Consider the following 115,343-nt stretch of genomic DNA (forward strand, 5'->3'; position numbering starts at 1 on the left):
TTGATCGTGAAGTTTTCGCCACGCTGCCATTTCAGCTCCGCAATCGCACCCTCGATCTCATCAATCTGCTCCCGCAGCTGCCGTTCCTGTCGTTCGGCAGAAAGCGGGATTTTTTCAAACTGGCTGTGACCGATGATGACTGCATCATAGTCACCCGTTGCGATACGAGCGCAGAACTTCTTACGGTTTGCTGTTTCAAAATCCTTCTTGGTGGCAACAAGGAGCTTGGCACTCGGATAGAGGTGCAGGAACTCGTTTGCCCACTGTAAGGTCAAGTGATTCGGCACAACGAACAGGGATTTCTGGCTCAATCCAAGCCGTTTACTCTCCATAGCCGATGCAGCCATCTCGAAGGTCTTGCCCGCACCAACTTCGTGTGCAAGCAGCGTATTTCCACCATATAGCACATGAGCGATAGCATTTCTCTGGTGTTCACGGAGGGTAATATCCGGGTTCATGCCGCCGAAACGGATATGAGAGCCATCATACTCACGAGGTCTGGTGGAGTTAAAAAGTTCGTTGTACTTGGTGGAAAGGGTTTCTCGTCTGTGCGGATCTCTCCAAATCCAATCTCGGAACGCATCCTTGATTGCCTGCTGTTTCTGCTGTGCCAGGGTAGTTTCTTTTTTATTGAGGACACGCTTCTGCTTACCATCTGCATCTTCAATCGTATCATAGATACGAATATCCTTCAGATTCAGCGTTTCCTCCAGAATCCGATATGCGTTGGCTCGCTCTGTACCGTAGGTGACATACGCCGCCACATCGTTGTAGTTGGGAGAACTCTTACCGTTGATGCGCCACTCTGCGGTCAGCTCGGAGAACTTGACCTCAATGGAACGGCGCAAGTAATACGGCGTTTCAAAGGTTTCCTCCATGAACTGCTGAATATAATCGGCATCAATCCATGTTGCACCCAAACGCACATCAATCTCGGACGCATCCAAGTCCTTCGGCTGTGCTTTCTGCAAGGCTTCCACATTGATGTGGAAGGAAGAATCCCTGTCTGCCGCCATCTGTGCGACACGCAGCTTGCTTCTTACATCACCGGAAAGGTAATCATCGGCAGTCTGCCATCCAACTTCCACAGCATCGGGAGCCATCGGGTCTTTGAAGATCACCCCTCGAAGCTCTGCCTGAATCGCATCGTATTCTCCAGGTGTTCCAAGCAGCTGTGCCATAAACGGCAAATCCACCTTGCCACGCTCACCGATAGAGATTGCCAGAGCTTCGGACGGCGTATCCACGCTCGTCACTCTGCGTTCCGGCTTGATGGTTCGCTTGGTGAACATATCCGCCTTGCTTTTCAGATTGCCGTCCTCATCCACATTTTCCAGAGAACACAGGAGATAGTAGGAGGAATCGTCAGCAAATGCCTGACCATTGGCTCGATTATTGATAAGCCCGTTCTTTGCGGCAAACGCATCGTAGGCATCATTCAGTTCTGCCTGTTTCTGAGTAATCATTTCATCCGGGTAATCCTCAAGCTGATATTCGATCAGCTCGTTGACGATACCACGAAGTTCCACCATGCCCATCACACGGTCTTTTGCTTTCTCATTCAGGTCTACACGGCGCATCAGGGAGTTTTCACGGAAGTACACATTGCCATCCACCACGGTATAAGAGAAATTCTTTACATCCGGGGTTGCAGGAATGGTTTCGATTTCCTTACCCTTGTCAGCTTCGGGAAGCTCCACAGCCTGATAGGTTCCTTGGATGTGGGAAACTGCTTCTTTCAGAAGTTCGGACAGTTCCATGCCCTCAATGGGACGCACTGTAATGTCCATGCCGTAGGCGGTACTTTCTTCCACCGTATCGCCCAGAACCATTTCAGGATGAGCGACAAAGTAGCTGTTCATGGTGTGTCCTTCTTCGGTGCGGTCAAGGTTTACCCATTCCGGTACAATGTCAATCGGATGGTCACGCTTTTGCAGGAACAGGATGTCGGACACGACTTCCGTGCCTGCGTTTTTCTTAAAGGCATCGTTTGGCAGACGGATTGCACCAAGCAGTTCCGCCCTCTGCGCCATATATCGCCTTGCGTCAGAGTTCTTGGAATCCATGGTGTAACGGCTTGTCACAAAAGCGACCACACCACCGGGACGAACCTGATCCAAAGCCTTGGCAAAGAAATAGTTGTGAATGGAGAATCCCAGCTTGTCATACGGCTTGTCGGACACTTTGTAGTTGCCGAAAGGGACATTACCCACAGCCAGATCGTAAAAGTCTCGGCGGTCTGTCGTTTCAAAACCGGCTACTTTGATTTCTGCGTTGGGATAGAGCTTCTGAGCAATTCTGCCGGTGATGGAATCCAGTTCCACACCATACAAACGGCTGCTCTGCATTTCAGGAGGGAGCATACCAAAGAAGTTGCCGATACCCATAGCAGGCTCCAGAATATTTCCTGTTTCAAAGCCCATCTGTCCGACCGCATCGTAGATGGAGCGAATGACCGTAGGGCTGGTGTAATGTGCGTTCAGGGTGGAAGCTCTTGCCGCAGCATATTCATCTTCGGAAAGCAGGTTTTTCAGTGTCTGATACTCCTTCGCCCAATTTCCCTTGTCCGGGTCAAAGGCATCTGCCAGACCGCCCCAACCGACATAATTCGACAAAATCTCCTGTTCTTCGGTAGTGGCGTTCCTGTTCTCGCTTTCCAGTTTGAACAGAGTTTCAATGGCTGCGATGTTTCTTGCGAATTTCTGCTTCGGTCCACCTTCACCGATGTTGTCATCCGTGATGTGGAAGTTCACCGCAGGAACAGGTGGGATTTCTCTGGTGGTGATGGACTGCTCAAGCTGAGCGATAATGTCCATGACTTCGGCATTCTGCCATCCGTCCACCTGGGCATAATCCTGAATGATGGTGTCCTTTCCATCTACGCACTGTACGAAGTCCAGACTACCCGGCAGATCTCTGGTATTCATTGCACCCAGGGCTTTTCTCTGCGTGTCAGGAAGTGCATAGTAGGCTCGCAGGGCATCATCAAAGGAACTGTATTCCTTGATGTCCAGCGCACCCCGCTTCTGAATGTCCTCGGCAACATAAAAATGATCGATGAAGTGTTCCGGTTCCTGCTGTTCGGGTTCCGCACTGGCTCTGACCTGTGCGTGTGCCTTTTCGTCAGGGTAGTCCCCATAGATACGGATGCACTTATGCTCCTGCTGATCGTAAACGGCAGCACCATCGTACTTGAATCCGTCATCCTCCATGGTTCCGTCCACATAGCCCTGGGCAGCTTTTTCCGCTTCTTCCAGAGTGTAGTAGTCCAGTTTATCATCGAAGCCGTTTTCAAAGTGATGGTAGGCGGCAACCAGATAGCGGGGAGCCATGCGCTCCTCGTAGCTGTTAATCATCTCAGGTGTCAGCCATTCTGGTTTGTCGGGAATCATTTCATACAGCTCACGCATCTTGGCAATCTGTGCATGGCGGTTGCCTGCCCACAGATGCTTTTCGCTGTGCTGTCCTGCACCAAGGAAGTATTCGCAGTCCATACGCAGACGGTCTAACAGCTGATACTCAGGGGTGTAGTCCCTCGGTTCGGTTTTGCCCAGAAAATCCTCTGTAACGGGCTTTTCTTCGGTTTGGGCATCAACCCTTACCGCATGGTTTCTTTCGTCCTGAGAGAGCATACGCTCGAAATTCTCACGATTCTCGGCACGGAAGATGGGATAAGCAAGCGTAGGGTCACGCAGCTGAACTTCTCTGTCCGTGATCTGCTCCACACGGAAAGCTGTATCGTCCAGATATACCGTGTCACCGACCTGATAATTCCATTTCGGTTCCTCGGAAGCAGATGCTTCCACAACTTCGGCAGGCTCTGCCACAGGCGCTTCTGGCTGAACCGACTCCATCGCAGCTACGGACTGACGAACTTCCTCCAAATAGTCATTGGCAAGCCATTCGTCCGTGAAGTATTCCGTAACGCCTTCCGGGTCTACATAGTAGTCATCGGTCTGATTATCCCAGATCGCATACTCGCCATCCTCGGTATCAATCACTGCGAAACGGTCATAAACATCTTCCAACGGATCAGTTTTAGCTTCTTCGATAGCCTGTCGTTCCGCTTCTTCCTCCGGGCTGAGGTAGCGTCCCTTTCGTATCAGACCGTCGATTCTCTGCACCACCTGCGCCCAGGACATCTGCAATTTATCGCAACCGCTCTTGGTGTAAGCAACACCCTTGGCATCGTGATCCTGACCGCTGTGCGTTGCACCAGAGCAGGCATGGGAATGACCACCGGTTCCGTATTCATGCTTCAGGAAGTCCATCTTTTCCTTGGCAGAATGATTCTCCTGCCAGTAGTTATAAATACGGGCTTTACCACCGGAAAAGCCGCTTCCACGGGTCAAGTCTGCATTGACTTCATCATCCGTAATGAACTGGCGGACAAGGGGCATCTGCATCATATCGGTCTGATACTCACGCAAAGGCATATTCAACTCATACAGCTGTTTCTGAATGAGATTCAGCTTGTGATAGTGAAAACGAAGCAGATCGGGATTTTCCGCAAGGGTTTTTCTAAATTCCGAATACTGCTGTACCAAGGTTGCGTGGAAACGAGGGTCATCCAACTTTTCAGCCAAGTCTGCGGTTTCGTCAGGGAAACCACGAAACGGTTCCTGATGAAGAATTGCCAGATAGTTGCTGGAACGGGCTTCTTCACTCAAATCGTGATAAAGATGCCACAGGGATTCTGCCAACTTCTGACGCTCATATCCGGATGCTTCTACCAGTTCCACATTAGTTGCGAACCGACCATTTTCAAGCAGTTCTCCAATGCGCTCGGCAACCGTTTCCCAAGAAACGATCTGCGCTCTGGGGCTGTCAATGGCAGAGGAACCTTTGGCAAGGTGGATACCGTCCTCGGCATACCACGCACAGATATTCCCGCTATCTTCTTTCAGACCATAGCCGCCGTGATAGACCTGCTTTAAGGTCTGAACGATTTCTTCCAACGGCTTCTGCTTCATATATTCCAGCGCTACGACTTTTCGGGCTTCATCGGTATTGCTACCAAGCAGAAGGAAGTGGTCGATTTCTTCCTGGGCAAAAGAAAAAGCAGAGGGCGTAAAGCTCTCTGCTCGGTCGATAAAACTGATTTGTTCATTTTCGGAGAGGAAAAGGTTCAGACTCAGCTGTTGATAAGCTCCGTCATCACGACTTCCTCCGCCTGTGCTTTCAGGCTGTTCATGTGCTGCACCCACGCCATCTGCTGCGTTTCCTTGTCCGGTGCGGGGCTGTCCTTCAGGTACTGCTCCATCAGAAACTCCACTCTGGCTTTCGCTGTTTCCTCGATCTCCCACAGGTGCGGGAACAGGCTCTCCGTCAGAATCATGTCGTTCAGGAGCATCGGATTGTTCTGTTCCAAAAATGCTCGACGCATCCTGCCGTACTTGCCCAGAGGTTTCTCTCCCTCGTTCTCCAACTGAAGGTTCGGAATCTGATAATCTCCGGCCTGTCTGTAAGTCATCTCGCTCATAATCTGTACTCCTTTCGGTAGCTTTAATCTGCTCATGTTCTCCAATCGCTTTTTCGATTTCCTGAAACATCCTTGTGCTGATGGCATTCACCGCAGTACCAAGGGCATTTACCGTCTGTCTGGTGTTAAAATCAAACACCTTCTGGAAATCCTCATGCTCGAAGTAGTTGTCGGGACTTTCCACGAACCGGCAATACATCGTATAGGATACGCTGTTTGCCACCGCATTTTTGAAAGCTACTTCGATGTTGAGTTCATCATACTCCTCAAGGAAGCTGTTGGCAACGATGTCGAGGAACTGCTTTTTGTAATCGTCCCAATACTCAGCCGCCAGTGCGGATGCAATATCTTCAAGCTGTGCTTCCAGTACCCCGTCAGCGGCAACACCGAAGGTACGCTCCATCGCTTCCATGACATAGGAGCGGTTTTCAGGCGTCACCTCCCACGGTTTCAGTTCCGGGGAAGAACGGCGAACGCCGGTATCCGCCACATCAAACACATAGCGCAGATACGGTTTATCCCTGTTCATCACAAACAGAGCAATGCCGGTAGAGCCACGCTTTACATATCTGCGGTAATTTTCAGCGTTCCAGTCCTCATAGGGCTTGCAAAAGGTCGCATTGGGGCGCTGAGCATAAATCATCACCTGTTCCGGATAGGTGAACTCATAGTTGCGGGACATCGTTCTCAAAAACGAAGTCCAGTTATCTGTGTTCGAGGTGATTTTCCCAATCGTTTCTTTTGCTAATCCGGAATAAAATCGCTCTTTTGCGTTCATTGTATCCCTCCAATCCTATCAATCCGGATAAAGGTTCAGCTTCTCAAAGGCGGCATCGTCCATGGCTGAAACTTTACGGAGAACCGAGTCTGCCAAAGCAAAAAGCTCTGACTCGTCCTCCGAAAGCTGTTCCTTCATCAGTGTCAGTGCTTCACACAGCCCTGACCTTGTGCCAGGGCTGTAAAGCATCATCATGTTCCGCTCATCCTGTGTGAAATCCATCATTCAATCTCCCTTTCCGGGTGGCTCTTGGGCGGCTTATGGGAAACATCCGGCACGGGCTTTTCCTTTAACTGCTCCAACACCGAAGGACGTTCCTCTAATCCGGACGCTTTTCCGTTATTGATGATACCGTCAATCATCCCATAATCATCTTCCATTGCCATCTCTGCGTTTTTCAGGTAGTTTTCGGACTTCATAAAGTTTTCCAGCTTCTGAAACCCAACAGAATCTACATAGTGAAAGGATACCTCACCGACTACCTTTAAGGCTACGATGTCGCTGACCGACATACTGTGACCATGGAAATCATCCGGGTGGTCAATATTGAACTTTACATACAAATCTTCCAGCTGCCGATTCACATCCTCGGACATAGAAATGGAGCCATGATAGACCACCTCGTAACGGTCAATCTCAGGCTCCATTTCTTTCTTCTGAAGGTAGCTGTAATTTGCAAACATGAGCGGGATATTATCGTCTACATCTTCCCGCAGCTGAAGAATCGCATAGGAATCCGTGGGGCTTTCCAGAAAAGCAACCATTCTGTCATCCGGGGTGGTATTTCCGTGAACATCATCCCATTTTTCGTTTTTCATATCCGTGTCCTCCTTATCGTTCAGGCTCTTTGCGTTTGGGAGAGGGACTGGCAGGCGCAGCTTTTTCTGCGGCCTGTGCCAGTTTTTCCATGACCGACTCACGCTTCGGAGAGTCGAGCTTATCCAGCTGACTTTTCAGCACTTTGGCAACCTCAACCGCAGTTTCCTCACGGGCTTCTTCAATGGCTGTATTCAGGAACTCACGATACGGAGCCGTATTACCAGCGGCAAGATCTGCCTTGATTTCTTGGATATGCGCCTGCACATCATCGACCTGATCCATATATTCATAGGGGTCGAAGTTCTCTGCAAAACGGTCGAGCTTAAAAGCAAGCTCAGCGATAGGGTCATTGACCACCACCGCCTGTCTGCCGACTTCAAAAGCCTGCTCCATGACATCCTCATAGAACATTGCCCGCAGTTCCCGGCGCTCCAGCCCGAAGGATTCCAGAATATCCCGGCGGACTTCGAGCATGGACAGTTCAGGGTTATCAACCTGACCGCCATCAATCTCGTTGTAGTTTTCATCCAACAGGGTGTAGTCGTAACCATCTTCGCAGGTCTGCACCGCAAGGATTCTATCCTTTCCGACCTTCCATGCGGCTTCATCGCCCATAATCTCAGGCTCCGGCATATAGCTTGCGCCGTTGCGCTCCATAATTTCTGCAAACTGGCAGATATGAAACACATTGTATCCGATCTGCGTATGATACTCGTCAATGAAGGTGCAGGGCTTCACAACCATTTCATCCGGGTAGTGAATCTGCACACAGCTGCCATCGGGGATATGAAACAAATCCTTATAATGGCTGTCGATAAATCGGATTTCCTTACCATCCGGGTTGTACTCATTTGTCATTTGCGCTTTCCTCCATTTTCAAATTCCATACTGAACTTCGTTTTGCCATCATCTGATACCTCCATAAAGACGGTGGCATCAAAGGTGTTGCCCGTTCTTTCGGACTTGCAATTCTTGAGCTTTACCTTGCCGGAACCAAGCAATTTCTGCGCCGTGGCAGAAGTCATGCTCTTGCCGATGCTCGCAAAGTAGCGATTGTTTTTCCAGAGGGCAAATTTGCAAGCTCTGTTGGAACAGAAAAATGCCTTGGCTTTGTCCTCTACAGCACTGCCGCAGAGCGGGCATTTGCCGATAGAATTGGCTTCTTTCGACATCATAACCTCGGAATCACGGATTACTTCATAGTTCTGAATCAGACCGGCAATCACATCTTTGATCTCGTCCATAAAGTCCTCGCTGGCATATTCGCCTTTCTCAATGAGCAACAATTTTTCTTCCCAATCCGCCGTCATGGATGGGGACTGAATCTGTTCCGGCATGACTGTTACCAGAGCCGTACCCTTGTGGGTCGGAATCAGGTGTTTGGTTTTCTTATCACCCTTACGCTCCAGAAAACCGATGCGAACCAGCTTCTCAATGATACCGGCACGGGTCGCAGGCGTTCCCAAACCTTTGCGCTCCACCTCATCAGGCATTTCGTCCGCACCGGCAGTTTCCATAGCAGAAAGCAGAGTATCCTCGGTAAAGTGTTTAGGGGGAGATGTTTTCCCTTCCTTGATTTCCGTGCCGCTGACGGTCATTTCGTCACCAACGGAAACAGAAGGGAGTGTCTGCACGTTTTCGTCGGATTTTGTCGAATCATTTTTCTGAACCAGAGCTTTCCATCCATCCTGCACAACAGTTTTGCCTTTGGTGGAAAACACGGTACCGCCACAGTCCAGCTCAATAACTGTCTCTGCGTATCGGTGCGGATCGCCAACAGCTACGCACAACCGATTCGAGATCAGTTGCAAAATTGCAAGTTCACCCTTGGGAAGTTCGCTCAGATTGCATTTCTGCAATTCTCTGGTCGGAATGATGGCATGGTGATCTGTGACCTTTTTGTTATTCACAACCTGCTCTGCATGAACTGGTATGTTATCCACATCCTCCACGGGGAATGTGTGGAAAGCCAGCTTTACGAGGTCGGTCAGGCTATGTGCCATATCTTCCGTCAGAAACCTGCTGTCGGTACGGGGATAAGTGACCAGTTTCTTTTCATAGAGGTTCTGCGTGTAGTCCAAGGTCTGCTGTGCCGTGTAGCCAAGCACACGGTTGGCTTCTCTCTGTAAACTGGTCAGGTCATAGAGCGCAGGCGGCTTTTCTGTTTTCTCCTTACATTCAGCTTTCTGAACGATTGCCACCGAACAGCTTTGTTTGACAGCTTCGGCTGCTGCCTTGGTTTTGAAGCGTTCGCTTGCAGCCGTAAAACCATCCAATCCAATCTGAACTGTGTAGAACAGTTCAGGCTTGAATGCGGAAATGGCAGCTTCTCGCATAACAGCCATAGCAAGGGTAGGGGTCATAACACGACCAACATTCAGGGTCTGCCCGTAAAGGGTCGAAAAAAGTCGAGTAGCGTTAATACCAACAATCCAGTCGGCTCGTTCTCGACACAGTGCTGCTTCATACAAAGCATCATATTCCGTTCCAGACCTGAGATTTTCAAAGCCCTCCTTGATTGCTACATCTTCCATCGAGGAAATCCAAAGCCGCTCAAACGGCTTTCTGCACCCGGCTTTGTGGTACACCAACCGAAAGATCAGCTCGCCCTCACGACCGGCATCTGTTGCACACACAAGACTCGCAACATCTTCTCTGGCCATGAGCTTTTTCAGAATCCCAAACTGTTTTTTCGTACCGGCAGAAACCTCATACTGCCAGTCCATCGGGAAGATAGGAAGGTCTGCATAAGCCCATTTGCTGTACTTCGCATCATAGACTTCCGGCTGTGCCAGCTCCACCAAATGCCCTACACACCAGCTGACCACATATCCGTTTCCCTCTAAGTAGCCATCCTCACGCTTGGCAGCACCTAACACTTTGGCAATACTCTGTGCAACCGAAGGCTTTTCAGCCAAAACTAATTTCATTTGCATCTGCTCCTTTCACAAAAAAATAAGCAGCCACACACCGTAGTGCATGACTGCTATGTAAAAAGTTCGGAAAGGATTTTTGCAACCTGATACAATTTTCTGTTCTACAATCTCCGTCATAATAAAAATATCTCCATCATTTCAAAAGAGAATGACGGAGATATTTCACCTTGCTTATTCTTGTAGCAACCAATCGGCTATATCGTGAATTTCGATTCCTTCATAGCTATATTGGGGATGTTTGGTTCTGGCAATAATCATTTTCGGATAAGCGTCTCGAATCTGAAGCAGAGGAGAGCATTCTCTCTCAAATGTTTCCTGCCCGGAAATGTTGTCGCTGACCTGAATATAAATCTTTTCGCTACCTCTCTGAGCAACAAAGTCGATTTCCTTTTGATAGAGCTTGCCGACATAGACATCATATCCACGGCGAAGAAGCTCGATACAAACAACGTTTTCATATACTCTGCCATAGTCTATATTTCTGCTTCCCAGTATTGCATATCGAATACCGCTGTCACACAAATAGAACTTTTCAGAGCTTTCAAGGTATTTCTTACCTCGGATGTCATATCTCTTAATATCATAAAATACAAAAGCATTGCACAAATACTTAATGTACTTGCCGACGGTTACATGATTGGTTGGAGTCTCATTTGCTGTCAGTAGCTGACTGACCTTATTCGGAGAAGTCAGGTTGCTGATATTATCCATAAGGAACTCGCTCAGACGTTGTAAAACCAAAGTGTCCGGGAGAGTATATTTCTGTACCAAATCCCTTGTAACAATCGTTTCGTAGACCTCTTTGATATAGTTTGTTCTGTCTTTTTCGGTTCTATAAGCATAGGAACCTGCTAAACCGCCCTTGATAGCGTACTCATCAAAGAGCTTATCTTTGTCACTAATATCATCATAATACTGGCAATATTCCTGGAAGCTGAAAGGAAACACATGAATTTCAATATAGCGTCCGGTAAACAGAGTTGCCAGATCTGCACTCAACAGGAAAGCATTAGAGCCTGTTACATAGATGTCGTATTTTCCCTTAGAGTACAGGCTATTGATTGCCAACTCAAACTTGGGACACATCTGAACCTCGTCTACAAACAGGTAGTTCGTTTTTCCTTCCTGATAATGTTCTTCCACATAGGCGTGTAAGGCATGGTATTCCTTGATTTCTTCATACGCCAAATCCATGAAGTCGATGAAGATAATATTGATGTTTTCAAAATTGCTTTTCAGATACGCAATATACGCCTGCATCAATTTGGACTTACCAGATCGACGAATGCCCGTGATGATCTTGATGTCAGGAGTACCATTCAGTTCAATGATTCTATCGAGATATTTTGCTCTCGTGATTGTTTTCATATAGTCACCCGCTTTCAAAAATTGAAGTTTTTTCATTTCTCGAAACCGCTTCGCTGTACTTATTATACTGTCTGCTAATAGTATATGCAAGATGTCACTTTCAAAAACGCAAATTTTTTTATTTTTTGAAAGCGGAAACTATGTAAAGGCAACCCGAAGGCTGCCCCAGGCATCAAGCCTATCCTGTTTACACAGGTTCATTATCATCTTCATCGACGGAGCTATCTTCATCGTCGTCCTCAAACTCCGGATCGTACCCATAGTCCTCGTCATCGTCCACATAATCAGCATCTGGGTCAGGCTTTGCCGCTTCCTGTGCCTTCTTCTTTTCCTGGACTTTCTTAAATACGAAGAATCCACCACCACAGGCAAGCACAATCAGAGTAAGAATCGCCGGGAGCATATTTGTGGATTTCGGCTTTTCCTCCGGTGTCGGTTCTGTAATTTCAGGAACTGTTTCAACTACTTCCGGCTTTGTTTCCTCAACCGGCTTGGTGAACTCTGCAACTTCTTCCTCGTCCATCAGCTTGAGCAGGTCGGCTTCATCCACCTGATTCAGAAAATGCACGGTTTCCTCGCCCTTATCATCACGGTCAATGATGATATAGAAGTAGTTTCCGTTTTTGGTTACAGCGGTAATGAACTGCTTTCCGCTTTTCGTAGGCGAGCCAGCGTCATCAACCAAAGTCAGATTGCCGTCGGGAGTAAGCGGTAGCATCGGCTCCTCCGGCTCTGTTTCGGGAACTTTTTCTTCGACCGCAGGTTCTTCAGTCGCTACGCTTTCATCTACATAGGCAAATGCCGTTGTAGAAAACACGCCAAAACACATTGCACACGCCAGCAATGCGGCTCCAATTTTCTTAAATCTCATTCTGCGTTTCCTCCTCATTCATAGTATTGATCGTATCAGGCTTCGGAGCCATATCCGCAGCAAACATACGGAGCAGCTCGGAAAGCTGTTCGGGATTCAGGTTCGCAGCATGAACCATCTCATGGATTTCGGAATTTTCCTCCTCACGGTATCTGCGTTCCAGGTCTTTCACCTTAGCATCCCATTCTGCCCGTTTCTTACGGGCTTTTTCAAGGTCTGCACCTATTCTGTCTAACTTGGCACTCAATCGCCATCCCTCCTTTAGTTTCTGATTCTGCCGAAGCAGTAAAAATGCTGTTGCCAGTAATTCGATTCGATAGAAGCGTAGGAAATGGGGTTTCCGCAGTGGATCATCATACCATTGCCAACATAGATACCAACGTGTGATGCACCGGAGGTATCATAAGTGCCTTGGAAGAAAATCAAATCTCCCGGTTTGGCAGAGCTTTTCGGGATAATGTCGCATACGCCCATCAAACCGTTTGCGGTCAAACGACCAACACTCCAACCGTTTCCGCAGTGATTGATTACATAGGAAACAAATCCGGAGCAGTCAAAGGAGGTAGACGGGCTGCTGCCGCCCCACACATACGGGTATCCCAGATATTTTTCAGCTTCCCGAATCATATTGGCAAATCTTGTGTCTGTCAGCGCTTCGCCCGGAATATCATAATCGGTGTACTCGCCGCCAGGGGTGGCGTAAATGTCATTTCCGAAAATATCCGGTCTGTTGCCCCTTGTCTGAAGCAAAATTCTATATCGCTCCATATCATCTTCCGACAAGCCGGAATTTGAAATCACACTGTTCAAGCCCTTATTTCTGAGCTTCACATTCAGAATATAATATTCGTAATCTTCTTCCTCTGTTGTTGTCTCTCCCGTTTCGGGATCAGTAGAAGATGTTGTTCGTGTACGAATCTCTACTACTTCCGTCAGGGTCAGCTCATATTGTTGCTCAAATAGCCATTGCAGGGTAGCCTGCACCTCATCTCTGGTGTAATCCTCAAACTTCACCGTCAAATACGCCGCCAGCTCATAAGGATTGTGGTTGATTTCATCAAGGTCATACCGGTACTCGTCATATCCGCTATGAGTACGCTCGATATTATTGATTTTATTGCGGAGCGCAGCTTCCAAAGCCTTGTAATCATTGTCCGCACCAATAATATCTTCCTCTTTTGCAGTAAAAGAAGTTCCCAGAATGATCTGTGTGCCGCCTTGGAACATAGCCGAACAAGACGAGAACATCCCTGAGAGTATCATAAAAAGCAGTCCGGCAATCAAAACAAACAGAATCGTTTTAGAGTGTGTGGTGCAGAACTCCGTTACTCTTTCTGTGATGTTCTTGGCTCCCTGAGCTGCTTTGCCCGTTGCCTTGCCTGCACCCTTAGATGCAGAAGCCGTTGTCGAAGCGGTATTCTTACCGGCTTTGGCGGCAGCATATTCTTTCTTGATTGCCCTTTTCTGTTGCCAACGGGAAAAGGGATTGGAACCGGCATCGGGGTTGTCCTTTTTGAACTTCTCATACAGGGCATTTACATTTGCTTTATCTGACTTCTCAACCAGCTTTTCCGCCTTGTCGTAGGCTTTCAGCTTGTGACTGTAAACGGCATGATCGACGGTATAGACAGTGGATTCAACAGCCTTGGTCGTTTCCTGCACAGCCTGAACGCCGATATTATCATCCTCATATTCTGACACCGCCCGATGTGCTTTGGATGTGAGCGTGACTGCGGCACCACGGCTTGCCATGTGCTTTGCCACAGATGGGCGCTCGATTTCCGTAAACTCCGCTTTTTCAAAACGGAGCTTTGCTTTACGGGAACCGGCTGCATCTGTTTCCAGCTTTAGCTTCGGCTTTGCCTTTTTAGAAGCCAATTTGTCTGCCGCTTTTTCAGCCCTATCAACCGCCTTATCTGCACGGTCGGCAGCTTTCTTCACATGAGAATCTGCAAGGTCATCTTCGGTAAAACGGAGTCGTGTAGGTCTTTTCGCCATACATTACGCCTCCTTTTCCTGTGCCACCTCGTTTAACTTCGTGGTCATAATGCGATACAGTTCCAGATCTGTCGGGAATCGGTCAATGAACGGCAGAATCACATTGCCATAGAACAGAAGTCCTTCGCCCTCACCGGAGTTGGTTACATAGGACAGCTGATGCGGCGAAATGTTCAACCGCTGTGCCAGAATACTTCGGTCATCGCTTGCCTGATTCAGCATATAGATGAAATCAGAGTTTTCGAGGATGTTGGCAATCTCCGGGGAACGAAGCAGGTCTTTGACATTCTGAGTAATACCGGTCGGCAAGCCGCCCCATTTACGGAATCGCTTCCAGATTTCTACGGAATAGGTTGCCGTCTGTTCTTCCTTCAGAAGCAGATGGAACTCGTCAATATAATATCTGGTCGATTTACCGGCAGAACGGTTGGCAGTTACACGCCCCCAGACCTGATCCTGAACGATCAGCATACCGATTTTTTTCAGCTGATTGCCCAGCTCCTTAATGTCGAAGCACACCAGACGATTCTGAATATCCACATTGGTTCTGTTGTTAAACAGTTTCAGAGAACCCTTAACATAGATTTCCAAGGCGGTCGCTACATGGTGGGCTTCCTTTTCGTCCTGTTTCAGAAGGGCATCATACAAATCCTCAAGGATCGGCATATTCTCAGGGGCAGGATTGTCGAAATATCTCTGGTAAATCTGATGCACACAACGGTCGATAACCGTCTTTTCGATAGGCTGCAAGCCATCCTTACTGCCCATAATCAACTCACAGAGGGACAGGATAAAATCAGCTTTCAGTGCTACCGGGTTGTCATCCTCAGAGTAGTTCAGGTTGATGTCCATAGGGTTGATATAGTTGGTACTGGAGGAGCTGATTTTTACCACCTGACCATTGAACTTGTGAACCAGAGCCGCATATTCCGCTTCGGGGTCGCAGATGATAATATCGTCATCCGTAACCAGGAACGCATTGGTGATTTCACGCTTTGCGGAAAAGGATTTACCGGAACCGGGAGTACCCAGAATCAGTCCGTTGGGGTTCTTGAGCTTCTTTCTGTCCACCATGATAAGGTTGTTCGACAGAGCATTCAGCCCGTAATAGAGCGTTTCTCCACCATTCTGGAACAGCTCCTGCGTGGTGAAAGGCACAAAAATAGCCGTGGAACTGGTAGTCAGGCCACGACGAATCTCAATCAGGTTTTGTGCCAAAGGCAGGCTGCTCATCAGTCCGGATTCCTGCTGAAAATCCAAACGACGCAGATTGCAGTTATGCTTCTGGGCGATGCTCTGTGCCTGGAACACATTGTTCTCCAGTTCCTGCTCGGTGCGCCCGGTGTTCAGCACCAGAAATGTCACCATGAACATTCGCTCATTCTGGCTCTGCAATTCTTTCAGAAGTGACTTCGCATCTTTACCATAGGTAGCAAGGTCAGATGGGATAATGTCCATGTCATAGCCAGAACGCACAGCCTTTTTCTGTTCCTCGATTTTGGAACGGTCAAGCTCGGTGATGATTCTCTTGATGGTCTTAATCGCCGCAGTCTGGTCAACCGACTGGATGTGCATGGTCACGATCTGCGTGGATTCCATATCCAGAAAATCCGCCAGCATACGATCAGACAGGTCTGATGCCGTAATTGCCAGATAAGACATCGAACCGAAGATACTGCCCATCTGGAAGGTGCGGTTGGTCTTAAAGGCAAACGCCGTCGGAGCAATGAAGTCCTTTACGGACAGCCCGGATTCCACAAGATACTTCCAATCGAAGAAGAACTTATCATTATCACCCATGTGGAACATAGAGTGCATCAGATGCAGCCGCTCTTTGCCGTTCATGGTAGTGGCAATGACACCCAAACGCCGAAAGTTATTGAGCAGATCGTTTTCGATATGGTTGAGTCTCGGCTTTGCCTGCCGCATGGATTCGGCTTCAATGCCGAATGTCAGGTACTTGGTTTTGGTCAAGCCGTTGTTGCCCTGCGCCAACTGCTTTTTCAGCATCTGGCTATACTCGGCACGGACGGGATTGAAGCTGTCCTTCTTGAACGGGATACGGATACTCTTTTCAAAGCTTTCAGCATCGGTACTCAGGTTCATAAAGGAAAGCTCAAAGTGAATGGAGCTGTCAAAGAAATTCAGGAAACTGCACCACTCATCGAAGATGGCAGTCTTATCTTCCTGCTGTGCCAGCTGATAGTTGATGTCCTGAAACTGAATGGTCTTGGTGTAATAACTGTCAGTGACACGGCAGATGCCATCCGGGAACATTCTCTGAAAGGGAATGGACTGCTGTGCAGTCTGCGGAATACCGTTGTCCTTCTTTGCCCGTTCCACAACAGCTTTAATTTCTCGCTGCTGCTTCCGATTCAGATTTGCAGGCATTTTGATGTTTCTTGCCTGTGGCTTCTTTTTGAAAAACAATTCGTTCAACCTCCTTTTCCAGTTTGTACTGACGCATCAAAGCGTCATAATAGTTGTCCGTCTGATAAGGGCGAACCTTGGGACGAACGAATTTGGTCTGAATGAAGTGTTCTACAACCACTTCCAACGGCTGACTATCCTTTTCATACATTGCCAGAAAGAACAACGGTAACATGACGATCATCATGGACAGTGCTGCAAGGCTCACATTTCCGGTTGCTTTGACCAGAAAGAAAATCGGCACTCCGATGAGCGCCGCCGCACCAAAGCAAAGTAACTGCCGTTTCGTCAGATTGAAGAACACTTTTGTTTTTACCCTCGTCAGGTCACGAGGTACGGGAATATACGCTGCCAAACAATTTCCTCCTTCCCTTAGTGAGCGCTGAATACACCCTTCGCAAGCGAACCAGTCTTAAACAGGGTGAAGCACAAAAGGACGGTGTAGCCCATAACACCCCAGATAGAACCGATGATGTCATCACTGAATGCGATAGACTGAATCAGCACCGCATAAATGCCCACGCAGATCATAATCAGGAATCCCTGGAATCCGATTGCAAACAGCGAACGCAGATAATTCTGTCCGATATTGCTCTGTTCTCTGTTTCCAAAAGTGGAAAGCGGAATCGGGGCAAGGCTGACCATCAGATAAATTTCAATCATTCGACCGTAGACGATCACAAAGATGATGATTGCCAAAGCGGACATCGTGACCTGCACGATAAAGGATTGCAGGAACAAGCCGAGCAAAGGACCCAAATCCATTGCCATCAGCGTTTCTTCCATTGTTTCCAATGCCGAAGCATCTATGGCAGTATTTCCGGATATGATACCGGCGCTTGCGTTTATAACGTGCTGTGTCACATCAAACACAGCCATCGTGATATTGAATGTGTTTGTGATTAACATGACCGCAACAAAAGTCTTGAACACCCATTTGAAGAAGATCCAGGTTTCAAAATTTGCCAGATTGTTGTGGTCAATAATCATCTGAATTAGCTCATAACAGGCAATGAAGGTCAGAATCAAGCCTGCGATTGGGATAATCACTGACTCGGAGATGTTTCGTACCATGGCAAAGACACCCGGCGAAAAATTCGCCGGGGTCATGCCAACGGAGGTTGCTATCTCGCCAACCTGGTTGTTGACGGACTCAAACATCCCCGACAGATTTCCCATAATAGCTGAAACGAGCATTTCTTTCAGCCAGTCTGTGATCTGTTGGAGTATGCTGTCCAAAGGCGATTACCTCCTTGTTTTGTGATTAACCGAACAGTCCGGAGAGCAGAGGTACAAGGGTGGTGCCGATGAGGGCAACACCGCCGCCAGCCATGAGCTGCTTCATGCCCTGGGACTTTGCGCCGGGGTTATCGTTGCCGTAGCCCTCAAGCAGATTGATTGCACCCCAGATGCCAAGACCTGCGCCCAGAGCGATAACGAGAGTCTGAAGAACGGTTACTGCGCTATTGAAAAATGCCATAATATTTTCCTCCTAAAATTTGAAATTGTTTTGAGAATAGAAAAAGCCCTCCGTACTACCGGCATCAAAACCGGACGGAAGGCTTAGTTTACGAGAATCTTTTCAAGGAACTCCTCGACGGTTATCACGCCAAGTTTCTGTTCCATTCTGCTTCTTGCATATTCAGTTTCACAATCATATATATCACCACCACCTTTCATAAGAAACAGCCAATACATTGACTGCAACAAATCTTCACGAGAAGCACAGATTGTCGGTGAAAAAACGACAGGTGAAACCTTCAGAACCTCTGCGAGTTTCGCTGTGGTTTCTGCATTAGGGGTTCGAGCGTTTTTCTCATACTGAGCAATACGGACATCCGCTGTTTTCTCGGAATACCCCATCAGGAGTCCAAGCTCTTTCTGGGTAAGGCGGCGAAATCGTCTAACGAACTTCAATCGCTGCCCAATAGAGGTATCCGTGATCCACCAAGTCATTTTTTTTACACCTCGCTTTCTGCAAATTCTCGATATACAACCTCATTTTTTGCTCTGCGCTTGCCTACGGCTTCACTGGGAGCAAGGTCAGGGTAGGTTGCCTGCACTTTCTGTCTGCTTCTGCGGACAGTTTCAAACCCCGGAAAGCTGCGTCTATCCAGTTCCTTCAAAAACACAGGAACCGTCATGGCATGAATGTCGATGCCACGCAGACCGGAATAGTGTTCCAGTACCATCAGGTACAAATGATTGTCGGTATTTCTTGCCTTGTGGTCGTGTTCCAAGATGTTCTTAACCAGGGCAGATACCGTTTTCAGATTTTCCAAACAGAAACCTCCTTAATCCGCATCGACTACCACAAACTCATCACCTGCCTTGAGCTTCAACCTTCGACTCAGAAACTGCTCAATGTTGAACTCATTTCTCTTATCAAAGTCTGATGTGTACTTATAATTGGGGTGCTGCGTCAGATCGTACTTGTCAGAAAGAAACGGTCTGACACCACGCAACTGCAAAATACACTTGCTGCCATCCAGAACCGCAAGCTCATCTACGCTCGCAAGGTCTTTGCCTAACTTCTGATAATTCAAGCCGTAAGACGGGCTGTTACCTCTGGTGTTGGAGGTGTTGTAGGTGTCGATAGTTTCTTTTCCCAATGCCTGATTCAGTTCTTTGAGCGTGGTTGGCTCAGAACCACCCAGGAAAATTCGGGAATCCATGTTGCCGATGATGGTATCGGCATTGTCTTTATAAATGGCTTTCAGCTGTGATTGTGCCTGGAGAACAAGGCAAGCCGATATTTCACGGCTTCGGATTGTCGCTACCAGTTTTTCCAGATTGGGAATCTGACCGATGTTTGCCATCTCATCAATCAAGCAGCGCACATGAACCGGCAGTCTGCCGCCGTACACATCATCTGCTTTCTCGCACAACAAGTTGAACAGCTGTGTGTAAATCATGGAGATCAAAAAATTAAACGTCGCATCCGTATCTGACATAATCAGAAAGAGCGCCGTTTTCTTATCTCCGAGAGTATCCAACTGCAACTCGTCATAGGCAGTCACATCTCTGACCTCCTGAATATCAAAAGGAGCCAGACGAGCGCCGCAGGAAATCAAAATCGACTTAGCGGTCTTGCCGGCAGCCAGCTTGTATTTTTTATACTGACGGACTGCAAAGTGATTCGGCTTTTTCTTTTCCAGGGCTTCAAACATCAGATCCACCGGGTTCTGGAACTCCTCATCATCTTCCCGCACCTCCATTGCGTTCAGGAACTCAATCAGGGTGGAGAAATTCTGTTCCTCAACCGGAGCTTCATAGTGGATATATCCGATCAAGGCACAGTAGAGCAGCGTTTCCGCCTTCGTCCAGAACTCATCACCGGCTTTTCCATCACCCTTTGTGTTGGCAATCAGCGTTGTCACCAGTTTCAGAATGTCTTTTTCTGAATGGATATAGGCAAATGGGTTATAGTGCATCGACTTCTGAAAGTTGATGGTGTTGAAAATCTTGATGGTGTAGCCATGCTTCAAAAGGGCGTTGCCGCACTCAATCACGATGCTGCCTTTCGGGTCAGTGACCACATAGGAACTGTGCATCTGGAGAAGGTTTGGCTTCAACCAAAAGCGAGTTTTACCGGAACCCGAACCGCCGATAATCAGAACATTCTTATTTCGGGCATTGGCAGGATTCTTCGGGCGATTGCTCATCATCAGCCGCTCCGTTTTCGTCAGGATCACATTGTCCTCGAACTTTGGTGCAATAAACGGCTCAATATCTTTTGCCGTTCCCCAACGAGCAGAACCGTACTCAACATTGTGTCGGTACTTCTTTGCGTTTTTGCCTTTTAGATAGACAGCCAGCCGAAGTCCTGCGCCGCAGAGAATACCAATCAGCAAATCCAACGGGTGAAAGCTGGGAAACGGATTGTTCAGGGCTATCGGAAGGGCATGAAAAAAGCTGAGGATTTTCGCAGATGAATCTGCCCCCTCAGCCAATCTCCATGCTTCTCCTAAATTCGTAGCGAACAACCCTACCAGAAAATACGGTAAATTCAGAATCAGGAGCTTTTTCATTTTTCTCTTATCCATCACAGATCACGCTCCTGTTTCTTCTCTCGAACCTTCTTCGGAATCGCTGCGACAATTTCCTTGAACTTCTTCAGCTGCGCCAGAACGCTCGGCTTTTCATTCTTGGTTAATGCCCTTGCCTGATGTTCCTTGCAGATTGCATCCAAAGCATCTGCATCTTTAGAACGGACAAAAACAAGAAACCGGGGAGGATCAACGGACTTATCTTTTCTTACGGCAAAGTCCACGCCATACTTCTTGGCGAGCTTTTCAAAATCACGGATACTCTCTTTGTCGATCTCAACATTCGTAGCACCCTGATTCTGTCCCAAAAGCTGTTTCACGGATTGCTTTCCATGAACGGCAGGGTCTCGTGCCTTTTTCATCTTCACTTTTTCCCGGTGCTGCAAATACTTGCGGATACCGGCAATGATAGTGCGCCCCGTCAGCTTGGTTGTGCTGATCGCCAGGTTTACTGTTCTGTTTTCAACTTCTTCCTGCATGATTCATCACCTCCTGCAAGCAGTAGAGTGAACAGATTATCGTGCCATATCTCTGTGGTCGTAATACAGATTGCCCTTGGCAACTGCGGCATGGCTGATAATCTTGATATTGCCAGCTTTCTGGTTATCCAGAGCCTTCTGATAACCCACATCGCTCAAATACAGGCGATTTCTTTCGCCTTTCCAACCGACAGGCGATTCATCGGTCAGCACATCGAAAATAATCATGTGCTTGGTGGCGTCATCAAATCGTGCCAAGTCCATATAGGTATGTCCCTGGTACTCCTTGGCACCATCCTGAATCCGCTTTCGCTCCATCAGCTCTCCAATCGTCGAATTTCTTTGCATAAGAACCTCCTTACAGAACATCTCGGTCAGGGTTACTTTTGTGGGGAACCGAATCAGCTTTGACAGGTGCATCTTCTTTCTTCACCATGTCATCCGGCAGGGGAAGCGCCATAATGCTGCGCCCCATGCGTACAAAAGTCTCAGGCTGATGAAAGTGTTCCTCAAACTGCTTCATCAGTTCCGGGGACAGAGAACAAAAATCATCCTCGCCCAATCCCACAACCAGAAAATCACCGGCGATAATGTCATAAATATCGCCGTCATCATCACGCAGCGCACGGTTCAGTTCTTTGCCTACGAGTTTACCTTCGTCGTGCATCACCAGTGCAACCGGCTCATTGAACGGATAAGTTGCCTCAATATCGCCACCTACGGCTTTCTGCAAATCCTCCAGCTCACAGCCGATCTGCACAGCCTGCGGATACATGAACGGCTTTACCAGCAACACATTCATGGTATCTGCCTGTTCTTTCTGAACCTCCCGTTCCTCGGTCGTGCCGAACGCAACACCGGTAAAGTTTTCGGAGTCCAGAATGTACTCCGAATTGTAATAAGCGGCTCTAACCTGTTCCTCTGCCGCATCGTGAGATTCTGCTTGCACCGTAACCGTTTTCTCCAAGGTTTCGGTGATCTTCACATCGTATTCTTTCAAGTTTCGATACCTCCGTTTCTTTGGAAATAAGAAAAGCGACCATCCATGAACCTGTTACAGTTCATAAATAGTCGCATCCACATCGGCTAAAAGCTCGAACAAGCAAATATCGTCCAGTTCGCAAATCAGGGAACCCATGTCGAAGAAAATATCGTCCTCGCATTCCACCGTAGTAACCACGCTGCGGTGTTCGTTAAGACAAATGGCTTCTTCCTTGTCCATCGTGATCGTAGACATACAGGACACCACATAGAATGTCATATCTTCTGCTAACCACAGCTCCTTGCTCTGAATCGTGCGAACTTTTTCATCGCCGCTCATATCTTCTACATAGGACAGAAGCCGCACGGCTCTGCTGTTCAGAAGTACCTTTCCCTGATAGTCGATACCCTCACCAGCAGAGGACAATACTCGATACTCGCTAATCATCTCGGCATTTTTCTGAAACGACTTTGCCAGAAGCGCAGGAGAAATATCATCGAACTCCTCACTGTAGTTTACGAGCATATCTACCATATAATCAGGATCGCAAAGGTCGTAGAGTTCTTCCAAAGCGCCCTGAATGTTTTTGGGTGTAAACATTTTTTACCTTACCTTTCCATTGATTTTTCTCTTTTTTTCTGCCATTGCTCCAAAAGCTGAATGATTTTATCCTCCATCTGCTTGTTGGTATAGGACTTCGGGAAGTATTTTCGCAACGAATCCGTTTTGAAGGTTACTCTGTCCAGCTCTCCCTTCTTGATTTCATTCATAATCTCGCACATCGCATCCAGCGTACACTCGCCCTCCTGTGCGAGCTTTTTAATTCGCTGTGCTTGCGAAAGGGAAGGAGCTGCTTGAGCATAATCCATTGCAGAAAGAAAATCCTTCTGTTCTTCACTTGCCAGATAGGAAAGCTCCACCGCAGGATTGAATTTGATCTGACCCGTATCTACCATATCCAGCAGTTCCGGAATCAGTTCGGTCAGACGGATATAACGGTGTACCTGATTTCTGCTTTCTCCTGCCTCCTGACCGACTATATCCATTGCCTGCAACTTCATCCCAACTTGGGATGAAGTTAAATCGGTGCGTTGACCTTGATGTTTAATCGCATCCAGCTTCATCTTATAAGCAAATGCTCTTTCACTCGGCAGGATACTCTCCCTCTGCAAATTCGCATCAACCATCAAAATAATGGCTGCATCATCGTCCAGGTCACGAACAATCGCAGGCATGGTTTCCTTACCCGCAAGCTCCGATGCCCGGTGCCGCCTGTGACCAGAAACGATTTCATAACCACCGTCGGGGTCAGGACGGACAATCGCAGGAGTGAGAACTCCGAAATCTCGGACGCTCTCTGCCGTTTTCATCATTTCTTCATCATCAACCACACGGAAGGGGTGTCCCTCAAAGGGGTGTAGCTCAGAAAGCGGAATTTCCTGCACACGCTCCTGCTGGGCTTCAGCTCTGGATTGATCGGTGGAGAAAATATCATCGTACCCCTTCAAGCTGATGTTTGCGCCTTTTTTCTGCATTGTTTAACACCTCCTTCGTCAGAATTTTATAGGCTTCGGCAACTTTGCCTTTGGGATCATGCTTGAAGATACTGGTTCCCTCTGCGCTGATTTCCTCTGCACGGACAGAGCGGGGAATGTCGGTCTTGTAAACCTTCAGCTTTCCGCCGTAGCTCTCCCGAATCAGATTGCTGATGTCTTTGGAGTAGTTGGTGCGGCTGTCCACCATCGTCAGAAGAATCCCTTCAATCCTCAGTTTCGGGTTGATTTGCCTCTTGACCTTGTTGATGGTTCCAAGCAGCTGTTCCAGACCCTTTGCAGGAAGGTATGCTGCCTGAACCGGTATCAGCACATTGTCGGCAGCTGCCAACGCATTGACGGTCAGCATACCCAAAGACGGCATACAGTCAAGAAGAATGTAATCATAATTCTGTTTGACTGTATCCAGGTATTGCCGGAGAATGGTTTCCCGGCTCATGGCATTGACCAGTGCTACCTCCATACCTGAGAGTTCGATGTTGGACGGCACCAAATCAACGCCCTCCGGATGATGAAGAATCCCTTCATCGGGAGTAATAGGGTTTTCCATCATAATCTTTCCCATCAGATCGGAAAGTGTCGGAGACAGATCATCCGGGCAGGGATTGCCCAAACTGACCGTCAGGGAAGCCTGGGGATCGGTGTCTACCAGAAGCACCTTTTTTCCTTCAAGAGCCAAGCCAACGCCCAGATTCTCGGTGGTGGTGGTCTTTCCAGTGCCTCCTTTCTGATTGACCACCGCAATGATGGTTGCTTTTTTCGACATTTATCGTCACTCTCCTTCCTCTCGCTTCATTTTCAATTTCTTAAATCCTCCTTCCAAATATCCGTGTGACATATCGTGCCGAACAAGAGCATCGTAGTAGGTGTCTATTGTCGTCGGCGCATTGTATATCGTAGTCAGCATATACTGACGGATATTTCTAATCTTTGTGGTGTTCTCCTTGAAGCAGTCCATAACATATCGAATGTGTTCGGCATTCAGTTTCATAAACCGACTGCGGACAATTTCTGCCGGACGCTCCTCTGCACCAATGCGAATCAACGGTCGCTTCGTGCAAACTGTTTCAACGATCAACTCCAGAATGTTATCCAGCATTTCGGAATCGTAAGGGTAATCCTTCTTCAACAAATCCATACTAAGCTGATCCGAGAAATAATCAAAGTATTCTTGATACCGGTCATTCTCGTCCATCATTCCACCATTTCCGGAAGGAAAGATAGAATCAGTATCACTAAATTCAGTATTTTTAATATCAGTATTATTACATTGTGATTTCGGAAGTTCTTGAGTTGTGATTTCCATTGTTCCAGAATTGTGATTTTCACAATTCAAGAGTTGTGAATCCACAGCAGAGATAAAGTTCTTCACATAGATCAGGTTGGGCTTTCCCAAACCCTGGCGCTTACGTTCAATCAATCCTGCTTTCTTCTCAAGTTCACTGAGCAGCTTGATAGCCTTTTGTTCAGCACAGTTCAGAGCCATCTTCGCTTCGTCGATTGTAAAAATGATATACACTCTACCGTTTTTATCTATCCAACCATTCTTGGCAGACAGGCTCATGCGGTCAAGCAAAATGCCATACAGCATCTTGGCATCGGCAGAAATATTCCAGAACCTCTCGTTCGTGAACAACACCTTCGGAACTCGATAGAATGTGAATAGATCGGATTGCTGACCGTAAAAATAATCAAAACTCACACGGCTTCACCACCTTCTTTCTGCGGAAAACTTTCTGTTGTCAGCGGAATGCTGCGGAAAGTCGTATCCGTCTTTTCGTAAGGACATCGGGCAAAATAGTAGAAGCGGTATTCCTGTTCATACACATCCATATCAACGAAGCCCCACTTCACGCATAACCTTCTTCGTACACCAACCAATGCACGGGTGATCTCGCCCATAGGGACAGCCATCACATTCCGACTTGGGTTTCGGCGGCAAAGAGATTAAGTAGTAGCAATTATTTCTACCCAGACGGCAGCCCTTTCTGCCATTCGTCCAGAAGTAGCAGTAATGACAGTCGCTCGGCTTGTCTGCGGTATAAACAGGCTTGCTCAAATAAAACACCTCCAATCTCTTGTATTTGCCCATGGGTTTGGGCATAAAAAAAGAGCGCCTATCCATCCCCAATGCGGGGCAAATAGACGCTCTATGTACATAACGATATTTAATTTTATCTGCTATAACTGCATGGTATTCAAAACATCCGCCTTTTTTGATTAGCTGGATTTTTGGCACGATTTTGGGGCTGATTAGCAGGAAGGGCATTTTCATTAGCAAGAACAGCCCGTTTTCTGCTAAAAATTAGCTGGCGATTTTGTCTTATAACAACCGTTCGATTCTGGAGGGGTTGTCAAAAATCAAATTTTGGAGTAGAATTTTATCTCATACAGTGAAAGAGCTTTTTCGTAGCTTTTTATATAAGAAAAGCCGAAAACCCTTGAAAACAAAGGCTTTCGGCGTTGTTCACTGGCGTCCATAAGAGGATTTGAACCTCCGACCCCACGCTTAGGAGGCGTGTGCTCTATCCAGCTGAGCTATATGGACGTGTCTGATATATGATTATAGCCCGATCAAAGTCGAACTGCAATCCCTTATTTAGTTTTTTTTGAGGTGGCCGTTGTAACGCAACCTTAGGAGGGGGACGCTCTATCCAACTGAGCTACTGAGACACATTACAGATATGATACCGCAAACAGCGCACAAAATCAAGTTGAATCGGAGAGAAAAAAGGTGTATCCTATAAAGAGAGGCTCCTGCGCCGGGAAACTTTGCGCAGGGGCGGCAGAACGACTCGCCCCTCTGGCTGCTGGCCTGGGGGAGCCCCGGGAGGTTGCAATGGGAAAAAACAAAACCAAAAAGCGGACACGCCGGCCCAACAAGGGCTGGCTGGCGGGCAGCAGTGCGACGCAGACCATCTGCAGCAGCTTTCTGCTGGTCATCGCGGTGGGGACGCTGCTGCTTACCCTGCCCATTTCCAGCAGGACGGGGCGGCTGGGCGTCATCGACGCCATGTTCACCGCCACCAGTGCCACCTGCGTGACGGGCCTCGTCGTGCGGGATACATGGAGTCAGTTTTCGCTGTTCGGGCAGGTAATCATCCTGATGCTCATTCAAGTGGGAGGCCTCGGCCTTGTCACCCTCACCAGCTTCTTCGCTCTGGCGGCCCGGCGGCGGATGGGCTTCCGCGACCTGCGGCTGCTGGGCGAGAGCGTCTCGGCAGACGGCCTGTCCAAGGCCACTGAGGTGCTGAAGATCGTCATCAAGCTGGCGGCGGCTTTTGAGGCCGTGGGCATCGTGCTGCTGCTCTTCGCATTTGTGCCGCAGTTCGGCGCAGAGGGTGTGTGGGTCAGCGTGTTCACGGCCATCTCGGCTTTCTGCAACGCAGGCTTTGACCTCTTCGGACGGTTTGGAGACTACTCCTCGCTGGTGCCGTACGTCAACAACTACTATGTGCAGGCTGTCATCATGTTCATGATCATGGCCGGTGGTCTGGGCTTCATGGTCTGGGTGGAGCTGGCGGAGTACCGCAAAAAGCGGCGGCTCTCTCTCCACGCGAAAGTCGTGTTGCAGTTCTCGGTCATCTTCTGGGTGGGCGGCGCGGTGCTGCTGGCCCTGCTCGAGTGGTCGAACCCCAGGACGATGGGCGGCCTGTCCGTCCCGGGCAAGATAATGGCGGCGCTGTTCCAGTCGGTATCCACCCGTACTGCGGGTATGAACACCATCGACCTCGCGGCCTGCAGCCCCATCAGCAAGCTGCTGATGAGCGTGCTGCAGTTCATCGGTGCGGCCCCTGGTTCGACGGGCGGCGGCGTCAAGGTGACGACCTTCGCGGTACTCATCCTGACCATCCGCAGCGTGGCACAGGGCCGCGACGACTGCGTCATCGGCGGCCACCACATCGAGTCCAAGACGGTCTACCGCGCTCTGACCATCATCGTCATCGGCGCGGTGGCGGCGTTCGGCTCTGCCGTCGTGGTGTACTACAACACCGCAGAGACGGTGTCGGTCATCGACTGCATCTTCGAGTCCTGCTCGGCGTTCGGTACGGTGGGCCTGTCGGTGGGTGTCACTGGACAGCTGAACACCGGCGCAAAGCTGCTGTATATGGCCTGTATGTTCATGGGCCGCGTTGGCCCGGTGTCGCTGGCGATCAGCCTGACGGCAAAGCCCGATGACAACAAGCGCAAAGTCCTCCCGGTGGGTCACATCAACGTAGGTTAAACAAAAAGCGGGCGCTCCACCTGTCCGGAGAGACAGAGGAGCGCCCGCTTTCACTCATTATAAATTGTCCAGTTCCGTCTGGAGCTTTGCAAGAGAGTCCCGAATCGGCAGATGCTGGGGGCAGACGGCCTCACACTTGCCGCAGCGGATGCAGTGAATGGCCTTTTCGGCATCCGGGAAGCAGGCTGTCCACTGCTGGCGGATGGCGTCCTTATTGCCGAACATCCCGAGCTTATTCCAGATGCTGAAATTGTCCGGAATATCCACGCCCATGGGGCAGGGCATACAGTAGCGGCAGCCGGTGCAGCCGATTTTGATGTGGCTGCGCAGGACATCGGCAGTCTGCCGGATGGCGGCGTTCTCGGCGTCGGTCATGGGGCGGAAATCTCCGAAGGTGGCGAGGTTGTCGTCCAGCTGGTCTTCTGCGCTCATGCCGGAGAGGACGACCTTCACATTTTTGTGGCTGGCCACCCAGCGCAGCGCCCACGAGGCCGCGCTGGCGTCGGCGTCCAGTGCATTCAGCGGCGCGGCAGCGTCCGGCGGCAGCTGTGCCAGCGTACCGCCCTTGATGGGTTCCATGATGATGAGGGGAACATTCAGTTCTTCGGTAAGAGCATAGCCCCGGTCGCCTGCGATCTCCTCGGCACGGTCATCGGTGTCGAGGTAGTTGTACTGCAGCTGGCAGAAGTCCCACGGCTGGTCGCGCAGGATATGTTCGAAGCCCGCCGCGTTGTCGTGGCAGGAAAAGCCAAAATTCCGGATGCGCCCGGCAGCCTTCTGCTCCCAGAGCCAGTCTACGATGCCCATCTCTTTGGCCGCATCGTAGCGGGCTTTGTGCAGGGAATGCAGCAGATAGAAGTCGATGTAGTCCACGCCCAGCCGCTCGAACTGCTTCTCGAAGATGTCTTTGGCCTCGTCGAGGGTCTTGCAGCTCCACAGAGGCAGCTTGGTGGCGAGGTAGAAGCTCTCCCGAGGCCACTTGGCAATGACCCGGCCCACGAAAGGTTCGCTCTCACCGCCGTGGTAGGGGAAAGCGGTGTCAAAGTAGTTGACGCCCGCCTCCCGGGCAGTGTTCAGCAGCTTTTCGGCCCGCACTTCGTCGATGCGGCCATCCGGCAGGGTGGGGAAGCGCATACACCCGTAGCCCAGCAGCGAGGTGGAGATGTCCCGCCCGATGCCGTCTTTTTTCGTCCAATCACGATACTCCATAGCCATTTCTCCGGCGGGGGTCTGCCCACCGCTCCTTTGCCCTAAGTATAGCAGGAGAAATTGCGATAGACAAGACGAACACCCCGGCCTGCAGGAAGCCGGGGTGTTGTATTCGTGCGGGAAATATGATATTCTAAAGGAACCCGGGTTGCGGCTCTCAGCGGCCATTTCGCGCCTTGAGCGGCGCTCATGTCCTGCTGGCCGCTGCCCCAACAGCTCCTCCCTGCATCCGCCGCAGGCGGCGGTCGTCGCTGTTGCAAATCACATGGACGATTTCCAATAGCAAAAAGAAATGACCGCCTCGCTCCCACAGCCTGCGGTCATTCTTTTTGATCTCATGCCGGAAGGACGCTGACCATTCGCAGACAGTGCCTTTCTTGTTTATAGGATAGAGCTTTTGCAAGCCATTGTCAAGCAAAACGAGGGATAAGATGGATTCTCTGAAAATCGGAAATATCACCCTGCCCCACCGGGCAGTTTTTGGCCCGATGGCGGGCTTTACGGACGCGCCCTGCCGTCGGCTGATGGCCCAGCACGGCGCAGGATTTACGGTCAGCGAGATGGTGTCCAGCCGGGCGCTGGTCTACCACGACCACAAAACGGTCAGCCTGCTCAAAGCCGAACCCAACGGCGCACCCTACGGCGTGCAGATCTTCGGCGAGGTGCCCCAGATCATGGGCGAGGCCGCAGCGGCTATTGAAGAATACGAGTTCGACTTTCTGGACATCAACATGGGCTGCCCGGCCCCGAAGATCGTCTCGGGCGGTGCAGGCAGCAAACTGATGCTGGACCCCGACCTCTGCGGCCGCATCGTCGAGCAGGTCAAGGCCCACACCACCCGCCCGGTGACGGTCAAGATGCGGAAAGGCTGGGACGCCGACCACATCACGGCGGTGGAGTGCGCCAAAGCCTGCGAGCAGGCGGGGGCTGAACTCATCGCCGTCCACGCCCGCACCCGGGAGCAGATGTACACCCCGGGCATCGACCCGGACATCATCGCCAAGGTCAAGGCGGCGGTGAAGGTGCCTGTGCTGGGCAACGGCGACATCCACACGGCAGAAGATGCCGTGGAGATGATGCAGCATACCGGCTGCGACGGCGTCATGATCGCCCGTGCCGCGCTGGGCGACCCGTGGCTGTTCGAGCGGGTGAACGCCGCCATCGAGGGCCTGCCGACTCCCAAGGAGCCGAACCTGCAGGCCCGGATGAACGCCCTCCGCCGTCAGGTGGAAGAGATGGTGGAGCAGAAGGGCGAATATACCGCCATGCCTCAGGCCCGCGCCCAGACTATGCACTATATGAAGGGCCTCAAGGGTGCTGCCGCCCTCCGCCGCTACTGCTGCACCCTGTCCCGTCTGGAAGACCTGGACGAGCTTATTGCGGCGGTGTTCGAAGAGCAGCGCAAGGCCGGGCTGGACCCGGACGACGTGCGGGAAGTCCCCTTCCCGTGATCATTCGCTGCGGGTCAGCTCGTCGAGGTTCTGGGTGAAGCAGGGGAGGCAGTGCGCCATGAACCAGTCGGCCTCGGGGCAGTGCATCCCTTCCAGTGCATCCCGCTGCTGACGAAGCGCGGCGTCAAATTCGTGGTTGCCGCTGCGCTGCTCCTCCATGCACTTGATGAAGGCCGAGAGCCGGTCAGCAGCTTTCAGGAGCCGCTTTTCCTCGGCGGTCAGCAGGCTGCCGGTGATGAAGGGGCTGACCTCCTCGGCCAGCTCTGGCGGCAGCAGACGGGTCATGGAATCCACACTCTCGGCCTCCAGCGCCTTATAGGCGTCCCGCAGGCCGGGGCTGCTGTACTTGACCGGCGTGGGCATATCGCCGGTGATGATCTCGGGTGCATCGTGATAGAGCGCCGCCACCGCCACCGTCTTGGGGCGGCAGGGCGTGCCGGTGTACCGCCGCGCGATGAGGCAGAGGGTATGGGCCAGCAGGGCAGTGTCGCAGGTGTGCTCACTGAGGGATTCCGGGCGGGTGGAGTGCATCAGACTCCACCGGGTGATGTACTTCATCCGCGCCAGAAGGGCGCTGAACGGGTATAGCTTCATGTCGGCCTCCTTGAAGTGTCTTTGAGAGGGTTATACCCGCCCGGCGGGCGAATGTCAAGCAAAACACGAAAATTCTTTTTTTCCACACAGCCGCGTGTTATACTGGAACGCGAGAACGATGCGGGCGATGGGCCTGTGCCGCCCCTCCGGGCGGGGAAAGAGGATAGACAATGGACGATTCAAAAAATCAGACCGGAAATGCCCGGCTGCTCAATATGCCGGGGCGGCGGGACCAGATGCTCCGCACCATGCTGCTCTGTGCGCTGACGGCGGCGATATTCTTCCTGCCGTTCTATATCATCGACGGTGGATTTTTCCACTACGCGGGCGATTTCAACAGCCAGCAGATCAGCTTCTACCGCTACATGAACGGTTTTATCAAGGGGGTAGGCTACCCGGACGGCATGGCCGGCGCGGCCCGCAGCACCTTCTCCTGGGCCACCGACCTGGGCAGCGGCGCGATGAACGCCTACTCGTTCTACCTGTATGGTTCGCCGTTCTTCTGGCTGTCCCTCATCTTCCCCCAGAACTGGCTGCCCTACCTCATGGTGCCGCTGCTGGTGCTGAAATTTGCCGTGGCGGGCGGCGGCGCTTACCGCTACCTCTGCCGCTATGTCCGCCGCTCCGATCACGCGGTGCTGGGTGCCTGCCTGTATGCTTTCTCGGGTTTCAGCATCTACAATGTTTTCTTCAACCACTTTATCGACGTGGTGGCCCTCTTTCCGTGGATGCTCTGGGCGCTGGACGAAACGCTCTACGAGCAGGAAGAGCACTACGGCCTCTTCGCGTTCTGGGTGGGGGTCAACCTGCTCAACAACTACTTCTTTTTCATCGGCCAGGTCCTCTTCCTCGTCATCTACTTCATCTGCAAGCTGACGACGAAAGATTTCCCGATGAATGTCCGACTCTTCGTCCGGCTGGCGTTTGAGAGCCTGCTGGGCGCGGCTCTGGGCTTCGTCCTGCTCTGGCCGGCGGTACTCAGCATTTTGCAGAACCCCCGCACCATCGACCTGTCGTCGGGCTGGGGCTTTCTGACCTACTCGAAGGTGCAGCAGTATCTGGCCATCCTGCTGAGCTGGATCTTACCGCCCGATTCGCCCTACATCACCTCCATCTGGTCGGAGGGCATCATCAAGTGGACAAGCATGTCGGCCTATCTGCCCCTGTGCAGTCTGGTCGGCGCGATGGCCTACTGGCGGGCGCGGAAGGGCGACAGCAAAAAGCGCATCGTCGCCACCTGCGCCATCTTTGCGCTGGTGCCGGTGCTCAACAGCGCCTTCTACGCCCTCAATTCCAGCTACTACGCCCGGTGGTACTACATGCCGGTGCTCATCCTCTGCGCCATGACGGCCAGTGCGCTGGAAAGCCCCGACATCTCTGCCGACGAGCTGGACGCCCCGGTCCGGGGCATCGGCTGGCTGATGATCGCGACGCTGGCGTTTGCCTTGGTGCCGGTGCAGGACAGTGATACCAAAGAATGGTCGCTGGGTGTGCTGCAGAATCCCGGCCAGTATGTCGCCGTCCTGAGCTTCGGCATCGGCGGTCTTATCCTGTACCACCTGCTCTGCCGCCGCTGGCGGGGGAGCAGGGCCTTTGCCCGTCGGATGACGGCAGTGGTGCTGGCCTTTGCCTGCGTGTTCAGCATGGTACACATCGGCATCGGCAAGTTCGGCCAGTGGCACACCGACAGCGACCTTGTGGAGCAGTACATCTCTGCCATCAAGCTCAAGGATGACCTGCCCGAGGGCGACTGGCGCGTGGATACCTACAAGACCCACGACAACCTCGGCCTCTGGCTCGACAAGAGCAGCCTGCAATATTTCGGCAGCACGGCTGCACCCAGCATCCTCAGCTTCTACCCGGCACTGGGCGTCAAGCGGGATGTCCGCAGTGAGCCGGACATCTCCAACTACGCCCTGCGGGGTCTGCTGAGCGTCAAGTACCTCATCACCACGCCCGAAAAGCAGGAAGATTTTCTCGCCGCTGCGGACGACGGATGGAGCTATTACGACACCAAAGACGGCTTCATGCTCTACGAGAACGAGAACTACGTTCCCATGGGCTTTACCTACGACTACTATATTACGGAGGAGTCCTACGAGACGACCATTAAAAATACCCGCGCGAACCTCCTGATGCGGGCGCTGGTGCTCAGCGAAGAGGACGCCGAAACCTACGGCAAGTACCTCAAAAAGCTGCCTGACGCAAAGCTGGACGACCTGTGGTACGACACCTACGTCTCTGACTGCGCCGACCGCCGCGCCTCGGCTAGCAGCACCTTCCAGATGACCAACTCCGGCTTCCATGCGGAGATTACGCTGAAGAAGGACAACCTTGTCTTCTTTTCCGTACCGTACGACGATGGATTCACGGCCTACGTCAACGGCAAAGAGACTGAGGTCATCCGGGTGGACGAGGGGCTGATGGCCGTTCTGGCTCCGGCGGGGGAGAACACCATCGACTTCGTCTATCAGGCCGACGGTTATTCCCTGGCCAGTAAAGTCTCGCTGGCAGCGCTGGCGGTATTCGTCCTATACGCCGGGTATTTTGTCTGGAAGAAAAAGAAACGCTGTTGAATCGCGGTTTGTCAATGCACATTCTCCCATAAAATGCAGAGCGCTTTTTGTGGAAAGAGCGAATAGTCCTCCCGGCCAAAACGTGATAAAATGAACACGTTGTGCTGCCAGAGCAGCCGGAAAGGAAGCGCGAAAGCTATGGAACAAAGCTATTTGATGCCGGGACAGGAACGATGGGAATCATTCCGGGATGCAAATGGGGTGCCGAAAGTTCGCTATTCTTACTGCTCGCTGAAAGGGCGGCTGTTCCGCTGTGTGAGCTGCAGCCGGGAAGAGGCCGAGCGCCTGTGCGAGGACTGGCTGGTAGGCCAGGACCGCTGCTACCGTAACTGAAGATCCGATTTGACAAGACTGCCGTGCAGAAAGACGATGCACGGCAGTCTTTTTGTGCGTCAGAAACGGACAGGTTGGAAAAATCAGTTGATTCTAACTTGAAAAGACGGTATAATAAACTATCATGGGAAACAAGACTCTGCCAACAGCAGAGCGTGAAAAAACGGAAAAGGGGGAGAGCAGATGGACGCACGATTCGAGCGCTATGTTGAAAATCTCAGGACAGTCCGCACCCTCTCCCAGCCTAAATTCTCCCCGGATATGAAAGCGAAGGAGCTGCTGGAGACCATCCAGTCCAACGCCATCAAGTGCTTCGACTACATGAAGGAGAACAACGCTATCCTCAATGAGCTGGTATTCCAGCGTGCGCCTGCGGAGCTGACGAGTGCCGAAATTGCCAGCCTGCAGGAGTTTGCTGACAAGATGTTCAACTACGCCAGCAGCGAGGACTGCGGCATCGCCTACAAGGTCTACAGCCTCCTGCTGGAAAACGCCCGCATCCGGGGCGACAAGCCTGCCATCGTCCGCTATCTGTATGGAAAAGCGGTTTCTCTCCACTACCTCAATGTCCGGGGCCGCGACTATGCCATCAACCCTTACGGGACGCAGGTGCGCGGCCTTTTTCAGGAGGGTGCAGGCTATATTGCGGAGTATGAGTCCTTCGATAAGACAACAAAAGGCTACATCATGCGCTGTCTGGGCAACAGCCGGATGTCCATGCCACGCAGTACGCCGGAAGAATGCACCGAATATATGAAGGTGTTCGACAAGGCGATGGGCATCATCACCGACCCTTACTACCACCAGCTCGACCCGGACCTTCCATGGGGCAAATTCGAGTATGCGATGCATATGGACCGGGAGACGCTGCTGAGCTATCTGCGCCACCACAACGACCCGGTGGTCGCCGCCAAGGTGATGGAGTCGGCGGAAGCCATCTACCGCGACCGGGTGCTCTATAAGGGCGAGGAGGCACGGCTGCAGAACTGGCGTGTCAGCTATCTTTATAAGGCGGCCTGCTTCCATGCTGGACGGTGTACGGCCCGCGAGGTGGTGGAAGAGCTGTTGGACATCATCCACCACACCGACATCCAGGACTACAGCGATACTGGCATCAACAAGAACCTCACGGCGGTGTCTTATCTGGTGGCTTACGAGGTCAAGATGCCGCCTGCCGACCGGAGGGAGATGGCATGCCGCACTGAAGAAGTGATGGACCGCAGTTTGCGGTATCTGAACAATGTACCCCAGAATCAGTACTCCCGTGTGGTCAGCCGTGCCGTGCGCGAGCTGGTGGAGATGCAGGCCGAGACCGGAACAGCCCGCCGCAGCCTGCTGAATTATATTCTCGTGGCCCACAAGCCGACCTATGTCCACTCCATGATGGTGGCCGGACTGACCCGCATGTTCGTCAAGCAGATGCTCAAAAAGTCGCCCGAGCTGTTCGTGGGCGTCATGGGCTGCAAGACGGTGGAGGAAGTCCGCCGCAATCGCATTGAAATATGTGAGCTGGCCTATGAGTGCGGCCTTTACCACGATGTAGGCAAGAGCTATGTGTTCATGTATATCGGCAACAACTACCGCCGCCTGCTGGACGAGGAATTTACCTGCATCCAGTGGCACACGGTGTTCGGCTACGAGCTGCTGTGCAATGTGGGTGGAAAGGACGACCTGGCCCCGGCGGCGCTCTACCACCATACCTTCTACGACGGACACGGCGGCTACCCGAAAAATTATCCGCCCTGCCCGGCGGGCATCAAGCCCATCGTGGACGCTCTGACCGTGGCCGACTCACTGGACGCGGCCACCGATAATATCGGCCGCTGCTACACGATGGCAAAGCCGGTGGATACGCTGCTGGGCGAATTCCGCGCCCAGAGAGGCACCCGCTATGCGCCCGAGGTGGTGGCGCTGTTGGACGATGAGGAGTTCTCCCGCGATTTGAAGGAAACGCTGGATGAGACGCGCAAGAGCGTCTATCTCGAGGTCTACCACGTCAAGCGGTAAAAGGGGGCGCTGAGGGTGAAAACACAGAAAACGCCCCTTTTCCAGGGCATCGGAGAAGCGGCGCTGGCCGAGATGTTTACCTGCGGCGGTGCGCGCTGCAAGACCTACGCGAAGGGCGAAGTCCTTCTGCGGGCGGGCTGCATCACCCGCGAGGTGGGCATCGTGCAGGCGGGCGGCGTCAACATCGAGAATATCGACCTCTGGGGCAACAGGAGCATCCTGAGCCATGTCCCGGCGGGGCAGGTGTTCGCGGAGACCTATGCCTTCTGCGGCGAGCCGATGATGGTGGACGTGGTGGCGGCGGAAGAGACGGAAGTGCTCTTTTTGAACATGGATGTCCTCATCCACACACCTCACCCGGACAGCGAGTGGCAGCCGGTCCTCGTGCAGAACCTGCTCAACATCTCGCTGCACAAGAACCTGGCCCTTTCGGAGCGCATCTTCTGCACGGCCCCGAAGACCGTCCGGGGACGGCTGCTGCTGTATCTCTCCAATCAGGCCGCGAAGGCGGGCAGCAAAAGTTTCCGCATCCCCTTCGACCGTCAGGGCCTGGCCGATCACCTCAACCTCGACCGCAGCGCCCTCTCGAAAGAGCTGGGCAAAATGCGGGATGAGGGAATACTGGAAACAACAAAAAACGAATTTACCCTGCATGAGCTGCCGGAATGAGGAGAGCTTTTTCTCTTCACATTCCCCCTTTCCGCCGCATACATCGGTGGGAAGGGGGAATGCAATGTGAACGTCTATCTGTTTGCAGCGGTCATCCTGCTGCTGCCAGCGCTCTGTACGGCGCTGGGAGCGGCGGGGGTCTTTCTGGTGCGTCGGGCCGACGAGCCCCGCACCCGGCGGATGCTCTGCGGCATGGCGGCGGGCATCATGCTGGCCGCCAGCGTGTGGAGCCTGCTGCTGCCTGCCATCGAGAGGGCGGAGGCCGGGATACTGCCGGTCTGGCTGGCCCCGGCGGCGGGGTTGGTGCTGGGTGCTGTGGGCCTGCTGCGGCTGGAAGAGGCTGCCGGGCGGCTGATGCACACCGGTTCAAAAGAGCATGGCCGGATGGGCCGGGTGGTGCTGGCCGTGACCCTCCACAATCTGCCCGAGGGCATGGTGGTGGGACTTGCGGCGGCGCTGGCCCTGCAGGGTGAGCCGGAGGCCGTCAGCGGGGCGCTGGCCCTTGCACTGGGCATCGGCTTGCAGAATATCCCGGAAGGCGCGGCGGTGAGCCTGCCGCTGATGCAGGCCGGGCAGGGGAGACGGAAAGCCTTCTGCGCCGGTGCTGCGTCGGGCCTCGTGGAGCCGCTGGGGGCGCTGCTGGCGCTGGCCCTCGCAGGCTGGGTGAGCGCGGCTCTGCCGTGGCTCATGAGCGCCGCCGCCGGGTGCATGGTCTGCGTGACGGCTCAGGAGATGATACCGGAAGCCGTGGAGCAGGACGAACCGGCGGGCGTCATCAGCGTGGTGCTGGGGTTCGCCCTCATGATGGCACTGGATATTGCGCTGTAGCAAAAAAGCCGATGCAGCTGCATCGGCTTTTTTGCTGTCAGTTCTCTTTTGCGAGGTAGACCGTCGTGGAGGGAAATGCGAAATCCACGCCGTCGGCCTTCATCACGTCCATGATGTTGAGGTTCAAATCGTTCTGCATCCGCAAAAACACGCCGAGGTCGGCGGTGCGCAGATAGGCAGAGACCATCAGGTTGATGCTCGAGTCGCCGAAGCCGGTCATCCGGACAAAGGCGGTGTCCTCGTAGGTGTCGGGGCTGGCCTTGAGCATGGCGTCGAGGTCGGCCATCAGCTTTTCCAGCTGGGGTCGGGTGGTGTCGTAGGTGACGCCCAGCGTGAAGCGGTAGAGCCGCTTGTTGCGGAGGGTAGCGTTGTTGATGGTGGCACTGCTGACGGTGCTGTTGGTGAGGATGTAGATGGAGTTATCCACGGCCCGGACTTTCGTGGAGCGGAAGTTGATGTCCACCACTTCGCCCTCCACGTCGCCGACGGTGATCCAGTCACCGATGGAGAAGGGCTTGTCCAGCAGGATGACCACGCCGCTGAAGAAATTCTTGGCCATATCCTGTGCGGCCAGAGAGATCGTAAGGCCGATAAGACCGGCACTGGCCACGACGCTGCCCACGGGCAGGCCGCTTTCCTGTGCGATGGTCGCGCCGCAGAGCACCACGACGGCTACTTTGTAGACTTTATCCAGCAGGGTGAGCAGGGTGCGGTTGGTGCGGACTTCTTCGCTGGACGAGGCCAGCAGCAGAGCCGCGATGCCGGAAGCGTGGTAGAAGCCGGTACCGATGAGGAAGACCAGCATCATCCGATAGGCTTTGAGCAGCAGGGCCGCAAGGCCGGGGATGGCCCAGGGCAGGCTGCGCAGGGCCAGATACATGCCGGTGTACCACGCGATGCGGGCCGTCGGGCGGGCGAAGCTTTCCAGCAGGGGGTGCGTAAAGGCAAAGTGCCAGCTGCGCTTCAGCAGGCGGGGGAAGAGGCTTTTTTGCAGCCAGCGGCTGACGACCCAGCCGATGAACAGCAGGGCCAGCGCACAGACGCACCGGGCTGCAAAGGCCAGCCAGCCTTCCAGCAGCAGCCCGGCGATGGAAAAGCCGAGATCGTTGATGGTGAAGAGCATAGAAACAGATACCTTCCTGACGAATAATAAAATCAGTATATCATATTATAGCCAGCGGTGCAAATCGGGAGAGGCTTGTTAAAAAAATGAATAAAAGGACTTGACAAGACAAACCTGCCGCGTTATACTCTGCGAAGAAAGTTCGTTTCAGGGCGGGGTGCGATTCCCCACTGGCGGTACAGCCCGCGACCACTCCCAAAGAGTGCTGACCCGGTGAGACTCCGGGGCCAACGGTATAGTCCGGATGCAAGAAACGGCAGACAATTTGATTTGTTTGTGCGCGCCCTGTTATAGTGTAAACTATGGCAGGGCGCGTTTTCATTTGTCTTCCCGGTTCCAGCGAGCGAGAAAAGGGCTTTCCAGTCTTTATTTGAATGGGGCCAGCCGCCCCGGGAGGAAAATTATGAGAAAAGATACGACCCACAACCTGACCGTTGCCGCCATGCTCAGCGCAGTGGCGTTCATCCTGATGTTCATCGAGTTCCCCGTCCCGATGCTCATTCCGTCCTTCGTCAAGATGGACTTCTCCGACCTGCCCGCCCTGCTGGGCGCGTTCGCCCTCGGCCCGGTGTACGGCGTGGTCATCAGCTTCATGAAGAACCTGCTCCACATCGTCGTCAAGGGTACCAGCACTGCCTGTGTCGGCGAGCTGTGCAACTTTATGCTGGGCGCTGTCTTCTCCGCGGTGGCGGGCTTCATCTACAAGCATCATAAGAGCCGCAAGACCGCCATCCTCGGCGCGGTAGCGGGTGCCGCCGCAATGGCCGTCTTCAGCGTGCCCTCCAACTACTTCATCACCTACCCGGCCTATGTGGAGTTCTACCATATGCCGCTGGAAGCCATCCTCGGCATGTATCAGGCCATCCTGCCCTCTGCCGACAGCCTCATGAAGTGCCTCGTCATCTTCAACCTGCCCTTCACGCTGGTCAAGGGTCTGCTGGACGCCGTGCTCTGCATGGTCATCTATAAGCCCCTTTCTCCCATCCTGCATGGCCGGAAGTAAATTTGAATAAACAAAATGGGCATGTGCCGCTGGCACATGCCCATTTTGTTTATTGTAACGCTCCTTTATCGAGCCACTTGCCCCTTGCAAGCCGAATGAGGAACAGCGCGCCCCGGATGCAGAGCTCGATGCACATGGCGGCCCAGACGCCCACGAGGCCCAGCCGGGGAGCCAGCAGGAAGGCGAGGGTGAGCCGGACGCCCCACATGCTGAACAGGTTCAGCACAAAGCAGCCTGTGCTGTCGCCTGCGCCCTGCATCGCGCCGCTTGCTACGATGCTGGCCCCGAACATCGGTTCTGCAAAAGCCTCGATGCGGAGAACCTGCGCACCCAGCGCGATGACGGCGACATCTGCCGTGAAGATGCCCATAAGGGCCGGGGCGAAGAGCCAGAGCCCCACGCCCGACAGCGCCATGATGCCCATGCCCATTGCCGTGCAGAACCAGGCGAACCGCTTCGCCATGTCCCGGCGGTGGGCGCCGACGGCCTGCCCGATGAGGGCGATGGAGGCGTCCTGAATGCCGTAGCCTGCCATGTAGCAGAGGCCCTCGGCGTTGACGCCGAGGCTGTTGGCCGCGATGGCCACCGTGCCGAGGCCCGAGACGATACGGACGAGCAGCACCTGTGCCGACGAGAGGGCCGCACGCTCAGCGGCCAGCGGTGTACCCACCCGCCAGAGGTTGCGCAGGCAGGCGGAGGTGATGCGCCAGCTGCCGGGCTTTCGGATGCAAAGCGGGCCGTCCCGCAGCAGCAGGACGCCCAGCGCCAGCAGACCGCCCACGACGGTGGAGAGAGCCGTGCCCAGCGCTGCGCCCGGCACAGAGAGGCCTGCGCCCCAGACCGTGACGCTCTGGCCGAACAGCACCAGCTGCCGGGTGGGGTTGATGAGGAAGAAGTTGAACACCACGTCCAGCGCGCAGACCAGCACGCTGATGAGGCCGGGGGTCAGGGCGTCGCCGGTGGCCCGGAGCATGGCGCTATACATCCCCATCGCCATGGTGAAGGGGAGGGCCGCCGACCAGATGGCAAAGTAGGCGCTGGCGTTGGCCTGGAGCGAGATGTCCGCCCTCAGCCACCCGGGCAGGAAGCGGCTGATGCCGACACCGAAAGCCGCAGCGCCCAGACCCAGGATGAGGTTGAAGAGCATGGACTGCCGCAGCACGCCCCGGGCGTCCTGCTGGCGGTCGGCCCCGAGGTACTGGGCGATCTGGATCGAAAACGCAGTGTACAGTCCCACAAGGATGCCGTGGAGCAGCCAGGTGCTCGAGCTGACGATGCCGATGGCGGCGGTGGCCTCTGCGCCGATGTGGCCCACCATGGCGGCGTCGATGTACTCCATCGCCGTGACCACCAGCTGCTCCAGAATGGAAGGGATGCTCAGCGCCAGCGCGATGCGGGCCGTGTCGGACAGCGGGATGTCCTCGCCCTGCCGCATCCGGGCCGAGAGCTGCTCCAAAGAAAGTGTCATGTCGTCTCCTGTTTTCTGTGTTGATAAACTGTCCTACTATTATAGGCACGGGGAGGAAAATTGTCAAACCGGGCGATTGATTTTTTGGCTCTGGCGTGATACACTCTCGGAGTAAGAAGAATATCATTGAAAGAGGTTCAAAATATGCTGCAGCTTATTTCAGCTACCGGCCAGCAGACCGTGGACGCGCTGGCGTTCCTGCTGGCGTTTGCCCTGACCGCCCTGATGGACTCGGTCTTCCACGACAAGCTCCCCCACGACCATGGCCGTGCCTTCGCCGTCAACGGCGAGCTCTCCAAGGGCAAGGCCCGGGGTTCCGGACTCATCTTCGTGCTCTGCATCGCGCTGGTGACGCTGGCGGTGGTGCCTTTTAAGGTAGAGTACCTTATTTATACCGTTCTGCTCATCGCCTCCATGCTGTCGGGCTACTTTGACGACGCTTCCGAGACGGCGTGGAACGAGTACAAGAAGGGCCTCATCGACTTCGTCATCGCCGTGGTGGCAGGTGTTACCTACCTGAACTTCAACGGCACGAGCGTCAACTTCCTGAGCACTACTTTCACCATTGCCTATCCGCTCTACCTGCTGCTCATCGTCATCCTCATCTGGGCCAGCATCAATGTGGTCAACTGCACCGACGGCGTGGACGGCCTGTCCGCCAGCCTCGCGGTGGTGAGCATCGGCACCTTCCTGCTGGCTTACGGCGAGGAGCTGGGGGACTACTCCACCGCTGCCATCGTCTTTATCGGCGCACTGCTGGCCTACCTGTGGTCCAACGCAAAGCCCTCCAGCCTCCTGATGGGCGACGCCGGCAGCCGTGCCATGGGCTTCTTCCTCGCCATCCTGGCCCTCAAGTGCGGCCACCCGTTCGCCTTCCTGCTGGCGGCGCTGGTGTTCATCGTGGACGGCAGCCTCGGCATCCTGAAGATCAGCTTCAAGCGCTTCCTCCACATCAGCATCCTCAAGAACACCCTCACCCCGCTGCACGACCATGTGCGCAAGCGCATGGGCTGGAGCGACGAGCAGGTGGTGGCCCGCTGGCTCATCCTGCAGACCGTCGCATCGGCGCTGCTCCTGCTGATGACCCGCTGATTTACGGATTTTAAGTACGATGTTTGTGCAGCTTTCCAAAATGCAGATTGACCCGCTCTGATTTTTGTTGCACTTTATGGATTGAAAGTCAAGCGGAAAAAGACTATACTTTAACCAACGAAAGCAAAGGCGCTTAAGTGGATGTATTCACTTTGCGCCTTTTTTGTTTTTTCGTTTTTGTGTGCGGTTCGGGAAAGCCGCACAAGATGCGCTGTCCGCGGCGCTGGAGCACGGACGACAGAACAGGATAGGGAAAGGTGGGAATCACAGTGATCAAACTCGAACACGTTGACAAGTACTTCGGAGACCTGCACGTCCTCAAAGACGTGAACCTCGAGGTCGCCGAGGGCGAAAAGCTGGTCATTATCGGACCGTCCGGCAGCGGCAAATCTACTACCGTCCGCTGCATGAACTTTCTGGAAGAGCCGACCAGCGGCCACGTCTACATCGACGGTCAGGAGCTGACCAACAAGAACAAGACCAAGATCGTCCGCGACAACATGAGCATGGTCTTCCAGCAGTTCAACCTCTACCCCCACATGACGGTGCTCAAAAACCTGACGCTGGCACCTATGAAGCTCCATCACAAGACCAAGGCAGAGGCCGAAGAGCTGGCATATCATTATCTTGAGGTCGTCGGCCTCCGGGACAAAGCGGATGTCTACCCTCCGCAGCTGTCCGGCGGCCAGCAGCAGCGCATCGCCATTGCACGCGCCCTCTGCGCACAGACCAAGATCATCCTGTTCGACGAGCCGACTTCGGCCCTCGACCCTGAGACCATCCAGGAAGTGCTGGATGTCATGGTAAAGCTGGCACACGAGAAGAACATCACGATGGTGGTCGTCACCCACGAGATGGGCTTCGCACGAAACGTGGCCGACCGCATCGTCTTTATGGCGGACGGCCAGATCATTGAGGAAGGCACGCCGGAGCACTTCTTCACCAACCCCAAGAACGAGCGCGTCCGGCAGTTCCTGAGCAAGATCGTCCGCTGAGAGGACGAACAACAAAGGTTGACACGGCAGGGACTCACAAGTTGTGGTGAGACGCCGTTGTTGATAACAGGCCGTTTTCGGAGCGGACAGGGAAAGCCGCTCGGGCCGAAAAAACAAAGAGGAGTGATTTATTATGAAAAAGATCTCGCGTCGTGATTTCCTGAAAGTCACTGGTTTGGTGGGCGCTGCTGCTGCTCTGACCGCCTGCGGCGGCTCTGCAAGCTCCACCGCAGCCTCTACGGCATCTTCTGCCGCCGGCGGCGCAGCCGCTTCCACTGCAGCACTGGGCGCTGACACCCAGGCCATCGTGGACCGCGGTGTCCTGAAAGTGGGCGTCAAGAACGCAGTTAAGGGCTTCAGCTTCCAGGATACCCTCACCGGCGAGTACAAGGGCCTCGAGGACAGCCTCGCAGAGATGATCGCAGAGCACCTCGGCGTGGACGTTGAGTTCACCACGGTTACCGCCGCCACCCGCGGCGAGCTGCTGGACTCCGGCGACATCGACGCCGTTCTGGCTACCTTCACCATCACCGAAGAGCGCAAGAAGACCTGGGACTTCTCCACCCCCTACTATACCGACTACGTTTCCGTTCTGGTGGAGGACTCCACCGGCATCAAGGGTCTGGCTGACCTGAAGGACAAGGTCGTGGGCGTCTCCTCCGGCTCCACCTCCGCTCGTGCTCTGGTCAAGGCCATGATCGACGAGGGCGTGCTGGACGGCGCAAATTTCGACGCCGACACCTTCAACGCCGACACCTGGAAGGATGGCATCTCCTTCCGTCAGTACGACGACTATCCCGCCATCAGCACCGCACTGAGCGCAGGCGAAGTGCAGGGCTTCTGCGTCGATAAGTCCATCCTCGCCATCTACAAGACCGAGGGCCGCAGCTACATTGACGCTGAGTTCAGCCCGCAGGAGTATGGCGTCGCTACCAAGAAGGGCAGCGACTTCTCCACCCTGTGCGACGACCTCGTCAAGGGCTGGCTGGCAGATGGCACCATCGAGCAGCTCATCAAAGACAACGGTCTGGATTAAGCCCAGACTTTTCAGAACCAAGAGAGTGTAGGGAAAGGGGAGTTTGCCATGTCTGGCTTGTTTTCGTTAGAGTCCTGGTCCACCGTCTGGACGCATCGTGAGAGTTTTCTGCTGGGTCTGGGCAACACGCTGCAGACCGCCGTCTGCGCATTGGCGCTGGCCTTCATCATTGGCGCTGCGCTGGGCCTGATGTCCACCAGCGGCAGTAAGCTGCTGCGCATCATCGCCCGCATTTACGTCGAGTTCATCCAGAACACCCCGCTGCTGCTGCAGCTGTGCTTCCTGTATTATGCGCTGGCATTTGCAGGCGTGAGCCTCGGCGTCATCCGCACCGGCATCATTGCACTGGGCGTTTACACCGGCGCTTACATGGGTGAGGTCGTCCGCGCCGCCATCGAGTCTGTGCCGAAGGGCCAGTTCGAGGCTGCACAGGCGCAGGGCTTCAACTATCTGCAGCGGATGGGCTACATCATCCTGCCCCAGAGCATCCCCGTGATGCTCCCTCCGATGGTCAACCAGGTGGTCAACCTCTTCAAGAACACCTCCTGCCTCTACATCGTGGGCGGCGCTGACCTCATCAGCGTGACCTACAGCTTCGTCACCGGTGCTTCCACCGGCGGCGCATACGCCCCCGCTTATATCGTCTGCGGCCTCATCTTCTTCGTGGTCTGCTTCCCGCTGTCCACGCTGGCAGCCCGCTGGGAAGCTTCCCTCAAGGAGCGCAAGGGCCGTGTGAACCCGGGTCTCAAGACCGCTGCCAAGAAAGTAGAGCTGAAGGAGGCTGCCTGATATGAAGACGCTTGCTGCAAGCCTTTCCATCCTGACAAGAGAAGGCGTCATGCTCTACCTGCTGCGCGGCGTGGCCTTCACCTGCATCATCTCGGTGCTGGGCGTCATCATGGGCCTCATCGTGGGCTCTCTGCTGGCGCTGGCCCGCACCTACTGCAAAAAGGGTCCGACCCGCATCCTCGGCTGGTTCGCTACCGCCTACATCGAGCTGTTCCGCAACACGCCCTACCTGCTCTGGATCTTCATCTGTGTGGTGTTCTGCCCCTGCCCGGGCTTCTTCGCCCGCAAGATGTTCGGCCTGACCAGCGTGGAGATGAAGCTTCTGTTCAAGGCCGCTCTGGCCCTCATCCTCTTCAACTCCTCCGTCATCGCCGAGATCGTCCGCGGCGGCCTGAACGGCGTGTCCAAGGGCCAGTTCGAGGCCGGCTATGCACAGGGCTTCAACACCGCTGAGGTGCTGCTCTACATCGTCCTGCCGCAGGCTTACCGCAACATCGTGCCGACCCTGCTCAGCCAGGTCATCACCACCATCAAGGACTCCTCCTATCTGGCAAACGTGGCCACCATCGAGCTGATGGCCCGCATCCGCCAGCTGCTGAGCGCCGCCGGTACTTACAATGGTCTCGGCACGGTGAATGTCTCCGATGTCATGGTGCTGTTCGGCACGGCCTGTGTCATCTACTTCATCATCAACTTCACCCTGAGCTGTGTGGTGCGCGCAATGCAGAACCGCCGCAAGAAGGCTCTGGTCTTTGCCCCGGCAAAGGCCGCATAAACTAAGACCTATTCCAATTTCCCAATTCCCAATTATTCTCCTGTCATTGTTCTGTCAATGCCAAAAGCGCCCGGCGGGTCATCCGCCGGGCGCTTTTGGTGTATAGGGGAATAAACCTCTCAGTCTCGCTTTGCTCGACAAGGCCGGGTTGCGGCTCCCAGCATCCGCAGCGCTTCGCTTGCGTCTTGCTGGCCGCTGCCCCAACAACGACTCCCTGTTTCCGCCACTGGCGGCGGTCGTCGCTGTTGCCCTTAGTAGGGGAGCCTCTGGCGAAACCGTTTACTTCGAGGGGACTGCCAAAGCCTCCCCTATTAGGGAAGGTGGCACGCCGCAGGCGTGGCGGAGAGGTTATTATGATGCAGCTTTCGCTGCCGCCTCCACCACATGGCTCACGAGCACGGAAGTCGTCACGGTGCCGACGCCGCCGGGGACGGGGGTGATGGCCTCCACCACAGGCTCTGCCTCGCCAAAGCGGACGTCACCGCAGAGTTTGCCTTCCTCGTTGACATGGATGCCCACATCCACGACGACCTGACCGGCCCGCAGATGCTCTGCGCCGATAAAGCCCATCTTGCCCATGGCCACCACCACAACATCGGCCTCGCGGCAGACTTCCGGCAGATTTTGGGTGCGGGAGTTGCAGAGGGTGACGGTGGCGTTTTCCCGGTCCAGCATCATGGCTGCGGGCTTGCCCACCACGAGGCTGCGTCCCACGACGACGGCCCGCCTGCCGGAGAGGGGAATGTTGTAGAATTTCAGGATCTCAAGACAGGCCTGCGCCGTGCAGGGCGGGTAGCCGACGGCAGTGTTGGTGAAGACGCCGGCCAGCGAGCCGTCGGTGATGCCGTCAATGTCCTTTTCGGGCGAGAGTGCGGCGCGGATGGTCCTGTCATCAAACTGTTTGGGCAGGGGGCGGAAAAGCAGACAGCCGTGGATGGCGGCGTCTGCGTTGATGCCGGCAATGACGCGCAGCAACTCTTCCTGCGAAGCGTCGGCGGGCAGAAGGAACTGCTTCACCTCGACGCCCACTTTTGCACAGCGGGCCATGACGCCTTTCTCGTAGGAGAGGTCATCGGGGCGTTCGCCCACCCGGACGACGGCCAGCGTGGGGACAACGCCCTTTTCCCGCAGTGCGGCGCAGCGGGCGGCATTTGCTTCGTTCATGGCGGCCACGACGGGCGCACCCTTCAAAATGGTAGACATATACGTTCCCTTTCTATGCATCAGGCCCGCAGGCGGTTTGCCACGGACTGGTAGACTTCGTCGGCCAGCGGCAGATATTCTGCCAGCATCCGGGCCGCTTTTTCGTCCAGCGCGGCGGCATGGGCGCGGTCCGTCATGAGCTTTGTGTTGATGGCGACATTCAGCGCCGACGCCTGAAGTGCGGCCTTGCAGAACAGCGCCGCACAGCCTGCGTCTGAGACAGCCAGCACGCTGCCCTTTTCGGCGTAATCGGCCGCAAGACGGATGCCCTCACAGCAGGCGTCCATGATGTCCAGCGGCACGGCGCAGGCCCCGTCCAGCGCCTCGGCCAGCACAGCGGCCTTGCGGGCCTGCTGTTCGGGCGTCTCTCTGGGCAGGCCGTAGGCCGCCGCCAGAGGCGTGAATGCGTCGGCGTCAGCCTGCACGAGGGCTTCCAGCCGTTTGCACAGTGTTTCAGCACGGGCATTCAGCGCCAGGATCTCTTCTTCCACGGCAGAGTATTTCTTTTTGCCGGTGGTGAGATTCCCCACCATATTGCCCAGCGCGACGCCTGCCGCGCCCACGAGGGCCGCTGCGCCGCCGCCGCCCGGGGCGGGGGCTTTGCTGGCAAGCCGGCTCAGAAAGTCCTCACAGCTCAGTTGTGTCAAATCCAAAGTAAAGTCCTCCCTCTGTCACGAATCCGTCCAGTTTTTCGTCATGGGCGTCCACTGCCGCCACGTCCACCCGCTGGGCCTCAAAGGCCACGCCCAGTTTCACAGCCCGGGTGCAGCGGGGGAGATAGCGGTCATAATAGCCTTTCCCCATCCCGACGCGGCGGCAGGCGGTGTCAAAAGCCGTGCAGGGGACCAGCACGAGGTCGAGCTGGTCTGGCCGTAAAATCTCCGACCGGCTCAGAATGGGCGTGCGGATGCCGTAAGTACCCACTTCCCAGCCGTCCGGTCCCGGTACGGCGGCTGTCAGCGAAAAGCCCTCGCCGCAGACGGGGTATGCCAGCGTTTTGCCCTGCCGGGCCGCTTCCACAGCCAGCGCCGAGAGGTCGGCTTCGCCGCCGAAGGCCGCGTAGAGCAGGATGTTTTCTGCCTTTTTGAAGCAGTCCAGAGCCATGATGCGGGCGCAGAGAGCGGCGTTGGAATGGGTGCGCTCGTTGTCCGACAACGCCCGGCGGGCCGCAATGCCCGCTTTGCGCTGTGCGGCTTTTTGCTCCGTGATGGTCATGGAAATGCGCTCCTTTCTGCACCCGATGGGCAAATCTGCACAAAAACCGGAACGGATTTTTGTTATAATAATAAGCGCTGAGCGCAGAAAAAGCAAGGCTTTGACAGGATGGGTGAAATATCTTCATTTAACCGAAAAGAAACGAATCAAACCGTATCGGTTTGTGCGAAATGCTGTTGAAGAAATCCACGATGTCTGGTATCATGGAAACAGGCGGGCCGGAATGAGCGGACGCCCGCGCGAACTGATTTTTTGCATCAGAGAGAAGGGTAAATAGTATGTACAACGATATGATGGATACCATCGGCCTCGTGGAAAAGGCCGACCCGGAGCTGGCTGCGGCCATGAACCGTGAGCTGACCCGCCAGCGGGAAAATATCGAGCTCATCGCCAGCGAGAACATCGTCTCGCCCGCCGTCATGGCCGCCATGGGCAGCATCCTCACCAACAAATACGCCGAGGGCCTGCCCGGCAAGCGCTACTACGGCGGCTGTGCCTATGTGGATGAGGTGGAGAACATCGCCATCCAGCGCGCCTGCAAGCTGTTCGGCGCAAAGTACGCCAACGTCCAGCCCCACTCCGGCGCACAGGCCAATCTGGCCGTCTACTTCGCTCTGCTCGATCTGGGCGATACCGTTATGGGCATGGACCTGTCTCAGGGCGGTCATCTGACCCACGGCTCTCCGGTGAATATGTCCGGCAAGAACTATCACTTCGTATCCTACGGCGTCGGCGAAGATGGCCGCATCGACTATGCTGAGCTGGAAAAGCAGGTCAAAAAGGTCCGTCCCAAGATGATCGTGGCAGGCGCTTCGGCCTACCCCCGTGCCATCGACTTCGAAAAGCTGGCTGAGATCGCCCACGGATACGGGGCCTTCCTGATGGTGGATATGGCCCACATCGCGGGCCTCGTGGCTGGCGGGATGCACCAGAGTCCGGTGCCTTATGCCGACGTTGTGACCACCACCACCCACAAGACCCTGCGCGGCCCCCGCGGCGGCCTCATCCTGACCAATAATGCCGTGCTGGCCAAGCGCATCAACTCCGCCGTCTTCCCCGGCACCCAGGGCGGCCCGCTGGAGCACGTCATCGCGGCCAAGGCCGTCTGCTTTGGCGAGGCACTCAAGCCCGAGTTCAAGGACTACGCCCGCAAGATCGTGGAGAACGCACAGGCCATGGCCGCTGAACTGCAGGCTCGCGGTGTCAAGCTGGTGTCCGGCGGCACCGACAACCACCTGATGCTCCTCGACCTGCGGGACGAGGAATGCACCGGCAAGGAGCTGGAAGCCCGCCTCGACAGCGTCCACATCACCGCCAACAAGAACACCGTCCCCGGCGAGACCCGCAGCCCCTTCGTGACTTCCGGCGTCCGTCTGGGGACTCCGGCTGTCACCACCCGGGGCATGGGCGAAGCCGAGATGAAAGTCATTGCGGACTGCATCGCCGACTGCATCTGGCACTACGACGAGAAGAAGGACGACATCTCCGCCCGTGTGCTGGCCCTGACCAAGGCTTTCCCCCTGTACGAATAAAACATATAACAAAGAGGCCCTGCACTGTCGTACAGGGCCTCTTTACTGTCTTATGAAAGGAAAATTATTCCAGCCGCAGGGTCTGACATGCTTTGCTTTTTGTATCTGGTAGGATGGAATAGAGGACAGGCCCCGAGGGCGCTGACTCTGAACGAGGAAAAAAAACTTCTCACCAGCGGAAAGGAAAGAATACTATGAGTAATTATCAGATGCGGATGCCCGCCCAGTATACATCCATCGGGGACGACGAAATGGTGCTGCTCTGCGGCGGCGAGACCACGGCATGGCAGACGTTCCAGGACATTGGCCGTGTGCTGAACTATGTGGCGCGCATTTTCTCGGCGGGCAGCTCCATCGTCAACAATGTGGTCACCATCGTCAATTATTTCAATAAGCTCGAAGACCTGCTCCCGGTCATCGGGGAAGTGTGAGGCGCGGACGCGATAAAAGAAAAGGGGCTGTTGCAGTGCAACAGCCTCTTTGTGTGTTATAGCTTATAGCAGTTTGCGTTTTTAATGCACAAGCAACATCCGCAAACTGCATATCGCAAATATGCCGTTTCGATAGGCACTATTTTTGAAAATTGCGATAGTAGTGCAGCTTGTCAGCGGTCAGTGCCTCGAGCACGGGCAGCATGGCAGCAGCCTCAGCCTTTGCGGCGGGCAGGTCCATGTCGCGGTAGTTACCGCACTCCACCTCGCTTGCGCCGGGGACATCGCCCTCAAACGCAGCCATGAAGCGGAAGGACTCCACCGTCAGGCTCAGCGCCTCGGCGGGGGTCAGGCCCCGGGTCAGCAGGTAAAAGCCGGTGCGGCAGCCCATGGGGCCGACGTAGATGACGCCGTCCTTATACTGGCTGTTGCGGGCGTAGGTGGCGAAGAGGTGCTCCAGCGTGTGGGCCGAACCGGTGGAGAGATAATCGCCGTGGTTCGGCTTCTTCATCCGGATGTCCCAGGTCAGAACATCGCCGTCCTGACGGCTCAGGTACATGCCGCGGTCGAGCTTGGTGTGGTCTACGCAGAAACTTGCAATGCGCTCCATGCTGTGCCTCCCGAAATCAGGCCTGCAGGCGCTGGACGCTGCCGTGTGCGCAGTCCACAGCAACCATCAGACCGTCGCGGATGTGGGCGGTAGCGCCGACGGCACCCACGATGGTGGGCTTGAGCAGGGCCTTGCCGGCGATGGCGGCGTGGCTGTTCAGGCCGGCTTCCTCGACCACCAGAGCAGCAGCGTCACGGACGTAGCTCAGCATCTCGTTGGAGGTGGAGGGGACGACCAGGACCATGCCAGGCTTGAACTTTGCGCGGATCTCCTCGATGGTGCGGCAGACGCAGGCCTTGCCGGTGGCGTTGGCCAGAGCAGCGCCCTCGGGGCCGACGCCGACGCCGGTAGCCAGACAGTTGCCGATCATGTGGATCTTGATCATGTTGGTGGTGCCGGAGACGCCCACGGGGACGCCGGCGGTCACGACAGCCAGCTCACCGTCGTGCAGATAGCCGTGCTCTTTTGCCAGAGCGGTAGACTTCTCGATGAGCTCATCGGTGCTGGCGGCGAGGTCCATCATGAGCGGGGTGATGCCCCAGGAGATGGACAGCTGGCGCTGGACCTGCTCGTCCATGACGCAGGCGATGATGGGCTGAGAGGGGCGGTACTTGCTCAGCAGGCGGGCAGTGTTGCCGGACTCGGACACGGTGACGATGGCAGAAGCGTTGACGTCCTTTGCGGTCAGGCAGGCAGCGTGTGCGGTAGCGTCGCTGACGCTGATCTGGCCGGCGGCATCGGTCAGGCGGTTGTCGCGGTAGTGGACCTCGTTCTCGGTGCGCTCTGCAATGGCGGACATGGTCTTGAGGGCCTCAACAGGGTATGCGCCCGCAGCGGTCTCGCCGGAGAGCATGATAGCGGAAGTGCCGTCGTAGATGGCGTTTGCCACGTCGGAGATCTCGGCGCGGGTGGGGCGGGGGTTGACCATCATGCTGTCCAGCATCTGGGTAGCAGTGACGATGGGCTTGCCGAAGGAGAAGGAGCGGTCGATGACGCTCTTCTGGATGCCGGGCAGCTCGGTGAAGTCGATCTCGACGCCCAGGTCGCCGCGGGCGACCATGACGGCGTCGGCAGCGGACAGGATGCTGTCGATGTTATTGACGCCCTCGCGGTTCTCGATCTTGGCGATGATGCGGATGTTGGAGTCGTACTCGTTCAGCAGGTTGCGGATGTCGTAGACGTCCTGTGCGGTGCGCACGAAGGAAGCAGCGATGAAGTCGAAGCCCTGCTGGACACCGAAGATGATGTCATCGCGGTCGCGCTGGCTCAGGTAGGGCATGGACAGGTGGACGCCGGGGACATTGACGCCCTTCTTGGTCTTGATCTTGCCGCTGTTGAGCACTTCGCAGACGATGTCGGTGTCCGTGACGCTCTTGATGGCCAGCTTGATGAGGCCGTCGTCCAGCATGATGGTGCCGCCCTCGTGGACGTCCTGGGGCAGGTCCTTGTAGGTGATGGAGCAGATCTCCTTGGTGCCCTCCACCTCGCGGGTGGTCAGGGTGAAGGTCTGACCGGCTTCCAGCATCTCAACGCCGTTCTTGAACTCCTTCAGGCGGATCTCGGGGCCTTTGGTGTCCAGCAGGGCAGCAACGGGCTTGTTCAGCTCAGCGCGGATAGCCTTCAGCATGTCCAGACGGCCCTTGTGCTCCTCGTAGGAGCCGTGGGAAAAGTTGAAGCGGGCCACGTTCATGCCGTTGGCGACCAGCTCGCGCAGGACGCCGTCCTTATCGGTAGAAGGGCCAAGGGTGCAGATGATCTTCGTTTTTCTCATAAATATACCTCTAACAGTCTCTTTTTTCCTCTATGATGGGCGCACAGGTGCCAAAATATGCCCTGCGGCCGCTGGCCGGACATCGGCCCGGTCAGGGGTGTTTGAAAACCTTACCATTCTATATTATAACCGCTTGTGTACAAGAGAGCAAGAAAAAATTCGGCAAAGAAAACCTTAAATTTTCGTGATAGATGCCGGAGCGATAAAACGCTTGCGAAAAGTGCGTTCATCGCCTATAATAGGGCTAAGCAAAAGTCTCACTTCTGCCCTGAAGGGACAGAGGTGGGCGCAAAATGATAGAAACGGAGTGAAAGCGTAATGGAAAAGCGCGTTTTTCTGATCGTTCTGGACAGCTTCGGCATCGGCGCAGAGCCGGACGCCGCAGCCTTTGGCGATGAGGGGACCAACACCCTCGGCGCCATCGCCAACCACCCCAACTTCAACTGCCCCAACCTGAAAAAACTCGGACTGTTCAACATCGACGGTGTGACCGTCGGCGAGAAGGATGCCGCCCCCATCGGCTCCTTCGCCCGCCTGCAGGAGCAGAGCATGGGCAAGGATACCACCATCGGCCACTGGGAGATCGCCGGTGTCGTCAGCCCCAAGCCGCTGCCCACCTTCCCGGACGGCTTCCCGGACAGCCTCATCCACGAGTTCGAGGAAAAGACCGGCCACAAAGTCCTCTGCAACAAGCCCTACTCCGGCACACAGGTGCTGAAGGACTACGGCGAGCAGGCCATGAAGGAGGATGCCCTCATCGTCTACACCAGCGCCGACAGCGTGTTTCAGGTCGCCGCCAACGAGGAGCTTGTGCCGGTGCATGAGCTGTACCGTTACTGCGAGATCGCCCGCGAGATGCTGAAGGGCGAGTACGGCGTGGGCCGCGTCATCGCCCGTCCCTTCCTCGGCCGCACCGCCGACACCTTCTACCGCACCACCAACCGCCACGACCTGAGCCTCAAGCCGCCCCGCAAGACCATGCTGGATCTGCTCAAGGACGCCGGTAAGGACGTCATCGCGGTCGGTAAGATCTTCGACATCTTCGACGGCGAGGGCGTGACGGAGAAGATCAAGACCACCGGCAACACCAACGGCATCGCTTTCACCAAGGCCCTGCAGACCCGCGACTTCGAGGGTCTGGCCTTCGTGAACCTCGTCGATTTCGATATGCTCTACGGCCACCGCCGCGACGTGGCAGGCTACGCCGCCGCCGCCACCGAGTTCGACAAGTTCGTTGCCGACTTCATCCCCGGGATGCGGGAGGGCGACATTCTGATGGTCACGGCCGACCACGGCTGTGACCCCTCCTACACCAAGACCACCGATCATACCCGCGAGTATGTGCCGTATCTCATCTGCGGCAAGGGCGTCAAGCCGGGCGTTGACCTCGGCACCAGGCTCTGCTTCGGAACCATTGCACAGACCATCTGCGACTATCTGGGTGTGGATGCTTCCACGCTGGACGGCCAGAGCGTGCTGAGCGACATTTTAGCTTAAACAGGCAAAAGAAAAAGGACTGCGTGAGCAGTCCTTTTTCTTTTGCAATTCTATTTACGCTGCATCATTTTCAGCGCTGGAAGCGTCGCCGCTGCCGGAGCCGAACAGGGCGTCCAGCACGGTGGAAGCGGCCTGATGCAGGGAGGAAGCCGCCTGCTCCACCTGCTCCTGAGTCGGCATACTGAAGGACGGCGACTCGGTGGAGTCTGCCGGGGCTTCTTCGCTGCCGTCTGCAGGAACCTCGGTGGAAGCGCTGGGCTCACCGGAGGCGTCACCCTCGGTGGGCTGGCTGTCAGCGGGGGCCTCTTCCGCCGGGACTTCGCTCTCGGCGGGCTCTTCTGCGATAACGCTGTCGGGAGATTCCTCCGGGATGGATGCACCGGCGTTGGGGTCGGCGGTCGGCGTGAAGACATCGGTCTTCTCGGGGGTCTGGCTGGTGCTGGTGAGCTTGTCCTCGCCGCCCAGAACCGCTGCGATGAGGGCCTTGGCTTCGTTGACCGAGTTCTCATCCGGCTTCATGACGTAGAGGCTCTGGCCCTTGGCGGAGTAGCACTTGGTGCTCTTCGCGCCCGAGCCGGTGACGGTGTAGCTCTGGATGTCCCAGTTGGCAAGGTCGCCCAGCTGCATCCGGACCAGCGCAGAGATCTGTTCCTGCGAGAGGCTGGTGACGAAGCAGTCGGCGGCGGCGTCCATCAGCTTGGAGAAGCCCATGAGCAGGGCGGGAGACTTGAGCTTGTTGACCATCGCGTCGATGACTTTCATCTGGTTGATGCCGCGCTGGATGTCGCCGGTCTTGAAGGCGTGGCGCTCACGGGCAAAAGCCAGAGCGGACTTGCCGTCCAGATGGTTCCAGCCCTCGGCGAAGGTGGTGGGGTCGTAGTAGCCGGGGCTGCCCACCGAGGTGAAGGCCTGGTCGGAGTAGACGTCCACGCCGCCGATGGCGTCGATGATGTTGATGAAGCCCGCAAAGTTGATGCGGAGGTAGTGCTCCACATTCACGCCGTAAAGGTTGCCCAGCGTGGCCATGCTGGTCTCGACGCCGTAGAGGCCGGCGTGGGTCAGCTTGTCCTTGCTGTCGGTGCCTGCGAGGTCAACATAGTAGTCGCGCGGGGTGTTGATGAGGGCCGCCTGCTTGGTGGTGGGGTTGACCACAGCGAGGATGTTCACGTCGCTGCGGGCTTTTTCGGTCAGCTCGCCGCGGTTGTCTACACCGCTGAGGTAGACGACGAACGGCTCTTTCGTGATCTTATTCGCCTCTGCGCCGGTGAGCAGGCCGGAAGTCATGCTGTCCAGTGCGGTCAGACCCTGCTGCGCCCAGACACAGCCCACGGCCAGCGCGGCGCAGAGCAGGACGGACAGCACCCGGGCCACGACGGCACCGCTGCGGGAGGCGAGGCACTTGCGCACCAGCAGCCAGAGCAGCACCAGAAGCGCAGTGATGATAACGAGGTAGAGCACCGGCAGCATCTGGGTGCGCCAGAGCTGCACCAGCGCGGCAAGGCTCAGGATGGCCTGCAGTACCAGCAAGACCATTCCTCCTTTCGGAAGTTTGTCGTCAGCGGGGGCGGGCTCGCTGGGGTGCAGCGGCTCCCACTGTCTGCGGGGCGGCACCGGAGGTTTCGGCGGCTCAGACGGAGGCGTCGGTGCCGGTTTCGGCGGTGCTTTGGGGCGGGGAGGCTCCGGCGAGAAGAAATCGGCGCTGTCTACCTCCACTTCGTCGGGCTCGCTGCGCTTGATGCCCCGGTGGATGTGCCGGGGGCCTTCGTCGTTATTCTGGGGATGGGTATGCTTGTTTTCGTCAAACATAGGCGTTCACTCCTTTGGATGTGTATGCCATCATGTGGTGGGGATGATGCTCAGCACAGCCCGGGCGGGCAGGCAGGTGGCCGTCTGGTCTTCCTCGCTGAGCCAGCCGAAGGACTCGCAGATGTGGTCAGGGCAGGGCGAATCTACAAAGCGGGCCGCGCCGTCCTGGATCTTGATGTGGACGGTGAGATAGCCGGTGTCCACATCGTAATCGGCGTCTTTTTCGAGGGGAAAGGTCAGCCTGGTGTTACTGTCGCCGTAGATGAGCTCTGCGCAGAGAGGCGCACCGGTCTGGTTTGCTTTCCGCACCAGCAGCAGCACGGCGGCTGCAGCCAGAATGACGGCGGCAAAGACCAGATTTATCAGCAGTTTTTTGTGTTGTTTCATAAAAAATTATCCTTTGAGCGGGATCTGTTCCAGCTCGGCCAGCCAGAGCGCGGCGGCTGCGTCGCTGGGCATCCGCCAGTCGCCCCGGGGCGAGAGGGTGACGCTGCCCACCTTGGGACCGTCGGGCAGGCAGCTGCGTTTGAACTGCTGGGCGAAGAACCGCCAGTAGAAGTTGCGCAGCCACTTGTAGAGCACTTCGTCCGGGTACTCGGCCCGGCCTGCGAAGGCCGCTTTCGCCAGCCGGAATATCTTCGACGGGCCGAAGCCGAAGCGGAGAACATAATAAAGGTAGAAGTCGTGCAGCTCATAGGGACCCACGAGGTCTTCCGTCTTCTGAGAGATCTCGCCGTCCTTGGCGGGCAGCAGCTCCGGGGAGACGGGGGTGTCGAGGATGTCCAGCAGCACCCGGCGCAGCTCGGCGGAGGCGGCAATGTCGGCCTCATACTGGACGAGGTGACGCACCAGCGTCTTGGGGACACCGGCGTTGACGCCGTACATGCTCATGTGGTCGCCGTTGTAGGTGGCCCAGCCCAGCGCCAGCTCGGAGAGGTCGCCGGTGCCGACAACGAGGCCGCCGGTGCGGTTGGCAGTGTCCATCAGCTCGAGGGTGCGTACACGAGCCTGTCCGTTCTCGAAGGTGACGTCCAGCACTCTCTCGTCCTGGCCGATGTCCTTGAAGTGGCTGTGGACGGTGTTGGCGATGTCGATCTCGGTAAAGCTGACGGCCAGCTCGTCGCATAAGATCTCTGCATTGCTGCGGGTGCGGTGGGTGGTGCCGAAGCAGGGCATGGTCACGGCCAGCACATCGCTGGTGGAGCGGCCCAGCTGTTTCATGGCGCGGACGGCCACCAGCAGAGCGAGGCAGCTGTCCAGACCGCCCGAGATGCCGATGACCGCCGTCTTGGCGTGGGCATGCTCGAGGCGCTTGGCGAGGCCGTCGGCCTGCATTTTCAAGATCAACTCACAGCGCTCGGCCCGGCGGCGCTCGTCGTGGGGGATGAAAGGCGTGGGGTCTACCCAGCGGGAGAGCTTTGTCTCGGTGAGGGCAAGGTCGAAATCGACGGTCAGATACCCCTCAGAGCTGGGCTCGAAGCTGGTGTTGCGCGCCCGCTCCGACTCCATCCGCTGGCAGTCCAGCTCCGTCTCAGCCCAGCCGCCCTCGAAGGGAGACGTCTCGGCGAGGAGGGCGCCGTTCTCGGCGATGAGGTCGTGGCCGGCGAAGACCATGTCCTGGGTGCTCTCGCCGTGGCCGGCAGAAGCGTACAGGTAGCCGCAGAGCAGGCGGGCGGACTGGTTCGACACCAGCGCCCGGCGGTACTCGGCCTTGCCGACCGTCTCATCGCTGGCCGAAAGGTTCGCAATGACGGTGGCACCGGCCAGCGTGTGGAAGGTGGAGGGGGGCAGAGCGCTCCACAGGTCTTCGCAGATCTCCACGCCCAGAACGAAGCTGGGCATCTGGCGGCAGCGGAAGAGCAGGGACGTACCGAAAGGCACCTCCTGCCCGCAGACTGTTACCGTCTCTACCTCAGTGCTGCCCGGGGTGAACTGGCGCTTTTCGTAGAACTCGCCGTAGTTGGGCAGGTAGGTCTTGGGGACAAGGCCCAGCAGACGCCCGCCGCAGAGGACGGCGGCGCAGTTGTACAGCTTGCCACGCACCAGCAGCGGCAGGCCCACGAGGACCACGACATCCAGCTCCCGGCTGGCGTCCAGCACGGTCTGCAGGGCGTCCAGCGCGCCCTGCTGCAACGTGCGCTGCAAGAACAGATCGCCGCAGGTGTAGCCGGTGAGGCAGAACTCGGGGAACACCGCCAGCCTGACGCCGCGGGCGGCAGCGTCCTGTAACTGAGATACGATTTGGGAAGCGTTATAGTTGCAGTCGGCCACCCGCAGTGAGGGCGAGAGGGCAGCTGCTTTCAAAAAACCATCTTTCATCGGAGGATTTCACATCCTGTCTATTGAATTAAGGTCCCGGCGGAGACGTGCTCTGCGGGGTTTTGTTCAGTATACCACAAACCGGCCCAAACGAAAAGTGACAGTGTGGTTAAAGAAACAAAAAACGCTGCCTGCACACCGCAGACAGCGCTGAAAACAAAAGATGGAAAACGAGATAGACCGTAAGCCGGGTTCTGTATTAAACGACGATCTGTCTAGACCTGCCATTGCTGACAGGTTCGTGCCGCCTTCGGGACACGCGAGCAGCGCTGTACGTCCCATATAGGCGTTGCTTCCGGTAGGGTTTACAAAGCCGCATAGTCACCCATGCGCTGGTGAGCTCTTACCTCGCCCTTTCATCCTTACCGCATTGCTGCGGCGGTTTCCTTTCTGTTGCACTTTCCCTGAGGTCACCCTCGGCTGCCGTTAGCAGTTACCGTGCTCTGTGAGGCCCGGACTTTCCTCAGAGCGGTCAAAGCCGCCCCGCCGCCGTATGTTCCACTCGTTTTCCGCTCCTCATGATACCATAAAAAAACAAGATTTGCAAGAGAAAGAGAATTTTGCTATACTTATCTTATATGTTGCCCGCGCTGGAGGTGGGAAGATGAAGCTTTATTTCAAAGTCCCGCCCGAGGCGGATGGGATGCTGCTGCGTGGTTTTCTGCGCAAGTGCAGTGTCTCCACCGACCTGTCCCGGGCCGTGAAATTCCGGGGCAACGGCTTTTTTGCCGACGGTGCCCCCATCCTGGCCAACCGCCGGGTGGAGGCCGGGCAGGTCATCTCCTTTGAACTGCCGCCGGAGGGGGAGAGCGTTGTGCCGCAGAACGACATCCCGGTGGATGTGGTCTACGAGGACGCTTTTGCCCTCGTGGTGGAAAAGCCGCCCCATCTCGCAGTGCATCCAACCCTGAATTACCCGCTGGATACGCTGGCGAACGGCTATGCCGCCTGGGCGCTGCGTCAGGGTAGAAGCCCCGTCTTCCGCCCGGTGAACCGCATCGACAAGGACACCAGCGGCCTCGTGCTGGCGGCCCAGAATGGCTACGCCGCCCCGCTGCTGGCTCAGCGGGTGGAAAAGCTCTACTACGCCGTTGCAGAAGGAGAACTTCCCCTCGGGCCGGGCGTCATCGACGCCCCCATCGGGCGGCAGGGGGAGAGTATCATCGGGCGGTGCGTCACCCCCGATGGCAAACCCAGCCGGACGGAATATACCATATTGAAAGCCCAAAACGGCCTGAGCCTCGCGGCCTGCGTCCCGGTGACGGGCCGGACCCACCAGATACGGGTACATTTTGCATCCATCGGCCACCCGCTGGCCGGAGATGACCTCTACGGCGGGAGCCGGGCGCGCATCGGGCGGCAGGCGCTCCACTGCGCAAAACAGACGTTCTGGGTGCCGCGCTGCGAGCGGATGCCGGACGGCATCGGCATCGAAGTACCGGTGGACGAGACGACCCTGAGGCCGGTGACAGTGGAAAGCCCGCTGCCGGAGGATATGACAAAGCTTTTTGTCTAAATTTGTGTATTTCGTGAAAAGTAAGTGAAAGCTAAGCCCAAATTTTGTGTCAATGCTTGTTTCGGCGCTGGCAGGGTGTATAATAAATAGAGTTATTCTTGTCAAAAAAGCTGTCCTGATGCGGCAGCATGTCGATAACAGAGAAAAGAGACAAATCAGAATCTCCTGAAAATACAGGAAGGAGCATCCTTTTTGCTGGAAGATAAAACAACTGAAACGCGGCAGGACGAGCCAGCCGGTGCGCCGCGGCACACCGGCTTCCGCACAAAGCTGCGCTCGCTTTGGGCGCAGCTCCAGTGCGTCCATCTGCTGCGCCGCCACCGGCGGTATCGCCGCCGCAGACATCGGCTGGACAATGCCTCCCGGAAGCTGCGCTCGTCGAAGCTGGTATTGCGCGTTGGCGCAGTGCTCTATGCACTGGGCTTTGGCGCGGAGTATGCTGCCGTGCGGGTGGGGCGTGCCGTCAAGTACGCCGCTCTCTGGGTTGCTGGAGGCATCCGCCGCTTTGCAAAGGCTCTGGCGGAGACGGCGTTCCCCGGCGCAGCACAGGTGGCCAAAGACCTGTTTGGCCCCATCGTGCTGTTTGCAAAGGGCATCGTGTCCCTTCTCATCCATGCCCACCGCATCCGCAGGGAGCAGGGCTTCGGGGCAGCATTTGAGGCCAGCGTCCACTACTTCAAAAACGGCGTTCGCCGCAACCTCAGTCTGCTGCCCCGCATGGCGATGTATGCCCTGCCCATCTGCGCACTGGCGCTGGGCGCAGCAGTGTTCCAATATGTCATCCACCAGCCTTATGCGCTGGCCGTCCAGGTCAACGGCGAAACGGTGGGCTATGTGGCGAATGAGGACGTCTTCAACACGGCCCGCGAGGACGTGATGGAGCGTATCAGCTACGCCGGCACCGACAAGACCGAGTGGACCATCGAGCCGAGCTACACCCTCGCCATCGCCCACCACATGATGGACGAAAACGAGATGGCAAACGCCATCATCCAGAGCGCCGGCGACCAGATCAGCGAAGGCACGGCTCTTTATCTGGACGGCGAGTTGACGGCGGTGTGCAGCGACGGCAACGCGCTGCGGGATTACCTCGCCGCCATGCTCGACCCCTACGAGGAAGAAGAGGACGACCCCAATGTGAGCGTGGGCTTCAACAAGCAGGTCACGCTGGAAGACGGCCTCTACTTCAAGGAAGGCTTGCAGGATTTTGAGACCGTCCGACAGGAGCTGGTGGGCGTGAAGCAGGCCCAGAAGGTCTACACCGTCAAGGCGGGCGACACCCTCTGGTCCATCGCACATAACAATGACCTGACCTTCCGTGAGCTGTGCGCCCTCAACCCGGCGTTCAAGGGTGAGCCGCTGAGCGAGACGTCCAGCATCCTTGAGGGCGACCACCTCGTCATCACCAAAGAAGAGGCTGGCCTTGAGGTGCGCATCACCCGCATCGAGACCCGTGAGGAAGAAATCGCATTTTCCACGGAGACGACAAAATCCAACGAATATACGAAGGGAACCACCAAGGTGCTTCAGGAGGGCGAGAACGGTCTGCGCCGTGTGACCCTCCAGAACGTCTACGACACCAAAAATATCCTTGTGGACCAGAGCGTGCTTTCCACCGAGGTCATCAAGGAGCCGGTGAACAAGAAGGTGGTCGAAGGCACCAAGAAGGTGACTTCCAGCACCAAGTACATCACCGGCAGCGGCCAGTTCATCTGGCCTGTGCCGAACTACCGCTACTGCTCACGCTGGTACGGCGGACGCCACAAGGGCGTGGACATCTGCGCCCCGGCCGGTACGCCCATCTACGCCTCCGCAGGCGGCACCGTCACCAAGGCGGGTTACAACAAGGCCGGTGCAGGTACGGGCTATGGCTACTCGGTCATCATCAACCACGGCGGTGGATACAGCTCTGTGTATGCGCACTGCCTGTCCCTGACCGTCAGTGCGGGCCAGACCGTCCGGCAGGGCCAGCTCATCGGCTATCTGGGCAGCACGGGCCGTTCCACCGGCAACCACTGCCACTTCGAGATACGTCTCAATGGTTCGTACATTCCCCCACAGAACGTATTCCCGGGGAAGAAATAAACCTCTCCGTCACGCCTGCGGCGCGCCACCTCCCCTAAAAAGGGGAGGCTTTGGCATGTCGGCTGACATTCAGCGGAATGAAAAAAGCTTTTGGGTAACGCAAGGCGGCGGGCTCCGCTGCCTAGATAAAATTCATAAAAAGGAGATAATTATTATGGCTACTCCTCACATCAGCGCCGAAAAGGGCGATTTCGCAAAGACTGTCCTGATGCCGGGCGACCCCCTGCGCGCAAAGTTCATTGCTGACACCTTCCTGAAGGATGTCTGTCAGGTGACGGATGTCCGCGGGATGCTGGGCTTTACCGGCACCTATGAGGGCCGCCCCATCAGCGTGATGGGCAGCGGCATGGGTATGCCCTCCATCGGCATCTATTCCTATGAGCTGTTCAAGTTCTACGATGTGGACAACATCATCCGCATCGGCTCCGCCGGCAGCTACACTGCCGACGCCAAGCTGTTCGACACCGTGCTGGCTACCGGTGCGGTCAGTGAGTCCAACTATGCCCGCGTCCAGAGCGGCAACGACCACGACATCACCTTCCCCAGCGAGACTCTGAATGATAAGCTGCGCGCCTCCGCCAAGAAGCAGGGCATCAAGCTCATCGAGGGCAACATCCACTCCTCCGACGTTTTCTACCGTCAGCCTTCCGACGCAAAGCCCACCTACTGGGAGCTGCTGCGCGACGAGCGCGGCTGCCTCTGCGTGGAGATGGAGAGCTTTGCTCTGTTCGCCAACGCCGAGGTGCTGGGCAAGAACGCTGCCTGCCTGCTGACCATCTCCGACAGCTTTGTCTCCCCGGAGATCACCACCGCAGAGCAGCGCCAGAAGAGCTTCACCGATATGATGAAGGTCGCACTGGGCGCGGAGTACTAAGAGTTTTTTGGATCAAAGAGGGCCGCTGTGGTTGCAGCGGCTCTCTTTTTCGACGCAGAGGCGGCGGCTTTGCTTGCACTTCTGAAAAGAATGATTTATACTTGGATCAACAAAAACAGCTTCGTCCCACAGGACGAAGAACGCCATATCTACAAATTGCAAAAAGGAGAACCGACCATGACAAAACTGACTCTGGAAGAAAAGCAGGAGCTCATCCGGATGGCCCTTGCGGCCAGGGAGAGGGCTTACGCGCCTTACAGCGACTTTATGGTGGGCGCTGCCCTGCGCGCCGAGGATGGCCGCATCTTCACCGGCTGCAATGTGGAGAACGCCGCCTTTACCCCCACCAGCTGCGCCGAGCGGACGGCCCTGTTCAAGGCTGTGGCCGAGGGCGTGACCAGGTTCACCGACATCGCCGTGGTGGGTGCGCGCCGGGGCGAAGTCAACAAGCAGATCACCTCGCCCTGCGGCGTCTGCCGTCAGGCGCTGTTCGAATTCGGCGGCCCGGAGCTGAATGTCATCATGGCAAAAAGCCCGGACGATTTCATCGAGCGCAGCATGGACGAGCTGCTGCCCTTCGGCTTCGGTCCCTCCAATGTGGCAGGCAACAAGGCCGTGGAAGATTGAACACAGCTGCGCGAAAAATGCCGGGTGGAGCGGATTTTCCGGGATAAGTATGGTTTTTATACAATTTTGATAAAATATTTGTAAATGTTTTGTAATCGGAAAAGGCTTGCATCTGTCCCTTCTTCCCGCTATACTTGAGCCAGTAAATGTGCAAGTGCGCACATTTCGTCAACAAAACGCGATTATATTAAAATAAAAGGAGAGTTTTCATTATGATGATTTCTCGTCGTAACTTCCTGGCAGTGGCTGGCGCCGCTGCTGCTGCTGCTGCTCTGACTGCCTGCGGCGGTTCTTCTTCTTCTTCCACTGCTTCCTCTGCAGCTGCCTCCACCAGCGCAGCCGCTTCCACCTCTGAGGGCGGCGAGAAGATCGTGAAGGTCGCTCTGACCTGCGACACCGGCACCATCGACGATGAGAGCTTCAACCAGGCCTGCTGGACCGCTGTTTCCGGCTACATGGGCGATGACTGCCAGTACTACATCCCCGAGGCTGACGCTTCCGATGAGGACCGCGAGACCATGATCCGTCAGGCTGTCAACGACGGCGCTGACGTCATCGTCTGCGTCGGCTACCTGTACGGCGCTTCTCTGGCATGGGCTGCTGACCAGTACCCCGATGTCAAGTTCATCGCTATCGATGTCACCCAGGGCGACATCGGCACCGACGCCATCCCCGCAAACTGCTACTGCATCACCTTCAAGGAGGAGCAGGCAGGTTATATGGCTGGCTACGCTGTCGTTAAGGACGGCAAGACCAAGCTGGGCTTCCTCGGCGGCATGGCTGTCCCCGCTGTCATCCGTTACGGCTACGGCTATGTGCAGGGCGCTGACGCTGCTGCTCAGGAGCTGGGCACCAACATCGACATCAACTACTTCTACGGCGGCCAGTTCTACGGCGATGCAAACATCACCTCCCGTATGGAGGGCTGGTACTCCAACGGCACGCAGGTCGTCTTCGCCTGCGGCGGCATCTACACCTCTGCTGTTGAGGCTGCTCTGAAGAGCAACGGCTATGTCGTCGGCGTTGACGTTGACCAGAACTACATCGGTGTCAACGGCGTGGCAGACGGCTCCTTCGCTTACAACCCCTTCATCACCTCCGCTATGAAGGGCCTGACCGAGGCTGTCAACACCGCTCTGTCCGACATCGATGCAGGCGATTGGGGCGACATCGCTGCTTCCAACGGCAACTTCGGTCTGGAGGACGGCGACTACGTCGGTCTGCCCACCGATGCTGACAGCTGGAACTTCGAGACCTTCACCACCGACGAGTACGAGGCTCTGAAGGAGAAGATCAAGAGCGGCGAGATCACTGTGGACAACAGCTCTGACGATAGCACCAAGCCCACCGTCAGCGAGTTCACCACCGTCAACTACATCCAGTAATCAGAAACTTCCCGGGCGGGACGCTTTGCAAAGGGCGTCCCGCCTTTTTTGTATGCTTTTTCAAGACGAGGAAGGGATGTTCGTCGAAATGTACAAAAGTAATACTTGTGATACAGCAAAACACTAAATTTTCAAAAAGAAGTGTGCAAAACAGCAAAAATACGGTATAATGGGCATTACAATAGTATAAGTGTCGTTTGGACACGAAAGGAGAGTGAGCAGATTGGCAGAGGATTTTGTGATCGAGATGCTCCATATCACCAAGGAGTTCCCGGGCATCAAGGCAAACGACGACATTACCCTGCAGCTGCGCAAAGGTGAGGTCCATGCCCTGTTGGGCGAGAACGGCGCAGGCAAAAGCACCCTGATGAGCGTGCTGTTCGGCCTGTATCAGCCGGAGGAGGGTAAGATCCTCAAAAACGGCAAGGAGGTCGCCATCCGCAACCCCAACGATGCAAATGCACTGGGCATCGGCATGGTCCACCAGCACTTCAAGCTGGTGGAGTGCTTCAGCGTGCTGGACAACATCATTCTGGGTGTGGAGCCCAACAAGCTGGGCTTTTTGCAGAAAGCCGAGGCCCGCAAGAAGGTCGTGGCGCTGAGCGAGAAGTACGGTCTGCGTGTTGACCCCGATGCGCTCATCAGTGATATTTCGGTGGGTATGCAGCAGCGCGTGGAGATTTTGAAGATGCTCTACCGCGACAATGAGATCCTCATCTTCGACGAACCCACCGCTGTGCTGACCCCGCAGGAGATCGACGAGCTGATGGAGATCATGCGCGGGTTCAAGAAGGAGGGCAAGTCCATCCTCTTTATTACCCACAAGCTCAACGAGATCATGGCGGTCGCCGACCGCTGCACCGTCCTGCGCAAGGGCAAGTATATGGGTACCGTGGACATCAAGGACACCACCAAGGAAGAGCTTTCCCGCATGATGGTCGGCCGTGACGTCCAGCTTCAGGTCGATAAAAAGCCCGCTCACCCGGGCGATGTCGTGCTGGACGTGGAGGGTGTCACCATCCACAACGACCAGCGCAAGAAGGACTCCGTCAAGGACGTCACCTTCCAGGTCCACGCAGGCGAGATCGTCTGTCTGGCGGGCATCGAGGGCAACGGCCAGACCGAGCTCGTCTATGGACTCACCGGTCTCGAAAAACTGTCGGGCGGCAAGATCACGCTGGACGGCAAGGACATCACCCGCGAGAGCATCCGCCAGCGCTCGAAGGACGGCATGAGCCACATCCCCGAAGACCGCCACAAGCACGGTCTGGTGCTGGATTACAGCCTCGAGAACAACATGGTGCTCCAGCGCTACTGGCAGCCCGAGTTCCAGAAGGGCGGCTTCATCCAGTCCGATAAAGTCCGCGAGTACTCCGATAAGCTGATCGCTCAGTACGACGTCCGCAGCGGTCAGGGCAGCTCCACCATCGTGCGTAGCATGTCCGGCGGCAACCAGCAGAAGGCAATCATCGCCCGTGAGATCGACAAAGACCCCAAGCTGCTGGTGGCTGTTCAGCCCACCCGCGGCCTGGATGTCGGCGCTATCGAATACATCCACCGCCAGATCGTCGCCGAGCGCGACAAGGGCAAAGCTGTCCTGCTGGTCAGCCTCGAGCTGGATGAGGTCATGAACCTGTCCGACCGCATCCTCGTCATGTACGAGGGCGAGATCGTGGGCGAGTTCGACCCCAAGACCACCACTGTGCAGGAGCTGGGCCTCTACATGGCCGGCGCACGCAAGCAGGGAAAGGAGAGCAAATAAATGAACAAGAAAAAACTTTCCCACAGCAACCTCAACAGCTCCATCACCAGTGTGCTGGCCGCGCTGCTGTGCATCGTCATCGGCATGGCTGTGGGCTTCCTCGTGCTGCTGGCCATCAACCCGGCACACGCATGGGGCGACGGCTTTGTCCGCATCGTTAAGGGCGGCTTCCATGACGCCCCCTACGGCGTCGGCAAGGAGCTGGCCAACGCAGCACCCCTCATTATGACCGGTCTGTCCGTGGCCTTCGCCTTCAAGACCGGCCTGTTCAACATCGGTGCTGCCGGTCAGTACACGCTGGGCGCTTACGGCGCACTCTACTGTGCCATCATGCTCAAGATGCCCTGGTATGTCTGCCTGATCGTCGCCACCATCCTCGGCGGCATCTGGGGCGCTATCCCCGGCTTCTTTAAGGCTTACTTCAACATCAACGAGGTCATCACCTCTATTATGTTCAACTGGATCGGTTTGTATCTGGTCAATGAGCTTATCTACCAGAACGGCACCGGCCCCATGTACGACGTGCGCAACACCCGTACCCGGAACCTGAGCAAGAACGCTGAGTACGCCCAGTCCATCATCCCGGACTTCGGCCTGAACAAGATGTTCCAGACCAACAGCACCACCATTGCGATCTTCCTCGCTGCGGCAGTCGCCATTCTGATCTGGGTCATCCTGAACAAGACCACCTTTGGCTATGAGCTGAAGGCCGTCGGCCTGAACAAGAGCGCCGCCCGCTACGCCGGCATCAACGAGAAGAAGAACATCATCCTCTCCATGGCCATTGCAGGCGCTCTGGCAGGCTTCGGTGCCGGCCTCTACTACCTGTCCAACGTCTCTCAGTGGAACCCGCTGAACTCCACCAGCCTGCCGGCCATGGGCTTCAACGGCATCTCTGTGGCCCTGCTGGCAAGCTCCAACCCCATCGGCACCATCTTCTCCGCTATCTTCATCTCCCACATCTCGGTCGGCGGCTCTTTCCTGTCCACCAAGTATTACCCCACCGAGATCTCCGACCTGATCAGCGGTATCATCATCTACCTGTGCGCATTCTCCATGCTGTTCCGTGGCAAGATCCACTCCATGCTGTTCAAGAATGCGGACAAGACCAACGTGAATGCAGAGCCTGCCCCTGCTAAGACCGAAACCAAGAAGGAGGGCAAGTGATATGCTGCTTCTCATCAAGTATACTCTGCTGTATGGCATCGTGCTGATGCTGGTCGCTCTGGGCGGTATGTTCAGTGAGCACTCCGGCATCATCAACATCGCACTGGAAGGCATCATGGTCATCGGCGGTGTGGCGGGTGTCCTCACCCTCACCATGCTGCCCGAGAGCCTGCCGGCTTTCGCCACCGTGATCATCGCGGTGCTGGCGGCGGCTATCGCCGGCATGGTCTACAGCCTGCTGCTGGCCTTCGCGTCCATCAACCTGAAAGCGGACCAGACCATCGGCGGCACGGCCCTGAACCTGCTGGCGACGGCGGTGGCTGTGGTCATCTCCAAGAACTTCAGCGACAGCGGCAGCGCCAAGCTGAACTACTCCAACAAGCCTTTCCTGTTCAGCATCGGCGGCCTGGAGCTGAGCATCTTTGTCCCGCTGGGCATCGCACTGCTCATCATCAGCTACATCGTGCTGTACAAGACCCGCTTCGGCCTGCGTCTGCGCGCCTGCGGCGAGCATCCTCAGGCTGCGGACTCTGTGGGCATCAACGTCTACAAGATGCGTTATGCCGGTGTCGTCATCTCGGGCGCTCTGGGTGCTATCGGCGGTCTGGCCTATATCGTGCCTCCCGTCCAGACCTGGAACTTCGAGGTCGGCGTGGCCGGTGCAGGCTTCCTTGCCATGGCCGTTATGATCTTCGGTCAGTGGAAGCCCTTCAACATCTGCGGCGCAGCCATGTTCTTTGCCGTGTTCAAGAGTCTGGCCAACATCGCCGACTCCACCTTCCTCGCACAGCTCCACTGGTCCAGCAACATCTACAACATGATGCCCTTCGTGGCATCCATGGTCATTCTGGCCTTCACCTCCAAGAACAGCATGGCCCCCAAGGCCGAGGGTATCCCCTACGACAAGGGTTCTCGCTGATTCGAGCGTATTTTCCGGGCGCAGCTGCTTTTCCGGGCGGCTGCGCCCTTTTTTGCTTCTTTTTCAACAGATTCCACAAAACAACGCTTGCTTTTGCGGGGAAATTTGCTATACTTGAATTACAATGTCATACGATTGCCGGAGGCGGGGCAGCGCGGCCCGGGCTGTCGGCGGAGAATATTATTTAGGAGCGTGACCTTATGCGCATTTACGATTTGATCGCCAAGAAGCGGGACGGCGGCACCCACAGCCGCGAGGAGTTGGAAGCCATCGTCAACGGCTTCGTCAGCGGAGAGGTGGCTGATTACCAGATGGCGGCCTGGATGATGGCTGTCTACCTGCGCGGCATGACCGACGAGGAGACTGCTGAGCTGACCGATGTCATGGCCCACAGCGGCGTCATGGTGGACCTTTCGCCCATCCCGGGCATCAAGGTGGACAAGCACTCCACCGGCGGCGTGGGCGACAAGACCACGCTGGTCATCGCGCCCATCGTGGCGGCCTGCGGCGTCAAAATCGCCAAGATGAGCGGCCGCGGCCTCGGCCACACCGGCGGCACCATCGACAAGATGGAGAGCGTCCCCGGCACAAAGACCGCCCTCTCGCAGGACGAGTTCTTTGCACAGGTGAACAAGATCGGCCTGTCGGTCATCGGCCAGAGCGAGGGCATCGCCGTGGCAGATAAGAAGATGTACGCCCTCCGCGACGTCACCGCAACCGTCAGCTGCATCCCCCTCATCGCGTCCAGCATCATGTCCAAGAAGCTGGCCTCTGGCTCGGACGCTATCCTGCTGGATGTCACCACCGGCACCGGTGCTTTCATGAAAACCGTGGAGCAGAGCATCGAGCTGGCCAAGCTGATGGTCTCCATCGGCACCCATCATGGCCGCCGCGTCGCTGCTATGATCACTGATATGGACACCCCGCTGGGCCACAACATTGGCAACAGCCTCGAGGTCATGGAGAGTATGGACGTGCTCAAGGGCCACGGCCCCGCCGACCTGACCGAGGTGTGCCTGCAGCTGGCTGCGAATATGCTGGTGCTGGCCGATAAGGGGTCTCCCGCCGAGTGCCGCGCCATGGCCGAAGCAGTTATCGCAGACGGCTCTGCCTTTGCAAAGTGCAAGGAGATGTTCGCAGCTCAGGGCGGCGATACCCGCGTTCTGGACGACTACAGCCTCTTCGAGAAGCCCGCCGCCAGCTATGAGCTGCTGGCCGAAGAGGACGGCTACATCGTCGCCAACGACGCCGAGAAGATCGGCTCTGCCAGCGTTCTGCTGGGCGCAGGCCGTCAGAAGAAGGGCGACCCGCTGGACTTCGCCGCCGGCATCACCCTCCACAAGAAGCGCGGCGACTACGTCCACAAGGGCGAGAGCCTCGCCACCTTCTACGGCGCGGCGGATAAGTTCGACGCTGCCGCCGCCGAGTACCGCAGCGGCCTCGTCTACGGCCCCGAAAAGCCCGAGGAAGCCCCGCTGGTCTACGCCCTCGTCACCAAGGACGGCGTGGAGCGGTACTGAAATACCTGAATCGCTGAGAACGGCCCCGGGATCTGTGTGTTCCGGGGCCGTTTTTCCACCAAAACTGCGCTTTGTGGTTGGATAAAGCCGACAGAAGGGCTGATTTTGTAGATGTTTTGCCCGAGATGTGGTATAATCTACTCAATAGCGCCCAGACGGCGCAGGAGAAGAGAAAGGGTTATTCTATGAAGATCGTTTTGGTGGGCGGCGGCAAAGTCGGCACAGCGCTGGCGCGGCAGCTCAGTGAAGAGGGTCACAACGTGACCGTTATCGATACGAACAAGGCCCGTGTGGAGCATATCGGGGAGTCCTACGATGTGATGAGCATTCTCGGCAACGGCTCGTCCATCACCACCCTGTCCGAGGCAGGCGTGGAGGAAGCGGACGTGTTCATCGCAGTCACCGGCTCGGACGAGCTGAACCTGCTGTGCTGCATGTTCGCCAAAAAGGCGGGCCACTGCCACGCCATCGCCCGCGTGCGCAACCCGTCTTACAGCCATGAGCTGGACTTTATCAAGAAGCAGATCGGCATCTCGGCCATCATCAACCCCGAAATGGCAGCGGCAAAGGAAATTTCCCACCTGCTGCGGTTCCCGGGCGCAAGCAAGATCGATACCTTCGCGGGCGGACGTGTGCGGCTCATCAAGTTTGCGCTGACCGAGCAGCAGGGGCTGGACGGCGTGGCCATCCATGAGATCCCCACCCGCCTCAAGAGCGACATTCTGGTCTGCGCGGTGGAGCGTAACGGTGGGGTCATCATCCCCAACGGTAACTTTGTGCTGCAGAACGGCGACCAGGTCACCTTCCTCGCCACGCAGGAGAAGGCCCACGAGTTTTTCCAGCGTATCAATATGCCGGTGCGGCCGGTGCGCAACGCCCTCATCGTGGGCGGCGGCGCCATCGCCTATTACCTGAGCCAGGAGCTGCTGGAAAATCACGTCCGCGTCCGCATCGTCGAGCGGGACCCGGCCCGCTGCAATGTTCTGGCCGAGTCCCTGCCTGAGGCACAGATACTGAACGAGGACGGCTCCAACCGCGACTTCCTGCTCTCGGAAGGTCTGGAATCCACCGAAGCCTTCGTGGCTCTGACCAACATCGACGAAGAAAACGTGCTGCTGACCCTGTTTGCGAAAAAGCACTCCAGGGGAAAGCTGGTCACGAAGATCAACCGCCTCGAGTTCGACGATATTCTGGCCGGGCTCGATTTGGGCAGCACCGTCTACCCCAAGTACATGACCTGCGACTACATCGTGCAGTACGTCCGCGCCCTGCAGAACGAGGCCGGCAACAACATCAAGACCCTTTACCGCATCCTCGACGACCGCGTGGAAGCGCTGGAATTCACTGTCCATGAGGAGAGCCGGGCTACCGGCGTGCCGCTGAGCCAGCTGCATCTGAAAAAGAATCTGCTGCTCTGCTGCATCACCCGCGGCGACCATATCCTCATCCCCCGCGGCGGCGACCAGATCCAGGTGGGCGACAACGTCATCGTCGTCACGCTGGAACACGGCCTGCATGACCTGCGGGACATCGTGGAAGAGTAACGGGGGACAGGACGTATGAATTATGCGATCGTCTTTCGTCTGCTGGGCTACATCCTGATGATAGAGGGTACACTGCTGCTGCTCCCGGCGGTGACGAGCCTCATCTACGCCGAGTGGGCCGTCATGGGCGTGTTCCTGCTGACGGCGGCCATCAGTGCGGCGCTGGGCTTTGCCCTGCGGACCATCAAGCCCCGCAGCAAGGTGTTCTATATGCGGGAGGGCTTTGCGGCCACCGCCCTGAGCTGGATCACCATCAGTATCATGGGTGCAGTGCCGTTCGTCCTCACCGGCTGCATCCCGAATCCCGTGGACGCCATGTTTGAGACCGTTTCGGGCTTCACCACCACCGGTGCCAGCATCCTGCCCGGTGTGGAGGGCCTGCCCAACGGCATCCTGTTCTGGCGCAGCTTCACCCATTGGATCGGCGGCATGGGCGTTCTGGTGTTCCTGCTCTCCCTGCTGCCCCTGACCGGCGGCTCCCACGTCAACCTGATGAAGGCGGAAAGCCCCGGCCCGCAGGTGGACAAGCTGGTGCCGAAGGTGCAGTCTACGGCCAAGATCCTGTACGGCATCTATTTCGCGCTCACGGTGGTGGAGTTCTGCTTCCTGCTGGCGGGCGGAATGAATGTGTTCAACTCTCTGCTCACGGCCTTTGGCACGGCGGGTACTGGCGGCTTCGGCTTCAAGAACGACAGCTTTGCCAGCTTCTCGCCCTACATCCAGTGGGTCGTGACCATCTTTATGATCCTCTTCGGCGTCAACTTCAACGCGTATTTCCTGCTGCTGCTGCGCCGGTTCCGCCGCGCAGCGTCCAGCGAGGAAGTCCGCGCCTATTTCGCCATCATTCTGGCGGCGGTGGCCGTCATCACGGTGAACATCCGCAGCCTCTACGGCACCTTCGGCGAGGCGCTGCGCCATGCGGCCTTCCAGGTCGGCTCCATCATTACCACCACCGGCTTTTCCAGCTGTGATTTCGACCTCTGGCCCACGCTGGCAAAAGAGGTGCTGGTGCTGTTGATGTTCGTGGGCGCCTGCGCGGGCAGCACTGGCGGCGGCATCAAAGTCAGCCGCTTCCTCCTGCTGGGCAAGACGCTGGGCAAGGAGCTGAAGCAGGCCCTCCACCCGCAGGTGGTGGCCCCTGTCCGGATGGACGGCAAGCTGGTCAATCATGAGACCATCCGCACCACCAACGTCTTTCTGGCGGCCTACATCTTCATCTTTGCGGCGAGTTTCATGCTTGTCAGTCTGGACGGCTTTGACATGGTGACGAACTTCACCTCCGTCGCCGCCACCCTGAACAACATCGGCCCCGGCCTCAATCAGGTGGGTCCCATGATGAACTTCGGGGCCTACTCCAACTTTGCAAAGCTGGTGCTCATCTTCGATATGCTGGCCGGTCGTCTGGAAATTTTCCCGATGCTGGTGCTCTTCCTGCCCGATGCGTGGAGAAGATTCTAAAAGTTTTATAACGCAAAAAATCCCCCGGTCCAGCCGGGGGATTTTTGTCTGTATCAGAACGTCAGATCGACCTTTTCCTGCGCACGGTATTGCAGAGCCTCGAGCAGCGAATCCTCGTCGAGGAGGCGCTTGCCGGAGAGGTCGGCAATGGTGCGGGCCACCCGGAGGATGCGGTCGTGGGCGCGGGCCGAAAGGCCCAGCGTCTCGTAGGAGGCCCGCAGGAGCTGTTCAGCAGCGGGGGTCATCCGGCAGATGCGCCGCACCTGCCCGGCGGTGAGCTGGGCGTTGCAGCGCACATCCTCGTAGCCGGGAGCAGCGTACCGCTGGGCCTGGATGGCCCGGGCAGCAAGGACCTGTTTCCGCAGCTCGGCGCTGCTCTCGGAAGGGGCAGCGCCATGCAGTTCATCGAAGGCCACCGGGTCCATCTCGACGCAGAGGTCGATGCGGTCCAGCAGCGGGCCGGACACCCGGCTGCGATACTGCCGCACCGCGCTGGGCGAACAGGTGCAGGCCCGGGTAGGGTGGCCGTAGTAGCCGCATTTGCAGGGGTTCATGGCGGCGACGAGCTGGAAGCGGCTGGGATAAGTGGCGCTTCCGGCGGCTCGGCTGACCGTGATGCAGCCGTCCTCGAGGGGCTGGCGCAGCACTTCGAGGCTCTCGCGGGAGAACTCGGGCAGTTCGTCGAGGAAGAGGACGCCGCAGTTGGCCAGACTGCACTCGCCGGGGCGGAACTGCGCCCCGCCGCCCGCCAGCGCAGCCGAACTGGCCGAGTGGTGGGGGCTGCGGAAAGGCCGTGCCGTCACGAGGCCCCGGCCTGCGGGCATCTGCCCGGCGATGGAATAAATTTTCGTCGTCTCCACGGCTTCTTCCCGGGTCAGGGGCGGCAGGATGCCGGGCAGGCGGCGGGCCAGCATGGATTTGCCGGTGCCGGGCGCACCGACGAGCAGGACGTTGTGTCCGCCCGCAGCCGCGATGACCATCGCCCGGCGGGCCAGCGGCTGGCCGCAGACGTCAGCGAAATCGGGAATGTGGCTCCACGCATCGGCAGGGTCGAAGGGAACCGGAGCCGTGGGAGAAATGGGCTGGATGCCCCGCAGTGCGTCCACGACCTGACGGGCCGTTGCTGCAGGGTAGACCTGCATTTCGCTTCCGCAGGCCTCAGCGGCTTCGGCAGCGTTCTCGGCGGGGACATAGAGCGCCCGCACACCGCCGGCGGCAGCCTCCAGCGCCATGGGCAGGACGCCGGACACCGGGCGGAGACTGCCGTCCAGCGCCAGCTCCCCCAGAAAGGCCGTGTCCTTCGGCGGCGGCTCCAGCTGCCCGGAAGCGGTCAGCACCGCCAGCAGCAGGGGCAGGTCATACACCGGGCCGGTCTTGCGGACGTCGGCGGGAGCGAGGTTGATGGTGATGCGGCGGTCAGGCCACTTGAAGCCCAGATTTTTCAGGGCTGCGTGGACGCGGTCGCCGCTCTCCCGGACGGCGGAGTCCGGCAGGCCGACGATGGAGATGGCGGGCATCCCGCCCGAGATGTCGGCCTCGACTTCCACGGGGAAGCCGTTGAGGCCCTTGAGACCGAAGCTCTTGAGGACTGCGTACATGGGCGCTCCTTTCTGCCCGATGGGGCGGCAGAAACCATCCATAAAAGGGGACAATAGGTTTTTACGATGCTTCGAAATTTATTCTGAGATAATAGACAAAAGAAATGAAATGGTTGGCCAAGAACTGACTAAGAAATGGTAAAGATAGGGCGCAGATGCCCAAGTTCGACACAATTTTCTGTTTGAATCTATTATATTAGAGGGCATGTGAGATGTCAACGAAACGCGGGCTATCTGCGATTGGAGGAAGAATCTTATGGTTGCGAAAGAGTACTGCTGTTACACCAGGCCCTATTCCAGTATCGAAGGCTTTCAAATTGCACACACGCTGTACTACAGCGCAAGCGTAGAGGAAGAGGGAGTTGTATTGGCAGTGCGGCGGCAGCAGGGAGAAGAGTGTGTCACGGAGCAGGTCATCTGCCCGGTGGGCGACTTCGGGCGGCTGATGTCCCTGATGCGGTATCTGTGCGAAAATGGAGTAGGGCTGGGCCACTGGCTGGATGTACTGGACGACGCAGGGCAGGTGTACTGGCCCTGCACGGCTGCAAATGGGCAGCAGGAGAGCGGAAAGCCTGCGCGATTTGTGGCATTTGCTGGTTTTGAGGGGGAAAACTTGGTACATAATCCTGAATTGACACAAAGCGTATAAAAGCTTATATTATAAGTAGACTTGGATGAATTTGTCCATTATGGTCAAAAATTACAAAGGTAAGGTGTGCAATATGTATCAGGACGAGTATAAGCGCTGGCTGGCAGCGGATCTGGAGGACGCAGATCTGAAGCCGGAGCTGGCCAGGATCGAGGGAAACGACGACGAGATCAAGGACCGCTTTGCCGTTGCACTGAAGTTCGGCACCGCCGGCCTGCGCGGCGTGCTGGGTGCTGGCACCAACCGCATGAACATCTACGTCGTGCGTCAGGCTACCCAGGGTCTGGCAAACTGGGTCAAGACCCAGGGCGGCAATCAGACCGTGGCCATCAGCTATGACAGCCGCCTGAAGAGCGACGTCTTTGCCAAGACTGCCGCCGGTGTTCTGGCCGCAAACGGCATCAAGGTGCGCATTTATGATGCTCTGATGCCTGTCCCGGCCCTGAGCTTTGCCACCCGTTACTATGAGTGCAATGCGGGCATCATGGTCACCGCTTCTCATAACCCCGCCAAGTACAACGGCTACAAGGCCTACGGCCCCGACGGCTGCCAGATGACCGATGACGCCGCCGCCATCGTCTATGACGAGATCCAGAAGACCGATGTCCTGACCGGCGCAAAGTACATCTCCTTTGCCGAAGGCGTCGAGCAGGGCCTCATCCGCTTTGTGGGCGACGACTGCAAGAACGCCCTCTACGCCGCCATTGAGGCACGTCAGGTGCGCCCGGGCCTGTGCAAGACCGCCGGCCTGAAGCTGGTCTACAGCCCGCTGAACGGTTCTGGTCTGGTGCCGGTCACCCACGTTCTGAACGACATGGGCATCACCGACATCACCATCGTGCCGGAGCAGGAGTACCCCAACGGCTACTTCACCACCTGCTCCTACCCCAACCCTGAGATCTTCGAGGCTCTGAAGCTGGGCCTCGACCTCGCCACCAAGACCGGCGCCGACCTGATGCTGGCCACCGACCCCGACGCTGACCGCGTGGGTATCGCCATGAAGTGTCCGGACGGCAGCTATGAGCTGGTCTCCGGCAACGAGATGGGCGCTTTGCTGCTGGATTACATCTGCGCTGGCCGCATCGAGAAGGGTACCATGCCCAAGGACCCTGTCGCCGTCAAGTCCATCGTCTCCACCCCGCTGGCCGATGCCATCGCCGCCCACTACGGCGTTGAGATGCGCAGCGTGCTGACCGGCTTCAAGTGGATCGGCGACCAGATCGCAAATCTGGAAGCTGCCGGTGAAGTGGACCGCTTCATCTTCGGCTTCGAGGAGAGCTACGGCTATCTGGCCGGTCCTTATGTCCGTGACAAGGATGCCATCATCGGCTCCATGCTCATCTGCGAGATGGCTGCTTACTACCGCAGCATCGGTTCCTCCATCAAGGAGCGTCTGGAAGAGATCTACAAGGAATATGGCCGCTACCTGAACAAGGTGGACAGCTTCGAGTTCCCCGGCCTGACCGGCATGGAGAAAATGGCCTCCATCATGCAGAAGCTGCGTGACGAGCCCCTCACCGAGCTGGCCGGCCACAAGGTGGTCAAGGTCACCGACTACAAGAAGCCCGAAGAGACCGGCCTGCCCGCCGCAAATGTCCTTATCTACTCTCTGGACAACGGCGCTACCGTGGTCGTCCGTCCCTCCGGCACTGAGCCGAAGATCAAGACCTACTTCACCACTCTGGGCAAGGACCTGGCCGATGCTCAGGCTCAGAAGGATGCTCTGGCAGCTGCCATCGAGCCCATCCTCGCATAACGCAGAAATTTCATAGAAAATTTATGCCCCCGTACAGCGCCAAAAGTGCTGCACGGGGGCATTTTTGATGGGCGCGGGCAGTTGCAGTTTGTGGGTGGATACGCTATAATATTCAATGAATAATAATATGCTCTGTGCAGTGCGGCGCAGGGCAGGAATAAAATGGGGCAGGTGTAAGAAATTGGAACATCGTGTAACGGCAGTCCTGGTGGCGGCGGGTTCTTCCACCCGGATGGGATTTGATAAACTGAGCTTCGATCTGGGCGGTGAGACCGTTTTGGAGCGGAGCGTCCGGGCCTTTGACGAGTGTCCGGAGGTGGACGAGCTGGTGATCGTGACCGGCGCGTCCAGTGAGAATGCCCAGCGGGCCGTTGCCCGCTGCAAAAAGCCGGTGCGGCTGGTGAAGGGTGGCTCGACCCGCGCCGAGAGCGCCCGCAGCGGCGTGGCCGCTGCCCACGGCAGACTGGTGGCCGTCCACGACGCGGCCCGGCCCTTCGTGAGCCAGAGCGTTATTGCCGACACGATAGCGGCCGCTGCCCGCTGCGGTGCCGCCGCCCCGGCTGTGCCGGTGAAGGACACCATCAAGCAGGCGAAGGGCGGAAACGGCAAGACTGTGCCGGAAGGCTGCATGGTGGAGAACACCCCCGACCGCAGCACCCTTTATGCGGTGCAGACGCCCCAGTGCTTCGACCGGGCCGCCTATCTGGCGGCGCTGGATGAACTGGACGAGGCCAGCGCCCGCCTCGTCACCGACGACTGCAGCCTGTTCGAGCTGACGGGCCGTCCGGTGGAGCTGGTACAGGGCGACTACGCAAACATCAAGATAACCACCCGGGAGGACCTGCCCCGGACCGAGAACGGAGGAAAGAAAATGCGCATTGGTCATGGTTACGACGTCCACCGTCTGGTGGAGGGCCGCAAGCTCATCCTGGGCGGCGTGGAAGTGCCGTATGAAAAGGGCCTGCTGGGCCACTCAGACGCCGACGTGCTGGCCCACGCGGTCATGGACGCCGTGCTGGGCGCAGCGGCGCTGGGCGACATCGGCCAGCACTTCCCCGATACGGCGGAAGAGTACGCCGGGGCCGACAGCCTCATGCTGGCCCGCCGTGTGGCAGAAATCATGACCGAGCACGGCTGGCGTATCGAGAACATCGACGCCACCATCCTCTGCCAGCGCCCGAAGCTGGCCCCCCACATCCCGGCCATGCGGGCAAAGCTGGCCGAGGCTTTCGGGATGCCGGTGGACGCCGTGAGCGTCAAAGCCACCACCGAGGAGCATCTGGGCTTTACCGGCGAGGGGCTGGGCATCGCGGCCCACGCCGTCGCCCTCATCGAAGCAGTGTGAACGGGAGAATGTGACCCATGACTCTGAACTCTATCGTAGCAAACTTCCAGACCTTCAAGCTGGTAGACCTGCTGGACATCCTCATCATCGCGTTCCTCATCTACCAGCTGCTGGGCTTCGTCAACCGCACCCGCGCCGGCCAGCTGGCCAAGGGCGCGCTCATCGTCATGGCGGTCTATCTGGTGGCGAACATCCTGAATATGCGCACCGTCACCTGGCTGCTCAACTCGCTGCTGCAAGTCGGTCTGCTGACGCTGGTAGTGCTGTTCCAGCCCGAGATACGGCGTGCGCTGGAGCGGATGGGCCAGACCGACCAGTGGGCCTATCGCTTCTTCAATAAAAACCGCTACAACGACACCAGCCTCAAGGGCGCGTGGCGCAGCGCCATCATCGCCATCTGCGACGCGGCAGAGCGCTTTTCGGAGACCAAGACCGGCGCGCTCATCGTGCTGGAACGGAACACCAACCTTTCTGAGATCGTCCGCACCGGCACGCCCGTGAACAGCGCAGTCAACCTCGAGGTGCTGGGTACCATCTTCTACGAGGGTACCCCCCTCCACGACGGTGCAGCCATCATCGAGGATGGCCGCATCAAGGCCGCAGGCTGTGTGCTGCCCCTTTCCAACAACCTGGACCTGGGCAAGGACATGGGTACCCGCCACCGCGCCTGCCTCGGCATCGCCGAGAACTCCGACGCCATCGCCATCGTGGTCAGCGAGGAGACGGGCATCATCTCGATGGCGAAAAACGGTGTACTCATGCGCCACTTTGACCGTCAGACCCTTTACACCCGGCTGGTGGATGAGATGATACCCAAGGAGACCGCCAGCGAGAAGAGCGCTGCCGAGGGCTGGAAGGCCCGGGGCAAGCGCCTGCTGAACTGGGTGAACAACAAGGAGGAGGATGAGCAGCAATGAGCACTGAGCAGAACAACGGCAAGCCTGCCGTACCCCCCAAGCGCAATCTGCTGAACGACCGCCGCATCCGGCTCCTGCTTTCTTTGCTGGGTGCAGTCATCGCGTGGATGGCTGTCACCATCGTCGTGCAGCCCGGCACCACCACCACCATCTATAATGTTCCGGTGGACTTTACCTATGATTCGGCTGCCTACACTTCCCGGGGCCTGAGCATCGTCAATGCGGAGGAAAAAACGGTCAACCTGAAACTTTCCGGCGACGGCTACACCATCGGCAGCCTGTCGGCCAACGACTTTGTCGTCTACCCCGACTGGTCCAGCGTCCGCGACAGCGGCGAAAAGAGCCTGCGCCTTCAGGTGCGGAGCCAGAGCACCCTGCTCACCGGTGTGTCCGTCTCCATCGACGGCGACAACACCGTGGACGTGGTGTTCGATGTGGTGGAAGAAAAGACCCTGCCCATCCAGGTGACGACGAATTACCTGAAGATAGCAGACGGCTATATCCTCTACGGCACCGACATCTCGAAGGAGACGGTGACTCTCTCCGGACCCAGCACTGAGCTGAGCCAGGTGGAGACCTGCACCGCCGAGGTGACCTACAACGGCGAGCTGACCAGCCCAGTCACTCTTGACACCAGCCTGCGTTTTTACACCCGCAGCGGCAGAGAGGTGGAATTTGAGTATACTACTCTGGAAACGGACAGCGTCGAGGTCACGTTGCAGGTGTATAAGCTGGCCACCCTGCCGGTGGAAGTCAGCTTTATCAACGCGCCCCGCGACTTTGACCCCTCGGTGCTGGTCTACTCCCTGAGCAAAAAGACCCTCAATGTGGCCGGCCCGGAGTCCCAGATCGACCGTCTGTCCACCCTGTCGGTGGGTACCATCGACCTTTCCACCTTTGCACTGGATAAGGTGTACGAAATGCCCATCGAACTGCCCAGCGGTATCCGTCTGCTGGACAACATCTCCAGCATCACGGTCAGCTTCGACAGCTCCCGTCTGGAAACCAAGACCATGAACCTGCCCGCCAGCTGTGTGCAGGTCATCAACCTGCCCTCCACCTACACCCTGACCGTGGAGACGGAGCGGCTGATGAACGTCACCCTCTGCGGCCCGGCCGGTTCGCTGGAAGCACTGAATCCGGAACAGGTGGTCATTGAGATCGACGCCGACGACTTCTATGTCGCCATCGGCCAGCAGAACATCGCCTGCCGCCTCTATGTGCCGGCCAACGACAAAATTTTTGCGCTGGGCAGCTATGTGGTGCAGTGCAAGATAGAAAGTAACTGAGTATATGATCCTGATCCATGATATTCGCCTGCCCCTCTCCGCCGGGGAGCCGCAGGCCTACGAAAAAGCCCTCCGCCTCGCCCGCATCCCCCGGGGAAAGGTGAGCCATCTGGGCATCGCCCGGCTCTCGGTGGACGCCCGCCACGGCCAGCCCAAGCTGGTGTACACCGTGGCCGTGACCCTGAAAGAGGAGAGGGAAGAGGCCGCCTGTGCGGGTGCTTCCCGCAGCGTCACCGTCCGGGGCAAGACCGATCTCTCGGTGCAGAACGGCACTCTGCCGCTGACGCACCGGCCTGTGGTCTGCGGCCTCGGCCCGGCGGGCCTCTTTGCGGCGCTGCTGCTGGCCCGTCAGGGCTACCGGCCCATCGTGCTGGAACGCGGCCCGGCGCTGGATGAGCGCGTCAAGGCCGTGGAGCATTTCTCCACCACCGGTGAGCTGGACGAAAACGCCAACATCCAGTTCGGCGAGGGCGGCGCCGGAACCTTCTCGGACGGTAAGCTCACCACCCGCATCGGCGACGAGCTCTGCGGCTTCGTGACCGAAGTGTTCCTCGAGCACGGCGCGCCGAAGGAAATTGCCTGGCAGCAGAAGCCCCATGTCGGCACCGACCTGCTGCGGGGCGTCATCACTTCGATTCGAAAAGAGATCGAGTCGCTGGGCGGCGAAGTCCACTTCAACACAGCCCTCACCGGCTTCGAGCGGCGGGACGGCCAGCTCGTCGGCATCCAGACCACGGACGGTGCGTTCCCCTGTGAGGCGCTGGTGTTCGCGGTGGGCCACTCGGCCCGCGACACCTTCGGGATGCTGATGGACAGCGGCCTCGTGCTGGAGTGCAAGCCCTTCAGCGTCGGCTTCCGGGCAGAGCATCTCCAATCGGAAATCGAAAAGAGCCTCTACCACGAGGCGGCGGGCCATCCGGCCCTGCCGCGCGGCGAATATCAGCTTTCGCAACATGTTGAAAAACGGTGCGTTTATACGTTCTGTATGTGTCCGGGCGGCCAGGTGGTGGCTTCGGCCAGCGAAAAGGGCCGCGTCGTGACCAACGGCATGAGCTACCACGCCCGTAGCGGCAGGAATGCCAACGCGGCCGTGGTGGTCAGTGTGGGCGGCGAAGACTTCGGTAATGACCCCCGGAAGGCCATCGCCTTCCAGCGGGAGCTGGAAGCCCGGGCCTATGCAGCAGGCCGTCCCGGCGGAGAGTATGCCGCCCCGGCGGAGAACATCCAGAGCTTTTTGGAGGGCAGGGGTCGGCTGAACATTGGCCGCGTCCAGCCCACCTATGACCGGGGCGTCGTCGCTGCGGACCTCGGCGCACTGCTGCCGACCGAACTGGCCGACACCCTGCGGGCCGGTCTGCGGGCTTACGAGCGGAAAATTGCGGGTTACACCGCCCCCGAGGCCATTCTGACCGGCCTCGAGACCCGTACCAGCAGCCCGGTGCGGCTGAAACGGGAAGAAAATTTTGAATGCGCCCAGCTGGCAGGATTGTATCCCTGCGGCGAGGGTGCCGGATATGCGGGCGGTATCATGAGTGCCGCCGTCGATGGCCTGCGGGTGGCCCGCGCCATCATCAGCCGGTACAGCCCGGCAGAAGGGTGAGAAGTTGAATGACTGATCGTGAAAACGATTTTAACCGCACGGCGCAGGACGGCGAGGGCCGTCAGGTGCAGCAGGAGCTGGAACGCCAGCTCCGCGAGCTGGGCGACACCATGTCCGACTCCTTCCGCCACGGCTTTGAGGGCCGGGGCGAGGAGATCGGCGACCGTGTGTGGGATGTGGGCCGCGCCGCAGTGAACGCCGCCGGTTATGGCATCTCGGAGGCAGGCCGGGCCTTTCAGGCCGGAAAACAGGAGTACCAGAAGCGGGCCGGGGAGGCCAGAAGCAGTGCCAGCGCCAGCGGGATGACCGACTGGGCGCGCAATTTCTTTGCGAAGAAGCCGGAACCGACGGCCATCGAGAATATCCGCACCAGCGCGAAAAAGCTCCACAGCGCAGGCGTCGCCATGCTGGCGACCGGCATTACCTTCGCTGTCATCTTCGGCATCACGGCCATCGCCTGCTTTGGCACGGCGGGGGCGTTCACGTCCGGCGGCGTGATCGTCGAAACCGCGGATACGTTCCTCAGTGCCATCGGCGATCTCGCACTGGGTGCTATCGCGGTGACGGGGTGGTGCTCTGCCGCTGTGACCGCTGTGTTCGGCTGGCTGACCGCAGCGGGCGCATCCCGTATGAAGGCCGCCAAGACCCTGGAGCTCTACGCCGATACCGCCGAGGGCTTCGACTGGCACAAGGGCCTGTCCCTCTCCATGCTGGCCGACCTGACGCATAAAAAGAAGACCAAGGCTCTCAAGATGCTGCGGAAATTCATCCACAAGGGCTGGCTCAGTGCCTGGCTGGACGAGAAAAACGACAAGCTCTACCTGACGGCAGAGGACTACCGCGCTGCACAGGAAAATCAGCCCCAGCCCGAACCGGAAAAAGCGCCGGAACAGGCCGGAGAAGTCCCCCTGAACCTCGAGACGACCCGCCGCTTTGCGCAGGTGCTCGAGAAGGAGCAGGAGCTCATGGAGGATGAGCGGGCTGTGGAGGAGCTGCAGCATATGCAGAAGACCACCGAGTCCATCTGTGCCTGGCTGGAAGCCCACCCCGAGAGCCTGCCCAAGGCCCGCCGCTTTGCGGAATACTATATCCCCACCACCCTCAAGCTCCTGCACACCTACAACGACGTGCAGAGCCAGCAGGGCGAGAACGCGGAGGCCATCCGCCGGGATATTGCGGGCATCCTGCACACCCTGAATCAGGCTTATGATAACCTCTACAATAAGCTTTTGTCGGACGTGGCGCTGGACGTTTCCAGCGAGATCGCTGCGCTGCAGGGGATGCTGGCGAACGATGGTCTGGCCGGGGAGGGATTGCGATGACCTACCGGGCCTGGAACACCAAGACCGTTGACCGCGCCGCCCTGAAAGAGCTGACAGCGGCCATCGCCCAGCAGAACACCGAAGAGCTGGAATACCAGAACATGGACGAAGAGTGGAGCGAGGAAAAATACCGCTCTGTCCTCGCGGCCCAGCAGAAAGAAGCCGGCCTGCTGGCCGGCATCCTCGCTGCCCGGGGCATCACCGACCCCGCCGAGGCGCTGACCCTTCTGGCGGGCGAAGAAGAGCTGAGCGACCCCATGCTCCTGACCGACATGGACAAAGCCTGTGAGCGCATCCTGCGGGCCATCGACGAAGGGGAGACCATCGTCGTCTTCGGCGACTACGACGTGGACGGTGTGACCGCCACGGCCCTGCTCTATCAGCACCTGAAAGGGATGGGCGCCGCCGTCAAGTGTATGCTGCCCAGCCGGGAGGGCGACGGCTACGGCCTCTCGAAGAACGCTATCCAGTCGATTTACGATAAGGGCTGCCGCCTCATCGTCACGGTGGACAACGGCATCTCTGCCGTAGAGGAAGCCACATTCGCGGCCAGCCTCGGCATCGACCTCATCATCACAGACCACCATCTGCCCCACGACACCCTGCCCCAGGCAGTGGCCATCGTGGACCCCCGCCGTGCCGATGACCACAGCCCCTTCAAGGGCCTGTGCGGCGCGGGCGTGGCCTTCAAGCTCTGCGCCGCGCTGGATGGCTGCCCGCCGGAAGAGATGCTGGAATACTGCGGCGACCTCGCCGCTGTTGGCACCGTGGCCGACGTCATGCCCCTGACAGGGGAGAACCGCACCATCGTCAAAGCAGGTCTGCGCCAGCTGCAAAATACGGACAGACCCGGCTTCTGCGCCCTTTTGGAAGAAGTGGGCCTTGCAGGCAAGCCGGTGACGGCAGAGAACATCAGCTACGCCATCGCGCCCCGCCTTAATGCGGCGGGCCGGATGGACAGCGCTGTCACCGCTTTGCAGCTGGTGCTCTGTGAGAACGAAGACCGGGCGGTCGAATTGGCTCATAAGCTGAGTGACATCAACATCCAGCGGCAGGAGACGGAGATGGAGATCGTCAAAGCCGCGCAGGAGCTGCTGGACGCTGAGCCGGAACGCCTCGAAGACCGGGTCATCCTGCTCTGGGGCAAAGACTGGCACCCCGGCGTCATCGGCATCGTGGCCTCCCGCCTTGTGGAAAAGACCGGACGCCCGGTCATCGTGGTGTCGGTAGATGAGCACGGCGAGGGCAAGGGCAGCGGCCGCAGCGTGCAGGGCTTCAACCTGCACGAGTGCATCGCCTCCTGCGCCGACATCCTGCTCCGCTTCGGCGGCCACGCCATGGCAGCGGGCCTCTCGGTGCGGGAAGAGAATCTGCAGACGCTCCGCCAGCGGCTCAACGACTGGGCGGCCCGGGAGTGTCCCGTGCTGCGCACCCCGCCGCTGGAATGCGATCTGTCCGTCCACCTCGACCGTCTGACGGTGGAGAGCGTCCGCCGCCTCGACCAGCTGGCACCCTACGGTGCCGACAACCCCAGCCCGGTCTTCGTGCTGGAAATGGCTGTCGTGGAGGGCGTCTACGCCGTCTCGGAGGGCAAGCACTGCCGCCTGCGTCTGCGGCAGGGCAATTCCAGCATCTACGCCGTCTGGTTCGGGATGCACCCGGAACAGGTGCCTTACTCGACGGGCGACGTCGTGGACGCAGCCATCAGCCTTTCGGTCTACGATTCGCCCCGGGGCGCACAGCTGTCGGGCCGCATCATCGAGCTGCACCCGGCGGGCCTCGGCAACACAGCAGCAGAGCAGGCCGCGCTGGTGCAGGCGCTGCGCCGGGGTACGCCCCTGACGCCGGAGCAGAAGGAAAGCATCGCCCCGGAGCGCAGCCATATCATCACCGTTTATCGGGAGCTGCAGGCGCGGCGCTGGCACGCCGAAGACCTGCAGCCCCTGTTTGCAAAACTCGGCGAGGAGAACACCGGTCGGACGCTGGTGGCCGTCGCCGCGCTGGAACAGGTCGGCCTCATCACAGCGGCTGACCGGGGCGGGGCAAAGTTCTGGGAACTCGTGCCTGCCACCGGAAAGAAGAACCTTGCCGATGCGCCCATCCTGAAATGTCTGGAGGAACGATAAAGATGCCTGAGGGAAAGAAACCTATCCTCCCCTCGCCCGCAGCACCGGCTGCGGCGAAAGAGGACAGCTACTCTGCAAAGACCCATCTCCACCAGCCCGTGCCGGTGACGGAGATGGCTACCGTGGCCGCAACGGCCCTGCCGGCCAACGCCCCTGAGGGGACCCTTCCCTCGGAGGTGCGGCCCGAGATCGTGACCTGGGAGAAGCTGGTGGAGGCCATCAAAGCCAGCGGCAAAGCCTACAATATGGCCATGATAGAAAAGGCTTACGACCTGGCCAACGACGCCCACAAGGGGGTCTGCCGCCGCAGCGGTGAGCCCTATATCTGCCACCCGCTGGCTGTGGCCCGCCTCGTGCTGGACCTCGGCATGGACAGCGAGAGCATCGCCGCCGCCCTGCTCCACGACGTGGTGGAGGACACCCCCACCACGCTGACCGACCTGACCGCCGCTTTCGGCGAAGAGGTGGCCGCGCTGGTGGACGGCGTCACCAAGCTGACCAAGATCCAATTTTCCAATATCGAAGAGCTGCAGGCCGAGAACCTGCGCAAGATGCTGCTGGCCATGAGCCGTGACGTCCGCGTCATGATCATCAAGCTCTGTGACCGCCTGCACAATATGCGCACCGGCGACGCATGGCCGGAGCAGAAGCGCCGCGACAAGGCCCGGGAGACCATGGAGGTCTACGCTCCCATCGCCAACCGTCTGGGCATCCTGAACGTCAAGGAGGAGCTGGAAGACCGCAGCCTCCACTACCTCGACCCCGTGGGCTACGAGGAGATCAACAAGATGCTCAGCGAGCGCGCGGGCGACGAGTTTCTGGCCAGCGTGTCGGGCGTCATCAAGAGCCGCCTCGAGGAGAGCGGCATTGAGGGCGCGACCATCAAGCGGAGAGTCAAGAGCATCTACGGCATCTACCGCAAGACCATCATGCAGAACAAGTCCTTCGATGAAATTTACGACATCTACGCGGTGCGCATCATCCTGGACACCCTGGCTGAGTGCTACAGCACCCTGGGCCTCATCCACGATATGTACCACCCGCTGCCCAACCGCTTCAAGGACTATATCTCCACCCCCAAGCCCAACGGCTACCAGAGCCTCCACACCACCGTTATCGGCCACGAGGGTATCCCCTTTGAAGTGCAGATACGCACCCGCACCATGGACGAGCAGGCCGAGTACGGCGTTGCCGCCCACTGGAAGTATAAAGAGGGCCTCGAGGGCCACGATAAACTGGATGAGCGGCTGGCATGGGTCAGCCAGCTGCTGGAAAACCAGCGCGTCAGCGAGGATTCTGGCAACCTGCTCCACGATTTGAAGAGCGACCTGCTGCCGGAGGAGGTCTTTGCCTTCACCCCGAAGGGCGACGTCATCAACCTGCCTGCGGGCGCAAACTGCATCGACTTTGCCTACGCCATCCACTCTGCCGTCGGCAACCGGATGGTGGGCTGCAAGGTCAACAACCGCATCGTCCCCATCGACCATGTCGTGGCGACGGGCGAGATCATTGAAGTCATCCTCGGCCCGGCGGACAAAGGCCCCAGCCGCGACTGGCTCAAGATCGTACGCACCAGCGAGGCCAAGAGCAAGATACGCAACTGGTTCAAGAAGATGCGCCGCGAAGAGAACATCCAGCAGGGCCGCGACGCGCTGGCCAAAGAGCTGCGCCGGGAGATGATCTTCATCCCCGACGACCAGCTGGACGAGTTCGTGGGCAGTTGCAGCCGTCGTCTGCGCCAGAACAACGCGGAGGAAATTTACGCTGCCATCGGCTACGGCGGCATGACCATCGCCAACTGCCTGCCCAAGCTCAAAGAGGAGTGGCAGAAGCTCAAGGCCGCTGAGGCTGCTGAGAACAAGTCGGTGGAGGATCTGCCGAAGGTCGATTTGAGCCGCGTCCACGCCACTGACGGCGTAGTGGTGGAGGGCTTCGATAACACCCCCATCAAGTTTGCAAAGTGCTGCTCGCCCCTGCCCGGCGACCCCATCGTGGGCTTCATCACCCGGGGCTTCGGCGTCTCCATCCACAAGCAGAGCTGCGCCAACGCGATGTCCAGCATGAAAGACCCCTCCAACGCCCCCCGCTGGGTCAAGGCTTACTGGGCCGACAGCGTCAAGGACAGCTACAAGGCCGGTCTGGAGATCATCGCTCTCAACCGCAACGAGCTGCTGTCCGATGTGCTGGCCGCGCTGGCTGACATCCGCGTCCCCATCTACGCCATGAACGCCCGTCAGGTGGAGAACAACTGTGCCGTCATCAGCCTGACCATCGGCATCAACAATACAGAGCACCTCAACCGGGTCGTGGCCCGTCTGTCCAAAGTCAAGGATGTGCTCAAGGTAACAAGGAGCTAATATGCGTGCAGTCATTCAGGCCGTATCCTCGGCCAGCGTCCGGGTCAACGGCGGCGAGCCGCGCCCCATCGGCCCCGGCCTCGTTATCCTGCTGGGCGTCAAGGACACCGATACTCTCGACATTGTGCCGAAACTGGCTGAAAAATGCGCGGGCCTGCGCATTTTCAAGGACGAAAACGACAAGCTGAACCTCAGCGCAAAGGACCTCGGGTACTCTGCACTGGTGGTGAGTCAGTTCACCCTCTACGGCGACACGAAGAAGGGCTTCCGTCCCAGCTTCATCAAGGCGGCAAGACCGCCGCTGGCTGTGGACGCCTACGAGCTGTTCCTCGCTGAGATGAACAAGCAGGGCCTCAAGGATGTCCAGCACGGCGAGTTCGGCGCGGATATGCAGGTGTCGCTGGTCAACGAAGGCCCCTGCACCATCGTCATCGACACCGACGAGTGGCATAAAGGAGAAAAATAAACCATGAAGGCATTTCATCTGGTCGGCCCTGCGCCGTTTTACACCAACAGCTTCCTACTCATCTCGGACGCAGGCAATGCGGTGGTCATCGACCCCGCCGCCGAGGTGCAGGAGTACGATAAGATCTTAAAGGAGCACGGCGGCAAGCTGAGCCTTATCCTCTGCACCCACGGCCACTACGACCATGTGGGCAGTGCGGGGGTCCTGAGCCGCGAGTGGGGCGCAAAGCTCTACTGTGAGCCCGCCGACTGTCGGGGGACCCAGCTGCTGCCCCTCAAGGGTTCGGACAGCGGCTACGAAGAGGGCGAGGTCATCCCCCTCGACGAGCTGAGCTTCACTGTCTGGCACACCCCCGGTCACACTGAGGGCAGCGTGGTGCTGCTGTGCGAAAACTATCTCTTCGTGGGCGACACCGTCTTTCAGGGCAGCATCGGCCGCACCGACCTCGAGGGCGGCGACAGCCGGAAGATGGACGAGAGCCTGCGCAAGTTCGCGGCCCTGCCTGTCCCGGCCGAGGCGCAGGTGCTGCCCGGCCACGGCGATTTCTCCACCTTCGGGCAGGAGGCCGCCACCAACTTCTATATCAAAAATGCGCTGAGAAACGCATAAAAAGGCGGGATTTCACATGAATATCTATATCACGGGCCTCGGCTCGGGCTACGAGGTGGAGCACCTCGTCCGCCTGTTCTACCCAATGGCCCCGCTCACCCTCACCCCGCCCGAGGACGGCGCAGACTGCGTCTGGGCCGAGAAGCGGCCTGACAAGCTCTGGGCCATGGTGCGGCAGGGCGGCAAGAGCCAGACCGCCGAAGCACCTCTGCCCATTCCCGTGGAAGAGGGCGGCGAGACGCCGGAATTTGCGCTGGCCAGCCTGACCTATGACCTGCTGCGCAGCTGGACGGGTATCCGCCCGCCCTGGGGCAAGATGACCGGCGTCCGCCCGGTGCGCCTTGTCCACGACAAGCGGGCCGCAGGCTGGACGGAAGAGGAAATCGACGATTTCTTCCTCAAGCGCTTCGACTGCTCGCCCGAAAAATACGGCATGGCCAAGGCCATCGCGGACTTGCAGGAGCCTATCCTGAAAGTAGGCAGTGCGCTCAAGACCTACAGCCTCTATATCGGCATCCCGTTCTGCCCCTCCCGGTGCAGCTATTGCAGCTTCGTCAGCTGCAACCTCGACCGTGACCGCAAGCTGGTGCAGCCCTATGTGGACTGCCTGTGCAGAGAGGTCGAGGCCATCCGGGACGAGGCTGACAAGGCCGGGCTGATGCTCTGCAGCATCTACATCGGCGGCGGCACCCCCACCAGCCTCTCGGCAGCGCAGCTGCGCCAGCTCATGGGGACGGTGCGGGACTGCTTCGACCTTTCCGCCATCGTGGAATACACGGTGGAAGCCGGACGCCCCGACTGCACCGACGCCGAAAAGCTGGCCGTCATCAAGGAATACGGCGCGACCCGCATCTCCATCAATCCGCAGACCTTCTCGGATGAAGTATTGGAGAACATTGGCCGCAAGCACTCGGCTCAGGACATCCTCGACTGCTATGCCGAGGCCCGGGCCGCAGGCCACGACGACATCAACATGGACCTCATCGCTGGCCTGCCCGGCGACACGGTGGAAGGGTTCGAGAAGAGCCTGCGTCAGGCCATCGCCCTCGACCCTGAGAACATCACAGTCCACACCCTGACCCTCAAGCGGGCCTCCCGCATCGTCATCGAGGACCAGAAGGAGAACGACTACGCCGATGTGGCCGCTATGCTGGAAAAGTGCCATCTGCTGGCCGAGGCGGGCTATCGGCCCTACTACCTCTATCGTCAGAAAAATACCCTCCAAAACCTGGAAAACGTGGGCTGGTGCAAGCCGGGCCACGAGGGGTATTATAATATCTATATCATGGAAGAAGTCCAGACCATCCTCTCGGCCGGCGCAGGCGGCAGCACCAAGCTGGTGGCCGACGGCGGCAAGCGGATGCAGCGCATCTTCAATTTCAAGTATCCGACAGAATACATCCAGCGTTTCGACGAAGTGCTGGAACGGAAAAAAGGAGTGGCTGTTTTTTATGATCACGATTTGGGTACCGAAACGTCTGGTTGAGATAGACCTGTACAACGTCGCCGCCCAGAGCCCGGCGGCGCTGGCGGAGATGAGCGAGAAGAGCTACCGCCAGCGGGTGGCCTATGCTGCCCAGAAGATCAGGGACTCCCGCGCCAAGATCGTCATGCTCACCGGCCCGTCGGCCAGCGGCAAGACGACTTCAGCTCATAAGGTGGCCGAGGCTCTGGAAGCCTCCGGCACCCCGGCCCATGTCATCAGCCTGGATAACTTCTTCAAGGGCGCTCAGTATTACCCCCGCCTGCCCGACGGTACGCTGGACTACGAGAACCCCGACACGCTGGATATGCCCCTCATCCGCCAGTGCCTCAGCGATTTGAGTACCACCGGCAAGACTGTGCTGCCCATCTACGACTTCACCACCGAGTCCCGCTCTTCCGAGACGGAGACGCTGGACCTCAAGGGCGGCGTCTGCATCGTGGAGGGCATCCACGCTCTGAACCCTGAGCTGACGGGCCTTGTGAAAGGCGACGACGTCTACCGCATCTACGCCGGCCTGCGGGAGGAATACTGCATTGATGGCCGCCGTGTCATCAACACCCAGGACATCCGCCTCTGCCGCCGCACCCTGCGGGATGCCGCAGCCCGGGGCCGCAGCCCCGCCAAGACCCTCGCCATGTGGGACAGAGTCCTCGACGGCGAGACCCGGTATATTAAGGGCTTCAAGACTACGGCAGACTTTTTGCTGGACACTTCCTTCACCTACGAGCTGGGCCTCATCGCAAAGCTCCTGCGCCCGGTGAGCCAGCGCTTCACGCTGGAAGGCAACAACGCGGAGCTCTGGGACGAGACGGCCCGCCGCTTCGAGCATGTGGCCCCGGTGGAGCTGGAGCTTCTGCCCGCCGACAGTATGCTGCGCGAGTTCTACGCAGGTGAAGTGTAAAAAACGTCAGAACGCGGAAAGTGTGCAAATTGCGAAAAAACTGTTTCCAAATCCACACGATTCTGTAAAACTTGGGTGGGATTCGTTGCATTCCCCTCGGGAGTGCGCTATAATGAAAATAATCTCCGGCGGCACAGGGACAGCCTGAGCAGAAAACGCAGAGGAGTGCTGCCCACCCCGGGCATAGACAAGTGAGGTGTCTTTTATGGACTTCAATAAGATTAAGGAAATGGGCCTCGAGTATGCCGAGAAAGGCAAGAATGCCGCGCTGGATCTGGCCGAAAAGGGCCGCACCCAGGCAAAGATCGTGAACGCGCAGAGCAAGCTGTACAAGGCGCAGCGCCAGCTGGGCGCTCTGGTGTATAGTCTGGCCAAGGGCAACGAGGAGAACCAGCCCCTTGTGGACAAATACATCGAGATGATCGCCAACATCGAGCAGGAGCTCTCTGACCTGAAAGCCTCTCTCGAGCCGGATACCGTCATTGAGACGACTTTCGAGGATACGGAAGAGGCCGCCGCCGACGTGACGGCTGACGCAGCCGCAGAGCCCGCCGAGGAAAAGCCCGAGGACAACGAGGCCAAGACCTGCCCCCAGTGCGGCGCGCCCGTCTCGGACGACGCGCTGTTCTGCAACAAGTGCGGCGCACAGCTGTAAGCTAAAAAGCTCACGCAGGGCGGTGTCCCCCGGGGGATGCCGCCTTTTGTTGTGAATGAAATGAAAATTTTGCCGCAAAAAGCCGGAAAATGCGCTTGTACCCTTGCATTTCGGCAGATTCTGCGGTACAATTTGAATCTGTTCGCAGATGTTTTCGGAATGCGGAAAGGAGACGCCCCATGCAGGACTGGACGCCGAGGGAACACTATACGGCGGAAGACCTCGTGGAGATCATCCGCATCCTGAGAGACGGGGAGAACGGCTGTCCGTGGGACAAAGTCCAGACCCACGCTTCCATCCGGAAAAACTTTCTGGAAGAAACGTGCGAGGCGCTGGAAGCCATCGACGCTGACGACCCTGTCATGATGCAGGAAGAGCTGGGCGACGTCCTGATGCAGGTGGTGTTCCACACCGTCATCGAGGAGGAGCGGGGCCGTTTCGACATGGAAAAGGTCTGCCGCGAGGTGTGCGAGAAGCTGGTCTTCCGCCACCCGAACATCTTTGCTTCCTCTGCGGCGGAAAATGCTGGTATAAACAGCTGGGATGCGCTCAAAAATAAGGAAAAGGGCCGCACGACTCTGGCCGATGAGCTGGACACCGTCCCGGCAACCCTGCCCGCCCTGATGCGCGCCCAGAAGCTCCAGAAGCGGGCCGCGCGGTTCGGCTGCGGGCCGGAGGATGCCGCCGGTGCGGCCAGGACTCTGGACAGCGCCAAGGCCGCGTGGGACGCACAGCAGACGGCAGAGAACGCCGGTGGGCTGCTGCTGGCCGCCGCCGATGCCATGCGTCTGGCCGGTGTGGACGCCGAAGAGGCACTGACCTTTGCGGCAAAGCGCTTTACCCAGAGGCTGGAAGCGGACGAAACGTAAACGGGTACCAGACGGTCAGACCGTCTGCTCGAATAGAAAATGTTGAGAATATTGTGGAGGCTTTTATTATGACCAAGACCGATCTGATCGCACAGGTTGCGGCAAACACTGAGATGAGCAAGAAGAGCGCCGAGATGGCTGTCAATGCTGCATTCGAGGCACTGGGCAAGGCTATGGCCGAGGGTGAGAAGATCTCCATCTCCGGCTTCGGCACCTTCGAGGTGCGTGAGCGCGCTGAGCGTCAGGGCATCAACCCCCGCACCCGCGAGGCCATCACCATTGCTGCTTCCAAGAGCATCGTGTTCAAGCCGGGCAAGGCTCTGAAGGACACCCTGTAAGAGAAAACCCATCGCCGCCGGAACCTTTAGGCCCGGCGGCTTTTTTAATAGAGGAACAACCTCTCCGTCACGCCTACGGCGTGCCACCTCCCCTAATAGGGGAGGCTTTGGCATATCGTAAAGCTTTGCCTCTTCGCCAGAGGCTCCCCTACTAGGGGAGCTGTCGAGCGACAGCGAGACTGAGAGGTTGATACAAGGAGTTTAGAAATGCGTTTAGACAAATATCTGAAAGTTTCGCGGCTCATCAAGCGCCGCACGGTAGCAAATGAGGTGGCCGACGCGGGCCGCATCCTCATCAACGGCAAGACCGCCAAGGCCAGCCAGGCCGTCAAGGCCGGCGACATCATCGAGGTCACCTTCGGCAACCGGCCCATCAAGGTGAAGGTCCTCTCCGACGTGGAACCCCGCACCAAGGACGTGGCCCGCGAGATGTACGAGATCATCGAGCAGGACAACGTGCTGGCAGCCGCCCACGATGCCCCGAAAGCCGAGTAAATCCGGTATGACCCCGCCCCGCCCTGCATAAGATGGCAGAAAAGGGGAGGGGAATGTCATGAAACAACAGGACGCAAAGCCGGAGCAGGCTCTGCCTCATGACCTCATCCTGGAGGGGCGGAACAAGCTGACCGTCACCGGTGTGCGGCGGGTCATCCGCTGCGACGCCGAGGGGGCGGCGATGCTCACCTCGAAAGGGACGCTGGAACTCACCGGGGCCGAGCTGAGCGTCACCAGCCTCGACCTCGACAAAGGCGAAGTCAAGCTTACAGGCCGGGTGGACACGCTGGAATACACCGCAGAGCATACGCCGGGCGGCTTTCTGCGCCGTCTCGTCCGGTGATGGGCCCGGCGCTTTCGCCCGGGGCGGTGGGACAGGAGATGGCGGCCTGCGCGGTGCTGGGTGGTGTGCTGGGCGCGGTGCGGGCCGTTCTGCCCACCCGGGGCAGGGCTGCGTTCCTGCCGGATATGCTTTTTGTGGGAGCCGTGCTGATGGCTTTGCAGAGCTATGCCGTCTCCCAGAGTCAGGCCGGGCAGCTGCGGGGCTATATGGCGCTGGCAGCGTTCTGCGCCGCCGTGGCGGTGCAGGCAGCGCTGCGGCCTCTGTTCGCCGCTGCCGAAGCCTTTGCGGGGAAACTGCTGCTGGGGCCGGTGCAGCTCGCCGCCCGGTGCATCGCCCCGTGGAAAGCTGCCCGCGCCGCCGCCAAAGTACGGCGGAACGAAAAAAGACTTGCAAAAAAACAGAAAAAGAGCTTGCCAACACCACGGCGTATGTTGTATAATTCAAACGTATCAAAGTGAGAGTACAGGCGCATCGGGCCTGCTGTCCGAAAACGGGAGGCACTGTGTTATGGCAAATCCGAGCCGGAAAAAGCGGAAGAGAAAGGCGTCCGTCGTGGGCGCTGTGCTGAAACTGCTCTTCCTTCTGCTTTTGCTGAGTATGCTGGCGGCGTACATCGCAAATCAGGTGGCGCTCAGCTCCAAAAAAGCGGAGCTGGACACCCTGCAGGAGCAGATCGACCAGCAGAAGACCCAGAACGAGGAGATGCAGCGCATCCTCAGCGGCGACTCGGACGACGTGACCGAGTGGGTCGCGCGGGACTCTTACAATTATGCGGCGGCCAACGAGCGCATCTTTGTGGATGTGACGGGCAACTGATGCCGCGCCCCGAGCGGCTTGCGGCCGGCGGAAAACACATTAGTCAACAAGGAGTATTGAGTTTTGGCGATTGAGGTAGGGAATATTTTTGAAGGCCGTGTCACCGGCGTAAAACCGTTTGGCGCATTCGTTGCGCTGCCGGAGGGCCGCGTGGGCATGGTCCACATTTCTGAGGTGTCCAACGAGTATGTGCAGGACATTGCAGCCGTGCTGCATGACGGCGACACCGTGAAGGTGCAGGTCATCAATGTGGCACCGGACGGCAAGATCGCGCTGTCCATCAAGCGGCTGCTGCCGCCGGCACCCCGCGCTCCGCGTGAAGGCCGCGGCCCCCGCCCCAACAACAACGGCCCGCGGGAAGGCGGCTTCCGCCGCAACGGTCAGGGCGGCCGTCCCCAGGGCGGACGCGGCCCGGCACGGGACGCAGCGCCCCGCGTCTGGCAGCCCAAGGCCCCGGCCAAGAGCGACAACCTGAGCTTTGAGGACATGATGAGCCGGTTCAAGAGCCAGAGCGAAGAGAAGATGGCCGACCTCGACCACGAGACCAACAACCGCCGGGGCGGCGGCTACGCACCCCGGGGACGCCGCGGCAGCCGCTGAGCCGTCCGCACAAGACGAAGAAGCTTTGGGCCTGCCCCCAGCGGGGCGGGCCTGTTTTTTGGTGCGGCACGCCGCACCCGACAGGAAAGGAAACCAGAATGCCTGCAAAATTTGAACTCATCGCCCCCTGCTTTTTCGGGTGCGAGTCCACGGCCAACTTTGAGCTGCGCCGCATCGGCGCCGAGGACATCCGGGTCAGCGATGGCCGTCTGACCTTCAAGGGCGGCGCGGATATGATAGCTGCCGCCAACCTCAACCTCCGCACCGTGGAGCGCGTGATGCTGCTCCTGAACACCTACACAGCCACCACCTTCGACGAGCTGTTCGACGGCGTCTACTCCATCCACTGGGAAGAGCTGCTGCCCGCCGACGCGGCCTTCCCGGTCACCGGCTCTTCGCTGAACAGCCAGCTGTCCAGCGTGCCGGCCTGCCAGAGCATCATCAAGAAGGCCGTGGTCAAGCGCCTGATGCAGGGCCACCGCACTACCAGCCTGCCCGAGACCGGCGCGGAGTATAAGATCCGCTTCATGCTCCGCAAGAACGTCTGCGAGATCATGCTGGACACCACCGGCGACGGCCTGCACAAGCGCGGCTACCGCCGCAACTCCATGGAGGCCCCCATCCGTGAGACACTGGCCGCTACCATCGCCGATCTGGGCCGCGTCCGCCGCGACAGCCTCGTGGAAGACCCCTTCTGCGGCAGCGGCACCCTCCTCATCGAGGCCGCTCAGAAGGCCATGAACATTGCCCCCGGCCTCAAGCGCCGCTTTGCCGCCGAGCGCTACAGCTTCGTGCCTGCCGCCATCTGGGCCGAGCAGCGCCAGAAGGCTCTGGCCGACTCCAAGCTGGATGTGGGCTTTGAGGCCTTCGGCTACGACATCGACCCTGCCGCCGTGGCTCTGGCCAACGCCAACGCCAAGCTGGCCGGCGTGGAGAAGCGCTGCCACTTCGAGGTGGCCGACGTGGCCGATTTCGCCGCCAAAAGCGAGGCCATCGTCCTGACCAACCCCCCATACGGCGAGCGCATGAGCACCATCGAGGGTGCCGCCAAGCTGGCCCGTACCCTCGGCCAGCAGATGGAGGCCCACCCCTGCGCCGGTGTCTACGCCATCACTGCCGATATGGATTTTGAACACCACTACGGCAAGCGGGCCAACAAGCGCCGCAAGATGTACAACGGCATGATCCCCTGCCAGCTGTATATGTACTACAACGCCCCCAAGTTCGAGAACCGCCCCGCAAAGCCCATGCCCAAGAGCGGCTTTGACGGCAAGCGCACCCAGCCCGGCCACACGGGTCGTTTCGAAAAGAAATAAGATGAACTAGAAGGCCACACTGAAATCGATTCCAGTGCGGCCTTTTCTATAAGAATTTACAAAAGAACGGTTGAACGCTGACGAAAAATAGATTATACTAGTCTACAGCTGTGGGGAAGCGGTCTTCCCCTGCAAGAAAGGCTGCGCCCGGCGCGGCCCGCGAAAGGAATGAACAGAATGAAGGGACGTATGCGGCCCTATCTGCCGGAGCTGACCATCCGGGATTACAACACCTATCAGTGGTATCAGCGCGGCGTCCGCCGCCAGCTCTACACCACCTATGGGCTGTATTCCTGCTATGGTCTGCGCTACAACGGCGTCCTGTTCGCGGTACTGGCCGACAGTCTGGCGGGCCGTCCGGCCACCTGTAAGCGGATGCGGGAGCCGGGCACGCTGGTCTGGCGGCAGATGATGTGCCAGACCCAGGGCATCCGGCTGGCCGCACAGGTGGAAGTCCTGCTGAGCTGGCACCGCATCCAGGATGCCCAGTGGGCCGATCTGCCCTTCTATAAAAAAGTACGGCGGGTGGTGGACACCGTCCTGCTGCGGCAAGCCTACCGGAAGGCCGCCGCCGAGAACCCGGCACTGGAGCGCATCTTCGTACAGGAGCGGGACCAGGCCAACGTCCAGATGACCCTGAACGCCAAGAACTATCTGCTGGCCGCAGAGCCGAAGGGCAACCTCTACGGCGCGCTCTACTCGGTGCTGGCCACCGACGACCCCAATCAGCGCAAAAGTATGCACTACATTGGCAGCTGCATCGGCCGGGCCGCTTATCTGCTGGACAAAGCGGAGAGCTTTTCCCGGGACAAAGATAAGGGCCGCTACAACGTCTTCCTCGTCAACGGCATCAACGACAGGAACGCCGCCCGGGAAAACGCCCGGCGGCAGGCCCTCGCTGCGGTCAACGACCTCGTCCGCGCCTACGGGATGCTGGACGTCAAGCTCAACCGCACCCTGCTGGACAACATCATGATCTTGGGCCTCCGCCACGCCATCGAGCCGCTGGACGTTGAGAGCCAGCCGGTACAATGGGAGCTGCCATGAAGGGACGCAAAAGTAAAAGCTGGGCCATGGCCTACTGCGGCATGGCCGCAGCGCTCAGCGTGGTCCTGATGCTGCTGGGGGCTGTGTTTCCCATTGCGATGTTCATCGCTCCGGCGGTGGCCAGCTTCCTCATCGCCACAGTCTGCGTGGAGTGCGGGAAGACCATGGCTCTGACGGCCTATGGCGCGGTGAGCCTGTTGAGTCTGCTCTTCGTGCCGGACAAGGAAGTGGCCCTCACCTTTGTGTTCCTGCTGGGGTACTATCCGTTGGCAAAGCCTTATTTCGAGCGGATACGCCCGGCCCTGCTGCGGGCCGTCTGCAAGCTGCTGCTCTGCAACGGCGGGATCCTGGCGATGTACGGGCTGGTGCTGTTGCTGGTCCCGGCGGGCAGCATCGCCGAAGAGCTGCGCACTACGGCGATGGCCGTCTCGCTGGTGACGCTGGCCATGGGCAATGTAGCCTTCCTGCTCTATGACCGGGCGCTCCACAATATGCTGATGCTCTATAAAGTGGTCTGGCAGCCGAGGCTCCACAAAATGTTGGGCGTCCATTGACGGATGTGGGACTTTGTGATACAATACCGCTGACCTTTTCCGTCGGCTTCTGACAGCTCCGAAAGGAGCTGTTTTTGTTTTCAGGAAGGCGGCGGAAAGAGCAGAAAGAGGGGATAGACGACTTCAGTTGACGAAAAAGCGCCGGGCCACGCGGGTGACAGCCGTGAGGGTGACGAGGAGAGGGATCATCGAAAGTTTCGGCGGGTGTTCCTCCGGTTGAAACGGGAGCGATAGCTTCCAGGGCTTATACCAGCCGCAGAGAAGGGCAAAAAACGGCAGCAATACCGCAACAGAATCCTTTCAAAGAAAGCCATACAAGAACATAGACTGATTGTAAGAGGCTGACAGCCGCCGTGTGCGTTCGCGCCGTGCTGTCGGCATGGAGGTGTTTTGTATGTGTGGCATCGTAGGTTATTCGGGTAAGCGCAGCGCCCAGGAAGTGCTGCTGAACGGTCTGGAAAAGCTGGAATACCGCGGCTATGACTCCGCCGGCGTCGCGCTGGCGCTGGAAGGCGGCATCCACGTCGTCAAGAGCAAGGGCCGGCTGGAAGTGCTCCGCCGCAAGCTGGAGGCAGAAAACCTGCCCGAGAGCTTCTGCGGCATCGGACACACCCGCTGGGCCACCCACGGCGAGCCCAGCGACGTCAACAGCCATCCCCACTCCACCCCCCGCGTGAGCATCGTCCACAACGGCATCATCGAGAACTACGGCCCTTTGAAGGCCGACCTGATGGCCAAGGGCGTCACCTTTGAGAGCGAGACGGACACCGAAGTGCTGGTCAAGCTCATCGACTACTTCTGCTGCGCCCAGCCCAAGCAGAGCCCTCTGGCAGCCCTGCGGGAGGCGCTGGCGATGGTGCGGGGCAGCTATGCGCTGGGCGTGCTGTTCCGGGAAGAGCCGGACACCATCTACGCCGTCAAGAAGGAGAGCCCCCTCATCGTGGGCTGGGGCGAGGGCGAGAACTTCGTGGCCTCCGATATTCCGGCCCTGCTCAAGTACACCCGCCGCTACAGCGTCCTCGAGGAGGGCGACATGGCGGTGGTCAAGGCCGACGGCATCCGGTTCTACGACGCCTTCGGCAAGCCGGTGGAGCGGGAAGTGCTGACCGCCGACTGGGATGAAGAAGCCGCTGAGAAGGGCGGTTACCCCCACTTCATGCTGAAAGAGATCCATGAGCAGCCTGCCGCTATCACGGCCACCGTCAGCCCCCGCGTGGAGAACGGTATGCCCGACCTCCGCATCCCGGAACTGAGCGATGAGAAGCTGCGCAGCATCAAGAACATCCACCTCGTGGCCTGCGGCACGGCCATGCACGCCGGTATGGTGGGCAAGACTGCCATCGAGCGGCTGGCCCGGGTCCCTGCCGAGGTGGACATCGCCAGCGAGTTCCGCTATCGTGACCCCATCCTCGACCCCGACGACCTCGTCATCATCATCAGCCAGTCGGGCGAGACCAGTGACACGCTGGCCGCCCTCCGCCTCGCCAAGAGCAGGGGTGTGCCGGTGCTGGCTGTCGTCAATGTGGTAGGCAGCTCCATCGCCCGCGCAGCGGACTACGTCCTCTACACCTACGCCGGCCCGGAGATCGCCGTGGCGTCCACCAAAGCCTATATGGTGCAGCTCTGCACCCTCTACCTCTTCGCGTTCCGTCTGGCCTACGCCAGAGGCCGTCTGAGCGAGGCAGAAACCCGCCGCCTGACCGCCGAGCTGCTCCGCGCCGGTGAGGTCATCCAGCCTCGTCTGGCCGACTGTGAGCAGATAAAGTACCTCGCCAGCCGCTTCGTCAACACCCAGAGCTGCTTCTTCATCGGGCGCGGCTTCGACTACGCCCTCTCGCTGGAAGGCAGCCTGAAGCTCAAGGAGATCAGCTACGTCCACTCGGACGCCTACGCTGCCGGTGAGCTCAAGCACGGTACCATCAGCCTCATCACCGACGGTGTGCCGGTCATCGCGCTGGCCACCCAGAAGCAGGTGTACGAAAAGACCATCTCCAACGCCAAGGAGACCAAGAGCCGCGGTGCGCGGGTCATCCTCTTCACGACGAAGGACGTTGTCGTCCCGGAGGGCGTGGCGGACTATGTGGTACGTCTGGACGACTATGACGAGCTGCTGATGCCCCTGCAGCTCATCGTGCCGCTGCAGCTGTTCGCCTACTATATGGCCGTCCTGCGCGGCTGTGACGTCGATAAGCCCCGCAATCTGGCAAAGAGCGTGACGGTGGAGTAAATAGAACAAAGAAGGAAAGCCTCCCTGGCTGGGGAGGCTTTCCTTTTTATCTGAGATTCAGAGAGTTACCAGAACCAATAGCGTTTCTTGATGACGATGTAGGCGATGATGATGCCCACGATGACCACAAGGCCCGCGATGAAGAAGGTCATGTCCACATGGACGAAGCGGAGATTCTGGGTGGTCAGCAGGTATTCGCCCGCCGTGTCCGCCTCGAGGACATGGTCCTTGTAGCTGTTGAGGAACTGCCACTTGCCCTTGACGGCATTGTGCAGGTAGACGCGGGTGTAGGCGGCGTTGTCGCCGGTCATCTCGACCTGAACGACGCCCGGCAGAGCCTCGCCGCCGTTGAGGGTGAAGGTGACGCCATACTCAGAGGGGGCGAAGCTCAGGGCTGTGCTCACCTGCGCGGAGGTGCTCTTCACATCGCGGCCCGCGATGCGGATGGTGTAGTTATCGGCCTCGACCACGAGGGTCTTGCCGTTCAGACGGAGGGCATTCAGCATCTCGCCGGTGATGGTGGGAACATCGCGCTGTGCGAAGGTCACTTCGTCAGTGCCGTCGGCCTCGATGGCCTCCACGACGGGGTCGGTGATGACCTCACCGTTGCTGTCGTCGGTGCTGCCGCCGCCGTTGCCGGAGCTGGAAGCATTCCGGTTGACGATGACCGTCACCGAAGCGGACGCTGTGCCGTTGGAGACGACGATGGAGGTCGCGCCCGTACCCACGGCAGTGATGACGCCCTTGGCGCTCACAGTGGCCACCTTGGTGTCATTGGACTTGAAGGTGAGGGACTGGGAGGCGGAAGACGGAGTCACTTTGCCGGTGATGGTGCGGCTGGCGCCCGGTTTGAGGACGACATAGCTCGTGTTCAGATCGATGGACTGACGGTCTACGCCGCTGTTGACGACTTTGACAGTGGCCGAAGCGCTCACATCGCCGCAGGTGGCGGTGATGGTGGCGGTGCCGGGGGCGACACCGGTGACTTTGCCGAAGTTATTGACGGTAGCCACAGCGGGATCCGAGGAGCTGAGGCTCACGCTGGCATAATTCGATGCGCTGGAAGGCAGCACGCCCAGCGACAGGGAAGTGGTCTCGCCGACAGCGATGGTGCTGGAGGCCAGCGTGATGTCCATCTCCTTGACGATCATGGATTCATCCAGCTCGGTGGTGATGGTGTAGACGCAGCTCACGCCGTCTGCGCTGGCGATGACCTGCGCCGTGCCGATGCCCACCGCCTGTGCCACGCCCTCAGACGTCACGTTCACGATGGTGCTGTCGTTGGACATAAAAGTTACCGTGGCATTGCGTGCGGCCTTTGCGGGCAGAATGACCGGCGAGAGCTGCTGCTGCGTCCCTACCGTCATGGTGGAGGCGTAGCTGCCGGTCTCGACGCTCTCCACAGCCGCAGCGGACCAGGGCAGAGAGAGGGCAGCGGCCGCGTTCAGGGGACCGGCTGCAGAGGCCGGAAGCGCAGCGCCGGCGGCCAGCAGGCCCAGCAGAGCGGTGCTCACGGCCAGCATTTTCAGGTTCAGTTTCATTCTTTCGTACCTCTTTGGGCGTTGATGTGAGCGCTTAGCGGAACAGAACGCCCAGAGCTTCCATCGCGTATTCGAAATAGGTCAGCTTGTCGTACTCCACGCGGGCGGTGACGCTCATACCGTTGGACAGATCGACCTTGTCGCCGCTGTTGCTGATGACGTAGGTGCTGTCCGGGGTGATGGTCATTTTGTAGTAGGAGCCGGAGGAGCTGGCGGTCACATCGCTGTCGATGGAGGTCACGGTGCCGGTCAGGGTGCCGTAGGAATACTCCGACAGGCCGGTGATGGCGATCTTGCAGGGGTCGCCCACATGGAGCAGCGGCCTGTCGCTGAGGGTGACGTAAGCCACCACCTCGAGGTCGCTGTTCTCGCTGGCGACGGTGGCCAGCGGGGTGCCGGCGCTGAGCACCATGCCCACCTTATAGGGTGTGTCCATGTGGATGACGCCGGAGGTGGGGGCATAGATGTAGTAGTCGTTGGCGCCGGTGCTCAGGGCGTCCATCTGGCTCTGCAGATTGTCGATGTTGCTCTGCACACTGGTCAGGCTGGCAGAGATCGACTGCAGGGTAGAGTAATACAGGGCCTCCACCTCGCTCTGGTTCTGCTCCATCAGGGCCTTGATCTGCTCGTCGGAGTAGCCTGCGGCCTGATAGGGCGAGGCGTCGAAGGCCTTCTGGGCAACCTGGCTCTTGTAGGTCTCGTACTGGTAGTAGTAGGGCTGGTCGTCAATGTCCGTCTCGCTGAAGTAGTTCTTGTCGTCCTGAATGGACTTGACCAGCTTTTCGTACTGGCTCTTCTGCTTTTTGTAGATGTCCAGCTGGCTCTGGATGCTGTCCTGCTGCATGTCGAGGTCGGTGCTCTTGATGTGAGCGATGAGGTCGCCCTCATTGACGTAAGTACCCTCGGCGATGTTCAGCTCGGTGATGGAGCCGGAGTAGCTGGACATGATGTAAGTCTTGTTGGCGGCCTGCACCGAGCCGCTGGACTGACTGACGTAGGTGCGGTAGTTTTTGGTGCTCCACACCACGAGGAAGAGGATGAGGGCAGCCGTCAGGAGAATGAGCGCGTAGCCAAAAGGCGGCAGCTTTTTCTCCATCATGATGCGGCGGTCCTGCAGCTCGTTGATGTCGCGGATGGTCGTCGTCATATTACTTTGTCTCCATAAAGGTATCCACAACGCCCTCGTCATCATCCTGATTGACAAAGATGGTGTAGACAGTGCCGGTCAGCTCGAGCTCGTGCTCAAAAGCCATGATGTTTAGCTTCTGGGAGGCGAGGCCGCTCTGGCTCATGGGTCCGACGTAGTGGGCGTACAGGCAATTGCGAACGCGGAGCACAGCGTCCATGGAGTAGCCGGCCTCCATGCGGGGGATGAGCTGGGTGGCCTGCTGCATCATATAGATTTCGGGCTGAGGGTTGGGGCCGGCGGGCAGTTTGATGCACTGCACGAGGGGGCCGAGGGGCTGTGCGCCGTTGCTCTTGATAAAGTTGTGCATCTGGGTCAGCACGATCTGCATATTGTTGAACTCTTCGGGCTGGATGCGGCGGCTGACCACATTGGTCAGCTTGAGGGTCTTGTTTTCTGCGGTCTGGATCTCTCTCATGATTTTATACCACCTGTTCTTGGTTTCATTGCTTGTAATAGGCAATAACAAAACGTGAAGTTAGAGGCTGAAGCCTGACCTTCTCGCAAAGTCTCTCCCAAAGGGAGAGACTTTACAGGGCAGGGGGGAGACCTCTGCGCATCGGCTGACTTCATATTTTGTTATCACCTATTACTCATCCCATGATGAATATAGGCATCAATTTATTATAACGGTTTGGCGGTGCGGAATAAAGAGCCAAACTGTAAATTTTATAAAAAAATAAGGTATGCCCGGAGGCAGGTGCCTCCGGGCATACCATTACGAGGCATTATCATCCGGCGGCCCGAGAGCCGCCGGACGAAACACACTTCAGATTCTAGGGGTTACTGATTAGACAGCGGTGCCGTCAATCTTCATGACCTTGTCGTTGAAGAGGACCTTGGCATCGGTGGTGCCCAGGGTGTAAGCGACAGAAACCATGCCCAGAGTACGCATGACCTTGTTGCCGAAGGTCATGTCGTCGCCATTGACATCATGGTAGATGTTGGTCTTCAGAGCGCCGTCAGCGCCGAAGATCTTCTTGGTATCATCGCTGCCCCAATCGCCGTTGAACATAACACCCAGGGTGCTCTTGACGGTATCAGCGAAGAAGGAGTTGCTGATCAGGGTGATCAGGTTGGTGTTGAACTTCTTGACGTTAGCAGCGTTCCAGACAGGAGCGGTGGTGTCAGCCAGGATGGAGAACAGGTCAGCGCCGCCGTAGACGACCTCAGAGTTAACAGCAGTAAAGTTTGCAGGCATCATCATAATGAATTACTCCCTTCAAATGATTGAAAAACAAATTTAGTCGGCCCAGATCCCAGATGCGCATCCGGAAAGAAAGCCATTTATGTAACTGCGTGCGCACGCAGCTGCAACGAATTAGTAGGTGATGGACTCGCCATCGTCCTCGTCCTCCACCACCTTGGCGGCCAAGACGGGGGCGGGCTTCTCCCCGCGTTTCTTATCGCGGAAGATGCCCTGCTGCAGGCTCCAGAGCTCGTAATATTTGCCCTGCTTTTCCAGCAGCTCTTCGTGGGTGCCGCGCTCTACGATCTCGCCGTGGTCCATGACCAGGATGAGGTCACAATCACGGATGGTGGAGAGGCGGTGGGCGACGATCAGCATCGAGCGGTCTGCAAGCTGGTTGTAGATCATATCAAAGATGGTATTCTCTGTGCCAAAGTCCAGACTGCTGGTGGATTCGTCCAGGATATAGAGGTTCGCATCCTTCAGGAAGGCGCGGGCCAGTGCAAGGCGCTGCTTCTCACCGCCCGAGAGGCCGTTGCCGGCTTCTTCCAGATAGGTGTTGTACTGCAGCGGCAGCTTGCGGATGAACTCGTGGGCATCTGCCTTCTTGGCAGCGGCCTTGACCTCATCGAGGCTGGCTTCCGGTCGGGAAATGCGGATGTTATCGTAGATGGTCTTGCTGAACAGCTCGACGTTCTGGGGGACATAGGCGATGGCACGGCGGACGGAGGCATTGCTGTACTCGTCCAGATCGACGCCGCCTACGCTGATGGTACCGCTCTCCGGCTCATAATACTTGAGCAGGAGTTTGGTGATGGTGGATTTGCCGCTGCCGCTGCTGCCCACGAGGGCCACCTTCTTGCCGTATGGAATGGTGAAGGAGACGTGGCTCAGGGCCGGGGAACGGCTGCCGTAGCGGAAGGAGACATCCTTGAACTCAATGTCACCGTCGATTTTTTCCATCTCGGTGTATTCGCGGGTCTCGTCCTGCTCGGACTCGTAATCCATGATCTCGGTCAGACGCTTGATGGAGATCTGGGCCTGCTGGATGGACATCTGCAGGCTGACCAGCTCGCTGACCGGAGAGGTAAAGTAAGAGGAAAGGGTGCTGAAGGCCATATAGCCGCCCAGCGTCATCTCACCATTCAGCACCTGCATAATGCCCACATAAGAGGTGACCATGCCGAGGATGGTGGTGATGAGGGTGGAGATCAGGGACTGCACCGTACTGATCTTACTGGAGCGCAGGCTGATCTTCAGGCTCTTGATGTATTCCCGCTCCAGAGCTTCCAGCTCACGGTCCTCTTCGGCGTTGCACTTGACGGTCTCGATGCCGCGGAGGCTCTCGATCATCTGGCTGTTGAGGATAGCAGACTGCTGCATGGTCTCTTCGTTGATCCGCTTGAAGGGCTGCTTGAAGATGAACACCAGCAGGATGCTCAGCAGGGTGGTGAAAATCGAAATGGAGAAGAGGGTGGCATTCATCCGGAAGAGGATGACACCGGTGGCGCAGGCCATCACAATATCCATCACGACGCTCAGCGCGATGCTGGTGAACACCGATTTGATGGTGCTGGCGTCGGAATAGCGGGTGGTGATCTCGCCGGTCTTGCGGGTGGCGAAGAACTTCATGGGCAGTTTGAAAACATGCCCGAAGTAGCCCAGCATCAGGGGAATATCGACCTTGATGGACAGATAGATGAGCACCCACTGCCGCACCATGCTGATGAGTGCGCTGGTGACATTGACGATGCTGAACACCAGAATGACAGCCACCAGCAGGCTCTTCAGCCCGTAGGGAAGAATCTCATCCATCAGGATCTTGTTGTACATCGAGGATGCGATCCCGATGATGGTCATGATGACCGAGCTGAGGATGGCGTAGAAGAAAAGCTTTTTCTGGGGCCACAGCAGGTCGAGGAAACGCTTGACCATGCTGCCCTGCTTCTGCTTGCCCGTCTTGAACTCCGAGGTCGGGGTCATCAGGAGCAGAACGCCGGTAAAGTTCTTGTAGAACTCATCGAGGGAGATCTTTTTCAGCTCTTTTGCCGGGTCGCCGATGATGACGTAGTCGCGGCATTTGAACTTCTTTCCTTCGTCAGCGCACTTCTTGCGCTCCTCTTCCTGCCGGAGCATGTGCCGACGCCGCTCGCCGTCATCTTTGATGGTGGTCTTTTTGAAGACCGTCACAAAGTGGGCCAGACCCTCGTCGGTGATGACCTGTGCAATACAGGGAGTGGTGAATTCGCTGAGGAAGTTTTCCCGGTCTACCCGGACGGCGGCGGTGCTGAATCCCAGCTCCTGCGCCGCCTTTTCCATACCGGTCAGGTTTGTGCCTTTTAAGTCGGTACCCATCATGTCCCGCAGACGGGTGATGGTGATCTCCTTTTTGTAATGGAGGCACACCATTGCGAGACAGGCGGCAGCGCAGTCTGTGGTGTCGTGCTGCCGGACATAGGTATAACGCATAGATGCTTCCTTTGTGGTTTCTATTTCAAAACGCCCGCCTTGCGGCTGAGGACGATTTGGCGAAGAAGAAAGGGCTTCCATTTCGGACGCTTCATCTGCTTCTCCAATAAAGCAGCATACAGCTCTCTGCCTCGCCCCGCCCTGCGGCCAGACGGAGCAGAGAGCAGCTGCTATCAAAAGAAGGGAGCGCCTACCCTTTGATCATTTTGACCGGCCCGGAGAGGGGATTTTGACGTACCGTCTCCTAAACCTTGGGCATAGTATAACACATTCTGTCGGGTTCTTCAAGAGGACAATTTTTAATAAACCCTTAAATTTTGAAAAAAATGTGAAAAAAGTCTCAGTTTGGTAACAAGAAGGCAGCAAAAAAGAGCGGCGAATCTTTCGATTCGCCGCTCTTTCAACAAGTCTTTGGTAAAACCTCAGACAACAAAGTTAGGAAATATTGCCGTTGATGTCAGTGACCTTCTTGACAGTCAGGACAGCAGCGTCCTTCATGCCCAGAGTGTAGACAACAGAAGCCAGACCCAGAGTGGTCATGATCTTGTTGCCGAAGTTCTGAGAATCAGCGTTGATATCGTGGCCAACATGGTACAGAGCAGTGAGGCTGCCGTTGTCGCCGAAGATGCGGTTGTCCTCGCCCCAGTTGCCGCTGAACATAACACCCAGAGTAGCCTTCAGCAGATCGCTGGTGAAGCTGTTGCTGACCAGAGTGATAATGTTGCTGGAGAACTGCTTGACGTTGGCAGCAGTCCATGCGTTGGGCAGGTAGTCAGCCACAGCGCCGCCGTAGACGACCTCTGCGTTCACAGCAGAGAAGTTTGCAGGCATCATCATAATGAATTACTCCCTTCAAATGAATAAAACGAATATAATCGGTCCCCTCCCGGTTGCGCAACCGGGAAAACCTATGCAACCGAGTGCGCACTCGGCAACATCACGAGTTAAGTAAGCTGCCATTTTGGCATCTTTACACTATTTTACCATACTTTCCCCATTGCCACAAGGCTAAATGGCCGGAAAACAGCCAAAACGGGCAGAAAAGTAGAAAAAATGCGTGTAAATCACTCTGCCGCCGCCCCCCAGAGCCAAAAAACGCTGGGGGAAAAACGCCAGAATCTCCAAAAATACCATTACAGCTTGGATGTAGTGTAACACAAATACGCCATTTCTTCAAGAGGACATTTTTTAATTTACCTTTAATTTTTGAAAATAATGTGAAAAAGGCTACAGTTTGGTTACATCAAGGGGGCAAAACCTCTCCGTCAATGCTTCGCATTGCCACCGCCCGGGTTGCGGCACCCAGCGGCTGCTTCGCTGTCGCTTGCATCCTGCTGGCCGCGGCCCCAACAGCTCCTTCCTGTTTCCGCCGCTGGCGGTGGTCGTCGCCGTTGCTCCTAACGAGGGGAGGCCTTGGCAGCCGGGTGAAGCTTGCAGGATACGCCAGAGGCTCCCCTACTAGGGGAGCTGGCGGGCGCAAGCCCGACTGAGAGGTTGTATGGAAGGAAAACCTGACCAACGAGCACGAATCCGACGGTTTAGGCAAACAAAAACGGCGAAGAAAACTCTTCGCCGTAAAAAGCGCCTCTTGCCTGACTCGAACAGGCGACACCCTGATTAACAGTCAGGTGCTCTAACCGACTGAGCTAAAGAGGCAGATATTCAATTTCCAGCGGACTTGCCGCGAGATGTATTATACCGCATCTCGGGGAAGTTTGCAAGGGGTTTTTGCAAAAAAAGCGCCTGAGAGGGTTCGACCCTTTTCCTCCCGCCCCTCTGCTACCCTAGAAAGAGGGGGTGGGGCTTGTGCGGACGGTCATCTATCTCGATGTGCTTCTTCTGGTGAATTTCGTGGTGGGGGCGGCGTTCCTGCTGGCGGCGGGGCTGCTGTGCGGGGCGTGCTGTTCGCCGCTGCGGCTGGTGGGCGGCGCGGGAGCGGCGGCAGTGTCGTCGCTGGTCCTGCTGGCCCCCACCGCCCCCTGGCCGCTGGCCCTTACTTATAAAGGTACGTCCGCCGCCCTCTGCGTAGCCGCTGCCTACGGCTGGCAGGGGGCGCGGAACACCGCCCGGCTCACGGCGTGGTTCGTCCTGCTCAATCTGACCCTCACGGGGGCGCTTTTCCTGCCCGGCGCGGCCTGCAACAACCTCAGCTTCTATCTGCCGGTGTCGCCGGGGCTGCTGCTGGCGTCCACGGCGGGGGTCTGCGGCGTGGTAGAGGGAGTGCTGCACGTTCTGGGCCGCAGCGGCCCAGCCTGCTTTGGGGCGGAGCTGTCGGTGGCCGGGCAGGTCGTCCCGCTGAGCGTCTTCTGCGACACCGGCTTCCATGTGCAGGAGCCGCTTTCGGGCCGGGCGGTGGTGCTGGTGCGGCTGGATGCCGTGCCTCTGCCCGCCGGGGTGAGGGCGTATCTGGACGCCTGCCTCGCGGGCGTCGGCACAGAGCCTCGCCCGGAGTGGGGCGTGCGGTTCGTACCCTGTCAGACCGTCGCGGGACACTGTCTGCTGCCCGCCCTGCCTGCCGCGCTTGGGTCAAACGGTAGAAAACAGGACGGAATATACGCAGCGTTTTGCGATATGCCGCCTCCGCCGGGTGGATGGACGGCTCTCGTCAGCGCGGAAACGGCGGCGCTGCTGGGTAAATGACAATACAATGGGAGGAATATGCCTGTGTTTCAACGATTTGTAAATCTTTTGCAGCGCCTCTGGGCCAGACTGAGCTGGACGGGCGGCGTACATTATCTGAACGGCGGGCCGGGTCTGCCGCCGCCCCTGACCCCGGAAGAGGAAAAAGCCCTTCTGGCCCGGATGGCCGACGGAGACCCCGCTGCCCGGGATGAGCTCATCACCCATAACCTGCGGCTGGTGGTGTACCTTGCGAAGAAATACGAGGGCAGCGGCGTCCCCTCGGAGGACATGGTGTCCATCGGCACCATCGGGCTCATCAAGGCTGTGAACACCTTCACGCCCGAGCGGAGCATCAAGCTGGCGACTTACGCCAGCCGCTGCATCGGCAACGAGATCCTGATGTATCTGCGCAAAAGCTCCAACCGGCGGCAGGAGGCCAGCATCGACGAGCCGCTGAACATCGACGGCGACGGCAACGAGCTGCTGCTGTCGGACGTGCTGAGCAGCGAGGAGAATCAGGTGGGTCAGCGTCTCGAGCAGGACGCCGAGCGGGCCAGCCTCCGCCGGTCGGTGGAGCAGCTCTCGCCCCGGGAGCGGCAGATCATGGAGCTGCGCTTCGGCCTGCTGGACGGCGTGGAGCGGACCCAGAAGGAGGTGGCAGACGCCATCGGCATCAGCCAGAGCTATATTTCGAGGCTGGAGAAAAGGATCATACGGCAATTAAGAGAACAATTAGGGGAGTGAAGAAGATTAAACCTCTCAGTCTGCTTCGCAGACAGCTCCCCTATCGAGGGGAGCCTCTGGCGAAGAGATTAAGTTTTCCGGTATGCCAAAGCCTCCCCTCGTTAGGAGCAACAACGACGACCGCCGCCAGTGGCGGAAACAGGGAGTCGCTGTTGGGGCCGCGGCCAGCAAGACGCAAGCAAAGCGCTGCGGCTGCTGGGTACCGCAACCCGGGCAGTGGCACGCCGAAGGCGTGACGGAGAGGTTATCCCCTGAATTTGGAATGAATGTTATCCTGCCCCTGCGGCCATACTTCCGGTGAAACTGAAACGAAACCGGAGGGTAGGGGATGTACAACAAGGTTGAGCTGTGCGGCGTGAACACCGCCGAACTGCCGATACTGTCCGAGCAGGAGAAGCGCGACCTGCTCACCCGGGCGCGGGCCGGGGACAAAGAGGCCCGCCAGAGCATGATAGAGGGCAATCTGCGGCTGGTGCTCAGCGTGGTGCAGCGCTTTTCGCAGCGGGGCGAGAACATGGACGACCTGTTTCAGGTGGGGTGCATCGGGCTCATTAAGGCCATCGACAACTTCGACCCGGCCCAGCAGGTGCGGTTCTCCACCTACGGCGTGCCGATGATCATCGGCGAGATACGGCGGTTCCTGCGGGACAACAACGCCCTGCGGGTGAGCCGCAGCCTCCGGGACACGGCCTACCGGGCCATGCAGTCCCGCGAGGAGCTGGAAAAGCAGCTGGGCCGTGAACCCACCGTGGACGAGATCGCCCAGAAGACCGGTCTGTCCCGCCGCGAGGTGTCGGCGGCGCTGGAATCGGTGGTGGAGCCGCTGAGTCTTGAGGAACCGGTCTACGCCGACGGCGGCGATGCGGTGTACGTCATCGACCAGGTGCGCGACCCCGACGGCGAGGACAGCTGGATCAGCGGTCTGCAGTTCCGCCAGACCGTGGCGGGCCTCACCCCGCGCGAAAAGCGCATCATGGAACTGCGCTACCTCAAAGGCAAGACCCAGATGGAGGTGGCCCGGGAGATCGGCATCAGCCAGGCACAGGTGAGCCGGCTGGAAAAGGCGGCGCTGGAGCAGTTCCACCAGATGACATGACAAAGCGGCGGTGTCTGGACACCGCCGCTTTCCGTTAACGAGGCTTGTGGTATTTTTCCCGGGTGGCCGCGCCGCCCCGCAGATGGCGCTCGGCCTTGTTCCGGGCCAGCACCATCTGCACCTGCCGGAACAGCTCCGGGCCTACCGTCCGCAGCCGCACCGACACGTCTTTGTGTACGGTGGACTTGCTGCAGCCGAAGGCCCGCGCCGCCGCCCGCACGGTGGCCCCATGCTCCACGATGTACTCTCCCAGCAGCAGCGCCCGCTGTTCCGGATCACCTTTCATGACTGCTCCCTCCCGCCAAAGTGTGCTTGTTCCAGAATATGTGCCCCGGCGGGCCGATATACCGCCGGGGGCTTGACTTTTGGCGGAGAGCGGCTATACTGAAAGTGGACATGAAAACAGGGGCGCCGTGAGGCTGAGATCTGCTGGAAGCAGAGACCCTTGAACCTGATCCGGGTAATGCCGGCGTAGGTAGTTTGCGGAAAGGTCCCGATTTTCACAAACAGCCCGTGCGCCTGCCAGCAAAAGCAGGCGCATTTTTGTTTTTGTGTACTATTATTATGAGAAGAGGAATCCTCATGTCGAAATCCTACTCCAAGACCCGGGTGCTGGTGGAGTGCGCGCTGATGGTGGCGATCGGCACCGTGCTGGCCAACATCAAGATCTTCACCATGCCCAACGGCGGCAGCGTCACCCTGCTGAGTATGCTGCCCTTCGTGCTCGTCTCCTTCCGCCACGGCGTCAAGTGGGGCCTGTTCACCGGTCTGGTGAACGGCTGCCTGCAGATGCTGCTGGGCTTCTGGGCTCCCCCGACGCCCACCTTCATCTACTTCCTCGGTGAGATCCTGCTGGACTATCTGGTGGCCTTTATGGTTCTGGGTACCGCAGAGTTCTTCGCCCGCCCCTTCAAGAACCGGATGGTCGGCGTGGCCGTCGGTACCGCCATCGCAGGCTTCCTGCGCTTCATGTGCAGCTTCCTGTCCGGCGTCCTCGTCTGGGGCAACCTGAATGAGGGTCTGAGCGCCTGGACCTACAGCCTCGTGTACAACGCCAGCTACATGCTGCCGGAGACGCTCATCACTGTGGTGGGCGCTGTGCTGCTCATCAAGGCAGCACCCCAGATCTTCGACCGTCAGTACACCAAAGCCTGAGTTCTCCTGAACGCAAGTCCCGCCGGAGGCAGAAATGCACCCGGCGGGACTTTTTTTGCACGAATTTGAAAAAAGCTGTTGACAACTCTCCTTTCAGCTGGTATAATAACACACGTCGTCAGGGACGACACAGGCTATGGGGGATTAGCTCAGCTGGGAGAGCGCTTGCATGGCATGCAAGAGGTCAGCGGTTCGATCCCGCTATTCTCCACCAAAAAAGCACTGTACTTCGTTTGAAGTACGGTGCTTTTCTTTTTGCTTTCTTAGAGGTTGCATCGAGAATCAGCCAAATGCCTGATTTTGCAGGCGCGTGGACGGCAACCCCCAATTCTTGCTATTTCGTTGCTTTTGAAAATGCTTGTTCGATGTCCGACTGTTTTGCAGGTGGACGCATCACTCCCCCTCAATGTAAGGAGTGAGATCGAAGTTGAACGAGATGTTGATCTGATATCCACGATAAACATCTACTCTGCGGATAAGCTGATTGACAATCATTTTCTTTGCTTCAAAACTGGCACTGTCGTACAGGTCAGCATAGGAAATCAGCTCATCATACAAGTGCCTGTCGTTATGCGATTTTTTTCATCGTTCAGCATTTCTTCAAACTGTGCCATATATGCCTTGTGCTGTTTGAGAATCTTCGTGGTCTCCACTTTCACATAGGCATCATCAGGCACCTTGGGGAGATACTTCATCAGGAAATCAACATCCTGTTGGATTCGCCGGACGGCAGCTTCCAGTGCAGAATAGTTGATTCCGTAGAATAGAAATTCTGCTTGCTTTCATAATCTACTAAAAGTACGCAAGTATGAAGGAAAAGCAAGAAATACGCAATGTACCCTCTTTTAAAAAGAGGGTACAAAGAAAGGAAATTCAAAAACTGTAGTTTGAGTTATAAATACTGGATAAAGAATTTCTGCGCGGCCTGCACTCGTTCCTTTTCACCAGCCTCATGGGCGAAGCCCGGAAGGATCGTCAGCTCCGTATGGACGCCGTGCTCCTGGAAATTTTTCTGCAGGCTCTTCATACGGGCTACGCGGTTATCGCCATACGGGGAGTCGCCGATAAACTTGTTGTCGAGCTCGCCGACACTGATGAGGACGGGTACCTTCTTTACGGCTTCGAGGTCGACATCATAACCGAAGTAATCCTTGAAATCACGGATACCCCAGAAGTAGTCCTCGTCTGGATTTAGGAAGGTCGGACGGCCAGGTGCACCGATGGAGCAGGCCTTCAGACGATCAGGGTGAGCGAGCAGGAAGCGGTTTACGAACTGCCCGCCACCAGAGTGTCCGAACATGAAAAACTGATCTGTGTGAACGCCTGGATAGCGCTTCGCCATATCCTCGATCATATCGAGGAGAATCAGATCATAGCGGATGCCGTCGCAGGAGAGGAGCTTATAGCTGTTGAAGTCATCGCGCTGAATGAGTCCACCCGGGAACATAGGCGCAAGCACAGCCATATGATATTTGTCGGCGAGTTCCTTCGCCTGCTTGATGTACTCTTCGATTGCACAGCCGGTTCCATGGATGATGACGAGGAGAGAGTACTCATGCTCCTCTTCGTCGTAGTAGTAGTCTGGGAGATGCACCCAGTAGTGGAAACGCAGGTCGGTCGGACAGTGCCAGAGCATATTTAAGTAAGCATTGCCGAACAGGTTTTTCTGCTGCTCAAGCGTGAGATTCGTAGCCAAAGGATTCTGATTTGCCATATAGTACCTCCAGGATTACAGGAATTTACCGAAAATGAAGCTTGCGATGACGAGCATGATGGCACCACCGATTCTGGAAGAAATCTGAGCATAGGACATCAGCTCCATGCGGTGCGCAGCGCCGAGACACTGTACGTCGCCGGCACCACCGCCGTTTGCCATACAGAGTCCGGCAGTCAGCATTCCTTCTACAGGATAGAAGTGGAACAGCTTACCGACGATGAAGGTTCCGATCATCGCACCGATGACAGTCGCCATGATGATGACGATATACGCTGGGTTTGTGAAGACCTTCGCGTAGTCTGTGAGGTTCGTACCGATACCAACGGTAATCATCAGTGGGAAGGACATATACTTTACGAAGAATTGCTGCATGCCCCTTGCGCCGGCCTTCACGTTTTCCGGCAGGATATTCGTCATATTCAGAATCGCCATCAGGATGACCATGAAAGCGAAGGTATGAATACTGAAGCCGAGGTTTGCATGGTTGATGATGGAGATGTGCTTTGCGTAGAGGTTAGCTACATTGAAGCATACGACACCGAGTGCGAGACCGGTTGCGTAGTCGGCTGCGGTCAGCTTCACGTCACTGGACTTCGTGCTGACATTTTCTTCACCGACCATGAGACGACCATTACCCGTCATGGATGGCTTGATCTGGCCGAGCTTGTTCAGCAGTGCAGACATGAAGACGGCGCAGAGATTGCCAATGCTGATGATTGCAAAGGCAGATGCATACCAGGAGGAGGCATCACCGCCGGTTGCAGCAGCCCACATCTTGCTCATC

General features: G+C 57.6%; 106 protein-coding genes, 3 tRNA genes, 1 other RNA gene and 2 riboswitches (2 of these 112 cut by a window edge). Of the genes, 59 read left to right on the forward strand and 51 right to left on the reverse strand.

Going from position 1 to position 115,343, the window contains the following annotated elements:
• Positions 1–4,973: the 5' portion of an LPD11 domain-containing protein gene (locus J3349_RS02955; protein ID WP_227612560.1), read on the reverse strand. Its footprint begins 2,071 nt before the window's first position; the window shows 4,973 of its 7,044 coding nt (coding positions 1–4,973); it begins with the start codon at positions 4,971–4,973; its stop codon lies beyond the left edge, outside the window.
• Positions 4,974–5,134: 161 nt separating this feature from the next.
• A complete protein-coding gene (locus J3349_RS14025; RefSeq protein ID WP_118199520.1) occupies positions 5,135–5,473 on the reverse strand; it encodes a TnpV protein in 339 nt (112 codons plus the stop codon).
• 43 nt (positions 5,474–5,516) lie between these two features.
• On the opposite strand from J3349_RS14025, the gene J3349_RS14030 reads away from it, so the two are divergent.
• The gene (locus tag J3349_RS14030) at positions 5,517–6,230 is read left to right on the forward strand and encodes a hypothetical protein (protein ID WP_021632746.1); all 714 of its coding nucleotides are present in this window, start codon (positions 5,517–5,519) and stop codon (positions 6,228–6,230) included.
• A gap of 48 nt (positions 6,231–6,278) precedes the next feature.
• Here the strand turns inward: J3349_RS14030 and J3349_RS02960 are convergent, their stop codons facing one another.
• The 24 genes from J3349_RS02960 to J3349_RS03075 form a co-directional block, all read right to left on the reverse strand.
• A complete protein-coding gene (locus J3349_RS02960; protein WP_002578948.1) occupies positions 6,279–6,485 on the reverse strand; it encodes a transposon-transfer assisting family protein in 207 nt (68 codons plus the stop codon).
• Positions 6,482–7,078, reverse strand: coding sequence for a YodL domain-containing protein (locus tag J3349_RS02965; RefSeq protein WP_207676399.1), 597 nt, complete (start codon positions 7,076–7,078; stop codon positions 6,482–6,484). The genes J3349_RS02960 and J3349_RS02965 overlap by 4 nt, the downstream gene beginning before the upstream one ends.
• Positions 7,079–7,091: 13 nt before the next feature.
• Complete coding sequence (locus J3349_RS02970; protein WP_002304387.1) at positions 7,092–7,937, reverse strand: LPD16 domain-containing protein; 846 nt, start codon at positions 7,935–7,937, stop codon at positions 7,092–7,094.
• A complete protein-coding gene (locus tag J3349_RS02975) occupies positions 7,934–10,009 on the reverse strand; it encodes a DNA topoisomerase 3 (RefSeq protein ID WP_002578949.1) in 2,076 nt (691 codons plus the stop codon). Before J3349_RS02975 ends, J3349_RS02970 begins: the two co-directional genes overlap by 4 nt.
• A gap of 177 nt (positions 10,010–10,186) precedes the next feature.
• Positions 10,187–11,419, reverse strand: coding sequence for an ATP-binding protein (locus tag J3349_RS02980; RefSeq protein WP_002304383.1), 1,233 nt, complete (start codon positions 11,417–11,419; stop codon positions 10,187–10,189).
• A gap of 151 nt (positions 11,420–11,570) precedes the next feature.
• Positions 11,571–12,254 (reverse strand): DUF4366 domain-containing protein, encoded by a 684-nt coding sequence (locus J3349_RS02985; protein ID WP_002578950.1) that lies wholly within the window; start codon positions 12,252–12,254, stop codon positions 11,571–11,573.
• On the reverse strand, positions 12,244–12,501 hold the full coding sequence (locus J3349_RS02990) for a DUF4315 family protein (protein WP_002304378.1): 258 nt from the start codon (positions 12,499–12,501) through the stop codon (positions 12,244–12,246). Before J3349_RS02990 ends, J3349_RS02985 begins: the two co-directional genes overlap by 11 nt.
• A 14-nt stretch (positions 12,502–12,515) precedes the next feature.
• A complete protein-coding gene (locus J3349_RS02995; protein ID WP_002304377.1) occupies positions 12,516–14,252 on the reverse strand; it encodes a C40 family peptidase in 1,737 nt (578 codons plus the stop codon).
• Between the two features lie 3 nt (positions 14,253–14,255).
• Entirely contained in the window at positions 14,256–16,643 is a 2,388-nt protein-coding gene (locus J3349_RS03000; RefSeq protein WP_002588967.1) for a VirB4-like conjugal transfer ATPase, CD1110 family, read from the reverse strand.
• Positions 16,603–17,037, reverse strand: coding sequence for a PrgI family protein (locus J3349_RS03005; protein ID WP_002304375.1), 435 nt, complete (start codon positions 17,035–17,037; stop codon positions 16,603–16,605). Before J3349_RS03005 ends, J3349_RS03000 begins: the two co-directional genes overlap by 41 nt.
• A 17-nt stretch (positions 17,038–17,054) precedes the next feature.
• Positions 17,055–17,921 carry a VirB6/TrbL-like conjugal transfer protein, CD1112 family gene (locus tag J3349_RS03010; protein ID WP_002304374.1) on the reverse strand — a complete coding sequence of 289 codons (867 nt, stop codon included), beginning with the start codon at positions 17,919–17,921 and terminating at the stop codon, positions 17,055–17,057.
• 25 nt (positions 17,922–17,946) lie between these two features.
• Entirely contained in the window at positions 17,947–18,162 is a 216-nt protein-coding gene (locus tag J3349_RS03015) for a Maff2 family mobile element protein (protein WP_002576404.1), read from the reverse strand.
• A gap of 83 nt (positions 18,163–18,245) precedes the next feature.
• On the reverse strand, positions 18,246–18,638 hold the full coding sequence (locus J3349_RS03020; protein ID WP_002304334.1) for a helix-turn-helix transcriptional regulator: 393 nt from the start codon (positions 18,636–18,638) through the stop codon (positions 18,246–18,248).
• A 5-nt stretch (positions 18,639–18,643) separates the two neighbouring features.
• Complete coding sequence (locus J3349_RS03025; protein WP_002304332.1) at positions 18,644–18,964, reverse strand: hypothetical protein; 321 nt, start codon at positions 18,962–18,964, stop codon at positions 18,644–18,646.
• A gap of 12 nt (positions 18,965–18,976) precedes the next feature.
• On the reverse strand, positions 18,977–20,728 hold the full coding sequence (locus J3349_RS03030; RefSeq protein ID WP_002588968.1) for a VirD4-like conjugal transfer protein, CD1115 family: 1,752 nt from the start codon (positions 20,726–20,728) through the stop codon (positions 18,977–18,979).
• Complete coding sequence (locus J3349_RS03035; protein ID WP_002304320.1) at positions 20,728–21,210, reverse strand: PcfB family protein; 483 nt, start codon at positions 21,208–21,210, stop codon at positions 20,728–20,730. The genes J3349_RS03030 and J3349_RS03035 overlap by 1 nt, the downstream gene beginning before the upstream one ends.
• 36 nt (positions 21,211–21,246) lie before the next feature.
• Entirely contained in the window at positions 21,247–21,558 is a 312-nt protein-coding gene (locus J3349_RS03040; protein ID WP_002304317.1) for a DUF5720 family protein, read from the reverse strand.
• A gap of 10 nt (positions 21,559–21,568) precedes the next feature.
• On the reverse strand, positions 21,569–22,210 hold the full coding sequence (locus J3349_RS03045; RefSeq protein ID WP_002588969.1) for a DUF3846 domain-containing protein: 642 nt from the start codon (positions 22,208–22,210) through the stop codon (positions 21,569–21,571).
• Positions 22,211–22,264: 54 nt separating this feature from the next.
• Positions 22,265–22,792 carry a hypothetical protein gene (locus J3349_RS03050; RefSeq protein ID WP_002304315.1) on the reverse strand — a complete coding sequence of 176 codons (528 nt, stop codon included), beginning with the start codon at positions 22,790–22,792 and terminating at the stop codon, positions 22,265–22,267.
• An 8-nt stretch (positions 22,793–22,800) separates the two neighbouring features.
• A complete protein-coding gene (locus J3349_RS03055; RefSeq protein WP_002304314.1) occupies positions 22,801–23,727 on the reverse strand; it encodes a ParB/RepB/Spo0J family partition protein in 927 nt (308 codons plus the stop codon).
• Positions 23,684–24,511, reverse strand: a complete 828-nt coding sequence (locus J3349_RS03060; RefSeq protein WP_002304313.1) for a ParA family protein — start codon at positions 24,509–24,511, stop codon at positions 23,684–23,686. Before J3349_RS03060 ends, J3349_RS03055 begins: the two co-directional genes overlap by 44 nt.
• A 6-nt stretch (positions 24,512–24,517) precedes the next feature.
• Positions 24,518–25,447: a DUF6017 domain-containing protein gene (locus J3349_RS03065; RefSeq protein WP_002304312.1), complete on the reverse strand. Its 930-nt coding sequence runs from the start codon at positions 25,445–25,447 to the stop codon at positions 24,518–24,520.
• The gene (locus J3349_RS03070) at positions 25,444–25,647 is read right to left on the reverse strand and encodes a hypothetical protein (protein ID WP_223385014.1); all 204 of its coding nucleotides are present in this window, start codon (positions 25,645–25,647) and stop codon (positions 25,444–25,446) included. Before J3349_RS03070 ends, J3349_RS03065 begins: the two co-directional genes overlap by 4 nt.
• 569 nt (positions 25,648–26,216) lie before the next feature.
• A tRNA-Arg gene (locus tag J3349_RS03075) sits at positions 26,217–26,293 on the reverse strand.
• Between the two features lie 291 nt (positions 26,294–26,584).
• Between J3349_RS03075 and J3349_RS03080 the strand changes: the two genes are divergently transcribed.
• Positions 26,585–27,970 (forward strand): potassium transporter TrkG, encoded by a 1,386-nt coding sequence (locus J3349_RS03080; protein WP_207676400.1) that lies wholly within the window; start codon positions 26,585–26,587, stop codon positions 27,968–27,970.
• A 57-nt stretch (positions 27,971–28,027) separates the two neighbouring features.
• On the opposite strand, the gene J3349_RS03085 is transcribed toward J3349_RS03080, so the two are convergent.
• Entirely contained in the window at positions 28,028–29,179 is a 1,152-nt protein-coding gene (locus J3349_RS03085) for an aldo/keto reductase (RefSeq protein ID WP_207676401.1), read from the reverse strand.
• Positions 29,180–29,610: 431 nt separating this feature from the next.
• Here J3349_RS03085 and dusB point away from each other — a divergent pair, with 431 nt between their 5' ends.
• Positions 29,611–30,630 (forward strand): tRNA dihydrouridine synthase DusB, encoded by a 1,020-nt coding sequence (gene dusB, locus J3349_RS03090; protein ID WP_158403818.1) that lies wholly within the window; start codon positions 29,611–29,613, stop codon positions 30,628–30,630.
• On the opposite strand, the gene yfbR is transcribed toward dusB, so the two are convergent.
• The gene (yfbR, locus tag J3349_RS03095) at positions 30,631–31,224 is read right to left on the reverse strand and encodes a 5'-deoxynucleotidase (protein ID WP_207676402.1); all 594 of its coding nucleotides are present in this window, start codon (positions 31,222–31,224) and stop codon (positions 30,631–30,633) included.
• A gap of 170 nt (positions 31,225–31,394) precedes the next feature.
• Between yfbR and J3349_RS03100 the strand changes: the two genes are divergently transcribed.
• From J3349_RS03100 to J3349_RS03120, 5 genes are all read left to right on the forward strand, one after another.
• Positions 31,395–33,800, forward strand: a complete 2,406-nt coding sequence (locus J3349_RS03100; protein WP_207676403.1) for a YfhO family protein — start codon at positions 31,395–31,397, stop codon at positions 33,798–33,800.
• 138 nt (positions 33,801–33,938) lie between these two features.
• Positions 33,939–34,133, forward strand: coding sequence for a DUF3873 family protein (locus J3349_RS03105; RefSeq protein ID WP_158388227.1), 195 nt, complete (start codon positions 33,939–33,941; stop codon positions 34,131–34,133).
• A gap of 183 nt (positions 34,134–34,316) precedes the next feature.
• Positions 34,317–36,140 carry an HD domain-containing protein gene (locus J3349_RS03110; RefSeq protein WP_207676404.1) on the forward strand — a complete coding sequence of 608 codons (1,824 nt, stop codon included), beginning with the start codon at positions 34,317–34,319 and terminating at the stop codon, positions 36,138–36,140.
• 15 nt (positions 36,141–36,155) lie between these two features.
• The gene (locus tag J3349_RS03115) at positions 36,156–36,809 is read left to right on the forward strand and encodes a Crp/Fnr family transcriptional regulator (protein ID WP_207676405.1); all 654 of its coding nucleotides are present in this window, start codon (positions 36,156–36,158) and stop codon (positions 36,807–36,809) included.
• 192 nt (positions 36,810–37,001) lie between these two features.
• Complete coding sequence (locus J3349_RS03120) at positions 37,002–37,637, forward strand: ZIP family metal transporter (protein WP_207676632.1); 636 nt, start codon at positions 37,002–37,004, stop codon at positions 37,635–37,637.
• Between the two features lie 37 nt (positions 37,638–37,674).
• Here the strand turns inward: J3349_RS03120 and J3349_RS03125 are convergent, their stop codons facing one another.
• Positions 37,675–38,760: a mechanosensitive ion channel family protein gene (locus J3349_RS03125; protein ID WP_149794171.1), complete on the reverse strand. Its 1,086-nt coding sequence runs from the start codon at positions 38,758–38,760 to the stop codon at positions 37,675–37,677.
• A gap of 139 nt (positions 38,761–38,899) precedes the next feature.
• Positions 38,900–39,020: riboswitch (FMN riboswitch) on the forward strand.
• A gap of 143 nt (positions 39,021–39,163) precedes the next feature.
• Between J3349_RS03125 and J3349_RS03130 the strand changes: the two genes are divergently transcribed.
• Positions 39,164–39,763, forward strand: coding sequence for an ECF transporter S component (locus tag J3349_RS03130; protein ID WP_158396499.1), 600 nt, complete (start codon positions 39,164–39,166; stop codon positions 39,761–39,763).
• Between the two features lie 49 nt (positions 39,764–39,812).
• On the opposite strand, the gene J3349_RS03135 is transcribed toward J3349_RS03130, so the two are convergent.
• Positions 39,813–41,231, reverse strand: a complete 1,419-nt coding sequence (locus J3349_RS03135; RefSeq protein WP_207676406.1) for an MATE family efflux transporter — start codon at positions 41,229–41,231, stop codon at positions 39,813–39,815.
• A gap of 144 nt (positions 41,232–41,375) precedes the next feature.
• Between J3349_RS03135 and J3349_RS03140 the strand changes: the two genes are divergently transcribed.
• The 5 genes from J3349_RS03140 (at position 41,376) to J3349_RS03160 (ending at position 45,918) form a co-directional block, all read left to right on the forward strand.
• Positions 41,376–42,323 (forward strand): phospho-N-acetylmuramoyl-pentapeptide-transferase, encoded by a 948-nt coding sequence (locus J3349_RS03140; protein ID WP_207676407.1) that lies wholly within the window; start codon positions 41,376–41,378, stop codon positions 42,321–42,323.
• A gap of 269 nt (positions 42,324–42,592) precedes the next feature.
• Positions 42,593–43,318 (forward strand): amino acid ABC transporter ATP-binding protein, encoded by a 726-nt coding sequence (locus J3349_RS03145; protein WP_207676408.1) that lies wholly within the window; start codon positions 42,593–42,595, stop codon positions 43,316–43,318.
• Between the two features lie 133 nt (positions 43,319–43,451).
• Positions 43,452–44,354 (forward strand): transporter substrate-binding domain-containing protein, encoded by a 903-nt coding sequence (locus tag J3349_RS03150; protein WP_207676409.1) that lies wholly within the window; start codon positions 43,452–43,454, stop codon positions 44,352–44,354.
• Positions 44,355–44,402: 48 nt separating this feature from the next.
• The gene (locus J3349_RS03155) at positions 44,403–45,143 is read left to right on the forward strand and encodes an amino acid ABC transporter permease (protein WP_207676410.1); all 741 of its coding nucleotides are present in this window, start codon (positions 44,403–44,405) and stop codon (positions 45,141–45,143) included.
• A 1-nt stretch (position 45,144) separates the two neighbouring features.
• Positions 45,145–45,918, forward strand: a complete 774-nt coding sequence (locus tag J3349_RS03160) for an amino acid ABC transporter permease (protein ID WP_207676411.1) — start codon at positions 45,145–45,147, stop codon at positions 45,916–45,918.
• A 351-nt stretch (positions 45,919–46,269) separates the two neighbouring features.
• On the opposite strand, the gene J3349_RS03165 is transcribed toward J3349_RS03160, so the two are convergent.
• From J3349_RS03165 to J3349_RS03175, 3 genes are read right to left on the reverse strand one after another with little or no spacing between them, the layout of a single operon-like run.
• Entirely contained in the window at positions 46,270–47,121 is an 852-nt protein-coding gene (locus tag J3349_RS03165) for a bifunctional 5,10-methylenetetrahydrofolate dehydrogenase/5,10-methenyltetrahydrofolate cyclohydrolase (protein WP_207676412.1), read from the reverse strand.
• A gap of 20 nt (positions 47,122–47,141) precedes the next feature.
• A complete protein-coding gene (locus tag J3349_RS03170) occupies positions 47,142–47,774 on the reverse strand; it encodes a cyclodeaminase/cyclohydrolase family protein (protein ID WP_207676413.1) in 633 nt (210 codons plus the stop codon).
• A complete protein-coding gene (locus J3349_RS03175; RefSeq protein ID WP_207676414.1) occupies positions 47,749–48,336 on the reverse strand; it encodes a 5-formyltetrahydrofolate cyclo-ligase in 588 nt (195 codons plus the stop codon). The genes J3349_RS03170 and J3349_RS03175 overlap by 26 nt, the downstream gene beginning before the upstream one ends.
• Here J3349_RS03175 and J3349_RS03180 point away from each other — a divergent pair.
• The 3 genes from J3349_RS03180 to J3349_RS03190 all read left to right on the forward strand — a co-directional run bounded on the left by J3349_RS03180 (position 48,326) and on the right by J3349_RS03190 (position 50,299).
• Entirely contained in the window at positions 48,326–48,613 is a 288-nt protein-coding gene (locus J3349_RS03180) for a hypothetical protein (RefSeq protein WP_207676415.1), read from the forward strand. The genes J3349_RS03175 and J3349_RS03180 overlap by 11 nt on opposite strands.
• A 1-nt stretch (position 48,614) precedes the next feature.
• On the forward strand, positions 48,615–49,868 hold the full coding sequence (glyA, locus tag J3349_RS03185; protein WP_207676416.1) for a serine hydroxymethyltransferase: 1,254 nt from the start codon (positions 48,615–48,617) through the stop codon (positions 49,866–49,868).
• A 194-nt stretch (positions 49,869–50,062) separates the two neighbouring features.
• Positions 50,063–50,299, forward strand: coding sequence for a hypothetical protein (locus J3349_RS03190; protein WP_227619121.1), 237 nt, complete (start codon positions 50,063–50,065; stop codon positions 50,297–50,299).
• A 139-nt stretch (positions 50,300–50,438) separates the two neighbouring features.
• On the opposite strand, the gene J3349_RS03195 is transcribed toward J3349_RS03190, so the two are convergent.
• Complete coding sequence (locus tag J3349_RS03195) at positions 50,439–50,909, reverse strand: S-ribosylhomocysteine lyase (RefSeq protein ID WP_158396516.1); 471 nt, start codon at positions 50,907–50,909, stop codon at positions 50,439–50,441.
• 16 nt (positions 50,910–50,925) lie between these two features.
• A complete protein-coding gene (gene pyk, locus J3349_RS03200; RefSeq protein WP_207676417.1) occupies positions 50,926–52,680 on the reverse strand; it encodes a pyruvate kinase in 1,755 nt (584 codons plus the stop codon).
• Positions 52,681–52,998: 318 nt separating this feature from the next.
• Here pyk and J3349_RS03205 point away from each other — a divergent pair, with 318 nt between their 5' ends.
• Positions 52,999–54,177 carry a phosphopentomutase gene (locus tag J3349_RS03205; RefSeq protein ID WP_207676418.1) on the forward strand — a complete coding sequence of 393 codons (1,179 nt, stop codon included), beginning with the start codon at positions 52,999–53,001 and terminating at the stop codon, positions 54,175–54,177.
• A 54-nt stretch (positions 54,178–54,231) separates the two neighbouring features.
• Here the strand turns inward: J3349_RS03205 and J3349_RS03210 are convergent, their stop codons facing one another.
• The 4 genes from J3349_RS03210 to rnpB all read right to left on the reverse strand — a co-directional run bounded on the left by J3349_RS03210 (position 54,232) and on the right by rnpB (position 58,807).
• Positions 54,232–55,983: an LCP family protein gene (locus J3349_RS03210; protein ID WP_207676419.1), complete on the reverse strand. Its 1,752-nt coding sequence runs from the start codon at positions 55,981–55,983 to the stop codon at positions 54,232–54,234.
• 30 nt (positions 55,984–56,013) lie between these two features.
• The gene (locus J3349_RS03215) at positions 56,014–56,370 is read right to left on the reverse strand and encodes a NusG domain II-containing protein (RefSeq protein WP_158402251.1); all 357 of its coding nucleotides are present in this window, start codon (positions 56,368–56,370) and stop codon (positions 56,014–56,016) included.
• A 6-nt stretch (positions 56,371–56,376) separates the two neighbouring features.
• A complete protein-coding gene (locus J3349_RS03220) occupies positions 56,377–58,302 on the reverse strand; it encodes an NAD(+) synthase (protein WP_207676420.1) in 1,926 nt (641 codons plus the stop codon).
• 167 nt (positions 58,303–58,469) lie between these two features.
• Positions 58,470–58,807: RNase P RNA component class A (rnpB, locus tag J3349_RS03225), an RNA gene on the reverse strand.
• Between the two features lie 99 nt (positions 58,808–58,906).
• On the opposite strand from rnpB, the gene J3349_RS03230 reads away from it, so the two are divergent.
• The 11 genes from J3349_RS03230 (at position 58,907) to J3349_RS03280 (ending at position 73,159) form a co-directional block, all read left to right on the forward strand.
• Positions 58,907–59,818, forward strand: a complete 912-nt coding sequence (locus J3349_RS03230; RefSeq protein ID WP_207676421.1) for an RluA family pseudouridine synthase — start codon at positions 58,907–58,909, stop codon at positions 59,816–59,818.
• Between the two features lie 192 nt (positions 59,819–60,010).
• A complete protein-coding gene (locus J3349_RS03235; RefSeq protein WP_242699487.1) occupies positions 60,011–61,903 on the forward strand; it encodes a M23 family metallopeptidase in 1,893 nt (630 codons plus the stop codon).
• A gap of 154 nt (positions 61,904–62,057) precedes the next feature.
• Positions 62,058–62,777, forward strand: a complete 720-nt coding sequence (gene deoD / locus J3349_RS03240; RefSeq protein WP_207676422.1) for a purine-nucleoside phosphorylase — start codon at positions 62,058–62,060, stop codon at positions 62,775–62,777.
• A 177-nt stretch (positions 62,778–62,954) separates the two neighbouring features.
• Positions 62,955–63,404 (forward strand): cytidine deaminase, encoded by a 450-nt coding sequence (locus tag J3349_RS03245; RefSeq protein WP_158397338.1) that lies wholly within the window; start codon positions 62,955–62,957, stop codon positions 63,402–63,404.
• Positions 63,405–63,616: 212 nt separating this feature from the next.
• Positions 63,617–64,789: a BMP family ABC transporter substrate-binding protein gene (locus tag J3349_RS03250; protein WP_207676423.1), complete on the forward strand. Its 1,173-nt coding sequence runs from the start codon at positions 63,617–63,619 to the stop codon at positions 64,787–64,789.
• A 247-nt stretch (positions 64,790–65,036) separates the two neighbouring features.
• Positions 65,037–66,551, forward strand: a complete 1,515-nt coding sequence (locus J3349_RS03255; RefSeq protein WP_158402426.1) for an ABC transporter ATP-binding protein — start codon at positions 65,037–65,039, stop codon at positions 66,549–66,551.
• Complete coding sequence (locus tag J3349_RS03260; RefSeq protein WP_207676424.1) at positions 66,552–67,718, forward strand: ABC transporter permease; 1,167 nt, start codon at positions 66,552–66,554, stop codon at positions 67,716–67,718.
• 1 nt (position 67,719) lies between these two features.
• Positions 67,720–68,637: an ABC transporter permease gene (locus tag J3349_RS03265; RefSeq protein ID WP_207676425.1), complete on the forward strand. Its 918-nt coding sequence runs from the start codon at positions 67,720–67,722 to the stop codon at positions 68,635–68,637.
• Between the two features lie 200 nt (positions 68,638–68,837).
• Positions 68,838–70,157, forward strand: a complete 1,320-nt coding sequence (locus tag J3349_RS03270) for a thymidine phosphorylase (RefSeq protein ID WP_207676426.1) — start codon at positions 68,838–68,840, stop codon at positions 70,155–70,157.
• Positions 70,158–70,342: 185 nt separating this feature from the next.
• The gene (gene trkA / locus J3349_RS03275; RefSeq protein ID WP_242699488.1) at positions 70,343–71,701 is read left to right on the forward strand and encodes a Trk system potassium transporter TrkA; all 1,359 of its coding nucleotides are present in this window, start codon (positions 70,343–70,345) and stop codon (positions 71,699–71,701) included.
• Between the two features lie 15 nt (positions 71,702–71,716).
• Positions 71,717–73,159, forward strand: a complete 1,443-nt coding sequence (locus J3349_RS03280) for a TrkH family potassium uptake protein (protein WP_207676428.1) — start codon at positions 71,717–71,719, stop codon at positions 73,157–73,159.
• Between the two features lie 53 nt (positions 73,160–73,212).
• Here the strand turns inward: J3349_RS03280 and J3349_RS03285 are convergent, their stop codons facing one another.
• Complete coding sequence (locus tag J3349_RS03285; protein WP_207676634.1) at positions 73,213–74,757, reverse strand: YifB family Mg chelatase-like AAA ATPase; 1,545 nt, start codon at positions 74,755–74,757, stop codon at positions 73,213–73,215.
• A 256-nt stretch (positions 74,758–75,013) separates the two neighbouring features.
• Here J3349_RS03285 and J3349_RS03290 point away from each other — a divergent pair, with 256 nt between their 5' ends.
• The 25 genes from J3349_RS03290 (at position 75,014) to glmS (ending at position 100,840) form a co-directional block, all read left to right on the forward strand.
• Positions 75,014–75,406, forward strand: a complete 393-nt coding sequence (locus tag J3349_RS03290) for a hypothetical protein (RefSeq protein ID WP_158396547.1) — start codon at positions 75,014–75,016, stop codon at positions 75,404–75,406.
• Positions 75,407–75,479: 73 nt separating this feature from the next.
• Entirely contained in the window at positions 75,480–77,162 is a 1,683-nt protein-coding gene (locus tag J3349_RS03295) for a phospho-sugar mutase (protein WP_207676635.1), read from the forward strand.
• A 181-nt stretch (positions 77,163–77,343) separates the two neighbouring features.
• Complete coding sequence (ispF, locus tag J3349_RS03300; RefSeq protein ID WP_207676429.1) at positions 77,344–78,507, forward strand: 2-C-methyl-D-erythritol 2,4-cyclodiphosphate synthase; 1,164 nt, start codon at positions 77,344–77,346, stop codon at positions 78,505–78,507.
• A gap of 17 nt (positions 78,508–78,524) precedes the next feature.
• On the forward strand, positions 78,525–79,424 hold the full coding sequence (gene cdaA, locus J3349_RS03305; RefSeq protein WP_149794140.1) for a diadenylate cyclase CdaA: 900 nt from the start codon (positions 78,525–78,527) through the stop codon (positions 79,422–79,424).
• Entirely contained in the window at positions 79,421–80,713 is a 1,293-nt protein-coding gene (locus tag J3349_RS03310) for a CdaR family protein (protein ID WP_158396551.1), read from the forward strand. Before cdaA ends, J3349_RS03310 begins: the two co-directional genes overlap by 4 nt.
• Positions 80,714–80,717: 4 nt before the next feature.
• Complete coding sequence (locus tag J3349_RS03315) at positions 80,718–82,313, forward strand: FAD-dependent oxidoreductase (protein ID WP_207676430.1); 1,596 nt, start codon at positions 80,718–80,720, stop codon at positions 82,311–82,313.
• An 8-nt stretch (positions 82,314–82,321) separates the two neighbouring features.
• Positions 82,322–83,635: a 5-bromo-4-chloroindolyl phosphate hydrolysis family protein gene (locus J3349_RS03320; protein WP_207676431.1), complete on the forward strand. Its 1,314-nt coding sequence runs from the start codon at positions 82,322–82,324 to the stop codon at positions 83,633–83,635.
• Positions 83,632–85,761, forward strand: a complete 2,130-nt coding sequence (recJ, locus tag J3349_RS03325) for a single-stranded-DNA-specific exonuclease RecJ (protein WP_207676432.1) — start codon at positions 83,632–83,634, stop codon at positions 85,759–85,761. Before J3349_RS03320 ends, recJ begins: the two co-directional genes overlap by 4 nt.
• A gap of 2 nt (positions 85,762–85,763) precedes the next feature.
• On the forward strand, positions 85,764–88,118 hold the full coding sequence (locus J3349_RS03330) for a bifunctional (p)ppGpp synthetase/guanosine-3',5'-bis(diphosphate) 3'-pyrophosphohydrolase (protein ID WP_207676433.1): 2,355 nt from the start codon (positions 85,764–85,766) through the stop codon (positions 88,116–88,118).
• A gap of 1 nt (position 88,119) precedes the next feature.
• Positions 88,120–88,584, forward strand: coding sequence for a D-aminoacyl-tRNA deacylase (gene dtd / locus J3349_RS03335; RefSeq protein WP_149794134.1), 465 nt, complete (start codon positions 88,120–88,122; stop codon positions 88,582–88,584).
• A 3-nt stretch (positions 88,585–88,587) separates the two neighbouring features.
• On the forward strand, positions 88,588–89,193 hold the full coding sequence (locus tag J3349_RS03340) for an MBL fold metallo-hydrolase (RefSeq protein ID WP_158404986.1): 606 nt from the start codon (positions 88,588–88,590) through the stop codon (positions 89,191–89,193).
• Between the two features lie 16 nt (positions 89,194–89,209).
• The gene (gene hemZ, locus J3349_RS03345; RefSeq protein WP_207676434.1) at positions 89,210–90,679 is read left to right on the forward strand and encodes a coproporphyrinogen dehydrogenase HemZ; all 1,470 of its coding nucleotides are present in this window, start codon (positions 89,210–89,212) and stop codon (positions 90,677–90,679) included.
• On the forward strand, positions 90,645–91,580 hold the full coding sequence (locus J3349_RS03350) for a nucleoside kinase (protein WP_207676435.1): 936 nt from the start codon (positions 90,645–90,647) through the stop codon (positions 91,578–91,580). Before hemZ ends, J3349_RS03350 begins: the two co-directional genes overlap by 35 nt.
• Positions 91,581–91,785: 205 nt before the next feature.
• Positions 91,786–92,235 (forward strand): zinc ribbon domain-containing protein, encoded by a 450-nt coding sequence (locus J3349_RS03355; protein WP_158402274.1) that lies wholly within the window; start codon positions 91,786–91,788, stop codon positions 92,233–92,235.
• A 179-nt stretch (positions 92,236–92,414) separates the two neighbouring features.
• A complete protein-coding gene (locus J3349_RS03360) occupies positions 92,415–93,104 on the forward strand; it encodes a MazG family protein (protein WP_207676436.1) in 690 nt (229 codons plus the stop codon).
• Between the two features lie 68 nt (positions 93,105–93,172).
• Positions 93,173–93,442: an HU family DNA-binding protein gene (locus J3349_RS03365; RefSeq protein ID WP_158396571.1), complete on the forward strand. Its 270-nt coding sequence runs from the start codon at positions 93,173–93,175 to the stop codon at positions 93,440–93,442.
• A 207-nt stretch (positions 93,443–93,649) separates the two neighbouring features.
• The gene (locus tag J3349_RS03370; RefSeq protein WP_015564273.1) at positions 93,650–93,937 is read left to right on the forward strand and encodes an RNA-binding S4 domain-containing protein; all 288 of its coding nucleotides are present in this window, start codon (positions 93,650–93,652) and stop codon (positions 93,935–93,937) included.
• A 58-nt stretch (positions 93,938–93,995) separates the two neighbouring features.
• Entirely contained in the window at positions 93,996–94,280 is a 285-nt protein-coding gene (locus tag J3349_RS03375) for a YabP/YqfC family sporulation protein (RefSeq protein ID WP_015564274.1), read from the forward strand.
• Positions 94,280–94,738, forward strand: coding sequence for a hypothetical protein (locus tag J3349_RS03380; RefSeq protein ID WP_207676437.1), 459 nt, complete (start codon positions 94,280–94,282; stop codon positions 94,736–94,738). Before J3349_RS03375 ends, J3349_RS03380 begins: the two co-directional genes overlap by 1 nt.
• Positions 94,739–94,787: 49 nt before the next feature.
• On the forward strand, positions 94,788–95,096 hold the full coding sequence (locus tag J3349_RS03385; RefSeq protein ID WP_015564276.1) for a septum formation initiator family protein: 309 nt from the start codon (positions 94,788–94,790) through the stop codon (positions 95,094–95,096).
• A 63-nt stretch (positions 95,097–95,159) separates the two neighbouring features.
• Positions 95,160–95,696 (forward strand): S1 RNA-binding domain-containing protein, encoded by a 537-nt coding sequence (locus J3349_RS03390; RefSeq protein WP_158388180.1) that lies wholly within the window; start codon positions 95,160–95,162, stop codon positions 95,694–95,696.
• Positions 95,697–95,794: 98 nt separating this feature from the next.
• On the forward strand, positions 95,795–97,012 hold the full coding sequence (locus J3349_RS03395) for a class I SAM-dependent RNA methyltransferase (protein ID WP_158402277.1): 1,218 nt from the start codon (positions 95,795–95,797) through the stop codon (positions 97,010–97,012).
• Positions 97,013–97,180: 168 nt separating this feature from the next.
• The gene (locus tag J3349_RS03400; RefSeq protein WP_242699489.1) at positions 97,181–98,059 is read left to right on the forward strand and encodes a DUF5685 family protein; all 879 of its coding nucleotides are present in this window, start codon (positions 97,181–97,183) and stop codon (positions 98,057–98,059) included.
• On the forward strand, positions 98,056–98,613 hold the full coding sequence (locus tag J3349_RS03405) for a hypothetical protein (RefSeq protein ID WP_207676438.1): 558 nt from the start codon (positions 98,056–98,058) through the stop codon (positions 98,611–98,613). Before J3349_RS03400 ends, J3349_RS03405 begins: the two co-directional genes overlap by 4 nt.
• A 394-nt stretch (positions 98,614–99,007) precedes the next feature.
• Entirely contained in the window at positions 99,008–100,840 is a 1,833-nt protein-coding gene (gene glmS / locus J3349_RS03410) for a glutamine--fructose-6-phosphate transaminase (isomerizing) (protein WP_207676439.1), read from the forward strand.
• Positions 100,841–100,905: 65 nt separating this feature from the next.
• On the opposite strand, the gene J3349_RS03415 is transcribed toward glmS, so the two are convergent.
• The 7 genes from J3349_RS03415 to J3349_RS03445 form a co-directional block, all read right to left on the reverse strand.
• A complete protein-coding gene (locus J3349_RS03415; protein WP_207676440.1) occupies positions 100,906–102,381 on the reverse strand; it encodes an Ig-like domain-containing protein in 1,476 nt (491 codons plus the stop codon).
• Positions 102,382–102,415: 34 nt separating this feature from the next.
• Positions 102,416–103,528 carry an HlyD family efflux transporter periplasmic adaptor subunit gene (locus J3349_RS03420; RefSeq protein WP_207676441.1) on the reverse strand — a complete coding sequence of 371 codons (1,113 nt, stop codon included), beginning with the start codon at positions 103,526–103,528 and terminating at the stop codon, positions 102,416–102,418.
• A gap of 1 nt (position 103,529) precedes the next feature.
• Entirely contained in the window at positions 103,530–103,985 is a 456-nt protein-coding gene (locus tag J3349_RS03425) for a hypothetical protein (protein ID WP_158396585.1), read from the reverse strand.
• A 372-nt stretch (positions 103,986–104,357) separates the two neighbouring features.
• On the reverse strand, positions 104,358–104,774 hold the full coding sequence (locus J3349_RS03430; protein WP_207676442.1) for a hypothetical protein: 417 nt from the start codon (positions 104,772–104,774) through the stop codon (positions 104,358–104,360).
• Between the two features lie 114 nt (positions 104,775–104,888).
• Complete coding sequence (locus J3349_RS03435) at positions 104,889–107,225, reverse strand: peptidase domain-containing ABC transporter (protein WP_207676443.1); 2,337 nt, start codon at positions 107,223–107,225, stop codon at positions 104,889–104,891.
• A 435-nt stretch (positions 107,226–107,660) separates the two neighbouring features.
• Positions 107,661–108,062 (reverse strand): hypothetical protein, encoded by a 402-nt coding sequence (locus J3349_RS03440; protein WP_207676444.1) that lies wholly within the window; start codon positions 108,060–108,062, stop codon positions 107,661–107,663.
• Positions 108,063–108,807: 745 nt separating this feature from the next.
• Positions 108,808–108,881 (reverse strand) — tRNA-Asn (locus J3349_RS03445).
• Between the two features lie 150 nt (positions 108,882–109,031).
• On the opposite strand from J3349_RS03445, the gene J3349_RS03450 reads away from it, so the two are divergent.
• The 3 genes from J3349_RS03450 to sigG all read left to right on the forward strand — a co-directional run bounded on the left by J3349_RS03450 (position 109,032) and on the right by sigG (position 111,687).
• Positions 109,032–109,865: a sigma-E processing peptidase SpoIIGA gene (locus J3349_RS03450; protein WP_207676445.1), complete on the forward strand. Its 834-nt coding sequence runs from the start codon at positions 109,032–109,034 to the stop codon at positions 109,863–109,865.
• A gap of 24 nt (positions 109,866–109,889) precedes the next feature.
• Entirely contained in the window at positions 109,890–110,591 is a 702-nt protein-coding gene (locus J3349_RS03455; protein ID WP_158396594.1) for a sigma-70 family RNA polymerase sigma factor, read from the forward strand.
• Positions 110,592–110,919: 328 nt separating this feature from the next.
• Positions 110,920–111,687 (forward strand): RNA polymerase sporulation sigma factor SigG, encoded by a 768-nt coding sequence (gene sigG, locus J3349_RS03460; protein ID WP_158396595.1) that lies wholly within the window; start codon positions 110,920–110,922, stop codon positions 111,685–111,687.
• 34 nt (positions 111,688–111,721) lie between these two features.
• Here the strand turns inward: sigG and J3349_RS03465 are convergent, their stop codons facing one another.
• Positions 111,722–111,973: a sporulation transcriptional regulator SpoIIID gene (locus J3349_RS03465; protein ID WP_015565655.1), complete on the reverse strand. Its 252-nt coding sequence runs from the start codon at positions 111,971–111,973 to the stop codon at positions 111,722–111,724.
• A gap of 108 nt (positions 111,974–112,081) precedes the next feature.
• Positions 112,082–112,182, forward strand: a riboswitch (TPP riboswitch).
• Positions 112,183–112,269: 87 nt separating this feature from the next.
• Between J3349_RS03465 and thiT the strand changes: the two genes are divergently transcribed.
• Together thiT and J3349_RS03475 are read left to right on the forward strand one after the other, a co-directional pair.
• Positions 112,270–112,842 carry an energy-coupled thiamine transporter ThiT gene (gene thiT / locus J3349_RS03470; RefSeq protein ID WP_158388449.1) on the forward strand — a complete coding sequence of 191 codons (573 nt, stop codon included), beginning with the start codon at positions 112,270–112,272 and terminating at the stop codon, positions 112,840–112,842.
• Between the two features lie 138 nt (positions 112,843–112,980).
• Positions 112,981–113,056: transfer RNA gene (locus tag J3349_RS03475), tRNA-Ala, on the forward strand.
• Positions 113,057–113,384: 328 nt separating this feature from the next.
• Here J3349_RS03475 and J3349_RS03480 read toward each other — a convergent pair.
• The 3 genes from J3349_RS03480 to J3349_RS03490 all read right to left on the reverse strand — a co-directional run.
• Positions 113,385–113,537: a hypothetical protein gene (locus J3349_RS03480; RefSeq protein WP_227619352.1), complete on the reverse strand. Its 153-nt coding sequence runs from the start codon at positions 113,535–113,537 to the stop codon at positions 113,385–113,387.
• A 197-nt stretch (positions 113,538–113,734) separates the two neighbouring features.
• Positions 113,735–114,556, reverse strand: coding sequence for an alpha/beta hydrolase (locus J3349_RS03485; protein WP_015563588.1), 822 nt, complete (start codon positions 114,554–114,556; stop codon positions 113,735–113,737).
• A gap of 15 nt (positions 114,557–114,571) precedes the next feature.
• Positions 114,572–115,343, reverse strand: the 3' portion of a protein-coding gene (locus J3349_RS03490; RefSeq protein ID WP_207676447.1) for a 2-hydroxycarboxylate transporter family protein. Its footprint extends 533 nt past the window's final position; only the last 772 of its 1,305 coding nucleotides appear in the window; the start codon falls outside the window, past its right edge; its stop codon occupies positions 114,572–114,574.

It is taken from the genome of Faecalibacterium sp. Marseille-P9590, from assembly GCF_017377665.1.
Classification (GTDB): Bacteria; Bacillota; Clostridia; order Oscillospirales; family Ruminococcaceae; genus Faecalibacterium.

Bases quoted from the DNA above. Each gene is read 5' to 3' on its own strand.
- J3349_RS03050 (WP_002304315.1), bottom strand. From the start codon at position 22,792: ATGTTTACACCCAAAAACATTCAGGGCGCTTTGGAAGAACTCTACGAC.
- J3349_RS03110 (WP_207676404.1), top strand. From the start codon at position 34,317: ATGGACGCACGATTCGAGCGCTATGTTGAAAATCTCAGGACAGTCCGC.
- J3349_RS14025 (WP_118199520.1), bottom strand. From the start codon at position 5,473: ATGACTTACAGACAGGCCGGAGATTATCAGATTCCGAACCTTCAGTTG.
- J3349_RS03315 (WP_207676430.1), top strand. From the start codon at position 80,718: ATGATCCTGATCCATGATATTCGCCTGCCCCTCTCCGCCGGGGAGCCG.
- J3349_RS02965 (WP_207676399.1), bottom strand. From the start codon at position 7,078: ATGAAAAACGAAAAATGGGATGATGTTCACGGAAATACCACCCCGGAT.
- J3349_RS03100 (WP_207676403.1), top strand. From the start codon at position 31,395: ATGGACGATTCAAAAAATCAGACCGGAAATGCCCGGCTGCTCAATATG.
- J3349_RS03380 (WP_207676437.1), top strand. From the start codon at position 94,280: ATGGGCCCGGCGCTTTCGCCCGGGGCGGTGGGACAGGAGATGGCGGCC.
- J3349_RS02975 (WP_002578949.1), bottom strand. From the start codon at position 10,009: ATGAAATTAGTTTTGGCTGAAAAGCCTTCGGTTGCACAGAGTATTGCC.
- J3349_RS03260 (WP_207676424.1), top strand. From the start codon at position 66,552: ATGAACAAGAAAAAACTTTCCCACAGCAACCTCAACAGCTCCATCACC.
- J3349_RS03310 (WP_158396551.1), top strand. From the start codon at position 79,421: ATGAGCACTGAGCAGAACAACGGCAAGCCTGCCGTACCCCCCAAGCGC.
- J3349_RS03070 (WP_223385014.1), bottom strand. From the start codon at position 25,647: ATGGGCGAGATCACCCGTGCATTGGTTGGTGTACGAAGAAGGTTATGC.
- J3349_RS03350 (WP_207676435.1), top strand. From the start codon at position 90,645: ATGATCACGATTTGGGTACCGAAACGTCTGGTTGAGATAGACCTGTAC.
- J3349_RS03000 (WP_002588967.1), bottom strand. From the start codon at position 16,643: ATGCCTGCAAATCTGAATCGGAAGCAGCAGCGAGAAATTAAAGCTGTT.
- hemZ (WP_207676434.1), top strand. From the start codon at position 89,210: ATGAATATCTATATCACGGGCCTCGGCTCGGGCTACGAGGTGGAGCAC.
- J3349_RS03340 (WP_158404986.1), top strand. From the start codon at position 88,588: ATGAAGGCATTTCATCTGGTCGGCCCTGCGCCGTTTTACACCAACAGC.
- J3349_RS03220 (WP_207676420.1), bottom strand. From the start codon at position 58,302: ATGAAAGATGGTTTTTTGAAAGCAGCTGCCCTCTCGCCCTCACTGCGG.
- J3349_RS03290 (WP_158396547.1), top strand. From the start codon at position 75,014: ATGGTTGCGAAAGAGTACTGCTGTTACACCAGGCCCTATTCCAGTATC.
- J3349_RS03480 (WP_227619352.1), bottom strand. From the start codon at position 113,537: ATGAAGTATCTCCCCAAGGTGCCTGATGATGCCTATGTGAAAGTGGAG.
- J3349_RS03360 (WP_207676436.1), top strand. From the start codon at position 92,415: ATGCAGGACTGGACGCCGAGGGAACACTATACGGCGGAAGACCTCGTG.
- J3349_RS03365 (WP_158396571.1), top strand. From the start codon at position 93,173: ATGACCAAGACCGATCTGATCGCACAGGTTGCGGCAAACACTGAGATG.
- J3349_RS02960 (WP_002578948.1), bottom strand. From the start codon at position 6,485: ATGATGGATTTCACACAGGATGAGCGGAACATGATGATGCTTTACAGC.
- yfbR (WP_207676402.1), bottom strand. From the start codon at position 31,224: ATGAAGCTATACCCGTTCAGCGCCCTTCTGGCGCGGATGAAGTACATC.
- J3349_RS03055 (WP_002304314.1), bottom strand. From the start codon at position 23,727: ATGCAGAAAAAAGGCGCAAACATCAGCTTGAAGGGGTACGATGATATT.
- J3349_RS03425 (WP_158396585.1), bottom strand. From the start codon at position 103,985: ATGAGAGAGATCCAGACCGCAGAAAACAAGACCCTCAAGCTGACCAAT.
- J3349_RS03175 (WP_207676414.1), bottom strand. From the start codon at position 48,336: ATGACCATCACGGAGCAAAAAGCCGCACAGCGCAAAGCGGGCATTGCG.
- J3349_RS03140 (WP_207676407.1), top strand. From the start codon at position 41,376: ATGCTGCAGCTTATTTCAGCTACCGGCCAGCAGACCGTGGACGCGCTG.
- J3349_RS03015 (WP_002576404.1), bottom strand. From the start codon at position 18,162: ATGGCATTTTTCAATAGCGCAGTAACCGTTCTTCAGACTCTCGTTATC.
- J3349_RS03040 (WP_002304317.1), bottom strand. From the start codon at position 21,558: ATGCAAAGAAATTCGACGATTGGAGAGCTGATGGAGCGAAAGCGGATT.
- J3349_RS02995 (WP_002304377.1), bottom strand. From the start codon at position 14,252: ATGGCGAAAAGACCTACACGACTCCGTTTTACCGAAGATGACCTTGCA.
- trkA (WP_242699488.1), top strand. From the start codon at position 70,343: ATGAAGATCGTTTTGGTGGGCGGCGGCAAAGTCGGCACAGCGCTGGCG.
- J3349_RS03375 (WP_015564274.1), top strand. From the start codon at position 93,996: ATGAAACAACAGGACGCAAAGCCGGAGCAGGCTCTGCCTCATGACCTC.
- J3349_RS03060 (WP_002304313.1), bottom strand. From the start codon at position 24,511: ATGTCGAAAAAAGCAACCATCATTGCGGTGGTCAATCAGAAAGGAGGC.
- J3349_RS03210 (WP_207676419.1), bottom strand. From the start codon at position 55,983: ATGTTTGACGAAAACAAGCATACCCATCCCCAGAATAACGACGAAGGC.
- J3349_RS03320 (WP_207676431.1), top strand. From the start codon at position 82,322: ATGACTGATCGTGAAAACGATTTTAACCGCACGGCGCAGGACGGCGAG.
- J3349_RS03405 (WP_207676438.1), top strand. From the start codon at position 98,056: ATGAAGGGACGCAAAAGTAAAAGCTGGGCCATGGCCTACTGCGGCATG.
- J3349_RS03400 (WP_242699489.1), top strand. From the start codon at position 97,181: ATGAACAGAATGAAGGGACGTATGCGGCCCTATCTGCCGGAGCTGACC.
- J3349_RS03215 (WP_158402251.1), bottom strand. From the start codon at position 56,370: ATGAAACAACACAAAAAACTGCTGATAAATCTGGTCTTTGCCGCCGTC.
- J3349_RS03485 (WP_015563588.1), bottom strand. From the start codon at position 114,556: ATGGCAAATCAGAATCCTTTGGCTACGAATCTCACGCTTGAGCAGCAG.
- J3349_RS03195 (WP_158396516.1), bottom strand. From the start codon at position 50,909: ATGGAGCGCATTGCAAGTTTCTGCGTAGACCACACCAAGCTCGACCGC.
- glyA (WP_207676416.1), top strand. From the start codon at position 48,615: ATGTACAACGATATGATGGATACCATCGGCCTCGTGGAAAAGGCCGAC.
- J3349_RS03255 (WP_158402426.1), top strand. From the start codon at position 65,037: ATGCTCCATATCACCAAGGAGTTCCCGGGCATCAAGGCAAACGACGAC.
- J3349_RS02985 (WP_002578950.1), bottom strand. From the start codon at position 12,254: ATGAGATTTAAGAAAATTGGAGCCGCATTGCTGGCGTGTGCAATGTGT.
- J3349_RS03105 (WP_158388227.1), top strand. From the start codon at position 33,939: ATGGAACAAAGCTATTTGATGCCGGGACAGGAACGATGGGAATCATTC.
- pyk (WP_207676417.1), bottom strand. From the start codon at position 52,680: ATGAGAAAAACGAAGATCATCTGCACCCTTGGCCCTTCTACCGATAAG.
- J3349_RS03035 (WP_002304320.1), bottom strand. From the start codon at position 21,210: ATGCAGGAAGAAGTTGAAAACAGAACAGTAAACCTGGCGATCAGCACA.
- glmS (WP_207676439.1), top strand. From the start codon at position 99,008: ATGTGTGGCATCGTAGGTTATTCGGGTAAGCGCAGCGCCCAGGAAGTG.
- J3349_RS03355 (WP_158402274.1), top strand. From the start codon at position 91,786: ATGGACTTCAATAAGATTAAGGAAATGGGCCTCGAGTATGCCGAGAAA.
- J3349_RS03150 (WP_207676409.1), top strand. From the start codon at position 43,452: ATGAAAAAGATCTCGCGTCGTGATTTCCTGAAAGTCACTGGTTTGGTG.
- J3349_RS02970 (WP_002304387.1), bottom strand. From the start codon at position 7,937: ATGACAAATGAGTACAACCCGGATGGTAAGGAAATCCGATTTATCGAC.
- J3349_RS03120 (WP_207676632.1), top strand. From the start codon at position 37,002: ATGGCGGCGGGCATCATGCTGGCCGCCAGCGTGTGGAGCCTGCTGCTG.
- J3349_RS03415 (WP_207676440.1), bottom strand. From the start codon at position 102,381: ATGAAACTGAACCTGAAAATGCTGGCCGTGAGCACCGCTCTGCTGGGC.
- J3349_RS03285 (WP_207676634.1), bottom strand. From the start codon at position 74,757: ATGTACGCAGTCCTCAAGAGCTTCGGTCTCAAGGGCCTCAACGGCTTC.
- J3349_RS03435 (WP_207676443.1), bottom strand. From the start codon at position 107,225: ATGCGTTATACCTATGTCCGGCAGCACGACACCACAGACTGCGCTGCC.
- J3349_RS03385 (WP_015564276.1), top strand. From the start codon at position 94,788: ATGGCAAATCCGAGCCGGAAAAAGCGGAAGAGAAAGGCGTCCGTCGTG.
- J3349_RS03160 (WP_207676411.1), top strand. From the start codon at position 45,145: ATGAAGACGCTTGCTGCAAGCCTTTCCATCCTGACAAGAGAAGGCGTC.
- J3349_RS02980 (WP_002304383.1), bottom strand. From the start codon at position 11,419: ATGAAAAAACTTCAATTTTTGAAAGCGGGTGACTATATGAAAACAATC.
- J3349_RS14030 (WP_021632746.1), top strand. From the start codon at position 5,517: ATGTTCTCCAATCGCTTTTTCGATTTCCTGAAACATCCTTGTGCTGAT.
- J3349_RS03370 (WP_015564273.1), top strand. From the start codon at position 93,650: ATGCGTTTAGACAAATATCTGAAAGTTTCGCGGCTCATCAAGCGCCGC.
- cdaA (WP_149794140.1), top strand. From the start codon at position 78,525: ATGACTCTGAACTCTATCGTAGCAAACTTCCAGACCTTCAAGCTGGTA.
- recJ (WP_207676432.1), top strand. From the start codon at position 83,632: ATGACCTACCGGGCCTGGAACACCAAGACCGTTGACCGCGCCGCCCTG.
- J3349_RS03190 (WP_227619121.1), top strand. From the start codon at position 50,063: ATGAGTAATTATCAGATGCGGATGCCCGCCCAGTATACATCCATCGGG.
- J3349_RS03295 (WP_207676635.1), top strand. From the start codon at position 75,480: ATGTATCAGGACGAGTATAAGCGCTGGCTGGCAGCGGATCTGGAGGAC.
- J3349_RS03330 (WP_207676433.1), top strand. From the start codon at position 85,764: ATGCCTGAGGGAAAGAAACCTATCCTCCCCTCGCCCGCAGCACCGGCT.
- J3349_RS03205 (WP_207676418.1), top strand. From the start codon at position 52,999: ATGGAAAAGCGCGTTTTTCTGATCGTTCTGGACAGCTTCGGCATCGGC.
- J3349_RS03155 (WP_207676410.1), top strand. From the start codon at position 44,403: ATGTCTGGCTTGTTTTCGTTAGAGTCCTGGTCCACCGTCTGGACGCAT.
- J3349_RS03030 (WP_002588968.1), bottom strand. From the start codon at position 20,728: ATGGATAAGAGAAAAATGAAAAAGCTCCTGATTCTGAATTTACCGTAT.
- J3349_RS03135 (WP_207676406.1), bottom strand. From the start codon at position 41,231: ATGACACTTTCTTTGGAGCAGCTCTCGGCCCGGATGCGGCAGGGCGAG.
- J3349_RS03440 (WP_207676444.1), bottom strand. From the start codon at position 108,062: ATGATGATGCCTGCAAACTTCTCTGCTGTGAACGCAGAGGTCGTCTAC.
- J3349_RS03280 (WP_207676428.1), top strand. From the start codon at position 71,717: ATGAATTATGCGATCGTCTTTCGTCTGCTGGGCTACATCCTGATGATA.
- dtd (WP_149794134.1), top strand. From the start codon at position 88,120: ATGCGTGCAGTCATTCAGGCCGTATCCTCGGCCAGCGTCCGGGTCAAC.
- J3349_RS03165 (WP_207676412.1), bottom strand. From the start codon at position 47,121: ATGTCTACCATTTTGAAGGGTGCGCCCGTCGTGGCCGCCATGAACGAA.
- dusB (WP_158403818.1), top strand. From the start codon at position 29,611: ATGGATTCTCTGAAAATCGGAAATATCACCCTGCCCCACCGGGCAGTT.
- thiT (WP_158388449.1), top strand. From the start codon at position 112,270: ATGTCGAAATCCTACTCCAAGACCCGGGTGCTGGTGGAGTGCGCGCTG.
- J3349_RS03125 (WP_149794171.1), bottom strand. From the start codon at position 38,760: ATGCTCTTCACCATCAACGATCTCGGCTTTTCCATCGCCGGGCTGCTG.
- J3349_RS03250 (WP_207676423.1), top strand. From the start codon at position 63,617: ATGATGATTTCTCGTCGTAACTTCCTGGCAGTGGCTGGCGCCGCTGCT.
- J3349_RS03230 (WP_207676421.1), top strand. From the start codon at position 58,907: ATGAAGCTTTATTTCAAAGTCCCGCCCGAGGCGGATGGGATGCTGCTG.
- deoD (WP_207676422.1), top strand. From the start codon at position 62,058: ATGGCTACTCCTCACATCAGCGCCGAAAAGGGCGATTTCGCAAAGACT.
- J3349_RS03085 (WP_207676401.1), bottom strand. From the start codon at position 29,179: ATGGAGTATCGTGATTGGACGAAAAAAGACGGCATCGGGCGGGACATC.
- J3349_RS03430 (WP_207676442.1), bottom strand. From the start codon at position 104,774: ATGATGATGCCTGCAAACTTTACTGCTGTTAACTCTGAGGTCGTCTAC.
- J3349_RS03420 (WP_207676441.1), bottom strand. From the start codon at position 103,528: ATGACGACGACCATCCGCGACATCAACGAGCTGCAGGACCGCCGCATC.
- J3349_RS03020 (WP_002304334.1), bottom strand. From the start codon at position 18,638: ATGACTTGGTGGATCACGGATACCTCTATTGGGCAGCGATTGAAGTTC.
- J3349_RS03395 (WP_158402277.1), top strand. From the start codon at position 95,795: ATGCCTGCAAAATTTGAACTCATCGCCCCCTGCTTTTTCGGGTGCGAG.
- J3349_RS03265 (WP_207676425.1), top strand. From the start codon at position 67,720: ATGCTGCTTCTCATCAAGTATACTCTGCTGTATGGCATCGTGCTGATG.
- J3349_RS03465 (WP_015565655.1), bottom strand. From the start codon at position 111,973: ATGAAAGGTGATCCGGAACAGCGGGCGCTGCTGCTGGGAGAGTACATC.
- J3349_RS03080 (WP_207676400.1), top strand. From the start codon at position 26,585: ATGGGAAAAAACAAAACCAAAAAGCGGACACGCCGGCCCAACAAGGGC.
- J3349_RS03245 (WP_158397338.1), top strand. From the start codon at position 62,955: ATGACAAAACTGACTCTGGAAGAAAAGCAGGAGCTCATCCGGATGGCC.
- J3349_RS03270 (WP_207676426.1), top strand. From the start codon at position 68,838: ATGCGCATTTACGATTTGATCGCCAAGAAGCGGGACGGCGGCACCCAC.
- sigG (WP_158396595.1), top strand. From the start codon at position 110,920: ATGTACAACAAGGTTGAGCTGTGCGGCGTGAACACCGCCGAACTGCCG.
- J3349_RS03130 (WP_158396499.1), top strand. From the start codon at position 39,164: ATGAGAAAAGATACGACCCACAACCTGACCGTTGCCGCCATGCTCAGC.